At 47.2% G+C, this 115,343-nt stretch carries 96 protein-coding genes and 4 tRNA genes (1 of these 100 running past the window's edge); 77 read left to right on the top strand and 23 right to left on the bottom strand.

Annotation, left to right across the window (positions count from 1 at the left end; translation table 11 throughout):
• The 34 genes from DN062_RS12685 to DN062_RS12520 form a co-directional block, all read left to right on the top strand.
• Positions 1 to 859, top strand: partial view of a diguanylate cyclase gene (locus DN062_RS12685; RefSeq protein ID WP_112159694.1) — the final stretch only. 4,130 nt of this gene lie to the left of the window's left edge; 859 of the gene's 4,989 nt are visible here — the last part of the coding sequence; its start codon lies beyond the left edge, outside the window; its stop codon occupies positions 857 to 859.
• Between the two features lie 47 nt (positions 860 to 906).
• A complete protein-coding gene (locus DN062_RS12680; RefSeq protein WP_112159693.1) occupies positions 907 to 2,316 on the top strand; it encodes a hypothetical protein in 1,410 nt (469 codons plus the stop codon).
• Positions 2,317 to 2,489: 173 nt separating this feature from the next.
• Positions 2,490 to 3,719, top strand: coding sequence for an exonuclease SbcCD subunit D C-terminal domain-containing protein (locus tag DN062_RS12675; RefSeq protein WP_112159692.1), 1,230 nt, complete (start codon positions 2,490 to 2,492; stop codon positions 3,717 to 3,719).
• Between the two features lie 10 nt (positions 3,720 to 3,729).
• Positions 3,730 to 6,978, top strand: a complete 3,249-nt coding sequence (locus DN062_RS12670) for an SbcC/MukB-like Walker B domain-containing protein (protein ID WP_112159691.1) — start codon at positions 3,730 to 3,732, stop codon at positions 6,976 to 6,978.
• A 51-nt stretch (positions 6,979 to 7,029) separates the two neighbouring features.
• Positions 7,030 to 7,320 carry an AzlD domain-containing protein gene (locus tag DN062_RS18675; protein ID WP_193483894.1) on the top strand — a complete coding sequence of 97 codons (291 nt, stop codon included), beginning with the start codon at positions 7,030 to 7,032 and terminating at the stop codon, positions 7,318 to 7,320.
• Between the two features lie 196 nt (positions 7,321 to 7,516).
• A complete protein-coding gene (locus DN062_RS12660; RefSeq protein ID WP_112159690.1) occupies positions 7,517 to 9,604 on the top strand; it encodes a type VI secretion system Vgr family protein in 2,088 nt (695 codons plus the stop codon).
• 3 nt (positions 9,605 to 9,607) lie between these two features.
• Complete coding sequence (locus DN062_RS12655; RefSeq protein WP_036513591.1) at positions 9,608 to 9,865, top strand: PAAR domain-containing protein; 258 nt, start codon at positions 9,608 to 9,610, stop codon at positions 9,863 to 9,865.
• Between the two features lie 41 nt (positions 9,866 to 9,906).
• The gene (locus DN062_RS12650; RefSeq protein WP_162301300.1) at positions 9,907 to 11,205 is read left to right on the top strand and encodes a DUF4123 domain-containing protein; all 1,299 of its coding nucleotides are present in this window, start codon (positions 9,907 to 9,909) and stop codon (positions 11,203 to 11,205) included.
• Positions 11,206 to 11,313: 108 nt separating this feature from the next.
• Positions 11,314 to 14,121, top strand: coding sequence for a toxin VasX (locus tag DN062_RS12645; protein ID WP_112159688.1), 2,808 nt, complete (start codon positions 11,314 to 11,316; stop codon positions 14,119 to 14,121).
• A gap of 19 nt (positions 14,122 to 14,140) precedes the next feature.
• Positions 14,141 to 15,097, top strand: a complete 957-nt coding sequence (locus tag DN062_RS12640; protein WP_112159687.1) for a hypothetical protein — start codon at positions 14,141 to 14,143, stop codon at positions 15,095 to 15,097.
• 670 nt (positions 15,098 to 15,767) lie between these two features.
• Complete coding sequence (locus tag DN062_RS12635; RefSeq protein WP_112159686.1) at positions 15,768 to 16,601, top strand: DUF4123 domain-containing protein; 834 nt, start codon at positions 15,768 to 15,770, stop codon at positions 16,599 to 16,601.
• 4 nt (positions 16,602 to 16,605) lie between these two features.
• Positions 16,606 to 17,526, top strand: coding sequence for a hypothetical protein (locus DN062_RS12630; protein WP_133256762.1), 921 nt, complete (start codon positions 16,606 to 16,608; stop codon positions 17,524 to 17,526).
• 3 nt (positions 17,527 to 17,529) lie between these two features.
• Complete coding sequence (locus DN062_RS12625) at positions 17,530 to 18,951, top strand: esterase/lipase family protein (protein WP_112159684.1); 1,422 nt, start codon at positions 17,530 to 17,532, stop codon at positions 18,949 to 18,951.
• Between the two features lie 456 nt (positions 18,952 to 19,407).
• Positions 19,408 to 19,908 (top strand): DUF2271 domain-containing protein, encoded by a 501-nt coding sequence (locus tag DN062_RS12620; protein ID WP_036513606.1) that lies wholly within the window; start codon positions 19,408 to 19,410, stop codon positions 19,906 to 19,908.
• Complete coding sequence (locus DN062_RS12615; RefSeq protein ID WP_112159683.1) at positions 19,905 to 20,726, top strand: DUF4198 domain-containing protein; 822 nt, start codon at positions 19,905 to 19,907, stop codon at positions 20,724 to 20,726. Before DN062_RS12620 ends, DN062_RS12615 begins: the two co-directional genes overlap by 4 nt.
• Before the next feature lie 14 nt (positions 20,727 to 20,740).
• Positions 20,741 to 21,043, top strand: a complete 303-nt coding sequence (locus DN062_RS12610) for a hypothetical protein (RefSeq protein WP_112159682.1) — start codon at positions 20,741 to 20,743, stop codon at positions 21,041 to 21,043.
• Positions 21,030 to 21,557 (top strand): DUF6162 family protein, encoded by a 528-nt coding sequence (locus DN062_RS12605; RefSeq protein WP_112159681.1) that lies wholly within the window; start codon positions 21,030 to 21,032, stop codon positions 21,555 to 21,557. Before DN062_RS12610 ends, DN062_RS12605 begins: the two co-directional genes overlap by 14 nt.
• Positions 21,554 to 22,432: a metal ABC transporter solute-binding protein, Zn/Mn family gene (locus DN062_RS12600; RefSeq protein ID WP_112159680.1), complete on the top strand. Its 879-nt coding sequence runs from the start codon at positions 21,554 to 21,556 to the stop codon at positions 22,430 to 22,432. Before DN062_RS12605 ends, DN062_RS12600 begins: the two co-directional genes overlap by 4 nt.
• A gap of 1 nt (position 22,433) precedes the next feature.
• Complete coding sequence (locus DN062_RS12595; protein ID WP_112159679.1) at positions 22,434 to 23,150, top strand: metal ABC transporter ATP-binding protein; 717 nt, start codon at positions 22,434 to 22,436, stop codon at positions 23,148 to 23,150.
• A complete protein-coding gene (locus tag DN062_RS12590) occupies positions 23,150 to 24,028 on the top strand; it encodes a metal ABC transporter permease (RefSeq protein ID WP_112159678.1) in 879 nt (292 codons plus the stop codon). Before DN062_RS12595 ends, DN062_RS12590 begins: the two co-directional genes overlap by 1 nt.
• Positions 24,025 to 24,795: a hypothetical protein gene (locus DN062_RS12585; protein WP_112159677.1), complete on the top strand. Its 771-nt coding sequence runs from the start codon at positions 24,025 to 24,027 to the stop codon at positions 24,793 to 24,795. The genes DN062_RS12590 and DN062_RS12585 overlap by 4 nt, the downstream gene beginning before the upstream one ends.
• 131 nt (positions 24,796 to 24,926) lie before the next feature.
• Positions 24,927 to 26,606, top strand: coding sequence for a glutamine--tRNA ligase/YqeY domain fusion protein (locus DN062_RS12580; protein WP_112159676.1), 1,680 nt, complete (start codon positions 24,927 to 24,929; stop codon positions 26,604 to 26,606).
• Positions 26,606 to 27,646, top strand: coding sequence for a hypothetical protein (locus DN062_RS12575; RefSeq protein ID WP_112159675.1), 1,041 nt, complete (start codon positions 26,606 to 26,608; stop codon positions 27,644 to 27,646). Before DN062_RS12580 ends, DN062_RS12575 begins: the two co-directional genes overlap by 1 nt.
• 99 nt (positions 27,647 to 27,745) lie before the next feature.
• Positions 27,746 to 29,140, top strand: a complete 1,395-nt coding sequence (gene cysS / locus DN062_RS12570) for a cysteine--tRNA ligase (protein ID WP_112159674.1) — start codon at positions 27,746 to 27,748, stop codon at positions 29,138 to 29,140.
• Positions 29,141 to 29,308: 168 nt separating this feature from the next.
• Positions 29,309 to 29,503 carry a hemin uptake protein HemP gene (gene hemP / locus DN062_RS12565; protein WP_112159673.1) on the top strand — a complete coding sequence of 65 codons (195 nt, stop codon included), beginning with the start codon at positions 29,309 to 29,311 and terminating at the stop codon, positions 29,501 to 29,503.
• A 222-nt stretch (positions 29,504 to 29,725) separates the two neighbouring features.
• Entirely contained in the window at positions 29,726 to 31,882 is a 2,157-nt protein-coding gene (locus DN062_RS12560) for a TonB-dependent hemoglobin/transferrin/lactoferrin family receptor (RefSeq protein ID WP_112159672.1), read from the top strand.
• A 56-nt stretch (positions 31,883 to 31,938) separates the two neighbouring features.
• Positions 31,939 to 32,454, top strand: a complete 516-nt coding sequence (hutX, locus tag DN062_RS12555; protein ID WP_112159671.1) for a heme utilization cystosolic carrier protein HutX — start codon at positions 31,939 to 31,941, stop codon at positions 32,452 to 32,454.
• A complete protein-coding gene (locus tag DN062_RS12550) occupies positions 32,444 to 33,352 on the top strand; it encodes a heme/hemin ABC transporter substrate-binding protein (protein WP_112159670.1) in 909 nt (302 codons plus the stop codon). Before hutX ends, DN062_RS12550 begins: the two co-directional genes overlap by 11 nt.
• Complete coding sequence (locus DN062_RS12545; RefSeq protein WP_205126727.1) at positions 33,340 to 34,374, top strand: FecCD family ABC transporter permease; 1,035 nt, start codon at positions 33,340 to 33,342, stop codon at positions 34,372 to 34,374. The genes DN062_RS12550 and DN062_RS12545 overlap by 13 nt, the downstream gene beginning before the upstream one ends.
• A gap of 1 nt (position 34,375) precedes the next feature.
• Positions 34,376 to 35,164 carry a heme ABC transporter ATP-binding protein gene (locus DN062_RS12540; RefSeq protein ID WP_112159669.1) on the top strand — a complete coding sequence of 263 codons (789 nt, stop codon included), beginning with the start codon at positions 34,376 to 34,378 and terminating at the stop codon, positions 35,162 to 35,164.
• Between the two features lie 22 nt (positions 35,165 to 35,186).
• Positions 35,187 to 35,708 (top strand): heme utilization protein HutZ, encoded by a 522-nt coding sequence (gene hutZ / locus DN062_RS12535; RefSeq protein ID WP_112159668.1) that lies wholly within the window; start codon positions 35,187 to 35,189, stop codon positions 35,706 to 35,708.
• A gap of 231 nt (positions 35,709 to 35,939) precedes the next feature.
• Positions 35,940 to 38,153, top strand: a complete 2,214-nt coding sequence (locus DN062_RS12530; protein ID WP_205126726.1) for a TonB-dependent receptor domain-containing protein — start codon at positions 35,940 to 35,942, stop codon at positions 38,151 to 38,153.
• A gap of 288 nt (positions 38,154 to 38,441) precedes the next feature.
• Positions 38,442 to 39,689, top strand: coding sequence for an efflux RND transporter periplasmic adaptor subunit (locus DN062_RS12525; protein ID WP_112159667.1), 1,248 nt, complete (start codon positions 38,442 to 38,444; stop codon positions 39,687 to 39,689).
• Positions 39,690 to 39,693: 4 nt separating this feature from the next.
• The gene (locus DN062_RS12520; RefSeq protein WP_112159666.1) at positions 39,694 to 41,631 is read left to right on the top strand and encodes a MacB family efflux pump subunit; all 1,938 of its coding nucleotides are present in this window, start codon (positions 39,694 to 39,696) and stop codon (positions 41,629 to 41,631) included.
• Positions 41,632 to 41,658: 27 nt separating this feature from the next.
• On the opposite strand, the gene DN062_RS12515 is transcribed toward DN062_RS12520, so the two are convergent.
• The 5 genes from DN062_RS12515 to folD form a co-directional block, all read right to left on the bottom strand.
• The gene (locus DN062_RS12515; RefSeq protein ID WP_112159665.1) at positions 41,659 to 42,540 is read right to left on the bottom strand and encodes an energy transducer TonB; all 882 of its coding nucleotides are present in this window, start codon (positions 42,538 to 42,540) and stop codon (positions 41,659 to 41,661) included.
• Positions 42,537 to 42,962 carry an ExbD/TolR family protein gene (locus DN062_RS12510; RefSeq protein WP_112159664.1) on the bottom strand — a complete coding sequence of 142 codons (426 nt, stop codon included), beginning with the start codon at positions 42,960 to 42,962 and terminating at the stop codon, positions 42,537 to 42,539. The genes DN062_RS12515 and DN062_RS12510 overlap by 4 nt, the downstream gene beginning before the upstream one ends.
• A gap of 3 nt (positions 42,963 to 42,965) precedes the next feature.
• Positions 42,966 to 43,364: an ExbD/TolR family protein gene (locus tag DN062_RS12505; RefSeq protein WP_112159663.1), complete on the bottom strand. Its 399-nt coding sequence runs from the start codon at positions 43,362 to 43,364 to the stop codon at positions 42,966 to 42,968.
• Complete coding sequence (locus DN062_RS12500) at positions 43,354 to 44,274, bottom strand: MotA/TolQ/ExbB proton channel family protein (RefSeq protein ID WP_112159662.1); 921 nt, start codon at positions 44,272 to 44,274, stop codon at positions 43,354 to 43,356. Before DN062_RS12500 ends, DN062_RS12505 begins: the two co-directional genes overlap by 11 nt.
• Positions 44,275 to 44,465: 191 nt before the next feature.
• On the bottom strand, positions 44,466 to 45,320 hold the full coding sequence (folD, locus tag DN062_RS12495) for a bifunctional methylenetetrahydrofolate dehydrogenase/methenyltetrahydrofolate cyclohydrolase FolD (RefSeq protein ID WP_112159736.1): 855 nt from the start codon (positions 45,318 to 45,320) through the stop codon (positions 44,466 to 44,468).
• 239 nt (positions 45,321 to 45,559) lie between these two features.
• On the opposite strand from folD, the gene DN062_RS12490 reads away from it, so the two are divergent.
• The 6 genes from DN062_RS12490 (at position 45,560) to DN062_RS12465 (ending at position 48,107) form a co-directional block, all read left to right on the top strand.
• Positions 45,560 to 45,636 (top strand) — tRNA-Arg (locus tag DN062_RS12490).
• A 30-nt stretch (positions 45,637 to 45,666) separates the two neighbouring features.
• Positions 45,667 to 45,742, top strand: a tRNA-His gene (locus DN062_RS12485).
• Positions 45,743 to 45,761: 19 nt separating this feature from the next.
• Positions 45,762 to 45,846: transfer RNA gene (locus tag DN062_RS12480), tRNA-Leu, on the top strand.
• Positions 45,847 to 45,870: 24 nt separating this feature from the next.
• Positions 45,871 to 45,946, top strand: a tRNA-His gene (locus DN062_RS12475).
• Between the two features lie 221 nt (positions 45,947 to 46,167).
• Positions 46,168 to 47,448 (top strand): sensor histidine kinase, encoded by a 1,281-nt coding sequence (locus DN062_RS12470; protein ID WP_112159661.1) that lies wholly within the window; start codon positions 46,168 to 46,170, stop codon positions 47,446 to 47,448.
• Positions 47,448 to 48,107: a response regulator transcription factor gene (locus DN062_RS12465; RefSeq protein WP_112159660.1), complete on the top strand. Its 660-nt coding sequence runs from the start codon at positions 47,448 to 47,450 to the stop codon at positions 48,105 to 48,107. The genes DN062_RS12470 and DN062_RS12465 overlap by 1 nt, the downstream gene beginning before the upstream one ends.
• Before the next feature lie 32 nt (positions 48,108 to 48,139).
• Here DN062_RS12465 and DN062_RS12460 read toward each other — a convergent pair whose 3' ends face one another.
• Positions 48,140 to 48,787, bottom strand: a complete 648-nt coding sequence (locus DN062_RS12460) for a pentapeptide repeat-containing protein (RefSeq protein ID WP_112159659.1) — start codon at positions 48,785 to 48,787, stop codon at positions 48,140 to 48,142.
• Positions 48,788 to 48,864: 77 nt separating this feature from the next.
• Entirely contained in the window at positions 48,865 to 50,727 is a 1,863-nt protein-coding gene (locus tag DN062_RS12455) for a PQQ-dependent methanol/ethanol family dehydrogenase (protein ID WP_275668121.1), read from the bottom strand.
• Positions 50,728 to 51,224: 497 nt separating this feature from the next.
• Here DN062_RS12455 and tig point away from each other — a divergent pair, with 497 nt between their 5' ends.
• The 3 genes from tig (at position 51,225) to clpX (ending at position 54,645) form a co-directional block, all read left to right on the top strand.
• The gene (tig, locus tag DN062_RS12450; RefSeq protein WP_112159658.1) at positions 51,225 to 52,544 is read left to right on the top strand and encodes a trigger factor; all 1,320 of its coding nucleotides are present in this window, start codon (positions 51,225 to 51,227) and stop codon (positions 52,542 to 52,544) included.
• A 117-nt stretch (positions 52,545 to 52,661) separates the two neighbouring features.
• Positions 52,662 to 53,303: an ATP-dependent Clp endopeptidase proteolytic subunit ClpP gene (gene clpP / locus DN062_RS12445; RefSeq protein ID WP_112159657.1), complete on the top strand. Its 642-nt coding sequence runs from the start codon at positions 52,662 to 52,664 to the stop codon at positions 53,301 to 53,303.
• A 67-nt stretch (positions 53,304 to 53,370) separates the two neighbouring features.
• Entirely contained in the window at positions 53,371 to 54,645 is a 1,275-nt protein-coding gene (clpX, locus tag DN062_RS12440; protein WP_112159656.1) for an ATP-dependent Clp protease ATP-binding subunit ClpX, read from the top strand.
• Positions 54,646 to 54,700: 55 nt separating this feature from the next.
• Here the strand turns inward: clpX and DN062_RS12435 are convergent, their stop codons facing one another.
• The 9 genes from DN062_RS12435 to DN062_RS12395 form a co-directional block, all read right to left on the bottom strand.
• The gene (locus DN062_RS12435) at positions 54,701 to 55,255 is read right to left on the bottom strand and encodes a DUF4124 domain-containing protein (RefSeq protein ID WP_133256761.1); all 555 of its coding nucleotides are present in this window, start codon (positions 55,253 to 55,255) and stop codon (positions 54,701 to 54,703) included.
• A gap of 111 nt (positions 55,256 to 55,366) precedes the next feature.
• Positions 55,367 to 57,055, bottom strand: a complete 1,689-nt coding sequence (locus DN062_RS12430) for an AMP-binding protein (protein ID WP_112159654.1) — start codon at positions 57,053 to 57,055, stop codon at positions 55,367 to 55,369.
• Between the two features lie 66 nt (positions 57,056 to 57,121).
• Positions 57,122 to 57,697: a peroxidase-related enzyme gene (locus DN062_RS12425; protein ID WP_112159653.1), complete on the bottom strand. Its 576-nt coding sequence runs from the start codon at positions 57,695 to 57,697 to the stop codon at positions 57,122 to 57,124.
• The gene (locus DN062_RS12420) at positions 57,687 to 58,598 is read right to left on the bottom strand and encodes a hydroxymethylglutaryl-CoA lyase (protein ID WP_112159652.1); all 912 of its coding nucleotides are present in this window, start codon (positions 58,596 to 58,598) and stop codon (positions 57,687 to 57,689) included. The genes DN062_RS12425 and DN062_RS12420 overlap by 11 nt, the downstream gene beginning before the upstream one ends.
• Entirely contained in the window at positions 58,595 to 60,589 is a 1,995-nt protein-coding gene (locus tag DN062_RS12415) for an acetyl/propionyl/methylcrotonyl-CoA carboxylase subunit alpha (protein WP_112159651.1), read from the bottom strand. Before DN062_RS12415 ends, DN062_RS12420 begins: the two co-directional genes overlap by 4 nt.
• Entirely contained in the window at positions 60,579 to 61,397 is an 819-nt protein-coding gene (locus DN062_RS12410; RefSeq protein ID WP_112159650.1) for an enoyl-CoA hydratase-related protein, read from the bottom strand. The genes DN062_RS12415 and DN062_RS12410 overlap by 11 nt, the downstream gene beginning before the upstream one ends.
• A 10-nt stretch (positions 61,398 to 61,407) precedes the next feature.
• Entirely contained in the window at positions 61,408 to 63,015 is a 1,608-nt protein-coding gene (locus tag DN062_RS12405) for a carboxyl transferase domain-containing protein (protein WP_112159649.1), read from the bottom strand.
• A gap of 22 nt (positions 63,016 to 63,037) precedes the next feature.
• Complete coding sequence (locus tag DN062_RS12400) at positions 63,038 to 64,204, bottom strand: isovaleryl-CoA dehydrogenase (RefSeq protein WP_112159648.1); 1,167 nt, start codon at positions 64,202 to 64,204, stop codon at positions 63,038 to 63,040.
• Positions 64,205 to 64,226: 22 nt separating this feature from the next.
• Positions 64,227 to 64,679, bottom strand: coding sequence for a MerR family transcriptional regulator (locus DN062_RS12395; RefSeq protein WP_112159647.1), 453 nt, complete (start codon positions 64,677 to 64,679; stop codon positions 64,227 to 64,229).
• Between the two features lie 351 nt (positions 64,680 to 65,030).
• On the opposite strand from DN062_RS12395, the gene DN062_RS12390 reads away from it, so the two are divergent.
• The 8 genes from DN062_RS12390 (at position 65,031) to DN062_RS12355 (ending at position 74,720) form a co-directional block, all read left to right on the top strand.
• Positions 65,031 to 66,677, top strand: coding sequence for an AMP-binding protein (locus tag DN062_RS12390; protein WP_112159646.1), 1,647 nt, complete (start codon positions 65,031 to 65,033; stop codon positions 66,675 to 66,677).
• A gap of 178 nt (positions 66,678 to 66,855) precedes the next feature.
• Positions 66,856 to 67,629, top strand: a complete 774-nt coding sequence (locus DN062_RS12385) for an ABC transporter ATP-binding protein (protein ID WP_112159645.1) — start codon at positions 66,856 to 66,858, stop codon at positions 67,627 to 67,629.
• Positions 67,629 to 68,351 carry an ABC transporter ATP-binding protein gene (locus DN062_RS12380; protein ID WP_112159644.1) on the top strand — a complete coding sequence of 241 codons (723 nt, stop codon included), beginning with the start codon at positions 67,629 to 67,631 and terminating at the stop codon, positions 68,349 to 68,351. Before DN062_RS12385 ends, DN062_RS12380 begins: the two co-directional genes overlap by 1 nt.
• A gap of 108 nt (positions 68,352 to 68,459) precedes the next feature.
• A complete protein-coding gene (locus DN062_RS12375) occupies positions 68,460 to 69,671 on the top strand; it encodes an ABC transporter substrate-binding protein (protein WP_112159643.1) in 1,212 nt (403 codons plus the stop codon).
• Between the two features lie 87 nt (positions 69,672 to 69,758).
• Positions 69,759 to 70,646, top strand: coding sequence for a branched-chain amino acid ABC transporter permease (locus DN062_RS12370; RefSeq protein ID WP_112159642.1), 888 nt, complete (start codon positions 69,759 to 69,761; stop codon positions 70,644 to 70,646).
• A 3-nt stretch (positions 70,647 to 70,649) separates the two neighbouring features.
• Positions 70,650 to 71,645: a branched-chain amino acid ABC transporter permease gene (locus DN062_RS12365; RefSeq protein WP_112159641.1), complete on the top strand. Its 996-nt coding sequence runs from the start codon at positions 70,650 to 70,652 to the stop codon at positions 71,643 to 71,645.
• 55 nt (positions 71,646 to 71,700) lie between these two features.
• The gene (locus DN062_RS12360; RefSeq protein ID WP_112159640.1) at positions 71,701 to 72,879 is read left to right on the top strand and encodes an acetyl-CoA C-acyltransferase; all 1,179 of its coding nucleotides are present in this window, start codon (positions 71,701 to 71,703) and stop codon (positions 72,877 to 72,879) included.
• 104 nt (positions 72,880 to 72,983) lie between these two features.
• Positions 72,984 to 74,720 carry a diguanylate cyclase domain-containing protein gene (locus DN062_RS12355; protein ID WP_112159639.1) on the top strand — a complete coding sequence of 579 codons (1,737 nt, stop codon included), beginning with the start codon at positions 72,984 to 72,986 and terminating at the stop codon, positions 74,718 to 74,720.
• Positions 74,721 to 74,726: 6 nt separating this feature from the next.
• On the opposite strand, the gene DN062_RS12350 is transcribed toward DN062_RS12355, so the two are convergent.
• A complete protein-coding gene (locus tag DN062_RS12350) occupies positions 74,727 to 75,626 on the bottom strand; it encodes an AraC family transcriptional regulator (protein WP_112159638.1) in 900 nt (299 codons plus the stop codon).
• A gap of 228 nt (positions 75,627 to 75,854) precedes the next feature.
• Between DN062_RS12350 and DN062_RS12345 the strand changes: the two genes are divergently transcribed.
• The 9 genes from DN062_RS12345 to DN062_RS12305 all read left to right on the top strand — a co-directional run bounded on the left by DN062_RS12345 (position 75,855) and on the right by DN062_RS12305 (position 85,943).
• Positions 75,855 to 77,348: a CoA-acylating methylmalonate-semialdehyde dehydrogenase gene (locus DN062_RS12345; protein ID WP_112159637.1), complete on the top strand. Its 1,494-nt coding sequence runs from the start codon at positions 75,855 to 75,857 to the stop codon at positions 77,346 to 77,348.
• A 44-nt stretch (positions 77,349 to 77,392) separates the two neighbouring features.
• On the top strand, positions 77,393 to 78,547 hold the full coding sequence (locus DN062_RS12340; RefSeq protein ID WP_112159636.1) for an acyl-CoA dehydrogenase family protein: 1,155 nt from the start codon (positions 77,393 to 77,395) through the stop codon (positions 78,545 to 78,547).
• A 9-nt stretch (positions 78,548 to 78,556) separates the two neighbouring features.
• Positions 78,557 to 79,333, top strand: coding sequence for an enoyl-CoA hydratase (locus DN062_RS12335; RefSeq protein ID WP_036513691.1), 777 nt, complete (start codon positions 78,557 to 78,559; stop codon positions 79,331 to 79,333).
• 23 nt (positions 79,334 to 79,356) lie between these two features.
• Complete coding sequence (locus tag DN062_RS12330) at positions 79,357 to 80,460, top strand: enoyl-CoA hydratase/isomerase family protein (RefSeq protein ID WP_112159635.1); 1,104 nt, start codon at positions 79,357 to 79,359, stop codon at positions 80,458 to 80,460.
• A gap of 65 nt (positions 80,461 to 80,525) precedes the next feature.
• Entirely contained in the window at positions 80,526 to 81,407 is an 882-nt protein-coding gene (gene mmsB / locus DN062_RS12325) for a 3-hydroxyisobutyrate dehydrogenase (protein WP_112159634.1), read from the top strand.
• Positions 81,408 to 81,482: 75 nt separating this feature from the next.
• Positions 81,483 to 83,399, top strand: a complete 1,917-nt coding sequence (locus DN062_RS12320) for an AMP-binding protein (protein WP_112159633.1) — start codon at positions 81,483 to 81,485, stop codon at positions 83,397 to 83,399.
• Positions 83,400 to 83,433: 34 nt separating this feature from the next.
• On the top strand, positions 83,434 to 84,195 hold the full coding sequence (locus DN062_RS12315; protein WP_112159632.1) for an SDR family oxidoreductase: 762 nt from the start codon (positions 83,434 to 83,436) through the stop codon (positions 84,193 to 84,195).
• A gap of 66 nt (positions 84,196 to 84,261) precedes the next feature.
• Entirely contained in the window at positions 84,262 to 85,014 is a 753-nt protein-coding gene (locus tag DN062_RS12310; protein WP_112159631.1) for an electron transfer flavoprotein subunit beta/FixA family protein, read from the top strand.
• Entirely contained in the window at positions 85,011 to 85,943 is a 933-nt protein-coding gene (locus DN062_RS12305; RefSeq protein WP_112159630.1) for an electron transfer flavoprotein subunit alpha/FixB family protein, read from the top strand. The genes DN062_RS12310 and DN062_RS12305 overlap by 4 nt, the downstream gene beginning before the upstream one ends.
• A gap of 104 nt (positions 85,944 to 86,047) precedes the next feature.
• Here DN062_RS12305 and pdxR read toward each other — a convergent pair whose 3' ends face one another.
• On the bottom strand, positions 86,048 to 87,499 hold the full coding sequence (gene pdxR / locus DN062_RS12300) for a MocR-like pyridoxine biosynthesis transcription factor PdxR (protein WP_112159629.1): 1,452 nt from the start codon (positions 87,497 to 87,499) through the stop codon (positions 86,048 to 86,050).
• Between the two features lie 112 nt (positions 87,500 to 87,611).
• Between pdxR and DN062_RS12295 the strand changes: the two genes are divergently transcribed.
• Positions 87,612 to 88,250, top strand: coding sequence for a pyridoxamine 5'-phosphate oxidase family protein (locus DN062_RS12295; protein WP_112159628.1), 639 nt, complete (start codon positions 87,612 to 87,614; stop codon positions 88,248 to 88,250).
• A gap of 860 nt (positions 88,251 to 89,110) precedes the next feature.
• Here the strand turns inward: DN062_RS12295 and DN062_RS12285 are convergent.
• The 3 genes from DN062_RS12285 to DN062_RS12275 form a co-directional block, all read right to left on the bottom strand.
• On the bottom strand, positions 89,111 to 90,535 hold the full coding sequence (locus DN062_RS12285; RefSeq protein WP_112159626.1) for an RHS repeat-associated core domain-containing protein: 1,425 nt from the start codon (positions 90,533 to 90,535) through the stop codon (positions 89,111 to 89,113).
• A 428-nt stretch (positions 90,536 to 90,963) separates the two neighbouring features.
• On the bottom strand, positions 90,964 to 92,178 hold the full coding sequence (locus DN062_RS12280; RefSeq protein ID WP_112159625.1) for an outer membrane protein assembly factor BamB: 1,215 nt from the start codon (positions 92,176 to 92,178) through the stop codon (positions 90,964 to 90,966).
• 14 nt (positions 92,179 to 92,192) lie between these two features.
• Complete coding sequence (locus DN062_RS12275; RefSeq protein ID WP_112159624.1) at positions 92,193 to 96,398, bottom strand: RHS repeat-associated core domain-containing protein; 4,206 nt, start codon at positions 96,396 to 96,398, stop codon at positions 92,193 to 92,195.
• A 401-nt stretch (positions 96,399 to 96,799) separates the two neighbouring features.
• Between DN062_RS12275 and DN062_RS12270 the strand changes: the two genes are divergently transcribed.
• From DN062_RS12270 to DN062_RS12200, 15 genes are all read left to right on the top strand, one after another.
• Entirely contained in the window at positions 96,800 to 97,903 is a 1,104-nt protein-coding gene (locus DN062_RS12270; RefSeq protein ID WP_112159623.1) for an FAD-dependent monooxygenase, read from the top strand.
• Positions 97,904 to 98,220: 317 nt separating this feature from the next.
• A complete protein-coding gene (locus DN062_RS12265) occupies positions 98,221 to 98,556 on the top strand; it encodes a hypothetical protein (protein WP_112159622.1) in 336 nt (111 codons plus the stop codon).
• Positions 98,557 to 98,749: 193 nt separating this feature from the next.
• A complete protein-coding gene (gene hutI, locus DN062_RS12260; RefSeq protein ID WP_205126725.1) occupies positions 98,750 to 99,988 on the top strand; it encodes an imidazolonepropionase in 1,239 nt (412 codons plus the stop codon).
• Complete coding sequence (hutG, locus tag DN062_RS12255) at positions 99,981 to 100,946, top strand: formimidoylglutamase (protein ID WP_112159620.1); 966 nt, start codon at positions 99,981 to 99,983, stop codon at positions 100,944 to 100,946. The genes hutI and hutG overlap by 8 nt, the downstream gene beginning before the upstream one ends.
• Positions 100,947 to 100,951: 5 nt before the next feature.
• Positions 100,952 to 102,625, top strand: coding sequence for a urocanate hydratase (gene hutU / locus DN062_RS12250; RefSeq protein WP_112159619.1), 1,674 nt, complete (start codon positions 100,952 to 100,954; stop codon positions 102,623 to 102,625).
• Positions 102,626 to 102,684: 59 nt separating this feature from the next.
• Positions 102,685 to 104,217: a histidine ammonia-lyase gene (gene hutH, locus DN062_RS12245; protein WP_112159618.1), complete on the top strand. Its 1,533-nt coding sequence runs from the start codon at positions 102,685 to 102,687 to the stop codon at positions 104,215 to 104,217.
• A 139-nt stretch (positions 104,218 to 104,356) separates the two neighbouring features.
• Positions 104,357 to 105,070, top strand: a complete 714-nt coding sequence (hutC, locus tag DN062_RS12240) for a histidine utilization repressor (protein ID WP_112159617.1) — start codon at positions 104,357 to 104,359, stop codon at positions 105,068 to 105,070.
• A 158-nt stretch (positions 105,071 to 105,228) separates the two neighbouring features.
• Positions 105,229 to 105,771, top strand: a complete 543-nt coding sequence (locus tag DN062_RS12235) for a PH domain-containing protein (RefSeq protein WP_112159616.1) — start codon at positions 105,229 to 105,231, stop codon at positions 105,769 to 105,771.
• Positions 105,772 to 105,939: 168 nt separating this feature from the next.
• On the top strand, positions 105,940 to 107,142 hold the full coding sequence (proV, locus tag DN062_RS12230; RefSeq protein ID WP_112159615.1) for a glycine betaine/L-proline ABC transporter ATP-binding protein ProV: 1,203 nt from the start codon (positions 105,940 to 105,942) through the stop codon (positions 107,140 to 107,142).
• Positions 107,139 to 108,224: a glycine betaine/L-proline ABC transporter permease ProW gene (gene proW / locus DN062_RS12225; RefSeq protein ID WP_112159614.1), complete on the top strand. Its 1,086-nt coding sequence runs from the start codon at positions 107,139 to 107,141 to the stop codon at positions 108,222 to 108,224. Before proV ends, proW begins: the two co-directional genes overlap by 4 nt.
• A 27-nt stretch (positions 108,225 to 108,251) precedes the next feature.
• The gene (gene proX, locus DN062_RS12220) at positions 108,252 to 109,241 is read left to right on the top strand and encodes a glycine betaine/L-proline ABC transporter substrate-binding protein ProX (RefSeq protein WP_112159613.1); all 990 of its coding nucleotides are present in this window, start codon (positions 108,252 to 108,254) and stop codon (positions 109,239 to 109,241) included.
• 176 nt (positions 109,242 to 109,417) lie between these two features.
• Entirely contained in the window at positions 109,418 to 110,515 is a 1,098-nt protein-coding gene (locus DN062_RS12215) for a carboxynorspermidine decarboxylase (RefSeq protein ID WP_112159612.1), read from the top strand.
• Between the two features lie 56 nt (positions 110,516 to 110,571).
• Positions 110,572 to 111,813 (top strand): saccharopine dehydrogenase family protein, encoded by a 1,242-nt coding sequence (locus DN062_RS12210; RefSeq protein WP_112159611.1) that lies wholly within the window; start codon positions 110,572 to 110,574, stop codon positions 111,811 to 111,813.
• 136 nt (positions 111,814 to 111,949) lie between these two features.
• Positions 111,950 to 112,855 carry a ribosome biogenesis GTPase YlqF gene (ylqF, locus tag DN062_RS12205; RefSeq protein WP_112159610.1) on the top strand — a complete coding sequence of 302 codons (906 nt, stop codon included), beginning with the start codon at positions 111,950 to 111,952 and terminating at the stop codon, positions 112,853 to 112,855.
• Positions 112,852 to 113,169, top strand: coding sequence for a hypothetical protein (locus DN062_RS12200; RefSeq protein ID WP_112159609.1), 318 nt, complete (start codon positions 112,852 to 112,854; stop codon positions 113,167 to 113,169). Before ylqF ends, DN062_RS12200 begins: the two co-directional genes overlap by 4 nt.
• Here DN062_RS12200 and trxC read toward each other — a convergent pair.
• Positions 113,162 to 113,596 carry a thioredoxin TrxC gene (gene trxC / locus DN062_RS12195; RefSeq protein ID WP_112159608.1) on the bottom strand — a complete coding sequence of 145 codons (435 nt, stop codon included), beginning with the start codon at positions 113,594 to 113,596 and terminating at the stop codon, positions 113,162 to 113,164. The two genes, DN062_RS12200 and trxC, sit on opposite strands and share 8 nt — an antisense overlap.
• An 89-nt stretch (positions 113,597 to 113,685) precedes the next feature.
• On the bottom strand, positions 113,686 to 113,895 hold the full coding sequence (locus DN062_RS18480; RefSeq protein WP_133256760.1) for a hypothetical protein: 210 nt from the start codon (positions 113,893 to 113,895) through the stop codon (positions 113,686 to 113,688).
• 579 nt (positions 113,896 to 114,474) lie between these two features.
• On the opposite strand from DN062_RS18480, the gene DN062_RS12190 reads away from it, so the two are divergent.
• Positions 114,475 to 115,182 (top strand): HNH endonuclease, encoded by a 708-nt coding sequence (locus DN062_RS12190; protein WP_112159607.1) that lies wholly within the window; start codon positions 114,475 to 114,477, stop codon positions 115,180 to 115,182.
• The last annotated feature ends 161 nt before the right edge of the window (positions 115,183 to 115,343 follow it).

Raw genomic sequence — 115,343 nt, 5'->3', positions numbered from 1 at the left:
TGCCCGCTACCAAGTGCTGTCAGTTATTTGTGTCCCTTTGATGATTCAAGGACAGGTAAAAGGTATTGTTTACCTAGAAAATGACACAGCGGCAGGGGTGTTTACACAAGATCGCTTTGCCTTGCTGCGCTATCTTGGTGGCCAAATTGCTATATCAATTGAAAACGCCTTAGTTTACCAAAAGCTGGAGCAGAAGGTTGGTGAGCGTACCCAGGATATTGAACTACAAAAGCAGGAATTGCAAAACCAGTACGATACCATTCGTCACTTAAATCAGCGTCTTACTGAAGAAAATGATGAACGGAAGCTAGCAGAGCTAAGGTTGCAGGATGCCAATCAGCAGTTGCAAATATTGGCGACGACCGACGGTTTGACGGGGCTCAGTAACCGTAGACATTTCAATCAGGTTTTGCAGCAGCAATACCTTCACTGCAAGCGACACGAATTACCCTTTTCATTACTGATTTGCGATCTAGATGAGTTCAAGGCATACAATGACCATTATGGGCATCAGGCCGGAGACGAGTGCCTGATTGCGGTGGCTGAATGTTTCAATTCAGTGGTCAAGCGTCCAGGAGATCTGGTCGCTCGTTATGGTGGAGAAGAGTTTGCGGTGATTTTATCGGCTACTGATCGTGAAGGTGCTTTGCACATCGCCGAACAGATTCATCAGGCGATTAGACAGCGTCACATTGCGCATGCCGTTTCGTCTGTCACCTCTCGGGTCACCATGAGCATTGGATTGAATGTGGGTCTAGAAGCAGATATCGATCAGTTGATTCATCAAGCAGATGAAGCTCTGTATCAGGCAAAAAGTGAAGGTAAAAACCGTACGTGTGTTTTTACAGTGGATGAGTGAATCTTTTTTGGGTATGAACACCTTGCCAATGTATTAGGAGAGAAATGATGTCGCTAGGCTACCACAAACAGATTCTTCCGCTTGTTTTGATGGCTACGCTAAGTCTGCCTCTTTCAGCCGAAATAAACCCTTTTGCCGTGAATGATGGCAACATCCCCGATGCATCTGAATACGATGGGCCACTATTTCGATTTAACTACCAGTACCCCTCTAGGATTCAGGAGCCCTTGGAGATGCCTTGGCGCGAAGTATTGGATGGCATGCCGCTGAGTAAGGCGAACGCGTATGATTATGTGCTGGCGTTGAAGCAGTTTGTCGAAGATCCTATGCGTATTTTTGTCACACAACCCGAAGTGTGGAATCAACATCCGCAAACGGGTTGGTACAGTATGCTCTGGGCCGGTGAGGATATTCCTGTCACAGGTTGGGAAGGTCGAGATGCCATATATGGTACCTATACTGGCCAGATTCAGGCCGCTTCAGTTTATGCCGATTCGGGTTTGACGGTGGATGTACGCAACCATGCTGCCATCTATTACAACCAGACGGCTGCTTATGCATTAGGACGAGTATGGCAAGCCTGCGATCCAGTGATGACCCATTGCTCACCCAGCTTGATGACCGGAGAAGCGCAATTCCCAGAAGGGTCAGTGATCATAAAGGCTGCGGCAGCCACAGCCACGCCAGACGAGTGGCCGGTATTGGAAGGTGCGGCTGCTTGGCAGATCTACCGACGTCCCTTCAATCAGCAGGGCACCATTCATGATCAGCCACCAGTGGTGACCAATGTGCGTGTGGCCATCTTCGATATTATTGTTAAAGACAGTGTAGCGGCACCCGATACCGGATGGGTTTTCTCCACACTGGTCTACGACCGGGATGCTTTGGGTAAAGATGCCTGGGACCGGATGGTGCCTTTGGGGGCCATGTGGGGACTGGATCCGGATGTTAATTCAGCTTTGCATCCAGAGCAGCCGTTACAGCAAACCTATGTCAATCCCGAAGCTCCCGCATACTCTACTGTAACACTTGGCTATGGTGGTCGGCTATCTGGCCCGTTTGATATCGCGGTAAAAAACGATGTATATGTCGATGGAGAATTCGTTAAGTCTCTTAGAAGTTCGTCGTGTATGAGCTGCCATGGCACAGTGTCGTATCTGCCAAACAGTGATAAAATGCTGACCTATTTTTATCCGGCAAAACCCCCGATTAGTTCACCTCTGAATATGTATACCCCAGGGTCAGACGAATGGAATGCCTGGTTTACAAACCGCTGGGGTGACCAAGTTCAAACGAATGAAGTGGGCGCTATTGCACTGGATTACAGTACCTTTATGGAAATGGTGTTGATGAATTACGCCTCGCAGCAGCAGAAACAACAGAACCATCTTAGTGCTGAAGCCTACGAGCAATTTTGGGAAGCTTGGCGGCTGCATATTCATGCGTTTCGGCACTGATAATGAGCAAGCCTATGCTGCATCTGCTTGAATAAGTATTTTGCTGTTGCCCATCGAAAGGGGTTTATTCTGTGCAACACAAATAGTGCAGACATTGTTACCCTCTCACTAGTCGCTAGGCGAGTAAACGCATTTACAAAAGACTCTATTCATCACCAAAAGGATATGTAACGTTGAAAATCCTCCACACTTCAGACTGGCATATTGGTCGAACGCTTTATGGCAGAAAACGCTACGAAGAGTTTGAGGCCTTTTTGAATTGGTTGGCCGACACGATTCAGGCGCAGAACATTGAGGTTCTTCTGGTGGCCGGGGATATCTTCGATACCAGTACCCCGAGCAATCGAGCTCAAACGTTATATTACCGATTCCTGTGCTGTGTCGCGGCGTCATCCTGTCGCCATGTTGTTGTGATTGCTGGGAATCACGACTCGCCCTCGTTCCTTAACGCACCCAAAGAGTTATTAAAAGCGCTGGATGTGCATGTGGTGGGCAATGCCTCCGATCAGCTGGAAGATGAAGTACTGACGCTCCGAGACTCGCAGGGAGTGCCCGAACTGATCGTCTGTGCCGTCCCTTATTTACGCGACCGTGATATTCGTACCGCTGAAGCGGGTGAAACCTTAGAGGATAAAGAGCGTAAACTGCTCGACGGTATACGTCAGCACTATGCCAGTGTTGGCGCGTTAGCGGAGCAAACACGCCAGAATTTAGGTGTTGAAGTTCCGATTGTTGGCATGGGGCATTTGTTTGCGGCAGGAGGAAAAACCTTGGAAGGCGATGGCGTAAGAGAGCTTTATGTTGGTTCGCTTGCCCATATCAGCGCGGCCATTTTCCCTGAGTGTTTTAAGTATGTAGCACTGGGGCATCTTCATGTTCCACAAGCTGTTGGCGGAAAGGACGTTGTTCGCTACAGTGGATCGCCTCTGCCAATGGGGTTTGGTGAGGCGGCACAAAGAAAGAGTCTTTGTTTGGTTGATTTTAAGTGTAATTCTCCCAGTTTAACGCTATTGGATATTCCCGTGTTTCAACGCTTGGAACGCATCAGCGGTGATTGGTGTCAGCTTTCGGGTCGACTTGCTGTGTTAGCCAGTCAGAACGTATCTATTTGGTTAGAAATCATTTTCACGGGACAAGAGGTGATCGGAGATCTCAGAGAGCGATTGGAGGAGGCCACATCGGGTACCGAACTTGACATACTTCGTATAAAAAACACCCGAGTGATTGAGCGCGTGATGGGGCAGGGACGTACAGACGAAACCTTAGATGATTTGGATGTGCAGGATGTCTTTTCACGTTGTTTGGACCTCCATGAAGTTCCAGATGACCAGCGACCTGACTTGCTGCGTGCGTATCAGGAAACCTTACAATCCATTCAAGATGAAGATCTAAGAGCGATATAAGGACGTCAGCATGCGTATTCTCCAGGTTCGCTTCAAAAATCTTAATTCATTGGCTGGTGAATGGTTAATTGACTTCACGCACCCTGCGTTTATCTCCGATGGGATTTTTGCCATTACCGGCCCGACAGGGGCTGGAAAAACCACAATTCTAGATGCCATCTGCTTAGGACTCTACGGGCGCACGCCGAGATTAAATCGTGTGAGCAAAGGGGCCAACGAGATTATGTCACGGCAAACAGGAGAGTGTTTTGCCGAGGTCACTTTTGAAACACAGGCGGGTAGGTTCCGTTGCCACTGGAGCCAACATCGCTCTCGACGAAAATCAGATGGCGAGTTGCAAGCCCCTAAGCATGAAATTGCCAATGCACTCACAGGCGAAATTTTCGAGTCCAAGTTACGCGGTGTGGCGGATCAGATTGAAGCCGCTACAGGCATGGATTTTGATCGATTCACACGTTCCATGCTACTGGCTCAAGGTGGCTTTGCTGCTTTCTTGCAAGCCGCTGCAGATGAGCGTGCGCCGATTTTAGAGCAGATTACCGGAACGGAAATTTACAGTCAGATCTCGATTCGCGTTCATGAGTTGCAACGTGCTGAGCAAGAAAAACTTAAATTGCTGCAGGCGGAAACATCGGGTATTCAACTGCTTTCGTTGGATGAAGAAAATACCCTTGAGCTGCAGGTTGAGTCGCTAGAGCAGGATGAAAAACGATTGCGTGAAAGCGTGGCTGAGGTTACTCAAGCCGTTGACTGGCTCAAAAGAATCCAAACCCTAAACGAAAGCTTAAAGACGATAACTGAACAAGAGATTCAGTGGCAGTTGGCATTTGATCAGTTTGCACCTGAGCGTGTGAAACTCGTCAAAGCGCAGGCGGCCGCGAGCTTAGATGGCCAGTATGCAACCTTGCAGGGCGTTCGTGATGAACAGCGTAAAGACCAGAAAACGCTGGCCGAATATAAGGAAGCACTGCCCAGTCTAAATGGCACCTTGAATGCACATAAGAATGCGCATCATGAGACAGAGCAGCAGGTGGCGATGCATAAGGCAGCGCTCCATGAAGAGAGACCGCTAATACAAATCATCCGTCATATGGACCAGCAGATCAACACGCTCAATCAGCAGATTCAAGACTTCACCCTGCAGTGTACAAACGAGCTGAGTAAAATCGAACAGGATCAACAGACATTAAAAAAACTACAGGCGTTATTGGATGTCGCCAATCGTCAGCTAGACGGCGTTCATCAGTATCGAGAGAAGCAGGCGGTTGATGAGTGGCTGGTGTCAGGTTTGACGGGAATAGAGCAGCAACTCAATGGGCTGTTGGCTCAGCATGAACGAATTGCTGAACATGTCGTTGCTCAGTTAAAAGCGGAGTACCTTGTTGGGGAGGCTGAAAAGACGTATCAGCAGCGGTTAAAGGACGTTGAGCAAAAGCACACTTTACAGGTTCAAGTGAGTGGTCAATTAGAACAGGCACGCTCTGAATTAGCCGAGTTGTTGGACGGTAAGCTGTTGCGTGAATACCGCCAGGAAAAAGAAACACTTTTTCGTGAAATGGCTTTCCTGAAGAAAATTGCAGCGCTTGAAGAGCATAGAGCTAAGTTGGAAGATGGTCAGCCTTGTCCGCTTTGTGGTGCCCAAGAGCATCCCTATGCAGAAGGCAATATACCCACTGCGGATGCTGTAGAGGAAAGAATTCAACTTTTAGAAACGTTAATCCACTCGGCGGAAGAGAAAGAGGCCGATATAAGCGCGCGAGAAACTGAAGAAGGACAAGCACGAGTTAAGTTATCGGAGTGCCAGCACCAATTACAATTGGTAGAAGTCGCCAAACACTCAGCAGAAAAAGAGCGTACTGAGTTGAGTGAAGTGCTTGAAGTCAATCGAGCACAACTATTAGAACATCAAGCCAAGGTCTTGACTCAGCTTAGGCCGTTGGGTATTTCGTCCCTTGATCGGGGTGAAATTCCATTACAGCTCAAAGTATTACAGGCACGACTTGATCAATGGCAACAACAGGATGTGCTTCAGTCTAAGCTAGAGAAAGAAATCTACGATCTGCAGAGTAAAATCCAGAGTCAGAAAGCCATTATTGAAACTCAGCAGGCAGTGTTATTGGACAAGCTGGGTAAACGTGAGACTTTAGTCACGGCTCGTGATCTATTGTTTTTAGAGCGTGCCGAGCGGTATGGAGATCGGGTTCCTGATGCAGAGGAGCAGCGCTTGCAGCATGCCGTCATCCTAGCGGAGTCAGCGGAAAAGGCGGCAAGGGATGCGTATGCAGAATCCGTTGAGCGCTTTGGGCGTTTACATGCGCAGATTGAAGCCTTGCAAAAGGATACTGAGCAGCGCGAAAAAGAGCTTGCGGTGTTAGATGTCGAGTTCACTCATGCATTGCAGTCACAGAATTTTGTGGACGAAACGGCTTATCTCAATTCAAGGTTGTCCATCTCGGAGCGAAATGCATGGACTGAAAAAGCTCAGGCCCTCGATGCACAGAACACCCAAATTAAAACGCGCAAGGACGATTGCAGTCTGCGTTTGGCGGAAGAAGAGGCCAAGAAGCTGACGGATCAGTCTATGGAGGAACTGCAACTACAGCTAGATAAGCAAACCAAAGCACTTCACAGTCTTAGTGAACTGTTGGCAACAAGTCGGCATCGGCTAAGGGAAAATGCCTCAGCTAAACTTCGGATCCAAGAGAAGCGGCAAGCGATTGAGGCGCAGCAAATCGAGTGCAGACGTTGGGCTAACCTACATCAGTTGATAGGCTCGTCTGACGGCAAAAAGTATCGCAACTTTGCGCAAGGGCTGACCTTTGAAATGATGATTGTCTATGCCAATCGTCAGTTACAAAAAATGACAGACCGCTATTTATTGATTAGGGATTCGGCACAGCCTCTCGAGTTAAATGTGCTAGATAACTATCAAGCTGGCGAAATCCGCTCGACCAAAAATCTATCGGGTGGCGAGAGTTTTATCGTAAGTTTGTCGCTTGCATTAGGGCTTTCGCAGATGGCGAGTAAAAATGTTCGTGTTGATTCATTATTTCTGGATGAAGGGTTTGGTACTTTGGATGAAGAGGCACTGGAAACTGCACTGGAAACCCTATCGGGTTTGCATCAGGATGGAAAGATGATTGGGATTATTTCTCATGTTGCGGCCTTGAAAGAGAGGATCAGTACCCAAATAAACATTATTCCCCAGACGGGTGGACGAAGCCGGATCGTTGGCGCGGGTTGTAAACATCTGTCCTGAAAGCGAATAACACGCGACCCTCATTTTTAGCGTCTCTTCAATAAGGTTGATATGAACTCTTCACCTCGGCACGAATTTCTAGCGGGCGCTCAAGCCACTTTGCCACTGATTGTAGGTGCGATACCCTTTGGAATTATATTTGGTACGCTTGCGCAGACGAGTGGTTTATCAGCCTTCGGTGCCATTGCAATGCCACAGGGCAGTTTATGGTTAGATTGGCGAAATCCCTGGCTGATGGCTGGAGGCATCGCTGCCGTTGTTGCTTGGGTCCGCAAAGACTTATTGACGACGATTATTGTTGGAATGGTCAGTTTTGCATTGCTGCGATGGTTGGTAAATTAGCTTGTGTTGGTGATGGATGGAAAGATGGAAAATATCAGTAAGGGTTGACCTAACCGCTCATTAATTGTTTAAATACTCGCTTTACAACAAGGAATTAGTCGTTGCTTCATGGACGAACACAAACTGTGCTGAGCCTAAACGCTGTCAGCTTCGTTTTTCTATGAGCATCAGTCCTGCTAAACAGTAGGTTACATTGATGTATTCACAAAAATCCCGCTTACTCGCCATCGACACTCCGCTCGGTGAAGACGCTTTTTTATTGACTCGAATAGAAGGCGAAGAGGCGATGTCGAGCCTCTTTTCATTCGAAATCGAACTCTACTCCGAAAGCGCATCGGTGAAGGCCGCCGACATTGTTGGCCGAAATGTCACGCTTAAAATCATGCAGACCGACGATCAGGGGCTCAAAACAGACACCTACAGCCTAATCAACGCCCATGTTCGACGCTTTCGTGAAGAAGGCCAGCAACTCCAAGATCTGCGCAGTTATCGCGCAGAAGTGGTGCCCTGGTTCTGGTTTTTAACGCAAACTAGCGATTCAAAAATATTCCAAAACAAAGACATCCGCCAGATTGCTAGCGAAGTCTTTGCTGACAATGGCTTTAATGATTTCGAGTTTCGCTTATTCGGCCAACACCCTGTACGAGAGTACTGTGTTCAGTATCAAGAAAGTGACTTTACCTTTCTCTCGCGTTTGTTTGAAGAAGAGGGCATCTATTACTTTTTTAAGCACGAAGCCGATAAACACACCATGATTCTGTCCGATCACGACATTGGAACGAATGTCTGTGAGGAAGGTAAGGTCAGTTACCGCAGCAGCGGTTTGAGCGAAGATGCTATCTTTGCCTGGTCGCACCAGCACGAATTTCGCACAGGGCGTCTTGTCCACCGTGACTATGACTTCACCAAGCCTGCTGATCGCCTGCAAACCTTTGACAAGGCCATAATGGACGTGCTGGGCGTTGAGCGTTTCGAGCAGTTTACTTATCCCGGACGTTATCAAAGCAAACTTCTGGGCGAGCCACTCATTCGCCTGCGCACCGAGCATAACGAAGCCCTGCACGATCAAGTCTTTGGCAAAAGTCACTGCCGTAGTTTTCGCAGCGGCCATAAATTTGAACTGGTGCGCCATGATGACGCCGCCCAAGAGCTCGACACCTACTTACTGGTCAGCGTCCAGCACCGAGCCGAAGACTACAGCTACACCAGCCGTGATGAAGAAAGTCGCGGCTACGAAAACGAATTTGTCTGCATGCCTGCCTCGCGTGTTTACCGTCCACCGCTTAAAACTGGCTGGCCAAAAATGCTCGGCCCGCAGCATGCCAAGGTGGTCGGCCCTGAGGGCGAAGAGATCTACACCGATGAATATGGCCGTGTCAAAATCCAGTTTCCTTGGGATCGCTACGGTCAGAACAATGAAAATAGTTCCTGCTGGGTGCGCGTTAGCCACCAGTGGGCCGGTAAAAACTGGGGCTCGATTTACATCCCGCGCATAGGCCAAGAGGTCATCGTCGACTTTTACGACGGCAACCCGGATCGTCCGATCATTACGGGGCGTGTTTACAATGCCGAACAGATGCCACCAAACAGCCTACCTGCCAATAAAACCCGCTCTACTATTCGCAGTAAAACCCATAAGGGGAAGGGGTTTAATGAGTTTTCGTTTGAGGATAGCGCGGGTAATGAAGAAATCTATCTTCATGCCCAAAAAGACCATAATACAGTGATTCTCAACGATGAAATGCATCAGATCGGACACAATCGGTCTAAATCTGTTGGCAATGATCAAACCGAGAGTATCGAAAACAATAAGACCATAAACGTTGGAAATGATCATCAGGAATCCATCGGACAGGATGCACAATACTCAATAGGTCGTGATGTTCACTACTCTGTGGGCCGTACTCAGCACGAACAGTATGCTAAAGATCGTATTGAAAATGTTGGAAATATCTTAAAACAAGGCATTCATGGCGATCATTTATATCAAGCAGGACGCAATTTTGATGGTCAGGTTTCAGGTGCTTATAAGCTTGATGTCGGCAGTAAAATCACAACGAATACAGGCGTGCATCATTTGATGGCGTTCGAGAGGTTTATTATTTCTGGGCCCGCTGGCAGGATTATTCTTGATGGCTCAGGTATCACATTAGAAGCACCCAATATTCGCCTTAAGGGGGCTGTATCCATGGGGGGAAGTGGTGGCTCTCAAGTTCCTACGTTGAATTTAGCTGCAAATGAAGTTCAGCCTATATGTGAAGAATGTGAAGAGAAGAAGGACTAAATTATGCCAGCGATAGCACGAGTTGGAGATTCACATATTTGTCCTAGAAAAGGGCACGGAAGAGGCGTCATTGTGAGTGGTGGCTCTGCAATTGTCGAGGGCAGCCCTGTGGCGCGTGTCGGAGATAGAGCTTCTTGCGGCTGCGTGATTGTTCAGGGGGCGGCCCATGCATTAGATGATGGCAAGCCCATCGCCTATGTTGGCTGCCGAACATCGGGTGGCGGACAAATTACGTCGGGAGCTTCTCAAAGTGAGGTTTAATTGACATTGATAGCAGATCTGACTGTAAAGGAATGCGTGTTATGAGCTATCTTGCTTGGGTTGGTCAATGTTTCGTAAAAACCTTAACCCCCGATGGGCAAAACCAATGTGTTGTTTTAGTTGCGATTTGGGCGAAAGATCTTGAGGATTACACAGAGGTCGCGCGCGAGTCTCTGCTAAATAAAGGTTACATTCTTTACTCCGTAGAGAATGCGATGCCTGCGATTCAATGGCTTGCCCAGCGGGGTGTAAACTCTGCTGCGATTGCGCTGGCTCGGCAAACTTCATCGGAGCATCCGGTCGTAATCGGTGAATTAAAAGAATATGTGCCGAACCCTGATGATTTTGATGTTGATGATTGGCTTACACAACACCTGTTGAGCGATATCAGTCCACTCGGTTTGCAAGAAGGCGTGCTGGATAAACTCAGTGTGCCGGAATCTCTGCGCCCTTATCTCTTTGCAGAAATGGAGTCCTCTTTTGTAGACATTACCCGATATCGTAAAGATGAGCAGATACCGCCAATGCGAACTTATGCAATTTTAGATGCAGCACGTGTGCCTTTACTCCTAGATCGCTTAGAAAGTTCTGATTTAGACTATCAATGTCTGTTTAAAGGTGAAGCCGAGCAGAGTTTGAAATCGGCAGCGCCCTATCTAGTCGAACTGCATGAAGATAACCGATTCACACGTCAGTTATTTAGTGTCACAGGAATGGCTTCGGATCTATGGGATAAGTACCCAGGCGTATATGTTCGTTCACGCGCCTTGATTGATGAATTAGCCAATCACTTTAGGCGCTTTACTAAGGTAAAAAACGAAGAAGGAAAATGGCTTTTTTTCCGCTTTTGGGAAAGTAATTTCTTTTTAATAGTATTAATGCATTTATCGGCTGCTAAGGGGCTTGCATTGATGCCTCCTAACGTAATGTCTTCAATGCTATGCATTTCGATGGATCGTATCGATTTCTTTACAACTAAGCCTATCGAAGGGTTGCCAAAAATGGGCTGCGAATTGACGTTTGATCGAAGGTTAATTGCCCAATTGAATCGTCGCAGCACAGAGCTTTTTGTTTTCCGGTTACGGCAGCAGTTTGTCGAACAGCAAGGAATGTCAGTTGAACTGTTTGAGTCTGTCATGAACTCCATAGAGAAGCATCAATTTCAAGATCGGAATGCAATTCGACAACTATTGAGCCTTTGCTTATCTGAAAATGACAACCTGCTTGATCGCGATGAACTTGCTGATGAGCTAGAGCAAAGCTGCATCATGCCTGACTCTACTCGTTTGAACCGATTGGTGAATGTTGCGAGCCTGAAGCTGTCCAGTGATACAACGTAAAATAAGTCGATTAATTAAATGCTCAGTCTGTAATAGGGCAATCGTTAGAGTAATCGCGTCATCAATCAAATGTAGTTTTGCAAGAAAAAGCAGGGAAGGGCAGAGGATATGTCATCAAACAGTATCGCTCGTTGCGACTCAAGGGAAATTATTCCCATTTATCCATGTCGTTACGTTATTTCAGACGATATATTGTTGGAAGATACAGAAAAATTACCCCAAATATTGACCCGGCCAGCGGGTATTACTCAAGCTCCTCACCATCAGTTGGCCTCCATGCGCCAAGGGTATCTTTATATCTACGGTAATCTAAGTATTGATGGGCGTGGTGTTACAGATAAAGAATATTGGTTGGTTTTTCGTTATCAAACCCGAGCAGATGATTGCAATTCGCCAAACGAAACAACGGCTTGTGCAAAAACATTTCAGTATTATCAATTTACCTGGAAAGATGGGACTGCCCGAGGCCGTTGGGACGCTCAACTTATGGAGGCTGAGCCGTTTGCCTATGTTAATACCTGTGCAATTAATACGTACATTGCCTACAGCGAGGAACGCTGGCCAGCATTTATGTTCGAAACTCTAGAGCGTGATGAAACTTGGCGTAACAAGGTGATGCAGCCCATTGATTTGCATGGCGAAGATCCGCACACGATGTCGTTTGACCAATTGGCCAACATCGAGGACTTTAAACATATTAAACCGGAAGAGCGGGAAGCCAACGTCCTGCGTCACACCCCCATTGGCGACTTGGACATTACGCCCTTTGAACGTATGAAAGACACCCATCAAGAGCGTTATTCCCGAGCCCGTATTGTTGCTATTGAGGATACTCTAGGGGAAGCAAAAGAACTGCTGCGTTTAGCTGAGGTCCTTGAGGCGAATATTCAAGCCTACGAAACTACCCATTACTATGCTCTAAGTACCGCGAAGGCAATCGCGGCCGTTCCATATTTTGAAAAAGATGTTGAGCGTCGCTACCGTAAGCGAGGTATTTTTCTTTGGGAAAACGTGACCTATGCGGCTCGCAAGATAGTCAGTTCGGACCCTTTCAACCGTGCCGCCGATGAGCAGCGACATCGTTTTGCGAAGTTCGGGCCCAGTGAGCGCGAAAAATCTCAAAAGAAAATCATCGAACTCTGGTCGGCGTTAGACGTAACCAATCGTCCGCGCTGGCATGATGAGGTCCGGCTCGCGTTAAAAGGTGCGAAAGAGGAGGGCTGTGAAAAGTGCATTGGATTTGTTGCCAGTGAGCTCGGCCATTATGTTTCCGGGATCAAGCTCAACTCTCAAGCACCTGCTACCGTGTTGGACAAACTAAAAGACAATAGTGAAGAAGATTCGATTTGGGCGAATTTACTTTCAACCTTTGTTGGTGTGGCTTCCGAAATGGTCGAGAGTATTCGTGATGCACAGGTGCTGGAGCGCATGAACAGGCTGTTTTTTGAGCTACACACTGAAATTGCTACCACGTTTTACGAAGGCAATAGCCGTATCATTGTTCGTGAGATGGAGACCCTATCAGGCGTAGTTAGACGTACACAAAAAATATCAACGGGTGATTTATCAAACGTTGCTGCCCAGCACTATGAAGTCTTTTTACGTGGTCATATGTCCAATATTTTTGAGCAACCTGTATCTGCGCAAACGGGTTCCGGCATGTCAAACGCCAGTGTCAGGCAAAGCATGTCACAGCATTTAACGTTGGACTATGTGGCTTACGAACATGTGAGAGACATGAGCAAAGGTAACCTCAGTTTGGGATTGTCGGGAATGTCTTTGGTGTTTGCAATATATGGAGCGTTTGGTACGGTTCAGAAATGGCATCAAGCCAATAATTTCAGGGCTCGATCCAAACTGAGCGCTTTAGCAAATTTACCCGCAGTGCAGCTGAGTGTTGCTTTGAGTGGTGTCGTTGCTGCGGCAAGCGCGCTGTACGCATCACCCACCCTTATTCGTTTGGTTTCTGATTCGGGGCGGCTAAGTGCCCGATTGGCAGCAAACTTATCCGGGGCTAGAGTTGTCATTCCCGAGCGTCCAACGGTTGGTGTGTCTAGTGGGGATATGTCACGTCGTGCTTTTATAGCTTCAGTAACAGGAAGTGTCGCTCTTGCTGCTGGTTTGTTAATTTCTATCGCGCAAGGTTATGAAGGCTATAAGCGTTCGGACTATGCCTTAATGACGGGTCATGCACTGCAGGCAATTGGCAGCATTATGATGTCCTCGGGACTAATCGGTGGATTTCTTACCGGCTCTAGCTCTGCTTTACTTGCTATGGTTGGCGCTAAACTTTCTTTAGTTGCACTCCCCTTGGCCATTATCGGCGGTGTTTTACTCGCGTTTGGTATTTTATTTGCTTCTGTTAGACGCTCAGAGTTAGAACAATGGGTCTATGAGGGGTTTTGGGGGAGTAGTGATCTGTATTGGGGGATGAGTAGGATTCAAAGGTTTAGTATCCAGTTAGATGAGTCAACAAAGTTAATGGAGTTCGACGCTTCGAAACTAGATGAACAGATGAAGCTCAAAAAGCTCTTCCATGATGAGATGCGCACCTTTGAGCAGGCTATCTGGTATATCGAGGTCGAGAATATTAAATATCGGGATGGGTATTTAAAAATATACTTCCCAGGGTTAATGGATCCCGATGCAGTAAGGCAGTTATCCATCAGGGTTGAGCGATCACAAGGCTCATTCTTTTCTTCTTGGGAAGATACAGTTGATCCGCGAAGAGTAGGAGGGGGGCGCATAACGGCAGAATGGATGGGACCGGGAGTTGCGGCGCTCAACCTGTCTTCGTATGCAAATCAGCCGAGACTACGCTTGGGTATTCGCTATGAGCGGATTCTCCCTAATGGGGAGAAACAGAGTTTTAGCATGGTTGAGCCTTTAATAATCGAAGACCCAAAACAGCTTTAATAACGAATAGGATTTTCAGATGCAATTACCCCCTTTACGACTTATCCCCAATCCAACGGAAAACCCAGATGTGATTGAAGCCATGAACTTATCCATTACACGGATAGATGAGGATGTGATAGAGGTGCCGTCGATGACCTCTATGGGGTTAAATACATGGTTTAAGCTAATCTTTTTTGCCATTATGTTAGGAAGTGCTCCAGCCTACGATCCGGGGTGGTTTTCAAAGGATGGGGAACCAGGGGTTGCTTATAAGGCAATTCATAAGATGTTATACCGTGAGTCATATATTATCTCAACTTTTGAGTTTTATGAAGACTCTGACAATCCAGGCTTTCTGCGTGATGGAACGGCTTATGACCAATTTAAAATCGAGCAGTTGGATTTTCACGGCCGCGGCATTGTGGCTGGTATTGTTTGCATAAGCTTGATAGTCTTGCCTTGGATCTTGTTAAATCTGGCCGTTGGCAATCCCTATCGAATCGATCGTAAACGGCGCATTATGTATACGTGGATCAGGGGGAGTTTTGTTTGTATCCAGTTTCCGGAAGGAACAGATGACCCCTTGCAGGTGGTAGAAGCGCATATTCCCATGCGCAATGACATACGAGATCCCTACAATATGAATGGCCCTTTGAATATTTGGCTGCCCATCCCAAGGTACCAAAAAAATGGTGTGCTCAGCTTAGGTGGAAACTGTGCTATTGTTCGATCGCTCGTGAAATACCAAGCCTACTATTTACGCGACTTTATTAACGATTTTATTGCCAACCCAAATGCGCAATGGGTCGATCAGTTAGGGCCAAAGCGCAAGCCAAAGTATGTAAATTATCTCGATTATGTTCAGTTTCACTTCGCTCGCCTACAGTTTTTACCTCAGTTTCCATTCAAAAAGCGTAAGACGGAAGCGGCGATAGAGGCATTTATGAAAAATCCACGTACGGAGCTTTATCCGGATTATTTGCCCTATGCGTGATAAAACAGCTCTACTGCAAAAGCCTAAGCAGCACTAAGCTTATAGGTTGACAACTCACGTTTACTTATGTGACTCTTGTCTTTGGTTATAGCATTAACATGGAAGCAACATCATATTGACATTAAACGTCTCATTTCCGCGTCATCTAGGCTTGTGATCTCGGCACACAACGCTTCTTATTCGCCATTAATATTGGTTTTTTTTCATACTCAGCGTTTCACTATTTTCCCATGATTCCTTTACTTGGTTTCTGTCGCGCATCGCGTGAGGGGGAGCTGTTCGAGCTTATTGCCGCTGTCCAGTGCTCGGGTCCTCATGAGTTCGAGGAGCAGGTAAGATCGGAAATAGCGCTTGACGGCTATTGGCTGCATTGGGCTTCAAAGATTTTACCAGCGGAGGCTTGGATAAAAGAGTATCCCGAAGAATGGGGAGAGGTTCTATTTCAAAGCATTCAGGCAGGCTGTCCCGTGGTGTTAGGCCCGATCCAACGCATTTCTGTTAAGCCCGAAGTCTTTCTTGATAGCTTGAAGATAAAGCGAATGCAAGGGATTGAGCCACTTGATGCTCAGTTTGGACAAGAGCCAAAAAAACGTTACCTGATGAACTTCATACTGACTTTTTTGGTGAGGTGTACCCTAGTCAAGCGGAAGTGGTTCATTATGGTAGTCATATGCCACCGATGGCTACCTATGCCTTGCTTGATGCGACGAAATTGCCTTGGCTATTGCCAGATTTATTGGAAAACTCTGAATTACGGTATCAGTCATTACTTCAAGGTGAGGCACAGGTTGAGATCGCCAATCACGCACCTTATTTAGTCGAGTTAAAAGAGGGAAATGCATTTACACGTCAACTCTTCACTGGCGCAAAAGGAATACATGGGCTCTGGGAAAAATCTCTTGGTATTTTTATTCGGACTCGAAGTAATTTTGCAGAGCTTCGGCACCACCTGAGACGATTTACACGCCTTCAGAATGAGCACGGCCAATGGTTCTATTTCAGGTTTTGGGAAAAGACCATTCTCCCTGCATTGTTAGAAGGTAAGCCTGTTGAACTCGCAGAAGCATTACTGCAAGACGTCAGTTATCAAGGTCTTATTTTGATGTTGCCAATCCCTGAAGATGGAAAGCTGATCATTTGTCAACGACAAGAGGAACATTGCTCTTTGCCATTACGTCCCCCCAAAATCATGGATGATCTGCTGACTGCATTTAATGCTGAGGTGAGCAAAGTACAAGATGTTCAAGAGGTTCAGGCAGTATTAGCTCCCTTCTCAGACACTCCTGAAGGGCTGTGTTTACCCAGCAGTCAAGAGCTGCATGAAACGTTAAAAAGGTTAAAGTCTTTAGGCTTTTCAAATTCAGAGATGATACGAAAGGCATTGCATCTATATGTACGAGCGTACTTGCAAGATCAAAGTGAGCAAGCGCTAGCCCTTTTGAACAATGTTAGGCAAGGTCCAGCTATTCGTCTTTGGCATCTGGCAAACTTGGTAAAGGACTAACCGAATGAAATTTAAAATAAAGCAGCCATATTTGAGGTGGCTATTCGTACTGACAGTCATAGGATGGACAACAATGGCGAACTCTGGAGACACAAAAACCTACTGTATTGGACGAGTATTAATTGAGATACCCGTAAGTTTTCAACTGGTGCGGCATGATGGATCTGTCTATGGAGTACGGCTTAAACGCTTGGCTCTAGGTGATAATAATGAAGCACTACGCATTGCAAACGAACAAATTAGAGCCTTAAAAAAAGGGGATGTTTCAGATAATGGAACGCCGCAAATATTCCGAGATGCACAAACAATCGAGGGTGTGCATGTTGTATCACGATACAATGATTTCTCATCTCTGGGGATAGACTTAAATCACATCTGGGAAGAAGACGCGTATTTTTCATCGGGTGGTGTAGTGTTTCGTGCGAGCACTGTGGTGGACTTGGAAAGTCCTATTGATTATCACGCGCATCTACTGGCTGTTGCCAACGCAGCTCGTCCTCGCGATCCTGATGAAATTCCAAGTGAAGAAGGAACTTGCCTCGAAGATGCATTCATTGCTTTGCCTGTTAAATCTGAAGCAGTGGGGGCTAGTTTTTATCATCCTACTGAGAAGTCGTTAGGAGTGCAGATAGGTTATATCCTTCGTCAGCCTGGTGGTAGGGAAGTTGAACTTGAGGCTCTGAATAGCAATATTGGACGGGAAATTAATGTTGCAGGTTTCCTAGGGAGGGAGGCAAAAGATAATAAAGATTATTTATTTTATTATGCCCTTCTAGGGCAGCAAACCACGCGAAATCGTCATGGTTATCGAATTTCGGTTAGATACTTTGATTACCGTAAAAACTTTGGTCAATCACCAATCACAGAGAAAGAGGCGGATAAGTATTGGGATATGCTTATTAATAGCATTCAGGTAAGGAGGTAATCAATGAGTCATTCGTCAGTGCAGTATTGCCCAAAATCCTTTGCGGTGCCCATCATTTTTGTACCAGGCTTAATGGGTAGTCGTCTTCGAATCAAGCAGGATAAACGAATAGTTTGGGAGCCTTTGGATAATATTGGGAATGCTATTCGCCTTGCCAGAAGTAATGCTGTAGAAAAGAGGGCTGAATTAATCGGTTTAGATGCTGCTCCCTATAGCCCAGATTATCTTGAAGTCGATCTAGGAGAGTCAAACCCTCAGCACCCCTTCTTGCAAGAACGCATTGATCGAGGCTGGGGTGGGGTGCTGCAAGGCTCCTATTCAGGCTTTCTTGCTTGGCTTCAAGTCTCAGCCACTCTACCTGAAAATGGCTTACTGCCTAGAGGTTGTTCAGCGCTGCATTATGAAGTTTGGGCACCCCCCTACAACTGGACGGATGATAATCTAAATTCCGGTAGGGATTTAGGGGATACAGTTAGAAAAGCACTTGAGGGCACGGCAAAAAAATACCAAGGCACAGATGTTCAAGTGCTTAAACCAATTATAATCACACACTCTATGGGCGGGCTTGTCTCTCGTGCCTACACGCAACTACATGGTGGTGCTGAAGAGGTGCATGGTGTCATCCACGGAGCACTGCCCTGCGAAGGCGCTCCTGCGGCCTATAAGCGAATATTGGCTGGGTTTGAGGGCGCAGGAATAGAGCGACATGTCCTCGGAGCAAACCAACAGGAAGTTACGGCCACCGCCGCAAACATGCCTGGGGTTTTGCAGTTACTGCCGAATCAATGGCACAAAACAGTCAACGGCGCTAAAGCATGGTTGCATTGCACAGGGAAGGATGGTTCTAAGCTTTGGTCAAAACCTGCTGCGAATCCCTATTCCGAAATATACAGCAATCAAAGCGATTGGTGGCGATTGGTTTACAAAGAGCATCTTAATCCCGGCAGTGACAATGAAAGTGAAGCTTACATTTCATATGTCAAGGCACTCAAGAATGCAGAGTCTTTTCATGCTCAGCTTGGTCCCAGTGCATTCCACCCCAACCCTCGTATGTTTTACTCAGATGATACTGAGCATTCATCTTGGGATTCTGTTGAATGGAAGCAAACCGAAACGGAGGATATTCCACCAGACGATACCTTTCAAGACACTAATGGTCGTGGCATTTTTACATGGTCAAGGATGGTGTTGGTGGTTGACTTTGGAGGGTTTGAGCCAGTTCCCAGGCTAATTACACACTACGAGCTACAACCCGCCAATGCGCCAGGAGATGGGACGGTTCATTCAGGATCAGGTCTGCATGTCTCAGGCCCTATGTCGCTTCCAATAAATCCAGGTTTTGAGCATCAACCCGCATTTGATTCAAAGGAGGCCCGACGTTTAACCAAAGAGTGGTTGTTTGAAATGGTAGAAGAGCAGCTCTGAGGTTGGAATATCATTTGATCAATACTCGTTGAGCAAGACAATATTTAATCCCTCAATATTCACTTAACCATGAATGACCTCTATTAAATCAAAAAATCATATTTTTTAGCAGATTAGATGCAAGTTAACGTAACTTTACAATTCATTAATGCTAACGTTGTTGACAACGATTATCATTAATAGTAACTTTCTGCTTATTAAGTGCTTGTTTTTCTGTGTGGATTTATTTCTAACCAAAAAACACTCGTATGTGGGTGGCGAGAAGACTCTCGGGCTGGGTCATTATTGCCTTTTCTGCGCTAGATCAGTGCTAAGTCCAACACCCTTCCAGTCTCGAAGGTTAAGCCTTCTTATTTTTAGTCAAAAAGGGTGGGTTATTGAGCTGTGTTGTTAGGGGCAGAATGTTACTGAGTTGAGCGGGTTTAAAGATTTCATTACATCTTTGGAGTGAGAAACGTGAAAAGTAAATGGGTGCTTGGGGTCTGTCTTGTGAGTGGATTGGCCTTTAATTCACATGCACAACCCGTTGATATTGAGGTGACTATCCCAGCTATTGCTGGGCCGATGTATTACCGCCCTTATGTTGCAATTTGGGTGGAAAATGATCAGGAAGAAACGGTCAGAACCATTGAAGTATGGCGCAAAGAGCCTGATTGGTTAAAAGACATGCGTCGTTGGTGGAGAAAAGCAGGTCGCTATGATCAGGGTGAGTTAGATGCCGTGACAGGCGCGACTAAACGCCCCGGTACTTACACCGTCACTTGGGATGGGGTTGACCAAAAAGGCCAGCCAGTTCCTGCAGGCACTTACTACATTAATGTTGAGGCTGCTCGTGAGCACGGGAATCGCAGTTGGGTCAGAGGCGCGGTTGAGTTAGGTGTTGCCAACCAGCGCATAGTCATTGATCCGACTGAAGAGTTGGGCGAAATTATTCTTTCTACAGGAGACGCTAAGTGAGTAAAGCAAAAAAACTATTGGGTGCCGCTGCATTGTCAGTTGGTCTGATTGCTGGGCATGCGGCTGCACACCCTATGTGGATGCTGCCAAGCGAGTTTAATTTGTCTACAGATGAGGGGCATTGGATTACAGTGGATGCCACGGCCTCTCATGGTGTTTTTAGCTTCGACAAGCCTCTCGGTGTCGATAATGTCGCTATTTACCGTCCAGGTGGAGAGCGCGAGCGTGTTGGGCCTTATTTTAAAGGTCAGCGTCGTAGCGTCTTTGATGTTCAGTTGAACGAGCAAGGAACTTATAAAGTCGAATTAGTCACCCCTGTTCGTTACATGACAAGTTATGTCGTGGGCGGACGTGATACCGCGCGTCGTATTATGGGGAATAAGTTGGAGATAGCCTCCCAGTTGCCTGAAGATGCACGCGATGTTCGTACCACTATGGTTCAAAACATTATTCAATTTTATGTCACTCAAAAAGCACCAACACGCATAGTGCTTGAACCAACAGGGCAAGGCTTTGAGCTTAATGCGATCACCCATCCAAGTGATATTGTCATTGGTGAAGAGGCAAGCTTTAAGTTTACCTTCAATGGTGAGCCTGTAGCGGATCTAGATGTTGAGGTGGTTCCTGGTGGAACGGCTTGGCGTTCGTCACGTATGCAAATGGATCTTAAAACAGACAGCGAAGGCGTATTGCGCTTCACACCTGAAAAAACAGGGCCTCACTTGCTAAGCACCAATATGCGTCGCTCCATTGATAGTCCTTTGGCGGATCAGGCTGGCGTGACCTATATGCTTTCATTTGAAGTCATACCTGAATAGTTTTGGGTGGTTTAATGCTAAGTAAATATTGTTTTGCAACGGTGTTGGCTGTCTGTTCGTTGAATGCATGGGCGCATTATCCATACATCGATTGCCAGAAAACAGCGCAGGGTGTGGAGTGTGAAGTTGGCTTTAGTGATGGTAGCGATGCGATCGGTAGCGAAGTCGTCATGTATACCTATGATGACGATGTAATCGCTCGCGCGAAGGCCGATCAATTCTCAAAAGTGCACTTTGACTGGTCTGACGAGGAATTCTACATTCAGTTTGATGCAGGTCACGAAGACCCTGCAGAGTATGATTATGCTGAATTCTAGTCACCACACGACGCGCAACGAAGCCTTGGGCTTCGATGCGGGTACTTCCTCTGAGTTCATTGAAACTGTTCGCCCAGATGATGGTCGTCTTGAAACCCTGTGGGTTTGGCTCTTTATTGCGGCTGTTTTAGCGATTGGTGCGATAGGTATTTCAGTGCGAACGGAAACGCATGTCCATGTGCCGAGTGTCGAGCTTAATCCCGTTGAGCAGCAATTGCTGACGGAGTTATCCATAGCGATCCAAGAAATTGAATTTGTCACGGGGGATGTGGGTGATTGGCCTGATATCGATCAGCTGATTATGGCACAAATTCCTCCGTTTACGCATCAATCTCAAACTTGGCGAGCGATTGAAAAAGGCTGTTACTTGCTTGTTTCAGCCGTTGGTATGCATGGTCACTTTATGCTGGACTTAAATGAAGAGGCGCGGATTTTATTTCATGAAAGTCCGATTCCTATGATTAGTGAATGCCATGATTTATCGCATTGGCACCGTTTGGATACTCTCAAATGAAATGGTTAGTTGTTCTTATCAGTGTTTTATTATCGACAAGCAGTGCTTGGGCAAAGCCCTTGGTTGTGGGGATTACTTTGCATCCCTATTACAGTTATGTTAGCCAAATAGTAGGTGACAAGGCCGAAATATTGCCCTTGATTTCCAGTGGCTTTAATCCGCATAGCTATGAGCTACAGCCTTCTGATTTGAAACGCTTACTGGAAATGGATGTGCTGGTTTTAAATGGGATAGGGCATGATGAATTTGCATCGCATGCATTAGAGGGTTTAGATCTACCGAACCTGCATGTCGTATATGCGAATAAAGACTTGCCGCTCTTGTCTTCTGGGCGGGGAAGTAACACCTATAACCCGCATACATTTGTTTCAATAGATGCAGCCATACGTCAAATCTATACGATTACCGCTGAGTTGGGGCGGCTTGATCCCGAAAATGCAGCGTATTTTCAAGCCAACGCATTACGCTATGCGCGTGAGTTGAGAGGGCTAAAAAATCGCTATCAAGCCAGTATTATGGACCTTGATTTAACAGGGGTTCGAATCGCAAGCACGCATAATGCGTATGGATATTTTTTGCAAGAGTTTGGCATAGGTGTTGATACAGTGATTGAACCCGCTCATGGTGTAGAGCCCAATGCAAGTCAATTACAAAACACCATTGATCGAATCAAAGCGGCCAACATACAGGTTTTATTCACTGAATTGAATATGGAAAATCGTTACGTTGACGTCATTGAACAAGCAACGGGCATTGGTATCTTTCACTTCTCACACATGACACACGGTGACTATGATGCTGAGCTTGTTATGCGTGAAATGGAGCATAACTTACAAACCCTAGTGCTGGCTTTAACTAAAGCCGCAGGGGGCTAAGATGTCCGTAACAGTTCAGCTCAAAGAGATGTCTCTTTCTCTAAACGACGTAGAAATACTAAAGCCTATTTCGGCAACCCTGCAGTCAGGGCGTTTGCATGCGATTACTGGGCCCAACGGAGCAGGTAAGTCATCTTTCCTCAAGTGTTTGTTAGGATTAATGCCGCACAAAGGTCAAATTAAACGTCATTGGCCTGATAAGAATAGGGGAGTGGCGTATGTGCCTCAGCAACTCGCCTTTGAGCCGTCCTTGCCGATTACGATAGAAGAGTACTTGACCACGACATTAACGTCGAAAGCGTTATTTTTTAAGCGAGTATCCAGCGTTCGTTCTCAGGTTGAAGTCTTGCTTGAGCGAGTCGGGTTGGAAGGAAAAGAGCATCTTAGGCTTGGGCAATTGTCAGGCGGTGAGCGTCAGAGGTTAATGTTTGCCCAAGCACTGGGTCAAAAGAGACATTTGTGGTGTGTCGATGAGCCAATGACAGGGCTAGATGTCACGGCTCAAGCATTAATTACTCAGGAGTTGCTCTCCTTGAGGGCTCAGGGCGTTACCCTTCTGGTTGTGCATCATGATCCCGATTGGGTTTCAGACTATGCAGATGAGGTTTGGTCAATCAATGGCGGCTTAGTCGGTCATCAAGTGAATTTGCATGCCATGGGCACGATGAGACTTAAAACACCTAAAGTGATGAACCGCAATCAAGAGGTAGTTGCTTAATGGAGTTTATTCGTCAATGGGTGTTTAGCCTATATGAAATCGGCGTGCTTCCTTCTATGTTTCAATATGCCTTTTTAACCAACGCTTTGGTTGCGGGTTTACTAATAGGCCCTCTATTAGGTGCACTTGGGCCCTTGGTGATTGTAAAGCGCCTCGCATTTTTTTCGGAGGCGGTTGGGCATGGTGCATTAACGGGTGTAGCGTTAGGGATTTTGTTGGGTGAGCCTGCAACGCAGCCCTTTGTCGCACTTTTCTGCTTCTGCATTTTGTTCGCCATGTTATTGCATTGGATTAAGAGTCGAACTGATATTCCTTATGACGCACTGGTGGGTGTGTTTTTATCCTTTGCAATTGCGTTGGGGGCAGCATTAATCCTCTATGTTGCAAAAAAGGTCAATGTCCATATTTTGGAAAATGTTCTTTTCGGTTCCATTTTAACCGTTAAGGATATGGATATTTGGGTGTTGTTACTCATCACGGCCGTCTCGGCAGTGCTTATTATCAAAGGCGCTAATCGTGCGCTCTTGGCCAGTCTATCTCCTGATCTTGCGCGCGTTAGAGGCGTGAATATACGTTTGTATGATTATATTTTCATTCTGTTGATTGCCCTAGTGACTGTGGCCTCGGTGAAGGTGGTAGGGGCAATTCTTGTAGGTGCGCTCTTGCTTATTCCGGCGACGTCGGCACGAATGATCAGCCGAAATGGTCGAGAGTTTTTTGCCTATTCCGTTCTGTTTTCAACCCTGAGTTGTATTTTGGGTATATTGCTGCCGATGGCTGGAGCGTTGCCGATTCCATCCGGTGCTGCAATTGTCATGATTGCATCTGTCGGTTTTGTCTTGTCGTTAATTATCCGTCGTTGGAGAGTGATTCAATGAAGTGTGTGAAACACCTGTGTGTTGGAGTGCTGCTGTGCGGTGTTGCAGCTGTTTGTCAGTCCGCATCTGTTGTAACGGTGGCGCCTATTACGTTTGCTTTAAGTCAATCATTGTTGCAGTCGACGGATATAGAAACACTCTACTTACCACCCGAACGTTTGCCGATGAACCGAATTGCAGGTTGGCTCGCACGTGCTGACCAAGCAAGCTTGCCCGTTGCAGATGCAGTATTGACCATCGAGTCTGTTGTGCCCACATTGAGTCTGTATCCTTTATTGCGCCAATCTTCAATTAGAACAATTCCAATAGATGCCGCCTACGAATTGTCGCCAGGTGGTGCTAAAGTCAGTTTGCGACCTGAAACAGATGAGGACTTCTTTTGGTTAGATAGCAATAACTTGACGGTTATGGTCAATATCTCGGCGCGGGATTTAAGTCGTGTGTGGCCAGAATCAGCTGCCAATATTGAAGAGCAACGTCGAAAGTTGCAACGTGAAATTCAGAAAATGACATTTGCCGTTGATCAATTATTGTTAGAACAGGATATTTCAACCTTGGCGGTCACAGATGAGCGATTGCTGCCATTGGCGATGTCATTAAGTTTACCACTTGTTGCAGCAGATCAAGCAGATTTGCTGTTGAGTTTATCTCAGCAGGAGTCTGATCATCAGAAGATTTGGGTTGTTGATCCTTTAATCCGAAAAACAGACGGCTTAGAGGGGTGGCTGAAGGATCAGCAGGCGTCTTTAGAAAAAGCATTACTTTAATAACGGATCATTTCATGATGAATTAGCCGACGATAGCCGTGCTTTAATCGGTAAACTGCGTTTATAATAGGGGTTTATTGTTCAGTGCGGTTGTTTCCCGCCCGTTAATTTAGCCTTCATAAGTTGCCTATATGACCAAGAACGACGCTCCCAAGTCCACTAATTTCATTCACCAGATTATTGAGCAAGACTTACAGCAAAATCTGAATGACGGTAAAGTCGTGACCCGTTTTCCGCCTGAGCCAAATGGCTACTTGCACATAGGACACGCTAAATCGATTTGTTTAAACTTTGGCACGGCTCTGAAGTATGGTGGCGAGTGTAATCTGCGTTTTGATGACACAAACCCGGAAAAAGAGAGCCAAGAGTATATTGATTCCATCATACGCGATGTCCGCTGGTTAGGCTTCGAGTGGGCTGGTGAAGTCAAATACACGTCTGATTACTTCCAGCAACTGTATGACTGGGCTGTTCATTTGATCAAAGAAGGTAAAGCTTATGTTGATCATCTTAATGCGGCTGAAATGCGTGAGTACCGCGGAAGCTTAACTGAAGCGGGTCGTAACAGTCCTTATCGTGACCGTAGCGTTGACGAAAATCTATCCTTTTTTGAGCAAATGAAAAAAGGTGAGCTAGAAGAGGGCACCTGTTCATTGCGCCTTAAAATTGATATGGCATCTCCCAATATCAATCTTCGTGATCCTGTTATTTACCGTATTCGCCACGCTCATCATCACCAAACAGGTAACGACTGGTGCATTTACCCGTCTTACGACTTTGCTCATGGTCAGTCTGATGCACTTGAAGGGATCACGCATTCAATTTGTACTTTAGAATTTGAAGACCATCGTCCTTTGTATGATTGGCTAATTGAGAATCTGCCTGTCCCGGTTGTGCCGCGCCAGTATGAGTTTGCACGCTTGAACCTGAACTACACCATTACCAGTAAGCGTAAGCTGAAACAGCTGGTTGATGAAAAACATGTGACGAATTGGGATGATCCGCGCATGCCAACGATTTCAGGCTTGCGTCGTCGTGGTTACACGCCTGCCGCCATTCGTCAGTTCTGCGACATGATTGGTGTAACCCGTTCTAACGGTACCGTTGACATGGCGATGCTTGAGTCTGCGATTCGTGATGACCTAGATGCGAACGCACCACGCGCCATGTGTGTCACTCGTCCTTTAAAAGTCACCTTAGTGAACTATGAAGAGGGTAAAGAGGAATGGTTTGAACTACCTGCTCATCCAAAAGATGAGTCAATGGGGGCTCGCAGCGTTTCGTTTGGCCGCAATTTACTGATAGAGCAAGAAGATTTTGAAGAAGTTGCACCGCGCAAGTGGAAGCGACTTGCGGCCGGTGAGGCTGTGCGTTTACGCGGAGCTTATGTGATTCGCTGCGAAGAAGTGATCAAAAATGCCGAAGGCGAAATTATAGAGCTGAAGTGCAGTTACGATCCAGCAACGAAAGGGGCGAATCCTGAAGGTTACAAGGCAAATGGTGTGATTCATTGGGTGAATGCGGATCGTTCGGTTCCTTGCGAAGTGCGTCTGTATGATCGTCTATTCACTGAAGCAAACCCTGAAGCGGATAAAGACAAGAGCTTTCTTGATTTTATGAACCCTGAATCTCTAGTTGTGCTTGCCGATGCTCGCGCGGAGCCTGGGTTAAAAGATCAAGCCGCTGAAACCAACTATCAGTTCGAACGTCTGGGGTACTTTGTTGTTGATCCGGACTCAACAGAAGAAAAAATGGTGTTTAACCGCACGGTTACCCTTCGCGACTCATGGGCAAAAATCCAAAATAACTGATGAGTCGTTTGCCGAAAGTGGTCATGCTGGCAGCGCTGGTAACTCTGTTACTGGCCTGCAGTGTGCCCAATAAAGAGAGCTTAGTGTCGGGTGATCGATTCGATACTCCTGACCCTTCAACGTCTTTAAGCACCGAATCAGGCGATGATGTCGCGGATGAGTCGGTCTTACAGGATCTAGAACATCTAGATCAGGTGTTTGAGACAATTGCTCAAACCAGTTATCCTCCTGTGCCTGGTAGACTTAAAGTCGAGTTTATTGCCCCTTTACCCGCCGAGCTGAATGAGTCATCTGGACTTGCGATGCATCAAGGCACTGTTTGGACGATGAATGACAGTGGCAATAGCGCGGCTCTCTATGAAATTTCTCAGGAAAGCGGCTCCATTCTGCGTAGAGTCCATCCTTTAAATAGCGAAAATCGAGATTGGGAGGCACTAGCGCAAGATGATCAGCACTTGTTTATTGCGGACTGTGGCAATAATCGTGGTGATCGACGCTCATTTCAGATTTATTCTGTCCCTTGGCAGGAACTGCATCAATCGAAACATCGCGGAGTTGTGAGCTCTTCGCGTCTCGATATCACGCTGGCCGATACACGTCCTGAATCTAGACTCCATGCGCATAATAATGATTGTGAAGCGCTGGCTCATGTTGACGATGAGCTCTGGTTATTTACCAAAAATTGGAAAGATCAGGCAACGCGTTTGTATCGTGTAGATAAGACAAAGCCTAAACAATCGCCAACGGCGAGTGCGACCTATCCTGTTAAGGGGTTGATCACGGCGGCAGACTTTGATGCGGATTCAAGACGTTTAGTGTTGCTTGGCTATCGAATCGGGTTTTTATCTGTGTCTTCTTTTGTCTGGATCATTCCTGTGCCTGAAGAGGGGCAGTTACCTGATTGGCAGAGTGCCAGCTATCACCGTTTAGAACCTGCCGGACAATGGGAAGCGATTCTTTGGCATCAGGGTGATCTCTGGTTAACGCGTGAGCGCAGTGTTCTGGGTGGTGCTCAGTTGGCCAAGATTAACTTGCCGTAATGCATCTGGGTTTTTGGCATTTAATTAGTCTATAATCTACAGCCGTTTGGTATAAAGTAACATTTATACTGTCTTATTCATTATCCAAGAGTTCACTCCATGTTACAGATATACAATACTCTGACTCGAACAAAAGCACCCTTTACGCCTTTACAAGAAGGTAAAATTGGCATGTATGTGTGTGGTGTGACAGTCTACGATTATTGTCATATTGGCCATGCCCGAGTGATGGTGTCGTTTGATGTCATGACGCGCTTCTTGCGTTGGCAGGGATGGGACGTCAATTACGTCCGCAATATTACGGATGTTGATGACAAAATTATGAAGCGCGCAGCAGAACGAGGCGAGTCTGTTGAGTCTTTAACCCATCGTATGATTGCCGCGATGCATGAAGATGAGAAGGCATTATTTGTTGAGAGGCCTGATCATGAGCCTCGTGTGACGGGTAATATGGACAACATCATCGCTTTTATTGAGCGCTTGATTGTTAAAGACTACGCCTATGCGGCATCTAATGGTGATGTGTATTACCGCGTTGAGAAGTTTGAAGGCTATGGCAAGCTCAGTGGTCAACAAACTGAAGAATTGCGTTCGGGCGCGAGAGTTGAAGTGGGTGATGTTAAAGAAAGCCCCTTAGACTTCGTGCTTTGGAAAGCCGCTAAGCCAGGCGAAGAGTGCTGGTCATCGCCATGGGGTGACGGGCGTCCAGGTTGGCATATCGAATGCTCTGCGATGTCACTCTGCTGCATCGGCAAAACACTTGATATTCATGGAGGCGGACCTGATCTTCCGTTTCCTCACCATGAAAATGAAATTGCCCAGTCGGAAGCGGCGAACGGCTGTACCTATGCTAATTATTGGATGCATGCTGGCCCCGTTAGAGTGAATCAGGAAAAAATGTCGAAGTCGTTGAATAACTTCTTTACGATTCGTGATGTTTTGAAAGACTATAATCCTGAAGTGGTGCGATATTTTCTAACGAGTGCTCATTATCGCAGTTATATCGATTACTCTGAATCGAGCCTAAAAGAAGCACGCTCTGCTCTTGAGCGTTTCTATCAAGCCTTACAGGGGGTTGATACAGGTGTGGTTGCCGATAGCGTTGCTCCTGAATATGAGCAGCGTTTCGTTGAGGCCATGGAGGATGACTTTAATACGCCTAAGGCTTTAGCGGTCTTATTTGAATTAGTCAACGAGCTAAATACACACAAGCGTTTAGGGGTGGCACATGCGGCACCCTATGCCGCTGAATTAAAACGTTTGGCAAATGTACTGGGTCTGCTCCAGCAAGATCCAGACGCTTTTTTGAAAGGTGCTGATAAAGAGGGGATGATTTCTGCAGAGGAAATCCAAGCCCAAATCGAGGCACGTAATCAAGCGAGGCAACAAAAAGACTTTGCAGGTGCGGATGCGATTCGACAATCCTTGCTTGCGCAGGGTGTTGTGCTTAAAGACAGCCGTGAAGGGACTGCTTGGTACCGCGATTCTGAGTGATGGCTGATCGCCAGCTTCTTTAAAAAACGCCCAGGTTTCCACTTGGGCGTTTTTTTATGTCTTTCTATGTCCCTCTTTTTTACTGAGCTCAATCACTGATTGGGAATAGTTGTTGACAATTTACTAATGATAACGATAATGGTTGTTATTAGTGTTAAGGAGGAGTGTATGGCATTATCAGGAAATAAGTCTGTCGATTCGACAACAGGTGTTGTTAGCCCGTTGTTGTCAAAGGCGACGGCAGTCAAGAGAATAAACAGTAAAGAGCTTTTATCAGAGCAAGGCCGTTTAGAAATCGAACATGAAACTGAAATTTATCGTTTGACTCGAACAAAAAACGGCAAGCTTATATTAACAAAGTAAAATCGATGTAACCCAGTTGTAAAAGAGTTGTTGTATCCCGCACGTTCAGCCAGCCACCTAACGCCCCCAGGCAGCCAGCTTCGCGGATAACATCCATGATGTTTCCTCGGAGAATATTGATAGGCTGCTCATCCCGCTAGAGTCCCTTCGGATGACGATATGAGAATTGCCAGTCAATGCCATCCGGTTTGAATTTGTATTTATATCCGTTAGGAACTCTGTATGCGTAAGTCTCATTATTTTCCAAAGAAGTTGCTTGTTTTATCCGTGAGTTTATCAGTGTCCAGCTGGGCGTTAGGTCAGGGAGTGACGAACTTAAAAGAAATAACGGTTACCGCTTCGCATACAGAGCAGGATGTGCTTGATGTTGCCAATACGTTAACCGTGATGACAGCAGAGGATATTGAGCGGCTACAAGCATCGGATATTAAAGATTTGCTTCGCTACGAAGCGGGTGTCTCTGTTAAAGCGCAACCTATGCGTTCGGGTGCAGCGTTAAGCAGTATTGGTCGTGGAGGCAATGAAGGGATCAATATTCGAGGTCTTGAGGGCAATCAAGTAATGTTGCAAACCGATGGTGTGCGACTTCCGGCGATTTATACCTTTGGACCTATGTTAACTGGGCGAGGCGATTACTTAGAGCCAGAGGGCTATAAACGAGTCGAGGTGCTCAGAGGACCAAGCTCAACGTTATACGGCAGTGAAGGTTTAGCGGGAGCGGTCAGTTTTGTCACAAAAGACCCCGTGGATTTGCTGACGTTAGGAAAGGATCATCAAGTCACTCTTAGGGCAGGCTATGCGTCTGAAGATAAAAGCCATTTTGTCACTCCCGCTTTCGCTGGCCGAAATGAAAAGCTTGCCGGAATGTTATTGTTTACAGCGCGAGATGGTGAAGGACTCAAGAACCAAGGTTCAGTTGAGGGTACTGGAAACTCAAGAACCTTGCCTAACCCTCAGGACAAATCAGCTGAATATTGGCTGGCTAAACTCGTGTACGATGTGACAGATGAACATCAAATTAAGTTGACGGCTGAGAACATTAATCGGCTGACGGCAACGGATGTGCTCACAGGTGTGGCGGGAACAACCACAGGCTTAACCGCGAATGATCGTGTGCGTCGCGATCTCTACAAAACCGATTACGTTTATCAGTCTGAACAAAATCCATGGTTGCAATATGCACGAGTGAGTGCGTATCAACAAGACTCTAGCAATCGTCAGTTTAGCGATGAGCGAAGAAGTATTGGGGATAGGACGCGTGATAACGCCTATGCTGAACAGATACGTGGCCTGAATGCGGTTATGGAGTCAAACATCGAGGGGCAGGTAAGTCATCGCATTAATTATGGAGTTGACTTTTCTGTTACGGATATAAGCGCTTTGCGCAATGGCGATCCTGCAGGAACCAGCTTTCCTGATAAGCCCTTTCCAGACACAGATTACAGGCTGTTAGGTGTTTTTGTTCAAGATGAAATGAGTGTCGGTCGGCTGAGTATCATACCGGGTTTGCGTTATGACTCCTACAAGCTGTCCCCAAGTATGAATGATCCCTTGTACCGAGGCTTATCGCCAGTTGAGCTTTCGGACAGTGCTCTTTCCGCAAAAATGGGATTGGTGTGGAAACAGGCACCTTTAATGAATTGGTTTGCTCAATACTCCGAGGGTTTTCGTGCACCCACACCGGGTGATGTGAACAGTGGGTTTACGAATTTAAGCAGTCCATTTTTTGCCTATAGAACGATTGCCAACCCCGATCTGAAGCCAGAAAGCAGTAAGATGTATGAAGTGGGGTTGCGTGGTCGAGATGAAGCACTGAACTATAGCGTTAGTCTTTTCCGTTCAGACTATAAGAATTTTATCGAAAATGCCGAAGTGTCTGGCACGGGGCGACCTTCTGATCCTTTAACCTACCAAAGTGTTAACCGAGATGGTGTAGAAGTTACAGGCTTTGAAGCTAGCTTGCGTTGGAAATATCACCCCAATTGGGCAGTGTCGGGCACCTATGCTAAGCATCGTGGGCATCGCAAAGAAGACGGTGAAAAAGTGAGTTTGGATACGATCGATCCAGCGAAGTTGGTCGCAGGCTTGCACTTTGATAACGGGCGCTATGGGTCTGAGTTGATTGTGACTCATGTTGAAGCCAAAACGCGTAACTCCAGAGCGGATGGATTTAATCCAGGTCGCTATACAACACTCGACTTGTTGGGTAATTACCAGTTGAGTCGCAATGCATCCTTACAGGCGGGTATTTTTAATCTAACCGATGAGAGCTATACGCATTGGGCAGATGTTCGTAGCCTTGATGCCGATAGTCAGGTCGTTGATGCGTTCACTCAGCCTGGGCGTAACTTCAAAGTCAGTTTTACCTATCAGTTTTAGAGACACCGACGAGGGTGAGAGAAACCTCGCCCTCAATCAACTAACAAAGGTGATGTATGAATTCTGAATTAACGCTATCCGATCGTATAGGCGAACTTTTAGCATCGCAGCCGATGATCCGACCTGTGGAAATCGCAAAGCAGCTTGGTGTTTCGGAGTGGGTGGTTGTTAGCCAGTTTAGTGCCGATGAATTTACGGCTTTGCCCGGTCGAATGGCGCAGTCCATTCTGGAGAGTATTTCAGATTGGGGTAAGGTGACCACAATAATTGAGGTAAAGGGCTTTGTCTTCGAATTCAAAGACGCCTTTCCTAAAGGCAAGCTTGGCTTTGGCTACTACAACCTACAAGGGAGTGGCGGTGGTTTGGAGGGGCATTTAAAACTGGATGCCGTTACGGATATCGCCTTGCTGAGTCGACCTTTAAGGGGAAAAGAGACACATGCCATTATATTTTACGCAGAAGATGGCACGTGTATTTTCAAAATATATCTTGGTAGAGATGAGGAAGGGCGCATCTTACCTCATCAAATCGCCGCTTTTCATGCGTTGAAGGAGGGTAAGAATGTTGTTTAATCATCTGTTTAAAAAACAGCTTCCGTTGATGGTTTTTGCTCTATTGGCAAGTTTAAATGCGCATTCGGATTCTTATCAAAAAATCGTCTCAGTCGATGGATCAATCACTGAAATTCTCTACGCATTAGAACAGCAGCATCGCTTGGTTGGGCGTGACACGACCAGTATTTGGCCAGAAGAGGCCAAAGATTTGCCCGATGTTGGCTATATGAGACAGCTGTCTTCAGAAGGTTTGTTGTCTTTGCAGCCGGATTTGATCTTAGTTACGGATGATGCTCAGCCTCAATCGGTACTCGATCAACTACAAGCAGCAGGCGTTAATGTTCATATAATTGAGAATGATTACTCTTTGCAAGGTGTTCAAAAAAAGATTCTATCGATTGCAAGGATCGTCGAACAATATGAAAAGGGTGTTGAGCTGGTTGCATCTGTTGAAGCCGAGATGATGACGATACAAGATTCAATCAAAGCTCAGCACCAAGAACCCGTTAGCGCTATTTTTGTGTTGGGTATTCGAAATGGCAGCATGATGGTTGCGGGCAGTGGTAGCCGAGCGGATGCGCTGTTGCGAATGGCGGGCTTGCATAATCCTTTTTCGGATCAAGTTCAAAATTACCAATCTGTATCCGCAGAAGCGCTCATACAGGCTAATCCTGACATCATCATTACTATGTCTCAAGGTGCCGAAATGGGAGGTGGGATTGAGCAAGTTCTGCAAGATCCAGCCATACGTCTGACGCGTGCAGGCCAGAAGAAAAATGTGTTAGTTGTAGATGCACGACTTCTGAGTTTTGGGCCAGACTTGCCAGCTCAAATTGAAGATTTATATCAACAAGTCAATCTAAACCCTTCTAACAACAAAAAGCCACTCGACAGGTTCGCTGCATGGAACGAATAATCACGTCACAGAAATATGCGGCGTATATTTTATTTATCGCCTTGATGGTGACATTAAGCCTGTCTTTAACTCAAGGAGCGATATCACTCAATTTGTGGCAAGTATTGGGTGTTTTAACAGGATCGATTGATGATGCCTTTGCACGCTTAGTCGTTCTGGATATTAGACTTCCGCGGGTTTTGTTAGGCGCTATTGTTGGAGCAGGGTTAGCGATTGCCGGGGCTGCGATGCAAGGTTTGTTTAGAAATCCTTTAGCCGATCCTGGCTTGGTCGGTGTTTCCAGCGGGGCCGCGTTGGCAGCCATTTTAGTGATCGTGCTCGGTGGAACGTACCTAAAACAGTGGATGAGCTTTTGGGGGTATTTTGCATTGCCGCTGGCGGCGTTTATGGGTGGAGTGCTTGTCACTTGGGTTATCTATAAAGTGGCGACATACCAAGGGAGAACCGATGTCGCGACTATGTTGCTTGCTGGTGTTGCAATTAATGCCATTACGGGGGCCATTTCTGGCGTTTTGACCTATTACGCTTCCGATGAGGCACTGCGCAGCTTAACCTTTTGGTCCATGGGGTCTTTGGCCAGTGCATCTTGGGTAGATGTTGCTATGGCTGGGACCCCCATTGTAGTTGCCTGTTGTTGTTTGCCTTTTTTCTCTCGTGCGTTGAATGCATTTCTCATGGGAGAAACCGTGAGTCATCACATGGGGTTTAATGTGAAACGCATGAAGCAGATTGTGATCGCGTTGACCGCATTGGCTGTTGGCTCGGCAGTGGCAGTTAGTGGCGTAATAGGCTTTGTTGGATTGGTAGCACCGCATTTAGTCCGCTTGCTTACCGGGCCTGATCATCGTTGGGTTCTGCCTTTGAGTGCAATGATGGGCGCATTATTAGTGGTGCTATCCGATATTGTTGCACGTCTTTTGATAGCGCCAGCTGAGTTGCCTATCGGTTTGGTGATGGCATCCGTTGGCGGGCCTTTTTTCTTAGGTCTTCTGTTAAAGCAAAGAACAAAATCGGGGTTCTAATATGTTGTGTGCAAATCAACTGCATTTATCGATCGGGCAAAAGATCATATTGGATGATGTCAGTCTGACGTTGAAGCCTGGAGAAATGTTAGCTGTACTCGGCCCAAATGGGGCTGGTAAGTCAACCTTGTTAAAAGCTCTAAGTGGTGATATTGCTGAACTCGCCCATTCCATTTCACTTAATGGCAAACGCTTGAAGCATTGGGCGCCGGCATCTTTAGCTCAGTATCGAGCGGTTATGCCGCAATTTGTGCAACTCACCTTTGCTTTTTCAGTAGAGGAGGTGATTGAAACCAGTTTGCGCCACCCCATGTCAAATGCATTAAGAAATACACATATCCAGCAGATGTTGTCACTTTTTGATGCTGAGCACTTGCGCCATCGGAATTACTTGTCTTTATCGGGTGGTGAGCAGCAGCGTGTGCAATTGGCTAGAGTGATATCACAATTAGAAACGCTTCCTGTTCAAGAGCCTCAATATCTGTTGCTTGATGAATGTACGTCGAGTCTTGATTTAACCCATCAGCATCAAGTGTTTCAAGTGCTCAAAAAAATGGCTAAGCAGAAAAATCGTTCTGTGTTGGTCATTCTTCATGATTTGAACCTCGCAGCTCAATACGCAGATCGGATCCTGCTGATGAAGGCGGGTCGGGCCGTTGCTTTAGGAGGGGTTAAAGAGGTGCTAGATGCGAATCAATTAAGCGAGGTATATGAGTATCCAATAGACGTTATTGAACACCCCGGTGGATGGCCTTTGGTTATCCCTGCTCACTATCCGTTGGTAGCATAAATTTTAATATAGGTAAGTGTACATGAATGATACAACAGCAAAACTACAAGAGCGTCTAGAACCGGAAATTAGAGACTTTCGAGACAGCTGTAAAACCCTCTTGATGGCGACTCTTAATGACGATCATCAGCCTAATGTGAGTTATGCTCCCTTCGTACTTTTGGAGAATGGCTATTATATATTGGTGAGTGACATCGCGCGTCATGGGCAGAATTTACAAGTGTGCCCAAGTGTATCGATCATGTTGATTGCCGATGAAAACGAGACCCGCCAAATCTACGCACGCAAGCGCTTAACATTTGACGCCCTTGCAGAAGAGATAAAACGTGATAACCCACAATGGTCGGAAGCCATTGAAGCACTTTCGCAGCGCCAAGGAGAGATCGTTGTTAACTTGTCGCAATTGGGTGATTTCCGCTTATATCGACTCGTGCCAAAACAAGGTTTGTATGTCAAAGGGTTTGGTCAAGCCTATCAAGTGTCCGGTGATGATCTTGTGAGCTTTGTTCACCTAAAAGAAGGGCATCAGCGCAAAGTATCCTGATCGATAAGGTACGTTGTCGGTCAGCTGGTAGCGTACCTTAAATCCCCTGTTCTTCTTTTCCAATTAAGTTCCATGCCGTTACAAAAATATTTGTAAAGTTATGTTAAGTAATGGCTATTATCAGTAAACATGTTTAGAATCTAGAGATGAACGATAAGCATTATCAATACGTATAAATTTATTGTTAGTCTCGAAATTTTAGAATACCTGCTGGTATAATGGAGTTCTTACGTGAGTCAATTCAAGCTAAAAGCCCTGGTTGTAGCCCTCACATCTACAGCAAACCTCGTTTCAGCCAACCCAGATGTACGTTTAGATAGCATGGTGATAACGGCGTCCGGTTTTGAACAAAAAATTACCGATGCCCCAGCCAGTATCTCTGTTGTATCTCGTGAGGATTTGGAACAAAAGAACTTTTCAAACGTCGCTGAGGCCTTGAAAGATGTTGAAGGCATTGATGTGTTGGGTAATACCGGTAAAACGGGTGGACTCAACATCAGCATCCGAGGAATGCCATCTGAATACACCCTAATCCTGATTGATGGTCGCAGACAAGGCGCAGCAGGGAATATCACGCCGAATGGGTTTGGTGAAATGTCGACCAGTTTCATACCTCCCGTTAATGCCATTGAGCGGATAGAAGTGATTCGTGGCCCGATGTCAACGCTCTACGGTTCTGATGCGATTGGTGGGGTTGTGAACATTATTACCCGAAAAGTTGGGGATGAATGGACAGGATCCTTAACCCAAGAGTTTACTCTTCAAGAAGAGTCCGAGTTTGGTGATAGTCGGAAGACCAGTTTTTATACCAGTGGTCCTTTAATTGAAGGGCGACTTGGTTTGACCCTCAGAGGCAGTTACTTCGAGCGTGATGATTACAATTTGACCGCACAGGGTGTTGCTGGGCAGACCATACAGCTTAATTCTCGTGGCCAGAGTAAGGTAGAAGGCAATATCTCCAGTCTCGGCGGTCGCTTAGATCTGTTGGCACACGAGAATCATGACGTTTGGTTTGATTTTGACCTTTCACGACAAAAGTATGACAACGGTGATCCTAGTAATCGTAAACTGAGCGCGAATGATACGCCAACCAACTGGAGAGGTTATGCTGATGATCTTCGTCATGAGCGTGATCAATTTACCATAGGTCATACCAGTCGTATTGGGCAAGGCACCTTAGAGTCCAGCTTGATGCACAATAAAACAGAAACCATCGGTCGAACGATACCGGGTAACCCTAACAATCCAACCAATACAGGCATCCCTGGAAAGAGTGTTAAAGACGCACGTGAGCTTGAGTCCACGAATATTGTCTTTGATACCAAATACATGCAGGCCATTGGCGACAGCCACTTTTTAACGGTGGGTGGTCAGTATTGGGATGCCGAAATGATAGACGGTGTGGCCCCCAATAGGTTTACTCAGAAAGATTGGTCTTTGTTTGCTGAGAACGAATGGGCGGTGATGGATCAGCTATTGTTAACGCTGGGTGCTCGCTACAACCACAACGAGTTCTTTGGCGGACATATTACTCCACGTGCTTACGCCGTTTACAATCTTGATGACAACTGGACCGTAAAAGGAGGAATTAGCGCTGGGTATAAAACACCTAATGTTGATGCATTGTACGCGGGCGTGAATGGAATTACAGCTCAGGGTACTACTGCAACGGTCGGTAACCCGAGTTTAAATCCTGAAAAAAGTACCAATGGGGAGCTGGGTATCTATTATCAACAAGACAATGGTTTTAGTGCTAATGCCACTGTTTTCCAGAGCCGTTTAAAAGACCGTTTCAGCAGCACAACGCGTTATAACTGTAACTATACTGGCAGCACAAACCCCGTTAACCCGCCTCCTGCTGACTGTTATGATCTGGTGGGCTTTGATAATCAACGCACGGTCGGTTGGACAGAAAATTTAAATAGAGCGCAATCTGAGGGGATAGAGCTAGCGGCACGATTGCCGATTGCGGATAATTGGAATCTGTCCATGAACTATACGTATACTGAAACTGAAATTGAAGATGCAACGGGTCAAGTCGTCGGGAAGCTTAGTGATACGCCTCGCCATATGGCCAATGCGCGTCTCAACTGGCAAGCAACCCCTAAAGCCAACCTTTGGTTGAATGCGAGTTATCGTGGAGAAAGTCGTCGCTTTAATACAATGCCTGCTGCAGGTACGGATGATCTAGCGCTTTATGAAGCCGTTGGTGACATCAAAGCCTATAGTCTATTTGATTTAGGGGGTAGCTATCAACTCACTAAAAATCTTCGTTTTAGCGGAACCGTCGAAAATCTGTTAAACAAAGACTTTAGATCCTACAAGCCATTCGCTTGCTCAACAGGAACCTGCTATGCAAGTGAATACAGCCATCAGTCGGCATCAACTAAGGGCGCTGTTTTAGATGGCCGTCGTTTATGGTTGTCCGCTAATTTGACCTTTTAATGTCAAGAAACTTCAACGTGTAGACTTTTCATACCCGCCCGAACAGGGCGGTTTTTTTGAGAGCTCTCAAAAAAATATAAACTTCTGGTTAAGTATGAATTATCGTTTCTGATTTTATCCCTCCTTCTTCTTAAAGCCGCTATGCTCTTTATTCTGAGCATGGCGGCTTTTCTAGTTTTAACCTGTATCAATCAATGTAAAGACATGTAAAGTCAGGGAATTTACATTGTGAAGGTGATGTCACTACTTGATAATAGGTGTCTTCAATTGACTTGGAAAGATAAGGTTATGGTGAGAAAAAAGCGTAAATCTAAGGCTTGGTTATTTATATGGGTTGCTTTAGTGCTGGGTGGGTCGTTAATTGGAGGATATTATTGGAAGAAAAACCAGAATACCCAAACCCAGCAGGTCACCGTATCTGTGACGCGTGGAAATATTGAAAATGTCGTGACAGCGACTGGGCGTTTGCAACCCAGTAATTATGTTGATGTTGGTGCTCAGGTTTCCGGGCAACTGACGCATATTCATGTTGAAGTGGGTGATTTCGTTGAAGAAGGGCAATTGTTAGCAGAAATCGACCCGACGGTTTTGAGCGCCGGCGTCGATGCGATCCGAGCTCAGCTTCGTAATCAGCGAGCCCAGCTCGAAGATCGTGAAGCGTCACTAACCTTGGCTGACCTTCAGTATAAACGTCAGCAAAACCTGATGACGACAAGAGCAACTTCGCAAGAATCACTGCAAATAGCCGAAGCGACACTGCGTTCGGCTCGAGCCCAAGTCAACGCGATTAAAGCGCAAATTGAACAGACGGAATCCACACTGAGAGCGGAAGAAGCAAACTTAAACTATGCCAAGATTTATGCACCCATGGGCGGCACAGTTGTATCCATTTCGGCTCGACAGGGGCAAACCTTAAATGCGAATCAGCAAGCACCTGTTATTTTACAGATTGCTGATTTATCCGTTATGACAGTTCAGGCTCAAGTGTCTGAGGCTGATATTAGCCGCTTGCGCGATGACATGCCTGCGTATTTCACGACCTTAGGCAACCCTCTGCAGCGGTGGTATGGAAACTTACGTCGTATTGAGCCAACGCCAGTTGTCGAAAGCAATGTGGTGCTATACAACGCTTTATTTGATGTTGAAAATGTTCAAGGCCGTTTAATGCCACAAATGACCGCTCAAGTATTTTTTGTGATTGCGTCGGCTGAAAATGTATTGCAGCTACCTGTGTCCTCGCTTCAATACAGAAATGATGGCGCTAGACCCGAGTTGGCAAGACAGTCCTCTAACTCCGAAGGTCTCCCGTCTCAAACGAGAGAGAGGCGGGCAACTGTGTTGCGGGTTAACGAACAGGGTGGTGTGGATGAGCTAGAGGTGAAGGTCGGTGTCACGAATCGTGTGAATGCACAAATTTTGGATGGGGTTATTGCTGAAGGTGATCAAGTGCTTTTGCAGATAAACCGATCTGCTACGCGTTCTAATGTGAATGCATCCATGGGTTCCATGAATGCCGCGCAGCCACGTATGAGGTAGTTCTATGGATGCACAAAACGTCAAACCTATCATTGAACTAAAGAGTATAAAGCGTTCCTTTCCCAGTGGAGAGGGCACTGTTGATGTCTTGAAAGGACTTGATCTTAAGATTATGCCTGGTGAGTTTGTGGCAATCATTGGTTCGTCTGGGTCAGGTAAATCGACACTGATGAATATTCTTGGATGTTTGGATCGTCCGACATCTGGGCAGTATTTATTTAACGGTGTCGATGTGTCGGACTTATCAAAGGATGAGTTGGCTGGGTTGCGACGCGAAGCGTTTGGCTTTGTTTTTCAGAGTTACAATCTATTGTCAGGTTCAACTGCGCTTGAAAATGTAGAGGTGCCTGCCGTTTATGCGGGTATGCCCGTTGAAGAGCGCGAGGAGCGTGCGTTTGCTTTATTGGAATCTCTTGGGTTGGGTGATCGAGCAGATCATCGCCCGAGTCAGTTATCCGGTGGCCAGCAGCAGCGGGTTTCTATTGCGCGCGCTCTGATGAATGGTGGGCAAATCATCTTGGCGGATGAGCCAACAGGTGCTCTGGACAGTCAAACGGGTAAAGAGGTTATGGCACTGTTTGCAACCTTAGCACAGCAAGGGCACACCCTTATTTTGATTACACATGATCAGAAGGTGGCTTCTCATGCGGATCGAATAATTGAAATCAGTGACGGTGTTATTGTTTCCGATCCAGGCACAAGTCAGGCATTGAATCCTGCGCCGAAAGAGAAGGTTGAGTCTGATTACTCCGGGGATGCAGGGCACTTGGTAGAAGCATTTCGCATGTCACTGCGAGCCTTGCGTGCCAATTTGTTTAGAACGGCTCTCACGTTGCTAGGGATTGTTATAGGCGTTGCCTCGGTGATTACCATGCTAGGGATTGGTGATGGTGCAAAGCAAGCCGTTGTCGATCGCATTAGTTCGATGGGTTCAAATCTCTTGCTAATTAGACCCGGTGCGCCTAATCAAAGAGGATGGGGTGCAACCTCCTTAACGCCAGAAGATGTAGATGCCATTAATGAATTGCCAGGTATCTTGGCGGCCATTCCGGAATTGAGTGGTTCGGTTACATTACGCGCCGGTGGGCGTGATCACCAAACCGAGGTGATGGCGACCTCATCTGCTTTTCCCGTCGTTCGAGCTTGGAACGTAGAGAGAGGGACTTTTTTCACGCCGGATGATGACGTGAATTATTCATCAGTTGCCTTGATGGGGCAAACAGCAGCCAATGCGCTATTTCCTGGCCAGGATCCAGTAGGTCAGTATGTGATGATTAACAATATTATGTTTCAAATCATAGGGACTATGAGTACAAGAGGCGCTTCACCTTTTGGTCGAGATGAAGATGATGTCGTGATAGTTCCCTACCAAACGGGCAGTTTGCGTTTATTTGGACAAAGGTACTTAAGAAGTATTACGGTATCGGTTGAAGAACTCAATGAAATCGATGAGATGCAAGATCAAGTGCATAATCTATTATTGTCTCGCCATGGAACGGAAGATTTTCAAATTCGGAATATGGCATCAATCATTGAATCTGTTTCAGAAACTCAGAATACAATGACATTATTGTTGGGGTCAATTGCTGCCATCTCGTTATTAGTTGGTGGTATAGGAGTGATGAATATAATGCTGGTGTCTGTGACAGAACGCACTCGTGAAATTGGTGTGCGAATGGCTACTGGTGCCAGAACAATGAATATTATGCAGCAGTTTTTAGTTGAGGCGGTATTGGTGTCGGCGCTGGGTGGTTTGATTGGCGTTGCGCTCGGCTTGGGTGTAACCTGGCTTATCGGTTATCTAGGAACACCCGTTATGTTTAGTTTATTGCCAGTTACGATGGCATTTGGATGCGCTTTCTTAACCGGTTTGTTGTTTGGATTCTTGCCTGCCAGAAAAGCGGCTTACTTGGATCCTGTCGTCGCGCTGGCATCTGAATAAATTAAGTGAGTTAACCCCAGCGACGGATTAACGTTCGCTGAGGTTAAATGTAACGGGGAGGGTAATAACAAGCGTCGACTCCGAAACGCTGCTTGGAAAAGCAGGTAAGGGAGCTGCTCTAACCAGCATATCGAGTACTTCTTTGTCCAAAAGGTTGTGGCCGCTGCTGCGTACAACGCGACTGGAAATAACTCTACCGGTTCGGTCAAGTGTAAACTCAAGCTCAGCAGTCCCTTGACGTTGCTGGCGTCTTGCTGCCATTGGGTAGCGTTTATGACGAGCGAGATGTTGCGCTAAGTTTGAAAAATAGGTGGCTTGTGCAGCAGGATCCCCACCCGTATCTGTCGTTTTTTGTTGACCTGGTGCATTGGCTCCAGCTGTTATTGGAGTGGATGTTTGCTCCGCAGAAACATCATTGGTTGTATTCTGAGTGCTTTCGGCTGCAGCCGTTGCTTGAGGTGATGGTCTAGCTTCGGGTCTGGCCTCAGGTCTGGGTTCGGGCCTTGGCTCTGGTCTAGGAGCAGGTTTGGGCTTTGGTTCAGGTTTAGGCTCTGGCTTAGGTTCAGGTTTTGGCTCCGGTATCGGTTCAGGTGTTGGCTCCGGAGTGGGCTCCGGAGTGGGCTCCGGTGTTGGTTCTGGAGTCTGTTCAATCACTGGCTCAGGTATTGGCTCAGGTTCTGAGGAGGGCTCCGGAGTTGCTTCCGCTGCTTCAGAGGCTGCGCTTTGTTCTAAAGCGGCCAAAAGATCACCAGCTGAAGCCAGGCTAACAGTAACACCTGCATACCCGGGAAGCTCAGCGCTTTCTTCCGCGACAGTCGTTGATCGATAGGTAATCAGTATCACCAGACCAGCATGAAAAAAAATCGCAAACACAAAGGCGATAAGTCCGTGTCGTTTTTTAATAGTCATTGTTGAGTGATCACCTGGCGTGTGTAGAGCGTTACTTGATTAACCTGGATTTCAGTGAGTGCAGTGAGTAAAGGTTTGAGTTGTGCGGCGCTGACATCTGCATCGGCTTTTAAGGCAACGTTAATCTCAGCATCCTGTTGACTTTGCTTGCTTTCCGACAAAAGCGACTTAATGTCTTCTAAGGTCATCAGTGTATTGTTTAGGGCTAAGTCACCATCGGCATTGAATAGAACTTCAAATTCGATTGCCTCTAAAACGGGTGCCTCAATTAAGGAGGAAGGGGGTGTGACTTTAAAGGCATCGCTGGCGGTGATTTGCCCCGCCAGCATGAAAAAAATCAACATAAGAAAGACGACATTGATCAAAGGGATCAGATTGTCGTCTTTATCTTTACGGTTTTGGGCGGAAGTAAAGAGTTTCATGGTTTAATCTACGTTAAATGAGACGTTTGTGGCCCCTAAGCGTTGGAAACGATCAATTAGACTGACGATTTGTTGAATAGAAGTTTCTTCATCTGTTGTCAGAAGTATGCGTGATGGCTCATGTCGATCAATAAAGGCTTTGAGTGCTTCGTCTTCATTGCTTAAAAAGTTCTCTCCGCCAAGTGACACTTGTCCATCAGATGATAAGCGCGCAATTAGCGGTGGGTTGTCTGATGTTGCGACAGACGTAGCGGAGGGGCCTGAAACGGCGAGTTGCATTTGTTGCCATTTGATAAAGCTTGACGTCAGCATAAAAAATAACAGCAAGATGAACACGACGTCGATCAGCGGGGTCATGCTGATCGTTTTGCGTCGTATGCCTTTGTTGAGATTAAGCTGCATGAATGGCAGCCCCACTCTTATCCCAGCTTTCCTCAGTTTCTTTTACCGTCTCGGTTATGTTGCAAGCACAGCTTTCATCTAGGCAGTTGCGTGTGAAAACACAGGTCATTAGGTTTTCCATATCGTGTCCAATTCGCTCTGTCTTACGTTCAAGAATGCTATGTGCCATAAACACCGGGATAGCAACCGTGAGGCCAGCTGCAGTAGTTAGGAGTGCTTGCCAGATTCCTCCAGAGAGAACACTTGGATCGACTTGATTTCCTGCCATTTCCATTTGTTGGAAGGCGACGATCATACCCAGTACCGTGCCTAGCAAACCGAGTAACGGGCTGAGATTGGCAATAACCTCAAGCGGACGCAAATAGGAGCGTAAGCTTTCCATTTCCATGCTGGCGAGTCGGCCGAGTTCTTCGCGAAGCTTAGGTGTATCTCCCTGAGATTTCATGCCGCGCATGGCGACTCCAATCATTTTTGGCAGTGATTGGCTGCTATAGTTAAGCGCATTGATGGCCTCGGAGGTCTTGCCGCGGTTCCATGCGTCAATCGCTTTAAGTGTTTTGCGCTTGGCGCCCAGATTGGAAATAGACAGTTGCCAGAATTTCAAAAAGATTAGGGATAAGGCAAAAATGGAAAATACCGTTAATACCCATACGACTGGGCCACCTATTTCCAGTAAGTTGACAATCTGGTCTGCTGTTGAGTCAGGCACAATGGCTGTGACAGCATCAAGTGTCGATTCAGATGCTTCGGTGTCGGTGAGTTCGACGGCTGCATTTGCAAGCGGCGTATCAGTTGTGGATTCAATTTGAGCATCAGTGTTGAAAGGCGTTTCAATTTCTGACGTTATCGCTTCACTAACGCTTGTGTCGAGATGAGTTTCTTCACTGTTTAAGGGGGAGGAAGTATTCATAATCGTCTCAGAGTGATCCTTACTAATAAAGAGCTAATGATAAACATTATCGTTTATGTTATCAACAGTGCGATCTTCTAATAAGTGTGTCTGGCTGGATGATGGTTGAGTTGATAAAAAAAGGTTGTGTGAAAAGTGTAAACGGATGAAGCATGCCCAGAGGATAGGGCATGCTAAAAGAAGTGTGGCTATTAAGGGTTAGAGTTAATCGCTGCTTCTAAGGTGTTTTCCATAAGACTGGCAACTGTCATAGGACCGACCCCTCCTGGGACGGGGGTGATCCAGCCTGCGCGCTCGGCAGCAATTGCATACTCAACGTCACCAACGACAGAGCCATCATCGAGTCTATTAATGCCAACATCAATGACGATGGCGCCGGGTTTGATCCATTCACCTTTAACAATTCCGGGCTTACCCACGCCGACAACGACAATATCTGCGCGCTCAACATGGCTTTGCAAATCACGAGTAAAGCGATGAGTTGTCGTGGTGGTACAGCCTGCTAATAGCAATTCTAGCGTCATAGGGCGGCCGACAATATTGGATGCACCAACAATAACAGCTTCTTGTCCGTAAAGGTCGACACCAGTCGATCTTAGAAGGGTCATAATGCCTTTAGGCGTACAGGGTCTGAGTGCCGGGATGCGTTGTGCAAGTCGGCCAATATTGAAGGCATGAAATCCATCAACATCTTTTTCAGGTTTGATTGCTTCTAGAATTTCGGTGCAGTCTAAGTGGGCGGGTAAGGGCAGTTGTACTAGTATACCGTCAACTTGCTCATCATTATTAAGAGTCTGAACAAGTGTTAAGAGTTCGGACTGAGTAATACTTGCGTCTGGCTCATAGCTAACGGAGGTGATGCCCACCTCTTCGCAGGCCATTTTTTTATTTTTAACATAAATCTGAGAAGCGGGATCTTGGCCAACGAGAACCACCGCCAATAGGGGGGAGCGTTTGCCTTCTTTTATTCGTTGTTGAATAGCCTCTTTGACGTTTGCGCGGACAGATTTAGCAATTTCTTTACCATCGATGATTGAAGCGCTCATTGTTAGAAGGGTTTCCCGAAACATAGTTTGTCTTAATACGACAATTTTCGCACAAACTGCGCCATGCATAAACCACAGCGAGGCCTTAGGCTGATTAAAAAGCAGGATAGGAATCGACATTTTCTTGTTTTTGTTAAAAAATTAAAAATAAGTGTTGACGAGGCGGGAAGTCTTCCTTAAGATACGCACCACTTCTGAGGCGCAACACTACTGCAACTTAGTGAGTGTTCAGGCTAAAAGCGCTCGTAGCTCAATCGGATAGAGCAACGGCCTTCTAAGCCGTAGGTTGCAGGTTCGATTCCTGCCGGGCGCACCAGTAACCTGAACAAATTGTATAGATGTTATGGTGGGCGTAGCTCAGTTGGCAGAGCTCCGGATTGTGATTCCGGCGGTCGTGGGTTCAAGCCCCATCGTCCACCCCATTTATACAAAGATCGATATGCGGATGTGGTGAAATTGGTATACACGCTGGATTTAGGTTCCAGTGCCGCAAGGCGTGAGAGTTCGAGTCTCTCCATCCGCACCAATTCAAATGTAAAAAATCGCTATGGTGGGCGTAGCTCAGTTGGCAGAGCTCCGGATTGTGATTCCGGCGGTCGTGGGTTCAAGCCCCATCGTCCACCCCATTCTAATATGATAAATCCTCAATTAAATCCAATCACTATTCATATACCTATACTAAAAATTTAATTTATTATCTATGTAAATTGCTTTCGCCTTTCCTTGCAGTTTCTCGTATTTTCCGACTAAAGTACTAACAATCTTCTCCTTAAGTCTTCTCCTCTTGATACCTAGTTCACTTGCTATACTCATCGATTGGTATTTGATCCAGGATGAGTAAGTAGTTATGCCTAGATTTATAACAATGTCGGTTATTTTTCTTCTGGTATTTTGTCTTTTGTTTTTGTTGACCTTTTTTGGATTGGTGCAGCAAGGCAGGTCAGATATTCAGCGAGAGCTCTCATCAGGTCAAGAGTTGGCGGAGTTGCTGTCTCAGTTAGCAGATGATAACCCCCAGCGTTTAGCACTATTGGAAGATGCGCAGATGCGTCATCTGGTGATTAAAATTCAGCATTCTGTAACTTTTCAAGATTTCGATGGGCACGACGAAGTGCCCGTTTGGTTTTACCAGTTAATTTGGAGAGAAAGTCTATTTGATGATGCAGTTGCCTTATCGCTTTCTGATGGGCGGCGTATGTGGCTGATGGTGAATCCCTTTGACGAAATTGAAGAGGTATGGGAATCGGTTGTCTTGGTGTTTTTACTATTTATTGCAGCCTACGCTATTGCAATTTTAGCCGCATACTATGGCAGGCGCATAGGAATTAAACCATTTCAGCTCCTACTCTCATCCCTTGACCCTCAGAGAGAGAAACCCTTTCAGTTTAGTGCGTCCTTAAATGCCTATGATGTGCCGGAAGCTCGCCAATTGGCGGCCTGTTTCTCTCAAATGTCGGACGCCTTGGAGTTGGAGCAAAAAAGTAATCAGCGTTTGACTGAGGAGCTCATGGCGCTTCAGGAAAAGGAGCGATCTTACTTGGCGCGTGAGTTGCACGACGATCTTGGTCAGTACTTAACGGGGATTAGTGCACAGTCGTATCTTATTTCTCAAGCGCCTGATAACCCAGTATTAGTTAAACAGACAGCGGATCGAATTATCGAACATTGTCAGGCTATGCAGGAAGGTTTTTTGCGCCTAGTGCGCAGCCTCCATCCAGTCATGCTTGAACCTTTAGGGCTGAATGAGTCTTTACAGGGGTTGGTTGCGCAGTGGCAACAATCCAGCGGTATTGATTGCAGGGTATGTTTGCCAGAGGCTTTACCACCCCTGCAAAAAGATGCTGCCACGCACATTTACCGTCTGGTTCAAGAGGCGTTAAATAATGTGGCGCGCCATGCGCGAGCAAATCGGGTTTTGGTGACAATCGATTTAACGGATAAGGGATTGGAGGTTGTTGTAGATGATGATGGGCAAGGCTTGCAAGCCAATATGATTCAGGGTGTAGGATTGCGATCCATGTATGAGCGTGCAAGATCTATGAATGCTAATTTACAGTTTGTTTCGAATGCAGGGCAGGGTCTAAAAATTATCTTACAGGTTCCTTGTTTCAAAGATGGAGTATCTTAATGAAAATTTTATTGGTTGATGATCATGCGGTTGTTCGACAGGGATATTCAAGCCTGTTATCAGCCATGCTTGAGTCCTGTCAGATTCTAGAAGCAAGCACGGGAAGTGAGGGCTTTGCTTTGTGGCAACAGCATGCTCCCGATTTGATTATATTGGATATACATTTGCCAGATTTGACGGGGCTTGAGGTTGGGCGACGTATCATTGAGCGAAATTCAAGCGCACGTATTCTGTTTTTCAGTATGTACGATGAATTGCCCATGGTTCAGCAGGCGTTGGATGTTGGAGCATTGGGGTATATTTCAAAAAGTGGGTCACCAAAGGTCTTGTTAGAGGCGGTGACACGTGTCATGCAGGGAAGGCCTTATGTTGAGCATGAGCTGGCAATGCGTTTGGCGATGCATCGGCCAGTGCAAGAGGGCGGCCTGCCCGATGTCACCCCTAGAGAGTTCGAGATTTTCGTTCTGTTGGCTAAAGGCATGCCGCCTAGAGATATTGCCGACCATCTGTGTGTGAGCCTAAAGACAGTGTCAAATCATACGGCGCTGCTCAAAAGTAAACTGCAGGTAACATCGACTGCGCAGTTTGTTCATCTGGCTATTCAATTTGGCATCATTAAGCTTGGAGAAATACAAAGCGGAAGGGTATTGTCGAGTTGATTTGAATTCCGCTTTGTAGTGTTTGGGTTGCTTTAGTCTGTGTAGTTTTTAGGAATCATCCAGTCGTGTGGGCAGCCCTCGCACCCATCCATGTAGGTGTTTTGAAAGGTCGCGAAGCGAAAGATAGCGCCACTAAATTTGGCGTTTTCAAGGTTGGCATTGTTGAATTTAGCTTCTTGAAGATTGGCATCTTCAAAGTTAGCTCCGATGAGTTCGGCCTTGGTAAGCCATGCCATTTCTAGATTTGCAGCATAAAAGCTGGCGTTCTCGAATTTTCCCTGTGTTAAACGTGCAAATGTCAGGTCGGCACCGTCCAGTTTTGCGTGCTTAAAAGAGGCGCCTTGACCAAAGACTGCCCAAGCTGATGTCGCTTGAAGATTGGCGTGGTCAAGTTTTGCGCCACGGAGATTTGTTTTTTCTAGATTGGCGCGAGTCAGTTTTGCATGACGCAGGTCAGCGCCTTGTAAGTTTGCACCTCGTAAGTCGGTATGGCGTAAGTCAGCGTTACGAAGATCTGCACCGCTTAGGTTGATGTAACGCAAGTCGCGCCCTGCCAGCTCAATTGATTCGAATTGGCCATTTGCACAGTCGGCGTTTGGGGTAAAAGGGCAGTCTTCGGCGAGTGCGGTTACGCTTAAGCATGAGGAAAGTAGAAGAGTGTAGGCTGATAGAGGCTTCATAAGATAGCTTCCTGAGAAAAAAGAGCCTGTGATCACAGGCTCAAAGCCATGTAAATATTGTGTATGCGATTACCGTGTTACTGTGCCCAAGATGGAAGTTTAAAGGCCCAGAAGGCACCGCCTTGCGGAACAGGGCGCGTTAAGACGGCCATGTCACCACCCCATAGGGGCACAGCGCCACCGTAGCCAGAAGCAATGCCTATGTACTGTTCGCCATCCATTTCCCACGTCACAGGGCTGGAAACGATGCCTGAGCCTGTTTGGAATTTCCAAAGCTCTTCACCTGTTTTGGCATGGAAGGCTTTGAAGTATCCATCGCTGGTACCGGTAAAGACTAAGTCTCCTTTTGTGGCGAGTACGCCAGACCAAAGAGGAAGTGCTTCTTTGTGTTCCCATTCAATCTCACCCGTCAGGGGATTCATTGCCCGTAAAATGCCGACATGATCGTCATACATTTTTTTGATGCGGAAGCCTTGGCCTAAATAGGCTGATCCTTTTTTGTAGGTGACTTCTTCCGTCCAGTAATCCTCTTTCCAGTGATTGCCAGGAACATAGAACCAGCCTGTATCTTGGCTGTAGGCCATGGGGTTCCAGTTTTTGCCACCTAGGAAGGGGGGTGATACTTCAATGGATTCACCGCGCTCTTCACCGGGTGCTGGCGGTGGTGGACGCTGTCCTTCAACCTCGACTGGACGGCCTGTTTCGGGGTCTATGTGAGTTGCCCATGTGATATTGTCAACAAATGGGAAGGCGCGAATAAAGCTGCCATCTTCACGGTCGACAACATAGAAAAATCCGTTGCGATCTGCGTGAGCGGTGGCCTTGACGGTTTTGCCATTGTCGTCGTACTCAAACAGAACCAGCTCATTATTGCCAGAGAAGTCCCACGCGTCATTTGGTGTGTGTTGGTAGAACCATTTTACTTCGCCGGTGCTTGGGTCAACACCTACCTGGCCAGAGGTATATAAGTTGTCATAATCGAGAGGGTTGCCGCCTTCAGATGTACGTTTCCATGTGTTCCAAGGGGCGGGGTTGCCTGCACCGACAATAATGGTGTTGGTTTCGATGTCAAAACTGGCGCTTTGCCAAGGTGCACCACCACCATGACTCCAAGCTTCAACTTTGCCTGTTTCTGTATTTGGGTCATCCGGCCAAGAGGGGGCTCTTGGGTCTCCGGTTGGCGTGCTGTCTTCGCCGTCAAGACGGCCCATATGGCCTTCTACAAAAGGACGCATCCATACCTCTTCGCCCGTGTTAGGGTCGCGTGCAAAGAGTTTGCCGACGATGCCAAATTCATTTCCAGATGAGCCATGGATGAGCAGTGTGCGTCCACTTGCCTGATCTTTAACAATCGTAGGGGCGCCAGTCATCGTGTAGCCCGCTGAATGGTCACCAAATTTCTTGCGCCAGACAACGCGTCCGGTATTTTTATCTAAAGCGACCATTGCCGCATCCAGTGTGCCAAAGAATATTTTATCTTCGAAAATTGCAGCGCCGCGATTTACGACATCGCAGCATGGGCGAATGTCATCGGGAAGGCGAGCAGCGTAGTTCCAGAGTTGTTTGCCTGTTTTGGCATCGATGGCAAACACGCGTGAGTAAGATCCGGTGACATAAATAACACCTTCATGAACCAGTGCTTGCGATTCTTGACCGCGCTGCTTTTCATCACCAAACGAAAAAGACCAAGCGGGAGTTAAGCGGTTTACGTTTTCCGCATTCACCATCGTCATTGGGCTATAACGTTGTGCTTTGGGTCCAAAGCCATAACTTAAGACTGTTTGAGTGTTGTCTGGATCATTAACGATGTCGTCCCACGTGACCGATGAAGCCGAGTGAGCTGATACACTGGCCAGGCCGATTGCAGTGGATAGAAGGGCCACTTTAATTGCATAGCCTAAAGGAGTGTGACGTGACGTTATTTTTCTTGTATGCATCATAATAATACCCTGTTGGAAGAGGAACTCAGCAGTTGAGTTAAGTTCAATGCCTTAGTGCATGGGTATTATGTTGAGCAGGCAAAATAACAGCGATGGAATAGCACCCTTAATGTTAAGGATAAACAGAGTTTAAAAAAGGGAAAAAGGAGGGTGGTAGGGAATATTTCCCAAATTAAACAATGTGTTATCGTAAAGTTTTACGACTTTAGGACAGTGTATTTCATTCATGTGCCTTATGCTAGTGTTGAGTTTAAAAAAATATTTAGAGCTTAAATTAGCGCCAGAAACGTCAAAAAACGAAAAGTGATATAGGATAAAAAAGGAGTCTTTTGTGAATGGGGAGCGTCAATCACTTGACTATTGGGTGGAGTTCACGGAGAATTTTGCCCTTTAGAATTAAGGTTTGGCATCTTGTCTTTTGGTCTGCTAATTGCAGCAGTCAAAGTGGGTTGCAGTCAAGCCATTATATTATACTGCAATGTACTGTGAGGAATTCCATGCAAGTTTCTGTTGAAACGACTTCCGGCCTTGAACGTCAGGTTACTGTAACTGTTCCTGCTGAGCGAATTGATCAGGATGTAAACAAGCTGGTTCAACAGCAGGCACGTACTCGCCGCTTGGATGGCTTCCGTCCTGGTAAAGTGCCGGTCTCTGTTATTAAGCGTATGTTTGGTAAAGCCATTCGTGAAGACGTTCTGAGCCAAGTAGTACAAGAGACTTTTTACAAGGCTGTTGACCAGGAAAAATTAATGCCTGCGGGTGGCCCTAATATCGAGTTTCGTAAAGATAAAGAGGGTGAAGATCTAGAGTACATTGCGACTTTTGAAGTGTACCCTGAAATCGTTTTGCAAGACTTCTCTGGCGTTGAAATTGCAAAGCAATCTGCTGATATTGCTGAAGAAGACTTGGACAAAATGATCGACACTCTGCGCAAGCAACAAGCTGAGTGGACTGAAGTTGAGCGTGCTGCGGCTGAGAATGATCGTGTGCGTATCAACTTCGAAGGTTTCATTGATGGTGAAGCGTTTGACGGCGGTCGTGCGGAAGGTATGGATCTCGTTATCGGTTCTAACAGCATGATTCCAGGATTTGAAACAGGTTTGGTTGGCGCTGCTGCAAATGCAGAAGTTGAGCTGAATGTGACCTTCCCAGAAGACTACCACGCTGAAAACCTAAAAGGGAAACCAGCCCTCTTCAAAGTGACCGTTTTGAGTGTTTCTGAGCAAAAATTGCCAGAGCTTAACGAAGAGTTCTTCAGCCGTTTCGGCATCGAAGAAACAAGTGTTGATGGTTTCCGTGCAGAAGTTCGCAAAAACATGGCGCGTGAGCTCAAGCATGCTTTGAAAACTAAGCTGAAAGATCAAGTCTTCACCAAGTTGATCGAAGTCAATCAAATCGACGTACCAAGTGCATTGGTTGATCGCGAAATTGACGTGCTTCGTAAGCAAGCGGTTCAGCAATTCGGTGGTGCTAATGCACAGTTCGATCCAAACATGCTGCCAAAAGAAATGTTTGTTGATCAAGCGAAGCGTCGTGTTACTGTTGGTTTGTTGATTCAGGAACTCATTAAAGTTAATGAAATCCAACCTGAAGATGCTAAAGTCCGTGAAACCATTGAAGAAATGGCAGAAACCTACCAAGATCCACAAGAAGTGATTGATTGGTATTACGGAAACGATGAGATTTTGAATCAAATCAAGGCACTGGTCTTAGAAGATCAAGTATTGGATCATTTGATCAACAGTGCTAAAGTGACAGAATCTAACGTTAGCTATGAAGAAGCGATCAAGCCAGCTCAGCGTCAGGCGGCTGAATAATTAGCATTTTTTTTGCTTTTATTCTCTGATTAAATATTGTAAAGCGACAGCTAGGTTAGCCTACTGTCGTTTTTCGCTTTACAGGGTTAATACCTTACAGGTTTTAGGAGTTTACGCATGTCGGAGATTTACACCGGACGTTCCAGTGACATTACCAATGCGGGTGGCCTAGTGCCTATGGTTGTCGAGCAGAGCTCACGTGGTGAGCGTGCTTACGATATCTACTCGCGCTTGCTTAAAGAGCGTATTATCTTTTTGGTTGGGCAAGTTGAAGATCACATGGCTAACCTGATCGTTGCTCAGTTACTCTTTTTAGAAGCTGAAAACCCAGAAAAAGATATACACCTCTATATCAACTCTCCTGGTGGTTCGGTGACGGCGGGTATGGCAATTTACGATACGATGAAGTTTATCCAGCCACAAGTGAGTACCATGTGTATAGGGCAAGCAGCCAGCATGGGTGCATTTCTTCTATCTGCGGGCGAAAAAGGCAAGCGTTATGCGTTGCCTAACTCACGTGTCATGATTCACCAGCCCTTAGGTGGCTACCGTGGTCAAGCAACGGATATCGAAATACACACACGTGAAATTTTAAAGATCCGTGAAACACTCAATCGTCTTCTTGCTGAGCATAGTGGTCAATCAATTGAGACATTGGAGCGAGATACTGAGCGTGATAACTTCATGGATCCGCAAACCGCAAAAGAATACGGTTTAATTGACCAAGTATTGGATAAGCGAGTTGTACCAGGGGTTTAACTAATTTACACGCGCGTTCATTAAAGTGCTTGAATGCGTGTTTTTTTTGCAAGTTTGAGGTAACCGGATGTCAGACGGTAACACAGGTAAGGGTGATGGCACCAAGCTGTTTTGTTCTTTTTGTGGCAAAAGCCAAGATGAAGTTCGCAAATTAATTGCGGGGCCTTCAGTGTTTATTTGTGATGAGTGTGTTGATCTTTGTAACGACATCATCACCGAAGAGATGCAAGATACCGTTCAGCAAGAAGCCGGGGATAGATTGCCTTTGCCTGCCGAAATTAAGAAAGGCCTAGATGATTACGTCATAGGCCAGGAGCGGGCGAAGAAAGTGCTTGCTGTGGCAGTTTATAACCATTACAAGCGCTTGCGTTACAAGGACAAAAACTCGGATGTTGAGTTAAGTAAAAGTAATATTTTGCTGATCGGGCCAACGGGTAGCGGTAAAACCCTGTTAGCTCAGACACTAGCTCGTATGCTTAATGTACCTTTCACCATTGCAGATGCAACGACGTTAACCGAAGCGGGTTATGTGGGTGAAGATGTTGAAAACATCATTCAAAAGCTTTTGCAGAAATGTGATTATGACGTTGAAAAGGCTCAAGTCGGTATTGTATACATCGATGAAATCGATAAGATATCGCGCAAGTCTGACAATCCGTCTATTACGCGTGATGTTTCAGGTGAGGGCGTGCAACAGGCTTTGCTTAAGCTGATAGAAGGGACCGTTGCTTCTGTTCCGCCACAAGGAGGCCGTAAGCATCCGCAGCAAGAGTTTTTGCAGGTCGATACCTCCAATATTTTGTTTATATGTGGTGGTGCTTTCTCTGGGCTTGAAAAACTCATTCGTAATCGTAGTGTGAAAAGCTCTATTGGCTTTAACGCAGTGGTTAAGAGCAAAGACGAAAGCAATCTAAGCGATGTGTTACACGATGTGGAAGCGGATGATCTGGTTAAGTTTGGCTTGATTCCTGAGTTTGTGGGTCGTTTGCCAATGATTGCAACCTTATCAGAATTGGATGAGGAAGCGTTGATAGAGATTCTGACTCAGCCTAAGAACAGTCTAACCAAGCAGTATGCCGCGCTGTTTGAAATGGAAGGGGCAGAGGTTAACTTCCGTGAAGAAGCGCTTCGTGCCGTTGCTCACAAGGCTTTGGAGCGTAAAACAGGCGCTCGTGGTCTGCGCTCGATTCTTGAGGCGACTTTGTTAGATATTATGTATCAACTGCCATCAATGGAAAATGTATCTAAGGTTGTGATAGATGAGGGTGTGATTCAAGGCACCTCAGATCCCATCTTAATATATGAGAACCAAGAGCATGCTAAGGCTGCTCCTGATCATTGATGAAGATCTAATAAAAAACCCGGCTAATGCCGGGTTTTTTATTGCTACAAATTCTTTATGGACGTCGCTGCTTAGAGGACGTGAGTCCGTATAGTGCGGCATCGCGTTGGGCCTCAAGCTTGATCAATTCGCGAGCCATAAGTTTTTTGTTTTGCCAGAGGCGCGTGCGTAGATCTCGAGCCTGTTGATTAAAGCGTTGATTAACGGCATGTGCATCTTCTGCAATGCTTGTCGCGCGAAGGGCAGTCTGATGGTTATGGGCTAGAACGCTTTGTAAATGCTGCAACTCATGACGCTCAGAGTAGAGGAAGAAAGCTTCAATTTCTCTAGAGAGTTGCGTGTAGCGATTATTGACTTGATTCCGCTCAGATATGCTGAGCTCTTCGGGTTTTTTATCGGTGGTTGATTCCGAGCGTGTGATTTCAGCCTGTTGCGCAAAGGATGGAATTGAGTTGAGAGAACCTTCCTGTTCTAGAATTTCGGCTTGATCACCGCATTGTGTGTCAGAGAAAATCAGCCGCCCATCTTCATGAACGCATTTATAAATAGGTTGCGCACTAAGAGATACGCTAAGGAGGCTGGCACTGACCATCCATAGAAAGTGTTTCACGATTAACTCCTGACATTTAACGCTTGTCTTAAGCTTAAATCGCTTCAGGGTGAACTGCAATAAATTAATGAGAGGAGCCGGACCGGAATAAGCCAGGCTCCTTGCACTTGCTTAGACGTCTTCGAGCCCCAGTTCCTTAATTGAGATCTCTCTCATTTTGAATTTCTGAATTTTGCCCGTTACGGTCATTGGAAAATTTTCCACGAACTTAAAGTAACGGGGAATTTTAAAGTGGGTGATTTTGCCCTTACAGAAGTCACGCAGAGCCTCTTGAGTCACCTCGTCGGCACCTGGTTGCAGCTTAATCCACGCGATCAACTCTTCGCCATATTTGGCATCTGGAATTCCCGTCACTTGCACTTCTGCAATGCTTGGATGGGTATACAAGAACTCCTCTACTTCTTTGGGGTAGATGTTCTCGCCGCCCCGGATCACCATGTCTTTTATCCGGCCAACGATTTGAATATAGCCCTCTTCATCCATGCTGGCCAAGTCGCCCGTGTGCATCCAGCCTGACTCATCGATGGCTTCTGCTGTGCCTTTTTCGTTATTCCAGTATTTTAACATGACGCTATAGCCGCGCGTGCACAGTTCACCAACTTGGCCTCTGGGTAAAATACGCCCGGTAACAGGGTCAATAATTTTGGATTCTAAATGAGGTTGGGTGCGGCCAACGGTTGTCACACGTTTCTCAAGCGAATCATTGGCCCCTGTTTGAGTGGATACCGGGCTGGTTTCCGTCATTCCGTAGGCAATTTGAACTTCCTTCATGTTCATTTTGTGGATGACTTGTTTCATGATTTCGGTTGGGCAAAGTGAGCCTGCCATAATCCCCGTGCGCAGTGATGACAGGTCCGAGTGAGCAAAATCAGGGTGATTGAGTTCTGCGATAAACATAGTGGGTACACCATACAATGCAGTTGCTCGCTCCTGATGAACGGCCTTCAAAACAGAGCCCGGCTCAAAGCCCTCATCTGGATAAATCATGGTAGCACCATGGGTGACACAGCCAAGATTGCCCATTACCATGCCGAAGCAATGATAAAGAGGAACGGGGATGACAAGGCGGTCTAGGTGAGTGAAGCCCATGCTCTCAGCAACAAAGTAACCATTGTTTAGAATGTTGTGGTGCGACAGTGTGGCGCCTTTCGGAAAGCCGGTTGTTCCAGAGGTGTACTGAATATTGATGGGGTCATCAAATTGTAGGCCTGATTGAACATCATCAAGCACTTCTTGCGGAATTTCATCGGCCAAGTCCATAAAATCTTGCCAACGCCACATACCTGGATGTTTGATATTGTCTAGGTTAATCACCCCCTTGAGCTCCGGGAGTTTTTGGGCGTGTAATTGGCCTTCTGCGCTCATTTTAAGTTCAGGCGCTAGCTCATAAATCATACCGCGATAGTCAGATGTTTTGAATTTATCGGCGGTGATCAAAAAGCGTGCTTCGGATTGGTTAAGCGCATACTCAAGCTCATGTGTCCGGTACGCAGGATTGATGTTAACCAGAATTGCCCCTATTTTTGCAGTCGCAAACTGAGTAAGGGTCCATTCATATCGATTAGGTGACCAAATGGCGACGCGATCACCTCGACGTACCCCTGCAGCAAGCATGGCTCTTGCACAGATATTGACTTGGTTTTGCAGCTCCCGATAGGTCCAGCGTATACCTTGATGCAAAACGATTAAGGCATCGTTATCAGGGTGAAGGGAAGCGGTGGCATCAAACATATCGCCAATGGTCATGCCCAACAGAGGCTTGGCACTCACACCGCTAGTGTAACTCGGTAACGTATTCATCGTACTGACTCCATTATTGTTTTTATAGCCAATAGGCCAGGATATATCTGCCCTGAGTGCTCAGTATTAGCGATGCTGAGCGTGGTACTCGGAATTCGGTTGCATATCGACCGCCAGCGCTACTCTGTTGGTCATGTTGTAAAACCCGACAAGATTGCAAATATCCCAAACTCCCTGATCACTAAATCCGACAGATTTCAATGCATCTGCCTCCGTAGGTGTAACTAAAGAGGGGGTTCTGGTTAATAATGAGGCGTAATCAAGCATGGCTTTATGGCGTTTTGATAAATCGGCACTGCGGTAATTCATCACTAAGTGCTCGCCAAGGCTCGGGTCTTGACTGTATTCTCTGACGGCTGCGCCATGCGCAACTAAGCAGTAAAAGCATTTATTCTCGGATGAAACAACGACAGCAATCATTTCTCTTTCCAATGGAGAGAGTTCACTTTCGCCAAACATCAATTCGTTGTAAAAGCGACTGAATACTTCAAGCTGCGCAGGGTTGTGGCTATAGGCTTTAAGAACGTTGGGAATCATTCCTAATTTTTCTTCGCATTTTTTGAAATATTTTTGTACGTCGTTAGGCAGTGCATCCAAACTTGGGATGTTCAGAGCTAATCCAGTGATGGGTTTAGCGGTCATAGCAGGCTCCTTTGGCTAAGGCGACTTTTGATCCATTATTCCGTTTCAGCTGTTGAGTAATCCAGAAGCCGGTATTGATCAGCTTTTGTAAATCCACACCCGTTTCGATGCCCAAACCATTGAGTAGGTAGATGACGTCTTCGGTTGCAACATTGCCTGAGGCTCCTTTTGCGTAAGGGCAGCCACCTAAGCCTGCAACTGAGGCATCAATGACCTGAATACCTTCTTCAAGTACTGCATACAGATTCGCTAAGGCTTGACCGTAGGTGTCATGAAAATGTGCGGCGAGCTTATCAATGGGGACTTTTCGAGTGACGGCTTCCAGCATGCGTTTTGCTTTTAGCGGGGTGCCTACGCCTATAGTGTCACCTAGGGATACTTCATAGCAGCCCATCTCGATCAGTTGCTGCGCGACCCTGGCAACGGCATCAGGGGAAACCTCGCCCTGATAGGGGCATCCCATTACGGTGGATACGTAGCCACGAACCTTCATACCCTGCTGGCGAGCGGTTTCAATCACCGGAATAAATCGCTCTAAACTTTCCGCGATTGAGCAATTAATATTCTTTTGTGTAAAGGCTTCGGACGCTGCGCTGAAGACGGCGACTTCATCCGCTTTGGCGGCAATGGCGCCCTCAAGTCCTTTTAAATTGGGTGTTAGAGCGGCGAATGTCACGCCTGGACGGCGCTGAATTCCAGATAAAACGTCATGCGCATCCGCCATTTGTGGCACCCATTTAGGTGACACAAAGCTGGCAGCTTCTATGTGTGTTAGGCCTGCATCGGCCAATCGTTCAATCAGCTCAATTTTGATGGGCGTGGCGATGAAATCACCAGGCTCATTTTGCAGGCCATCTCGTGCGCTCATTTCAAATAGGCGCACTGCGTTTGGAAAACTCATTCGCTGACCTCTTCATTAGCTGTGACGGCAAGCAGTTCGACGCCTTCTGGGACGAGCTCGCCTTCATTGAAATAAATTTCGTCAACGGTACCATCGATGGGGGAGCGAATCGCATGCTCCATTTTCATGGCTTCCATAATCACTAAGGTTTGGCCCGCCTTGACGAGATCACCGGGACTGACCATCACGGCGACGACAGAGCCATTCATCGGTGCGGTTAAACTACCCAGGTTCGTGCTTTCATGCTCGCCAAAGGTTTCTTCATGACGCTCGCAACGGAAGGATTCGCCTTCATGGAATAAGACGAGTTCACGGTCATTTAAGGAGCCATGCACTGAAATTCGATGGCCATTGATGACGGCTTTTAATTGATCATTCACGAGCTCTGCATGCAATCTATAGAAGCTTTCACCAATCGAGATCTCGTATGCATGATTCTTTTCGAGTACTTTAAGTTCGTAAAGTTGTTCATCGACACGAAGTAGAAGCGGTTTTGCGTATTCTGAGTTTAAGCGCCAGCTATTTTGCTGAGCATAGGGCGACCACAGATCTTGATTGTGCGGCAAGGTCACTCTGGCTTGTTCAAGCAAAAATCCTGCAGATAGAATTAATGCGCGATGCAAATCCAGGCGTGGAGCAGGGAATAGCAGAGGGCGGTGTTTTTCGATGAAGCCTGTGTCTAGCTGTGCTTCACGAAAGGGTTGCGAGTCTGAAAGCGCATGTAAAAAGCGAATATTGGTTTTAACACCATTAATGCGATACTGCTCTAGTGCTTGGACCATTCGATTAATCGCTTGATCACGGTTTTCGTCCCACACAATTAGCTTGGCGATCATCGGGTCATAATGAATGCTGACTTCATCGCCTTCAACAACCCCAGTGTCCACACGCACATGAGTGCTTTCATCCGGTGTGCGCAAGTAGGTTAAGGTGCCTGTTGCAGGCAAAAAGTCATTATCAGGATCTTCTGCATAGATGCGAGCTTCAAGGGCATGGCCGCGAATACGCAGTTCGTCCTGCTGAAGAGGGAGTGGCTCACCGTAGGCGACGCGCAGTTGCCATTCTACAAGATCTTGTCCTGTAACCATCTCGGTGACAGGGTGTTCAACCTGCAAGCGTGTGTTCATTTCCATAAAGAAAAATGAGCCATCGACATCGTATAAAAATTCAACAGTACCCGCGCCGACATAGTCGATGGCTTGTGCGGCTTTAACAGCGGCTTCACCCATGGCTTTGCGAGTGTCGAGTGACAGACCCGGCGCAGGTGCTTCTTCCAGCACTTTTTGATGGCGACGCTGAACAGAACAGTCACGCTCGGCGAGGTAAACGCCATTGCCTTGAGAGTCACAAAATACTTGGATTTCAACGTGGCGTGGTTGAGTTAAATAGCGCTCAAGTAACATGTCTGGATTGCCAAAAGCATTTTTGGCTTCGCGTTGAGCGGCGGCAAGTGCTTCATTAAACTCAGACATTTGGTTAACCACGCGCATCCCTTTACCACCGCCACCGGCTACGGCTTTCAGTAATAAGGGGAAGCCGCATTTTTCGGCCTCGGCACGAAGAATCTCAATCGATTGTTCAGCGCCATGGTAACCAGGAACCAGGGGGACGCCCGCACTTTCCATAATGGCTTTCGCCGCTGACTTAGATCCCATGGCGGCAATTGCACTGGCGGGCGGACCAATAAAGACAAGATTATTTTTCGCACAGGCTTCCGCAAAGTCGGTATTTTCTGAGAGGAAACCATAGCCTGGGTGGATCGCTTGTGCTCCCGACTGTAATGCAATGTCGATGATCTTGTCTGCACGAAGGTAGCTTTCGGAGCTTGGAGCTGGGCCCAGTAAAAAGGCTTCATCTGCCATCGCAACGTGACGAGCATTGGCGTCAGCCTCTGAGTAAACGGCAACGCAGCGAATGCCAAGTCGATGTGCTGTTTGAATGACGCGGCAAGCAATTTCACCGCGATTTGCAATCAGGATTTTACTGAACATTGTTATTATTCTCCTGTATCCAGTTAGGCTGGCGCTTGTTTAAAAAGGCATTGAGCCCTTCCTGACCTTCGGCGCTGACGCGAATATCCGCAATGCGCTTTGCCGTTTCTTCAATTATTTCAGCGTCTATTGCTTGCTGGCTGACCGTGAAAATTAATGATTTTGCCGCCATCATCGCTTGAGGGCTATTTAAGCTCAGTTGTTGGATGAAGGCCTCGGCGCTATGAGGCAGGTCGGCGGAGGTGTCAACCACCTTATGAACCAAGCCAAACGCTTGAGCCTCTTCAGCGGTAAAGGCTTCTGCTGTTAAAAAATAACGCCGAGCTTGGCGCTCGCCGATGGCACGAATGACATAAGGGCTGATCACGGCTGGAATTAAACCAATTTTGACTTCACTTAAGCAAAAGCGTGCATCACGACTTGCAAGAACAAGATCACAGCACGCAGCTAGGCCGACAGCGCCTCCATAGGCTGCACCTTGTACCAACGCGAGTGTCGGACGTGAAAAGTGATTGAGCTTATCCATCAGTTTGGCAAGTTGGCGTGCATCGATCAGATTCTCGCTGTGGCTGTTGCTTGCCATTCGCTTCATCCAGCCGAGATCCGCGCCTGCAGAAAAATGCTTGCCTTCAGATTTAACGATTAGAAGACGAAGGTGTGCAATTGATTCAGCTTGATCCAAGAGTGAGATCAGGTTTTGAATCATCGCATCATCAAACGCATTGTGCTTATCAGGACGATTGAGTGTGAGCTCGAAAATGCCTGGACGACTTTCAATCAGCGTACTGTAGGAGGTTGTGTCTGTCATGATTTCAGCCTCACATGCGGAACACGCCGAAGCGTGTCGGTTCTTGCGGACGGTTCAAACTGGCTGAGAGGCTTAATGCGATGATTTCTCGTGTTTGGATAGGGTCGATAACACCATCATCCCAGAGCCTTGCGCTTGCAAAGTAGGGGTGTCCCTGATGTTCGTAAGTATCGACGATGGGTTTTTTGAATTTCGCTTCATCTTCACTGGACCACTCTTTTCCCGCGCGCTCAAGGCTTTCGCGGCGCACGGTGGCCAACACGCCAGCCGCTTGCTCACCGCCCATGACTGAGATTCGGGCATTTGGCCACATCCAGAGGAAGTCAGGATTATAGGCGCGACCGCACATACCATAATTACCCGCACCAAAGCTTCCGCCAATTAGAATGGTAAGCTTAGGAACATTGGCGCAGGCAACAGCCATGACCATTTTCGCACCATGTTTAGCAATTCCTTCAGCCTCGTATTTGCGCCCAACCATGAATCCCGTAATGTTCTGTAGGAATAATAAGGGAATGTTACGTTGGCAGCAGAGCTCAATAAAGTGGGCTCCTTTTTGGGCGGACTCCGCAAATAAAATACCGTTATTGGCAATAATGCCAACAGGGTAGCCATGAATGTGCGCAAAGCCTGTTACCAAGGTGGTTCCATATAATTGCTTGAATTCGTCAAACTCCGAGCCATCAACAAGTCGAGCAATCACTTCACGAACATCAAAAGGCTTGCGAAGATCTGTGCCGACAACGCCATAGAGTTCGGCGGGATCAAATAAGGGGGCTTGAGGTTTTTTAACCGCCAGTTGAAGCTGTTTCTTTTTGTTGAGGTTGGCAATGCAGCGGCGTGCAATTTGCAATGCGTGCTGGTCATTTTCGGCGTAGTGATCCGCCACGCCAGATACTTTGCAGTGTACGTCTGCCCCACCTAAGTCTTCAGCGCTGACAACTTCGCCTGTTGCCGCTTTGACCAAAGGTGGACCCGCTAGGAAGATGGTGCCTTGATTTTTAACAATGATGGATTCATCTGCCATCGCTGGGACGTATGCGCCGCCCGCAGTGCACAGGCCCATCACTACCGCAACTTGAGGAATACCTTTAGCTGACATGCGTGCTTGGTTGTAAAAAATACGGCCAAAATGGTCTCGGTCAGGGAAAACTTCATCTTGACGAGGTAGATTAGCACCGCCGGAGTCGACTAAATAGATGCAGGGCAGGTGGTTTTGCTCTGCTATTTCTTGCGCACGCAAATGCTTTTTGACCGTGAGTGGGTAGTAGGTCCCCCCTTTAACGGTTGCATCATTGGCGATAATCATGCATTCAATGCCGGATACGCGACCCACTCCGGTAATAATGCCAGCGGCAGGGACGTCTTCATCATAGACCTGGTAGGCTGCGAGTTGCGATAATTCTAAAAAAGGGGAACCATCATCAATTAAGTGATTGATTCGTTCTCTAGGGAGTAATTTTCCACGAGCGAGGTGGCGTTCTTGGTACGCAGCACCACCACCTTCTTGAATTTTTGCCACTTTTTCTTTGAGATCTGCAACCACTGCAGACATGGCATCTGCTTTCGCTTTAAACTCTTCAGAACGCGCATTTATTTTTGTTTGTAGAATTGGCATCTGTAAGCCTCCACGAGCCGGATTAGTTGTTCAGAAAAAGTTCGCGGCCAATCAACATCCGGCGAATTTCAGAGGTGCCTGCGCCGATTTCATAGAGCTTGGCGTCGCGCAATAGGCGTCCTGTAGGGTATTCGTTGATGTAGCCATTCCCGCCAAGAAGTTGGATAGCATCGAGGGCGATTTGTGTGGCCATTTCGGCCGAGTACAAAATGACACCTGCGGCATCTTTACGCGTGGTTTCACCGCGATCAGCCGCGAGTGCGACCATGTATACATAGGATTTTGCAGCATTCATGCGTGTGTACATGTCTGCAATTTTGCCTTGAACTAGCTCAAACTCTCCGATGGCTTTGCCAAATTGCTTCCGATCACGAATATAAGGTACCGCAACATCCATAGCTGCCTGCATAATTCCCAATGGTCCGCCTGCAAGAACCAAGCGTTCGTAATCAAGGCCGGACATCAGAACCTTGACGCCACCATTAAGTGTGCCCAAGATGTTTTCCTTCGGTACTTTGCAGTCTTGGAAGACCAGCTCGCAGGTGTTAGAGCCACGCATGCCTAACTTGTCTAGCTTTTGAGCCTGGGTAAACCCTTCGGTGTCTCGTTCGACGATAAAGGCTGTAATGCCTTTCGGGCCAGCTTGCAAATCGGTTTTGGCGTAGATAACGTAGACATTTGCGTCCGGTCCATTTGTGATCCACATTTTATTGCCATTTAAAACATAGTGGTCGCCGGCATCACGTGCACTCAGTTTCATTGAGACAACATCGGAGCCTGCATTGGGTTCGGACATGGCAAGTGCACCGACATGTTCCCCGGAAATCAGTTTGGGTAAATACTTTTCCTTTTGCGCTTGTGTGCCGTTGCGATGAATTTGGTTTACGCAAAGATTGGAGTGTGCGCCGTAGGAGAGGGCGACAGACGCAGATGCGCGGCTAAGTTCTTCCATCGCAATAACATGTGCCAAGTAACCCATGCCTGCGCCGCCAAACTCTTCGCTGACTGTGATGCCGAGCAATCCCATGTCGCCAAATTTTTTCCATAAATCGGCTGGAAAGACATTCTCATGATCAATATCTGCCGCTCGCGGGGCAATTTCTGCAGCGGCAAAGTTATTAATTTGCTGGCGGAGCATGTCCAGTGTTTCACCAAGTCCAAAATTCAATTCTGAGTATTGTGAAATCATGTTGGTTACCTGTTTGTTATTTTTAATGTAAGGAGGAGTTATTTAAATCGTGATTTGTTAGGGGCGTTTGCTCAGAACGCTTTTTTTCTCTTAATTCTTCTAAGGCCGCGCGACATCGAGCTTCTGCGCTGTCTATTTCAATTTTTGCCATCTGGATGTCATTTAGCTGCTGCTCAAGATGCGCTTGCTTATCGGCTAGTGTTTCAAGCATTTTAAGCAATTGTCGCTCGCTGCCGCCGGGGGTTTCATCCCAAAGATCGAACAGTTCTTTTGATTCGGCTAATGAAAATCCTAAACGTTTTCCACGTAAGATCAGCTTTAACCTAACCCGATCTTTGGAGCTGTAAATGCGTGTTTGCCCTTTGCGATCTGGTTTGAGCAGTCCTTGGTCTTCATAAAAGCGGATACTGCGGGTCGTGACGTCGAATTCACTGGCCAGTTCGCTGATAGAGAAAGTTTTCTTTTTTAAGCTCATGTTGTTTACCTCATGCATGTATCAAGACTACTCAAAGTTAACGTTAACGTAAAGTGTATTTTTCACTATCGAATAATTTTCTTTTGAGTGGGGTCGCTGTGACCCGTTAAGAGAAGGGGTTTGCTTTATATGTTGCTGTAATTATACGGCTAAAGTTGTAGGTTTGCAGGGGGTTGAGCACATTCAAAGCGCTAAATTCAGTTAACGTTAGTGATAAATATTGATTTCAAACGTGTTTTGTTACTTTTGGTCGTAATGAGGGAGTAATTCTTCAAATTGCACTTTACGTAAAGGTAAAGCTATGTTATCAATTAGACAGCAATCGATTATAAAAACAAGAGGTGTGTTGTTATGGGTTTAATGGAGTATTCGAGCTTCATCTCTGAGTTTAGCCCCGGTCAGTTAGAGAGTGAAGTGTTATCTAGGTCGCTTGAGAGTGGCGTGAATGTCGCCTATGAGATTTGTGATCGCTGGGCGAGTGAGTCAGATAAAGTGGCTTTGTATCATGAAGGTGTTGATGGTCAAACGACGTCAATGACGTTTTCGGAGTTGAGTCAGTTGTCGGCTCGCTTTGCAAACTACTTGAGGGGGATGGGGGTTGGTCCTGGTGATCGTGTTGCAGGGCTCTTGCCGCGATGCCCTGAATTGCTGGTCGTGGTCTTGGGGGCGCTAAAAGCGGGCGCTGTGTATCAGCCTTTGTTTACGGCGTTTGGTTCGGGTGCAATTGCGTATCGCTTGGAGCAGGCTTCTACACGCTGCATCGTTACCAATCAGACTAATCTTTCCAAATTGGCTGAGCTGGATAGTCTTCCGCCAGCGCTTTGTGTAGGTTTGAAAGATGGCTTGGGCTTAGATGATGTTTCAGATTTTGACGAAAAAGTGTCAATTCAATCGGATCAGTTTGAGCCTGTTTTGTTGCAAAAAGATGATCCATTTTTGCAGATGTTTACCTCTGGTACAGTGGGTAAGTCGAAAGGGGTTGCGGTTCCTGTTCGGGCCTTGCTGTCTTTTTATCTCTACATGAAGTATGCCATCGACTTGCGTCCAGAAGATCGTTATTGGAATGTTGCTGATCCTGGTTGGGCGTATGGTTTGTATTATGCTGTTGTGGGGCCTTTGCTGTTGGGGCAGGCGACGCACTTTAATGAGCAGGGGTTTACGCCGGAAACCACCTATCAAATGATACAAAAATATCAAATTACCAATCTTGCTGCGGCACCTACGGCCTATCGCTTATTGATGGCAAATGATCACTTGTTGGCGCAGGATCAAAGTTTAGGAATTCGAGTGGCAAGCAGTGCAGGCGAGCCTTTAAATCCAGAGGTGATAGGTTGGGTCGGGCGGCGCTTGGGTTGTCCTGTGAAGGATCATTATGGTCAAACCGAAACGGGTATGACTTGTTGCAATTATCACCGCCTTGGGCATGTTGAGCGTATCGGGGCGATGGGGTTCTCGATGCCAGGGCATCGGGTTGTGGCGCTGGATGAGCAGTTCAATGAAGTGGGTGAGGGGGAGATCGGGCAGTTAGCGGTAGATGTTTCTCAGTCCCCCTTGTTTTTCTTTAATGGCTATACCTGGGCGGAAAAGCATCCGTTTCATGGGTCCTATTACTTAACGGGTGATATGGTGTTCAGTCATGGTGATGGCAGTTATTCCTTTACTGGGCGCGATGACGACATCATCACCACAGCGGGTTATCGAGTGGGGCCTGCAGATGTTGAGAGTACCTTATTGGAGCATCCGTCGGTTGCGGAGTCGGGTGTGGTGGCTAAGCCAGATGAAAAACGTGGGTCAATTATTAAGGCATACGTTGTCATAAAGCCAGCGTATGATCCGAGCGATGCGCTTAAGGATGAATTGAAGGCTTTGGTGCGCAGTCGTTTGTCAACACATGCCTTTCCGCGAGAAATTGAGTTCGTCGAAGAGTTGCCAAAGACACCTAGTGGCAAGATACAGCGTTTTATTTTGCGTCAGTCAGCTGAGCAGGAAGTTGGCTAAATTTTTTTAATCCTTATTTATTAATGAGATGGGTGGGTTGCTAAGGGGTTTTGCAGGTTGTACAACCAAAGTATTACTTGTAAACCCTTAGTGACTATTGATAAGTTAAGTTGACGCTTACGTAAATGTAATGCTTTAAGTCGGCGAATCTAACAATAAAAAGAGGCTGCACACTCCTATGAGTTCCGAATTCGTACTTGAAACCCGAAATCTCGTTAAAGAGTTTAAAGGGTTTACAGCCGTTGATGATGTGAATCTTAAGATCCAAAAAGGTCACATTCATGCATTGATTGGTCCAAATGGCGCGGGTAAAACCACGGTATTTAACCTACTTACCAAATTTTTGATTCCAACACGCGGGCAAATTTTGTTCAAGGGTGACGATATCACAGCGATGAAGTCTGCCGCGATTGCGCGCAAAGGTATTATTCGCTCATTTCAGATTTCGGCGGTTTTTCCGCACATGACGGCATTGGAAAATGTGCGCGTGGCTCTGCAGCGCTTTGAGGGCAATAGCTTTCATTTCTGGGCATCTGAAAAAACCCTTAATCGTTTAAATGATCGTGCTTACCAGCTTCTAGAGTCTGTTGGGCTTGAGACCTTTGCTGATACGGTGACGGTTGAGTTGTCTTATGGTCGCAAACGTGCGCTTGAGCTGGCAACGACGCTGGCGATGGAGCCTGAGTTGGTGCTGTTGGATGAGCCGACTCAGGGGATGGGTCATGAAGATGTCGATCGTGTGGTTGAGTTGATTCGCCAGGCGGCGGTCGGGCGCACGGTGTTAATGGTCGAGCATAATCTGAGTGTCGTGAGTAAGCTCTGTGACCGCATTACCGTGCTCACCCGTGGCGCAATCTTAACTGAAGGGGATTATGCCGCTGTATCGCAGAATCCTAAGGTAAGAGAAGCCTACATGGGCACTGAGTCTGCCGCAGTTGAGGGAGCGCACTAATGACTGATTCAATCAAACCCAATTATGAACAATTAAAAGTCACCGACTTGCATGCATTTTATGGTGAATCGCATATTCTTCATGGCATCGATTTGCTAGTAAGACGCGGTGAGTTGGTGACCCTGCTAGGACGTAATGGCTCAGGCCGGAGCACGACGTTGAAATCAATCATGAACATGGTTGGCCGCCGAACAGGGTCGATCATGATTAATGGTCGCGAAACCATCGATAGCCCGGCGCATCACATTGCCCATTTGGGTGTTGGCTACTGTCCAGAAGAGCGCGGTATTTTTTCAAGCTTGAATGTTGAAGAAAATCTGTTGTTGCCACCCACCGTGCGCAGTGATGGTATGAGTCTGGATGACATTTACAGCATGTTCCCAAACCTGTATGAGCGTCGCTACAGTCAAGGTACACGCCTATCTGGTGGGGAGCAGCAAATGTTGGCCATGGCTCGAATTTTACGGACAGGTGCTAACTTGTTGTTGCTTGATGAAATCACAGAAGGGTTGGCTCCCGTCATAGTGCAAAAACTCGCTGAAGTACTGATCAAGCTTAAAGAAAAGGGTTTAACCATTGTTTTGGTCGAGCAAAATTTTCGGTTTGCAGCCCCCTTGGCCGATCGTCACTACCTGATGGAACATGGTCAAATTGTTGAAGAAATTCAAGCCAATGAATTGGCATCTAAGCAAGAATTATTAAATACCTACTTAGGTGTTTAGTTAAGGAAATATTTATTCGTGTGGTGTTTATACGAGTAAATGTGTTTTAAAGCGCGTTCTCTTTCGTTTAGAAAAAAAATAACAGCCAAAAGGCACTGGAGACACACAATGAAAATAATGAAAAAACTCTTATCAGCCGCAATTGCTTCTACAATTATCGCAACGACTGCGCAAGCAGCTATCAGTGATAATGAAATTCGAATTGGTTATCTTGCTGATATGTCAGGTACCTACCGTGATTTGGCAGGACCAAATGGATTGGTAGCTTTGCAAATGGCTGTTGAGGATGTGGGTGGGCAGGTCAATGGTGCCAACATTCGTGTAGTTAGCGCGGATGATCGAAACAGCCCTGACGTTGCATCCAGTACGGTGCGCCAATGGGTTGAAAATGATGGTGTTGATATGGTGGCAGGGTTGGTTGCTTCTTCGGTAACCATCGCAGCAACCCGTATTTTAGAGCAAAGTAATCGTTTAGGAATCGTGTCTGGATCAGCAGCATCTAGCATTACTAACGAGCATTGCACCCCCAATCACATTCATTACGTTTATGATACCTATCCGCTGGCAAACGGCACAGCCCAAGCTGTAGTTCAGGAAGGTGGTGATAGCTGGTTTATTTTAACCGCTGATTATGCCTTTGGGCACGCCTTAGAAGGTGATGTTGAAAAGGTGGTGACCGCGAATGGCGGCACGGTAGTGCAAAAGGTGCGTCATCCTTTCCCTACGGGTGATTTCTCCTCGTTTATTTTACAAGCACAAAGCTCAGGCGCAAAAGTTGTGGCCTTGGCGAATGCAGGTTCTGACACTACTAATGCCATTACCACTGCAGGTGAGTTTGGTTTAACGCAGTCAGGTCAAACTCTGGCGGCGTTGTTGCTGTTCCTCACGGATGTACATGCATTGGGTGTTCAAGCGGCGCAAGGTATTCAGTTGACGACTGGATGGTACTGGGATATGGATGACGATGCCCGCGCTTGGTCTGATCGCTTCATGCAAAGAACAGGTGTACGTCCAACCATGGTCCATGCCGGTATTTACTCTAGTACTGTGCATTATTTGAATGCCGTAAAAGAGGCGGGTACAGATGAAGCACAGGCTGTTCGTCAGCAAATGATGAATACGCCGATTAATGACATGTTTGCGAAGGGTGGTTATATCCGCGAAGACGGTCGTATGGTGCATGATATGTACCTTGCTCAAGTAAAAACCCCAGCTGAATCTAAAGATGAGTGGGACCTTTATAAAATAGTGAGAACCATTCCTGGGGATGAGGCTTACCGTCCTCTGTCTGAAAGCCAGTGCAAATTAGTCAATAACTAAGTGCAATGAGTTCACGTCCTTGTGATGTAACGAGGGCGTGAATTTAGTTAGGTCGGTTTAGCCAGTATTTTCAGGTAGGGTCTTACTATGAGTATGATATTCGGAGTACCCATTGCTGTGCTCTCGGGTCAGTTATTGCTTGGGCTTATTAATGGCGCATTTTATGCTTTATTAAGTTTAGGTTTGGCGGTTATTTTTGGTCTTCTTAAGATTATTAACTTCGCCCATGGCGCATTTTATATGCTGGGTGCGTTATGCACAGTTGTTTTATTTAATACCTTGGGTGTTAATTATTGGGTCGCTTTAATACTTGCCCCCTTAATTGTTGGTGTTGTGGGTGTTTTAATTGAGTTTTTCTTACTCAGAAAAATTGCCAATGAAGACCATATTTACAGCTTGTTATTAACCTTTGGTTTGGCGCTGGTTATCCAGGGGGTATTAACAAATATTTATGGTGTGTCGGGGTTGCGTTACCCAATACCTGAGGTTTTTAGAGGCGGTGTGAATCTTGGCTTCATGTTCCTTCCTTATTATCGTGCCTGGGTTATCGTTGCGGCCTTGGTGGTCTGTATTGGCACTTGGTTCATGATTGAAAAAACCAAATTAGGCTCTTATTTGCGTGCAGGAACGGAAAACTCGCAACTGATGCAGGCATTTGGTATCAACGTGCCATTGCTTGTTAGCTTAACTTATGGCTTTGGGGTAATGCTGGCTGCATTTGCCGGTGTTCTTGCGGCCCCTATCTACTCGGTCACGCCTGTAATGGGTGCCAATATTCTGATTATAGTGTTTGCTGTGGTTGTTATAGGAGGAATGGGCTCGATTCTTGGTGCGGTGATTACTGGGTTGGCAATGGGCATTATTGAAGGATTAACAAAGGTTTTTTATCCTGAAGCGTCAAGTACAGTCATCTTTTTGGTAATGGTGTTGGTGTTATTGGTTAGGCCATCAGGCCTGTTTGGGAAGGAGGCATAGGGTATGACGACTTCAGTGTATGCAAGTCCGGCACGTAAAAGTGTGCTCGAGCAGAAGCAGCGTTCTGAGCGAAGAAAGTTGATGCTTTACGGTGCATTTTTTGTGATTGCGTTAATTGCACCCTATGTGGTGTACCCCGTTTTCTTAATGAAAATACTATGCTTTGCGCTATTTGCTGTCGCATTTAATCTGCTGCTTGGTTACGTGGGTTTGTTGTCTTTTGGTCATGCGGCCTTCCTGGCGACCGGCGGTTACACCACTGGCTATCTACTCAGTACCTATTCAGGTTTGACGCCAGAGTTGGCTATTTTAGCGGGTACGTCGGCCTCGACACTGCTCGGGTTGGGGTTTGGTCTGCTGGCCATTCGTCGTCAAGGCATTTATTTTGCCATGATTACTTTAGCCCTGGCGCAGCTCGTGTTTTTCTTTTACGTGCAGTCCTCTTTTACTGGTGGTGAAGACGGTCTACACGGTATTCCGCGCGGTAAGTTACTCGGTGTCATTAATTTAGCCGATAATCTAGCGATGTATTATTTTGTTTTAGCCGTGTTTGTTTTTGGTTTTGCCGTGGTTCATCGGATGGTTCATTCACCCTATGGGCATGTGCTTAAGGCCATTAAAGAGAATGAGCCACGTGCAACATCGCTTGGCTACAATGTGGATCGCTACAAGTTGGTCGCCTTTGTTATCTCAGCGGCTTTGGCAGGCTTGGCAGGCTCAGTAAAAACCATCGTCTTTCAGTTGGCTTCGCTAAATGACGCGCATTGGCACATGTCGGGAGAAGTGGTGTTGATGACCTTGGTCGGTGGCGTTGGTACGTTGTTGGGACCTGTCGTGGGTGCTGCGTTTGTAGTGAGTCTTGAGCATCAGTTAGCGCAAAGCGCATTGGGCGATTGGGTGAACGTCATCTTGGGTGTGATTTTTATTCTCTGCGTATTGATGTTCCGTGCTGGCATTATCGGTGAATTTCAGAAATTTTATAAAAAGAACTTTAAATAATCAGGTAGTGGGTGGGGATCAAGTATTCCATGCGCCTAAATACATGAGGTAACGAATGAACGATTCTATTGTGATTGTTGGAGCGGCTAGAACGCCCATGGGTGGTTTGCAGGGTGACTTAAGCAGTGTCAGATCTCCTGATTTGGGCGCTGTTGCCATTAAAGCGGCACTTGAGCGTGCGGGTGTGTCATCGGAGGGTGTTGATGAAGTGATTATGGGGTGCGTTTTGCCAGCTGGCTTAGGCCAAGCGCCTGCTCGGCAAGCGGCATTGAAAGCAGGGTTGCCGATTTCCGTTGGTTGTACCACGATTAATAAAATGTGCGGCTCTGGCATGAAAGCCGTCATGCTTGCACATGATCAGTTGCTTGCTGGCAGTGCGGCAGCCATGGTGGCGGGTGGAATGGAAAATATGAGTCAGTCCCCTTACTTGTTGCCTAAGGTTCGCGAAGGTCTGCGAATGGGGCATGGGAAGGTGCTGGATCATATGTTTATGGATGGTCTCGAAGATGCCTATGAAGGCGGTTTGATGGGGAGCTTTGCTCAACGTTCTGCCGATGCGCACGGCATTACCCGGGAGGTGATGGATGACTTCGCTATCGCGTCTTTGGATAAGTCACTGTCCGCCATTCAGTCCGGCGGTTTTGCTGATGAGATTGCGCCAGTGGTTATTTCAACACGTGCGGGTGACCAGGTTGTGGCGATTGATGAGCAGCCAGGTAAGGCTCGCTTGGATAAAATTCGTTCATTAAAGCCTGCTTTTGCAAAAGATGGGACGGTCACGGCTGCAAACTCCAGCTCGATTTCCGATGGTGCTTCTGCATTGGTGTTGATGAAAGAATCTGAAGCTCTGAGCCGTGGTTTAAAGCCCCTAGCGCGTATTGTTGCTCATTCCACGCATGCGCAACTGCCTGCTGAATTTACTCTGGCCCCGATTGGGGCTATTGAGAAAGTCCTAAAAATGGCGGACTGGGATAAAGACAGTGTGGATCTTTTCGAAATAAATGAAGCGTTTGCAGTGGTGACTTTGCTGGCTCAGCAAGCTTTGGGTTTAGATGAGCGCAAGGTCAATGTGAACGGTGGTGCCTGTGCTTTGGGTCATCCAATTGGCTCTAGTGGCTCTAGAATTCTGGTGACACTGCTTTACGCACTTCAAAAGCGTAATTTAAAGCGTGGAGTGGCTTCTTTATGTATTGGAGGTGGTGAAGCGACCGCTGTTGCATTAGAGATCTACTAGGTTTTTGGTCCATCTAAGATGCGATCCTAGATGGACATAAACCTTTCAGCTGTTTATTCTGTTACGCCTCAAAATCAAGTTCAGAGCGAGGGGTAATAAAGGGCATGTTTAAAGCTAAACGCAAGGGTGTCCTGTCGCTTCGTTCTGTGTTAACTATTCCCTATGTTGTATTGGTTGTATGCCTTGCATTATCGATTGGTGGTCTTTCATACCAGGCCGGAAGCAAGGCCATCAATACGCTTATAGATCAGTTGTTGCTTGAGACGGTCGGCCGAATCACTCAGGCAATTGATCGTCATATTATTGGCTCAGGGGCTGTGCTTGAAACAGCTTTTCCGATTGGAATGCCAGCACCGATTCGTATTGAGTCGGATATGACAAATCTTAAGACGCGATTTTGGATTGCCACTTCGCTCCATACAGACCCCAATGACTATGTTTACTATGGAAACGAAGCAGGACAGGGGATAGGTTTGCAGCGCTTGTCTGACAATAAAGTGGAGTTGCGTTTAAAATTGGAGGCCTCCGAGCATCGCAAGATCTATCACTATGAAGGGATTGACGGCGAATTGCAGCTTGTTCGTGAGGAAGATCGCTTGTTTGATCCTCGTGTGCGTCCTTGGTATGTTGACGGTAAAGAGTTGCGTGGGCATACATGGACCTCTATCTACATTGACTTTGGTTCGCGTCAGCTAATCGCTACTCGTGCACGTCAAGTTTTGTCGCAAGAGGGCTTTTTTGAGGGCGTCGTTGCGACCGATGTCTCGCTCCGTGCATTAAATGAGTTTGTTGGCCATTTGCGAATCTCACCGCAAGGAATCGCTTTTATTGTTGAGCCTAATGGGAAATTGATTGCAGCGTCTAATACGCCTAATGTGCTTCCAAGTGGCAATGGTGAGTTTGTTCGTGTGGCGGTTGAAGATGTGAGCGTGCCGATAATGGCGGACGTATACAAAGCTGTAATTTCGAGCATTGAAGAGCAGGGTGTCCCAGATGAAACCCGGCCCTTGTCTCTTGTTTTTGATGACCAGCTAATACATGTGGCATTTGATCGTGTTAGAGATGATGCGGGGCTGGATTGGTTATCGATTGTTGCTGTGCCAGACAGTGACTTTATGTCGGGCATTACCGAAAACATTAAGCGCAGTGTTTATATAGCCGTGGTGGCCATCATTATCGCCATCTTGATTGGTCTGGCCATTCTGAACTGGGTTGCGGCTGATCTTCGTAAGTTAAAAGAAGCCTTGGTGCGAGTGGGTGATGGCGAGTTAGATGCGCCGGTGAATATTTATCGTCGGGATGAGTTGGGTGAATTAGCGCGAGGCGTTGAGCAAATGCAAAAACGTCTGCAAACCGATCCGTTAACGGGCCTGATTAATCGTGACGCGTTTACGCTGAGGTTGCGCAAATTGATTGAGGGGGATCAGCACTATCGTCGTCAGCAGTCTATGGCTGTGCTGTTTATCGACATTAATCGATTCAAGCATATTAACAATGCTTGGGGGCGCGATGCTGGCGATTTAGCGCTGAAAGAAATTGCGGCCCGTATCTCGAACGTCATTGATTCGGATGACTGTCTTGCACGTTTCTCTGGCGATGAATTTGTTATTCTGCTTCGCAGTGCTGAGCGTCCAGATAGGGTTAAGCGAGTGATGGAGCAAATTAATCAAGTCCTCGCTGAGCCACTAGAGTGTTTAAAAATGGACCCTTGGCTGTCTTTAACAGCGGCCATGGGTGTCTCGTATTACCCCACAGACTCCATTGATGCAGATGGGTTGGTGCGTTTAGCGGACTACGCTATGTATCGTGAAAAAGAGTCGACACCTATGCATTCTTCTTAAAATGGGCTACTCCTTATAAGTCGCTTTGCCTAGGCGAATGCTTCGGTATTGGCTCGGCGAGATGCCCATGACTTTTCTGAAGGCCCGAGAGAAGTAGTAGGCGTCTTCATAGCCGAGTGTCCAGGCAATCTCACTGATTCGTTGATCGGTGATGTCCAGCAAATGGCAGGCGCGTTCAATTTTCATGCGAATAAAGTCGTTGATGGGTGTGCTGCCCGTCAAAGCTTTGTAACGTTTAATGAAGTGAAATTTCGACAGGTTAGCCGTCGCCGCGAGCGTGTCTATGTCCAGTGTTTCATGCACGCACCTCAGCATTAGGCTTTGAATGGCTTCCATATCAAAGGTTTTGTCAAAGTGATGACGGGCTTGTGTGTGGAGCAGTGTGATATGGGTTAGCAGTTGGCGTAGTAAGCTGCTTGAGTGAAGGTAAGATTCAAAAAGCTGAGTTGACTGGCGAAGATCGAGAAGCGCTTCGAAATCAGAGATGAGCCGTGAATGCAATCCCAATTGCAGAACAGGGTGTCGGCTCATTTTTTTGAGAGGTGAGATGAACTCGCTAATCAGTTGTCCTTCGCAATGCAACCAATAAATACTCCAAGGCGTTTTGCTATCGGCAAGGTAGCTGTGAATTTCATCTTTTGGTAGCAAAATAAAGTCGCCAGTGGTGATTTTGTATGACTTTAATCCCGCATTGAGCTTTCCACAGCCATCAACGCAATATATGAGTAGGCAGTCGTCGTGACGGCTGCGAGACATGCTGTGGCCAAAAGCGCGCTTGTAATAGCCCATGGCTAAGGGGTATAGATCCTTGCTGAGCGGATGTTCGCTCAATTCAGAGACTATGCGGCGTGGGAGAACAAAGCGTGTACTGCCATTTGGAATCGGCCAGGAAGAGGGTTGGCTCATTGTTTAGTATTTTTACTTTGTTGACGTTAAGGTAAACCTTAGTTGAAAGTCGCAATATAGTCCATTATCTTAACAACTTTATCAATCAGTACAGGCTCAATTTCATGTTACAACATATTTGTATTGAAAAATTCCTGATTAGATATTAACGTTAACGTAAAGGTAATATATTATCTTGTCAGAGTCATGTCGGATTAGACAATAACAATAAAGGTAGAGATCAAATTTATGACACATCAAGTACCCATGCTGATTAACGGTGAAATGGTCCAGAGTCAAAGCGCGCATTGGATTCCTGTCACCAATCCCGCCACTCAAGACGTTATCGCGCAAGTGCCCTGCGCAACGCCTGAAGAAGTCGATCAAGCGGTTTCCGTCGCAAAAGCCGCCTTTCAAACCTGGAAAGAAGTGCCCGTATCAGAACGTGCTCGTCTCATGTTGCGTTACCAAGCATTGCTGAAAGAGCACCATGACGAATTGGCGACAATTCTAAGCAGTGAAACTGGCAAAACCTTTGAAGATGCCAAAGGTGATGTATGGCGTGGAATTGAAGTGGTTGAGCATGCCTGCAACATTGCGTCCTTAAGCATGGGTGAAACAGTTGAAAACGTTGCCCGCAAAGTGGATTGCTACAGCTACACCCAGCCGCTTGGCGTGTGTGTCGGTATAACGCCGTTTAACTTCCCAGCCATGATTCCTTTGTGGATGTTCCCGATGGCGATTGCCTGCGGAAACACCTTCGTGCTCAAACCCTCTGAGCAAGATCCTTTAACGCCGATGCGTTTAGCCGAACTTTTTCAGGAAGCGGGCGCCCCAGCAGGATTGTTGCAAGTGATTCACGGCACAAAAGATGTTGTTAATCAGCTTTTGGTTCACCCAGATACGCCTGCCATCTCCTTTGTAGGATCCGTTGCAGTAGGCGAGCATATTTACAAAACGGGCACAGACCATATGAAGCGTGTGCAAGCATTTGCGGGCGCTAAAAACCATATGGTCATTATGCCGGATGCACAAAAATCCCATGTGATTAATAATTTGGTGGGTGCATCTGTTGGTGCAGCAGGCCAGCGTTGCATGGCGATTTCAGTTGCCGTGTTCGTAGGTGAGTCCCGTAAATGGATTCCAGAGCTGCGCGATGCATTAGCGAAGGTTCGTCCAGGAGCTTGGAATGATCCTGAAGCAGGTTACGGCCCATTGATCAATCCTCAAGCAAAACAGCGCGTGCTGGACTTTATTCAAGAGGGCAAAGATGCCGGTGCTGAATGCTTACTAGATGGCAGTGTTTGCCAAGTTGAAGGTTTCCCCAATGGCAACTGGATTGGGCCAACCTTCTTCACTCAGGTCACTCGCGATATGTCGATCTACCGCGAAGAAATTTTCGGACCTGTTTTAATTGCGCTTGAAGTCGATACTCTAGAAGAAGCCATCGCACTGATAAATGAAAACCCATACGGCAACGGCACGTCCATTTTTACCGCATCGGGTGCTGCAGCACGTAAATACCAGCATGAAATACAAGTGGGTCAAGTGGGTATTAACGTACCTGTGCCTGTACCACTGCCTTTCTTCTCTTTCACGGGCTGGCGCAAGTCTTTCTATGGTGATCAGCACGCGTATGGTAAACAAGCTGTGCGTTTCTATACGGAAACTAAAACCGTTACGGCGCGTTGGTTTGAAGACGATATTGCGTCGGGTCCTAACATGACCATTCAGTTGAAGTAAGTTTCACCCTAACTGATTGGGCGCTCAGCCCTGTGGAGGTTTTAATGGATTTTGAATTAAACGAAGACCAAATAGCATTTGCTGATATGGCGACGGCGTTCGCTCGGAATGAATTAGAGCCCCATGCGGCTGAGTGGGATCAAACACATTTTTTCCCAGTGGATGTGATTCGTAAAGCAGGCGAAATGGGCTTTGCCTCACTTTATTCGCCTGAAGCGGTAGGTGGTTTGGGGCTGAGTCGTTTGGATGCGAGCATTATTTTTGAACGCTTGTCGATGGGCTGCACTTCAACCACAGCCTACCTGACCATTCACAACATGGTGACTTGGATGGTGACAAGCTTTGCCAAGCCTGAAGTGGTTGAAGCTTATGCGCCAGCCTTGGTGAGCGCTGAAAAGCTAGGGTCTTACTGCTTAACGGAACCCAATGCGGGATCTGATGCGGCTTCACTGAAAACAACCGCTATCCGTGATGGCGACGTTTACATACTCAATGGTAGCAAGGTTTTTATTTCAGGCGCTGGCAGTACCGATGTATTGGTCGTGATGGCGCGTACGGGGGGTGCCGGTGCTCGTGGAGTCTCGGCATTTGTTGTGGATGCGCAGAGTGAAGGCATTAACTACGGACGTTGCGAAGATAAAATGGGTTGGAACAGTCAGCCGACGCGGATGATTACGTTTGACAATGTTCGTGTTCCAGCCATTAATCTTTTAAGCGAAGAGGGCGATGGTTTTATATTGGCCATGAAGGGCTTGGATGGCGGTCGCATTAATATCGCATCCTGCTCGGTTGGGACTGCTCAGCAAGCCTTGAATCAAGCGCGCAACTATTTGCTTGAGCGTAAGCAGTTTGGGCGCCAAATTGGGGATTTCCAAGGGCTTCAGTTCCGCTTGGCGGATATGGCAACGGAGCTGGTGGCCGCGCGTCAAATGGTGCGTCTGGCAGCCAGTAAGCTTGATCGCCAGGACCCGGATGCGACCACTTATTGCGCCATGGCGAAGCGCTTTGCAACCGATGTGGGCTTTAAAGTTTGTGATGAAGCTCTGCAGTTATTTGGTGGCTATGGCTATATCAAAGAGTATCCGATGGAGCGGTTTGTGCGGGATACGCGCGTGCACCGGATTCTTGAGGGTACGAATGAAATAATGCGTGTCATTATCGGACGTCGTGTGTTGGCCGATACCGATACTGAACTTTAGGAGTTAACCATGTCTGATGCACTTTTGTTAGAAAAACGAGGTCATGTCGCGATTTTGACCTTGAATAATCTGCCTGCCAATACTTGGACAGCAGAGAGTCTACAAGCCTTAATTGACATCGTTCATTCGCTCAATGACGATCCTGATGTGTGGAGTTTGGTGTTAACCAGTGCCAGTGAGAAGTTTTTCTCAGCCGGAGCAGACCTTAAGCTCTTTGCTGATGGTGATCGGTCAAGGGCACGAGACATGGCGCGTCTTTTTGGTCAGGCTTTTGAGACACTCAGCCAATTCAGGGGTGTTTCGATTGCCGCGATTAACGGTTATGCCATGGGCGGTGGTCTAGAAGTTGCTTTGGCCTGTGATCTCAGAGTCGCGGAAGAGCAAGCAAAAATGGGGCTGCCTGAAGCAAAAGTGGGATTGCTGCCATGCGCGGGTGGCACACAAAACCTCACGATACTGGTGGGTGAAGGCTGGGCGAAGCGTATGATTTTATGCGCAGAGCAGGTGGATGCAGCTAAAGCGCTTGAGATCGGCTTGGTTGAAGAGGTGGTTGCGAAAGGGCAGGCATTTACGCAGGCATTGGCCCTAGCTGAACAAGCGTGTCAGCAAAGCCCTTCATCAATAGCTGCCTGTAAAGCCTTGATTCAAAACAGCCGAAATGCGCACTATCACCAAGGCTATATCCTTGAGCGAGAGTTGTTTGTTGATCTTTTTCAGACCGAAGATCAGCGTGAGGGCGTGAATGCATTTTTGCAAAAACGTAAACCTGAATGGAAAAATCGTTAAGGTTTAACAACGAGGAGTCGTTTATGAGTTGCGTTGTATTTTCTGAACACGCCACAAAGAGTGGGCAGCGAATTGGTGAAATTCATTTAAACGCTGAAAAGAGTTTGAATGCCCTAACGCTTGAAATGATCGATTTGCTGTTGCCCCAATTGGAAAAGTGGCGTGATGATCCAGAAATCTGCGCGCTTTTTCTAGACAGTGCAGGGGAAAAAGCCTTTTGTGCAGGTGGTGATGTCGTCAAGCTCTATAAAGCCATTGCTAACGAGCCGGATAGCACCTTTCCAGAGGACTTTTTTACGCGTGAGTACCGTTTAGATTATGCCCTTCATACCTATCCTAAACCGATTATTTGTTGGGGTAGTGGCATTGTGATGGGCGGCGGCATGGGCTTGCTCAGTGGCTGCAGTCATCGAGTTGTGACTGAAACCTCTCATTTGGCGATGCCAGAAGTGACCATTGGCCTATACCCTGATGTGGGGGGCAGCTGGTTTCTCAATCGCATGCCGGGGCGAACCGGTTTGTTTTTGGGTTTAACGGGTAACCCCATTAATGCCGCGGATGCGTTGTTTTTAGGATTGGCCGACCGTGCGATTCGTAAGGATCTAAGAGACGCGTTGATGGCGAGCTTGGTGGCAGCGGATTGGGCACGCCCTGCTGAGGAGGTGATTCAGCCTATCCTTAAAGACTTGGAGATGGAGTCCGCATCCACTTTTGCTGACATGCCTGCACCAATTCGTGATCACCAGGCCTTGATACGCAAGGTTACAGATCATGTGTCTGTTGTTGATATGCGAGCCGAGCTGCTGAGTATTGAGACAGAGGATAAATGGGTGTTGCGGGCGCAAAAAGCAATCGGCCATGGTAGCCCAGTATCGATTCATATGATTGCTCGACAGTTGGATAAGTGCCGCCACTTGTCGCTAAAAGAAGTCTTTCAGCAAGAGTTAAACCTCTCGGTTCAATGCTGCCGACATCGTGAGTTCCCCGAAGGGGTTCGAGCGCTACTGGTCGATAAAGACAATCAACCGAAGTGGACCTTTGATCAAGTACAGAGCGTTGAGCCGGCTTTTATCGACGAGTTATTTGAATCACCTTGGTCGGGTGAGCATCCGCTACAGGATTTGTAACGACTCATGAAACAGCCGATGTCGAAAGACATCCTCAATCTTATAAAAACAAAAAGGTGAAGAGCATGGCAACGATAGGATTTATTGGATTAGGTAATATGGGTGGCCCAATGGCGGCCAATTTGGCAAAAGCGGGGCACAATGTACAAGCCTTCGACTTATCGGCAGACGCATTGGCCAAAGCGGTTGAGGCTGGGTGTCAGTCGATGCCTTCCGCTGTAGATGCCGTTAAAGGTGCTGGCGTCGTGATTACGATGCTGCCTGCCGGAAAGCACGTAAAATCCTTGCTAATAGAAGCTGATACGGCGTTATTTGATTGCCTTGCTGAAGGCGCCTTGGTGATCGATTGCTCCACCATTGATGCGCAAACCGCACGCGAAGTCGCGGCCGTGGCGGCGGCAAAAGGCATACACTTTATTGATGCGCCAGTATCGGGCGGTGTTGGTGGTGCGCAGGCCGGAACGCTTACGTTTATCGTCGGTGGTGATGCGCAGCAGTATGCAGCAGCTAAGCCAGTTTTAGAGGCCATGGGCAAAAACATCTTCCATGCCGGTGATCATGGTGCAGGTCAGGTGGCAAAAGCCTGCAATAATATGATGTTGGCCATTCTGATGGCGGGCACCTGCGAAGCCTTGAATATGGGCATCAAAAATGGCTTAGACCCAGCCGTTCTCTCCGACATTATGAAGCAAAGCTCTGGCAATAACTGGGCGTTACAGGTCTATAACCCTGTACCAGGTGTGATGGAGAACGTACCCGCATCACGTGACTATCAAGGTGGCTTCCAAGTGGATCTCATGTTTAAAGACTTGGGGTTGGCGATGGACATCAGCCAGCAAAGTGCATGCGCTACGCCAATGGGCTCTGCAGCGAGAGCGCTGTTTAATCTTCATAAGAGCCAAGGGAATGGTCACTTAGACTTTTCGAGCCTAATTCGCTTATATTAATAGGGATGCAGTACCTGCCCAGTCTAGATTGACTGGGCTCATCTCGGTGTACAAAAACAATAATAGAGGTGATGTATGAGTTATTCGCAGGTGTATGCCGCGAGCTTGAAAGATCCAGCCGCCTACTGGACTGAGCAGGCCCAAGCGCTAGACTGGTTTAAAGCACCCAGCACGGCCTTGACGGCAACAGAGCACGGAACCTACCAGTGGTTTTCCGATGGTGAACTTAATTTAAGTTATCTTGCTTTAGATGCGCAAATTGCACAGGGACGCGCAGAGCAAGTTGCGTTGTATTACGACTCACCAGTGACCCAGACTAAAGAAGCGATTACTTACCAGAATTTGCTTGCGCGAGTTGAACGCTTTGCTGGTGCACTGAGTGGCTTGGGTGTTGAGAAAGGCGATACGGTCGTTATTTACATGCCAATGATCCCAGAAGCGGCAGTCGCCATGCTGGCATGTGCGCGAATTGGTGCCGTTCACTCAGTGGTATTTGGTGGGTTTGCTGCCAATGAGTTGGCGATACGCATTGACGATGCCTTACCTAAAGTCATCTTGACGGCATCTTGCGGCATCGAATTTGATAAACAAATTGCCTATAAGCCGTTGGTCGATAAAGCCATTAGCTTAGCGGCCCATAAGCCCAATCATACGATTGTCTGTCAGCGACCGATGCTGGTTGCACAAATGGAGGCGCATCGAGATCTCGATTGGTATGCCTTCCAAGAGGGTGCTGTTCCTGCAAAAGCGGTTCCAATGAAAGGATCTGATCCCTCGTATATTCTCTATACTTCCGGCACCACTGGGCAGCCAAAAGGCATCGTCCGAGATGTGGGTGGATACGCTGTGGCGTTAAAGTACGCCATTCATCAAGTCTATGGTATGCGTGCTGGCGATGTCTGGTGGGGTGCATCTGATATCGGTTGGGTGGTCGGGCATTCTTTTATCGTCTACGGCCCATTAATGGGCGGCTGCAGTTCAATATTTTATGAAGGGAAGCCAATACGCACGCCTGATGCCGGTGCCTTTTGGCGCTTGATTAGCGAATATAAAGTCAACTCAATGTTCTGCGCGCCGACGGCCTATCGAGCTGTCCGTAAAGAAGATCCACAAGGTGAGCTGGCAAAAGCCTATGACTTAAGCAGTCTTAAATGGATCTTTGTTGCAGGTGAAAAGCTTGATAGCTCAACCTACCAATGGTTAAGCGAATTGTTGTCTGTGCCTATCTTAGATCATTGGTGGCAAACCGAATCTGGCTGGCCGATGACAGCACCTATGATGGGCTGGGAAGACCCATCGCTTCCACGTTTGGGCTCAACCAATAAGCCCATCCCCGGTTATGACATTCAAGTGCTGGATGCAGAGGGCCATGAATTGCCTGCGAATGAAGCGGGTCATATTTGCATTAAGCTTCCGCTTCCGCCTGGGTTTGCATGGAGCATCTGGAAAAATAATGAGCGTTTTAAAACCTCTTACCTGACTGACTTTCCGGGTTACTACCACACCGGAGATGGTGGATTTAAAGATGATGAAGGCTATGTCTTCATTACCGGTCGCACCGATGATGTGATTAATGTGTCGGGGCATCGTCTATCGACAGGTGAGATGGAAGAGGTGGTTGCGGCGCATGCACAGGTGGCTGAATGTGCAGTTATAGGTGTTCATGATGAGCTTAAGGGTCAGGTGCCTGTGGCTTTGGTTGTATTAAAGGCGGGAGCCGATATTGAGCCTCAGGATTTAGAATCTGATGTGGTTAAAATGATTCGTGATCAGGTTGGTGCGCTGGCGTGTTTCAAGCGTGCCATCGTGGTTTCGCGCTTACCTAAAACCCGTTCGGGTAAAATCCTAAGGGCGGTTCTTCGTAAGATTGCTGCCAATGAGCGTTATGCAACGCCCTCAACAATCGATGATGCCAGTATCTTGCCTGAGGTTGAAGAAGCCCTGCTCGCTGCAGGATTTATTTCATTAGTTGAAAGCAGTCAGTCAGCCTAAACAATGAGCTGAACAGACTTGGAGAATATACGCAATGCAGATACACAATAAAACCTTTGTGATAACGGGTGGAGCGCGTGGTTTAGGTGCGGGTATGGCTGCTCATCTTGCTAAGTTAGGTGCAAATGTCGCCTTGATCGACTTGGATGCAGAGGGATTGCGGCAAACAGCAGACGAATTAGTCGCCTTGGGCGTTAAGTCTCAGGGCTATGTCTGCGACATTACTGACGAAGGTCAGGTTGAGTCGACCTTTGCTAGCATTCGCGCTGATTTTGGTCAGATACATGGGTTGGTTAACAATGCCGGTCTGATGCGTGATGGTATGTTGATCAAAATTAAGGATGGCAAGCTGGTTGATAAAATGTCACTGAATCAATGGAACTCAGTAGTGAGTGTCAACCTGACGGGAGCCTTTCTATGCGGTCGTGAGGCCGCTGCGATTATGGCTGAGCAGGGTGAGGGTGGTGTGATTGTGAATGTGTCATCTGTATCACGCGCGGGTAATGCAGGTCAAACGAACTACTCTGCAACTAAGTCAGGCGTTGCTACGTTGGTGGTCAGTTGGGCAAAAGAACTGGCGCGGTATGGTATCCGGGTGGGTGGCATTGCGCCGGGTGTAATTGCAACAGAAATGACCGCACAAATGAAGCCTGAAGCGATTGAACGCATGTTGTCGGCGGTGCCTTTGCGTCGTTTGGGTGAAATATCCGAAATGGCGCATACCTTACAATACATTGTTGAAAATGATTTCTTTACGGGTCGAATTATTGAGATGGACGGTGGGCTTAGGATTTAAAGTTTAATTGTAGAAGTCTATTTTAATATATTGAAAATAAATACTATTTGTACTTGGAGTTTGACGATGAAACTACTCGTCGCCGTAAAACGCGTTATCGACTATAACGTGAAAGTCCGTGTAAAGGCCGATCGCTCAGATGTGGATCTGGCCAATGTCAAAATGGCCCTCAACCCCTTCTGTGAAATCGCGGTGGAAGAAGCCGTGCGCTTAAAAGAACAGGGCGTTGCTTCGGAAGTGGTCGTTGTCTCTATCGGTGGCAAAGCCTGTCAGGAACAGCTGCGTACGGCCTTGGCGCTGGGCGCGGATCGTGCCATTCAGGTTGAAGCCCAAGACAGCCCCGATGCGCTATCGGTGGCGCGTATCCTTGCCAAGATCGCGGAAACTGAACAGCCAGGTCTGATTCTATTGGGCAAGCAAGCCATCGATTCTGACAACAACCAAACCGGTCAAATGCTAGCGGCCTTGCTGAACCGCCCACAGGCCACCTTTGCCTCCGAAGTTAAGGTTGAAGGTGAGCATCTGCTGGTGACTCGTGAAGTCGACGGTGGTTTGCAAACACTGAAGCTCACACTGCCGGCTGTCGTAACCACTGACTTGCGTTTGAATGAGCCACGCTACGCATCCTTGCCGAATATTATGAAAGCCAAGAAAAAGCCTTTAGAGGTTAAAACCGCTGAAGACTTAGGCGTAACGGTCGGCAGCAAGATTCGCTTATTGGGCGTTGAGCCACCGGCGGAACGCAGTGCCGGCATTAAAGTTGGGTCTGTCGCAGAATTAGTTGAAAAACTTCGTAATGAAGCCAAGGTGATCGCATGAGTATTTTAGTCCTTGCAGAGCATGATAATCAGTCATTAAAGCCCGTCACTCTGAGCGTAATTGCCGCCGCAAAGGCCATAGGTGCAGACGTAACGCTGCTGGTGGCTGGCCATCAGTGTGGTGAGGTTGCTGAGCAGGCTGCTCAGGTTGTTGGGGTGCAAAAAGTACTGCTGGCCGATGCGCCTGCGTATGCCCATCAGTTGGCGGAAAATGTGAGCCAGTTACTCCTGGAGCAGGCACAAGGTTGCAGCCATGTGTTGGCCGCGGCAACCACTACGGGTAAAAACGTCCTGCCACGCGTTGCCGCCCTGCTCGGCGTGAATCAAGTGTCCGATGTACTGGCAATCGAGGCCCCTAATCGTTTCAAGCGTGCGATTTATGCGGGTAATGCGATTGCTCAGGTTGAGTCTGATGAGTCTGTGCAAGTGTTGACCATTCGTGGCACCGCCTTTGATCCAGTCGCCGCAACGGGCAACAGTGCCACGATTGAGCGCGTAGACTCAGTGTTTGAAAGCGCAGATGTCAGCTTTAGCCATGAAGCCTTGGCAAAATCCGATCGTCCAGAACTGACGGCAGCCAGCATTGTTGTGTCGGGCGGGCGTGGCTTGGGCAATGGCGAGAATTTCGACATGCTGTACAAGGTGGCTGATAAATTGGGTGCCGCTGTGGGTGCTTCGCGGGCAGCGGTAGATGCGGGTTATGTTCCCAACGATATGCAGGTGGGGCAGACGGGTAAGCTGGTCGCGCCGGAGCTGTACATTGCGGTGGGTATTTCGGGTGCAATTCAGCACTTAGCCGGGATGAAGGATTCAAAAGTGATCGTAGCGATCAATAAAGATGAAGAAGCCCCAATATTCCAAGTGGCCGATTATGGATTGGTGGCGGATCTGTTTGAGGCCGTTCCCGAGTTAGAAAACGCCATTAGCTAAGTGGTTTGCAAGTCTATTATCTGCCCGGCATCTAAGTGACTTATGGCCCTGTAAACCATGAAGATGTCGTTTATCCGTCACGGGTTCTATCCGTGGCGGAATTTTTAGTGCTGTTCATCAATGTTCAAAAGACACTGTTTTAGATGTTTGATCATCAGTGCCATGTCTTCAAATGACGTGCCAGTAAAGCCCAATACAAAGCCTTGTAAAACTTTTGAGGGGATGCATTGTGCATTGGGTGCATAATGTGAAGATAAAGAAGAGAGCATAATCTGTTGCTTGAGTAGTTCATCCGCAATGTGTTGATCCCAGAATTTTGGTGAGTTTTTTTCTAGCCAACACGTCTTAAAATGAAGGGTAAGATGCATTCCGCCCAATGGGTTAGTCCATTCAAACCAGTCGCTTAAATGTTTTTCTACAAGTGTTACTAGAAGATCGCGTTTGTGTCGATAATGACGCCGCATTCGATTCAAATGACGACCAAACGCTCCGCTGAGCATAAAGTCCTCGAGGGCGGGTTGAGTTGAAAGCGAAACCGTGCCAGCGATAGAGGTTTGCACTTGGCTGATGACGCGACAATGGGGTAGAGGAGCAATGACAAAGCTTAAGCGCAAGCCTCTGAATAGCACTTTAGAAAAGCTTCCCATAAAAAATATGCGATTCATCCTATCCATCTGTATCAGGGGAACACCGGAGTGTCCTTGATAGACAAACTCATTGTCGTAGTCGTCCTCAATAATCCACAAGGGGTTTTGATCCATCTGTTTAAACCACTCGTCACGTCTTTGCGATGACATCGATGTGCCCAGTGGATATTGGCGATTGGGTGTCAATACACACACGGAGGTTTGCTCGGATCTGGGTGGAGGGCGTGTTCCATCGGCATCAATGGATAAGAAGCGCACAGGGGCTTTTAAGCCTTGAAAAGCATTGATGAGCGGAGGATAGGTTGGATTTTCCAGCCAAAAGGTCGCTTTCGGGGCTAGGTACCTGAGTGTTTGCTGCAGTAAGTGCAAAGAGTCACGGCTACCAGCGGTTAAAAAAACTTGGTCCGCACAGATAGTGAGACCTCGAAGTTGATAAAGATAGTCCGCAATCGCGTGTTTTAGTCTGGGTAAACCCTGCCAGTACTCACCCTTTAGAACCGATGGATCGGGGGTAAGCCAGCTTCTGCGCATGCTTTTTGCCCACTCCTTCACAGGAAAAACCTCAATGTCGATACCTGAGTCAAAGCGTTTTGTTTTTAAGGCTGGGCTAGGCGTTGGGCACGGGCGTTCTGGGCTGTGCAGTTGTGAATTCGCCGTTTGCGCAATGAACACGCCTTTTTTGGGCTCGCTCACCAAAATCCCCTCAGCCAGCAATTGATCGTAGGCTTGACTCACCGTGCTACGAGAGATGCCTAATGCCGAGGCTAACGCTCGAGAAGAGGGTAGTCGGCTGCCAGTGGTCAAGCGTTGAGACTGCACGGCGGATTTGATTTGATGGATCAACTGCAGATAGAGCTTACCCTCATCTGGATTGATTGAAAGCGTTAAGCTACTAAGTGAGGTGTCCATGTGAAGTGTCCATCAATCTGGCCTGCATAAAAAAATAAAAACTGGATATTTTTATACTAGCCAGATCGCTCTAGGATAGCACTATCTTTTTTGAGTGGATGGAGTTCATGCAATGCAATCAAACCTAGCCGTAACAGATAAAACACAGGTAAAACGGGGGCCAAAGCGTGCCGATTATTCGATTGAGCGCATACATCAGATTATAGATGCGTCTCTGCTGTGCCATGTGTCTCAGTGTGTAGAGGGTCAGCCGTTTATTACACCGACTTGCCACTGGCGTCAGGGGGATTATCTATATTGGCACGGGCATAGTCACGCCCGAAATCTGTCCGTAGGGCAGCCTGTAGCCGTTAATATCTGCCAGTTCGATGGGTTGGTGATGGCGAGGTCCGCCTTCCATCATTCGATTAATTATCGCTCGGTTACACTGTTTGGCATTCCTGAGCTTGTGACCGACAAACAAGAGCAAACAGAGGCCCTGCGCTGGTTTGTTGATAAAATATCTCCCGAGCGTTGGGCGCAGTTAAGACCAATAACTGAAACAGAATTAAAAGCTACAGGGATTGTTAGACTTAAAATCCAAGAGGCATCCTGTAAAGTCAGGGCTGCGCCACCTGTTGACGATGCTGACGATTATGAATGGCCTGTTTGGGCGGGCGTCATTCCGTTAGAAAAACGCTGGGGAGTCATGGAGCAAGACCCGGTGCAATCGGTTGACTATCCAGAACCGAAGTTATCTGATGCCTTTTAATTTGTGTTGAAAGCTTAGAGTTAAATCAACAATGTGCATCCGTTGCATGACTGGCCGCGGATGCGTTTATTATCGGTGGATAACTGTTATTCGCATTTACTTGGGTCTAGTTGTCTGTGGTAAAAGTGATTTCGAGGCCGCCCGCCGAACAAGTGCGCCATGCTAGAGAGCTTCAACGCGGTCGGCGTTTAGTGCTTAGGTTCGGACAGCATTGCCCTGGCTATCAGGCATATCGTCAGCTGGAAATATTATTGAGTTTACGCGTTTCACTTCCCTTTGCATGGATTAAATCCGGTTGAAAGCACAACTGGGGATTGCCATCGTCCCCACACTATAAAATGAACATTTATTGATCAATCATCATCGGTTACACGGATCAAAAAATCGAAACACAGCCGATTGATGGACCGTTTATAAGACATGGCGATTCAATTTAGAATTCGAGTCAGTGAGCGTGGTAATGGTTAACTCAACTCACGGATTCAGGATAGAGCTTTAAGTACTGCTCCCGCAGACAAAAACTGCTAATTCATTAATATTAAATAACAATCAGACAACAATATAAATGACCATTTTCCTGAAGTAAAGATCGTCACTAATTTAGAAGTATATTTATCCAAACAAGCATCATAAATGTAAAAAGAAATACTCTAAAAAAATCATGCTTTCCTTTTTCAAGAGAAATTGTATTTGTCATCATTGGCCACCCAAAAATAAATGCGATAGCTTGATAGTTGAATATTAGAGAGATAACAATGTGACCAATAATATTCTCGGCAGTATAATTATCTCTTGTCAAAAACAACGTTGAGCATACAGTCAAAATAAATAGAACTGAAATTCCTGTATATTTTTTTAGCTTATTGTTCACTAGATTCATTTCCATGCATCGAATCGCGGTTTGTCCAGTACTGTGCTTTAAATCCAGTAAAAACACCAGCAGCATTGCTTGCAAAGGAAGATACCAACTTCCCTTTTCTAAGCAAGAATTCAGTGTCGTATGAAACTACTGCTGGCACTAAATCAACGATTGCTTGTTGTTTAGAACCATTTGAATACTCATCACCTGCACCATAAACTGATGCACCTAATGATACTGACCCGCAGGCAACAGTTAATGGTGGTGCTAAAGAACATACGGCAGTAACATTACTAACTGTCGAAGCAGTTTCCTTACTCGGTAAAACCGCTTGATGAATATATTGCATAAACATTTTGGGTACGTTTCTAATCGGATGTGCATTTGGATCTATTCGATATCTCCACGGCGTCGTTTCATCCAACCCCAACGGATCCACCCAAGCTGTAGGGTTACCTACATACGCATAACTATTCAACCCACCCGATAATCCTATCGGATCTTGCGTAATATACCGTCCTTGGCTCGAGTCATAATAACGGTAGCGGTTGTAATACAGCCCGGTCTCCTCATCTTCCCATTGCCCCTGAAAACGTATCGGCTGCTTCACCTTCGGTGCAGCTTTTTCATCCCGAATAGCCGCCCAGTCATCCGGCATGGCCGTCCATAGCAATTGGCCGTGTTCATCAATCAACTTAGTGGGCGTACCCAAATGATCGGTAACGAAGGCACTGTAACCTGTGTCGTATTTGGCTTCAGAGGCTGAGTCTGCATCTGAATTTAAATCCAGCCTCTGTTGTCTACGCACATTGCGTTTCGCCGTTTCATCCACTCTGAACAGTGGCACGAAGGTACCCGGTTCGTAGAATACCGTGGTGCGCTGCTCGCCTAGATCCTCGTGTATCAGTAGATCTCCGCTCCAGCCATAGTGCACAAATCGCGTTGGGCCTCGCTCGGGGATGACTTGCTTACAGACTCGTCTCGATAATGCATCGTAGGTGAAATAGGCGGTGAAGGTCGGGTGGCTAAGTTGCTTTTGCGTCAGGTGCGAGAGGCGGTTCAGTGCATCGTAATGGAACGTTTGTGAGGTCGTTTCCGTATGTTTTTCAACTAAATTGCCCGCCTTGTCGTAGCGATATTCGGCTCCACGGTACTGCAGTGTGCGATTGTGCAGAATTGCAGGAGCACCTTCGGAACCGATGCGGTTGCCTTCGGCATCCAGTGGGTAGCTTTTTTCACGTCGATTGGAGGCTTCTTCAAATAGACTGCCGATTAAACGCCCCACTGGATCGTACCTAAAGGTTTGACGGTGTTCGGTCAGCAGAGGGTTGCCCTGTTCATCTGGTGGTACAAACTGAGTCAGTTGGGTCAGACGGTGACGCGCATCGTATTTAAACTGTTGAATATGAACGGGAAAAGGAGCCATCCACTAAGCGTTCGTGACCGCCCAGAAAGTGGTCCTCTTGGTGGATTAACAGGCCAATGGGATTGTAATGGCGCTCGCGTTCCAATAAGGGGATGACGTCGCCTTGTTGATGTGCGTGTAATGAGCGTTCCGCTTCTTGATGCCGGGTGTTGGGTCGCTCGTAGAATACCTTGGTTCGCTACTCGCTCCTGTCTTCGTGTATCAGTTGAGCTCTGCTCCAGCCATAAAAAATGAACCTTACGGAGCCACGCTCGGGGATCACTTGTTTGCACACTCGCCGCGACGGCGCGTCGTATGTGTAAAACACCGAGAAGATTAGGGTAGCACTACATCCTCTGTGCTACCCGGTGTTGTAATTGAATATTGTTAAAGAGCGAATCTTGTTGACGCATATTTTTGAGCTGAACTTTTTTCTAACTCTGGTTCTCTTATTTCCTTGATATCAGCTTTTCTGGTAAGCGAACGGCATGGATCGACCCACCATTGGTTGCAAAATAAATAATGCCATCTTTTATAGCAGGTGTTCCCGGAATGGGGTGTTCTGTTGGATAGTAATACACCCGCTCACCCGTTTTTTCATCAAGTCCTATAATGCCGCCGGCTTGTGTGCCTGCATAGACTACCCCATTGTAGGGAACCAGAGCGCCTCGAATACTACCTCTGGTTGGCACATCCCAAACAGGCATAAGATCCCGCTTTCGCAGTGCATGGACACGAGCATCGACAGATGGAATGTAAATATGTTTCTCCGAAGCCGATAGGCGTCCTGGGCTTGCACCGGCTCCTATATGGTAGCGCCCTAAAATAACACCGCTTTCGGCATCAAAGGCAAAAACATCGGCGGCAGTAGAGTGCTGTACTTTATTGACGGTGTAAATGACACCTTCATCATAGATGAGTGAGCGTGAGTTTAGAGTTGGTTCAATCGAGTCTTTTTCTCCAAAATTCCAGTCCGATGTGAAGCGCCATTTTAACGCACGGCTATCCATATTAAACGCAAATACATCCTGTTGTGAGCTTTTAGTGTAAAGAGTATTATTGCTTATATGAAAATCAGAATTGAACCCACTAATTCTATTATCTTGGCGAAAAAGATTAATGAAAGAGTCAGTAATGTTATTTTTTTTAGAATATTTTAATAGTTGTGCTCCGGTTGAGTAAATGACTTGATTGTTATTTAGTGTATATGAAATAATGTCTCGTGTTGTGCTTACTACATTAGCAAGAGTCCCATTTTTTCGGTCAATAATATGTAACCTCACTGGGTTTCGGCAGTTTGTAACTGTATCTGGATAAAAGGTTTGATAAGCAGCATTTGTTCTTATGATGACAAAGCCATCATCAACCATAAGATTGCTTTGTAATGGGCATTCTAAATCTAGTTTCCAATTGAGCGTACCATCTAGAGAAAGTGAGTAGAGATGATTTGTTCTATCAGAGAAGTATAGATTATCATCATGAATAACCATCTGAGAAGTCGAAAAGCTTAAAGTTCTATATTCCCAAATCTCGTACGCTAAACGTTGCTTGTTAATGAAATAATAAAAAAACAAGCCAGATAATGCGATGACCGCTAACCATATAGAAAAATACTTAATGATTGTCGTTTTGTGCTTAAGGATTAACTTTATATTTTGCTTCATAATCGTATTTTACTTCATGGATTTAGAGCACCAGGAAGACATAGCTCCCTCATGCGTTTTTGTTGTTCTTTAATTATTTCTTGAACACCTGTAGCACTTTCATTGGCTAGTCCTTGAATTGCTTGTTCAGCTTCGAAAATACATTGGTTGTAATTCGCTTGAATATCCTCAAGTGAATAACGCGCACCCGATTGTAATTGATTACGTCGATCACTTTCACACCCTTCAATTTTGGCTTGCCGTGTTTGATCGGCTATTTCACGAAAATGCTCTTCAATCGGAGGAATTTGAGATGGCATAATTGCGGAATGATAAACACATTGAGCACCTCCAACTGATTTATCAAAAGCATCCACAACATCATTGGCTGCTTTGACTTTGGGTATGAGCTTACCTGCTTTACGTATTGTAGCGGTGTTTCCCTCTAGCCCTAATGCACTCAACCCCAACGGATCCACCCAAGCTGTCGGATTGCCCACATACGCATAACTATTCAACCCACCCGCTAACCCTATCGGATCTTGCGTAATATACCGCCCTTGGCTCGAGTCATAATAACGGTATCGGTTGTAATACAGCCCGGTCTCCTCATCCTCCCATTGCCCCTGAAAACGTATCGGTTGTTTCACATTCGGTGCTGCTTTTTCATCCCGAATGGCCGCCCAGTCATCGGACATGGCCGTCCATAGCAGTTGGCCGTGTTCATCAATCAACTTAGTGGGGGTGCCTAAATGATCGGTAATGAAGGCACTGTAGCGTGTGTCGTACTCTGACTCGAGAGCGGATGCCGAGTCTCGCTCTGAATCTAAATTGTGGTCTCTACGCACATCACTTTTGACTGTTTCATCCACTCTAAATAGCGGCACGAAGGTGCCCGGTTCGTAAAATACCGTGGTTCGCTGCTCGCCTAGATCCTCGTGTATCAGTTGATCTCCGCTCCAGCCATAGTGAACAAATCGCGTTGGGCCACGCTCGGGGATCACTTGTTTGCACACTCGCCGCGACAGCGCGTCGTAGGTGAAATACGCCGTAAAGGTCGGATAGCCGGGCTGCTTTTGCGTCAGGTGTGAGAGGCGGTTCAGTGCATCGTAATGGAACGTTTGTAAGGTATTTTGCGTGAGTTTTTCAATTAAATTGCCCGCCTTGTCGTAACGATATTCGGCCTCTCTGTAACCTGTAAGGCGATTGTGCTGAATCGCGTGCGCACCTTCGGAGCCGATGCGGTTGCCTTCGGCATCCAGTGGGTAGCTTTTTTCACGTCGGTTTGAGGCTTCTTCAAATAAACTACCGATTAAACGCCCCACTGGATCATACTGAAAGGTTTGACGGTGTTCGGTCAGCAGAGGGTTGCCCAGTTTTTCTGGCGGCACCAATTGGGTCAGCTGAGTCAGACGGTGGCGCGCATCGTATTTAAACTGGTGGATATGAACCGGAAAGGAGCCATCGACTAAGCGCTGATGACCACCCAGAAAGTGGTCCTCTTGGTGGATTAGCAGACCGATGGCATTGTAATGGCGCTCGCGTTCCAATAAAGGGATGACGTCGCCTTGTTGATGCGCGTGTAATGAGCGTTCCGCTTCTTGATGCCGTGTGTTGGGTCGAAGTGACAGCTCTAGCGGGCCAAGGCGCACGCCCAATAGGTGGCCACTGCCATAGGTTAGGTTGCCCATTTGCAAAGCGCCCTGTTGCAAAATACCGGGGATACCTTGGCGGTTGTATTCATACTGGTTTGACCAGTTCCACAGCAGAGCCTCTTCGGGCAGGTCTTCCAAAGGTGCGTCGGGTATGTGCGGTGAGTCTTCCTGTTGATTCAGAGCCCAGTGCGCATTTTTGTGCCATTGCTGTTCATTCAGCATTCGTCCGGCGTTGTCGTATTGCCATTCAACTCGTGCGTAGAGATTGTCGGCAAAGCGTAAACGCCCGTCAGCATCGTAGCGGAAGGATTCCACTTGCGCTGGGTTTGATGCTGTCTCAGGCAGTTCACGGGCCAGTAAGCGGCCTATGGCATCATAATACATCCTCAGGATTTGGTCCTGTTGGACATCTTCCTGCTCAATCACATCGCCCCGCCGATTGTAGGTGTAACGGCGTTCACGTCCATCAAAACCTATCTCGCGTACCACTCGATCCATCACATCATAGTCGAAGGTATAGGTCGCGCCGTTGGCGTTGGTGATTTGCGTGAGACGGCCAGCAAGGTCGTACGTATAACGGCGTGTATGATTGGCGGCATCGGTGTCAGCAATGATCTGCCCACGCGCATCATAGGCCAGACGTTGAATGCGTCCTTTGCTGTCGCGTATCTCAGCTAAATGGCCCTGTTCTGTGTAGTGATAGACGTAGGTCGTGCCGTCAGCCAAGATGAGTTTGGCTTTTTGGCCCCGCTCTGTGTAGGCAATCTCGGTGACCTCTCGTTTAGGGCTGATGATGCGGATGAGTTGGCCGAGGTCATCGTATTCGTAATGCGTGATCAGTCCCGAGCAATCGGTGTGCGAGGCAAGCTGTCCGAGTGGCGTCCAGGTATAGGTGTGGGTAATGCCTTCAGGGTCAATATGACGGGTAGGCCGATCTGGCAAGTGAGGGTCATGAAACTCAAACTGGGTGGTGTTGTTCAGCGCATCCATGGCGCGAATCAGATTGCCCTTTCCATCATAGGTGAAGTGTTGAACTCGACCTTCGGGCGAGCGAACCTGCAAAGGACGACCGAGTTCATCGCGGACATAGGCATATCTGGCATCTGTGGCCAAGGTAATGGCGAGCAGGTGGCCTTTTAAATCGTATTGATAGCTGGTAACCCCTCCGATCCTGTCAATTCGGGCGATGCGTTGTCCGTTGGGCGAATAGCTAAAGTACTCCTCTTCGCCATCGGCATGCACGTGTGCGGTCCAGCGTAAATGCGTTCCACTGCCTGTAAAAACATAGCGCTCCGTTCGGCCTAAGTTGTCCGTAACGTCTGTGTAGGTCTCATTATAGGCGTACTCACGCACCAGCCCATTGACCTCGATTTGACGCAGAACCTTGCCTTTCGGGGTGTGTTCTGACCACTCATAGCGCATCTCACGTCGTCCAGGCAGGGTGTAGCCAGTCAGAATATGTTGCTGCCAATTGAAGCGTGCGGTGACTTGCCCTGCGCGATCCTGAACTTCAATTAGATCGCCCGAGCTTGAGTAGACATAGCGGACTAAGAGCTGTGAGGGGGCTGTCTCTGCAAAAATGGCCGTTAAGCGTTGGCCGTCATCGCCCGCCTGTATAACCGAGTATTGGCGGTATTGAAGATGATACATGCGCCCCGCGCTGTCTCGAATTTGGCGCAATTGACCTGAAGGCGAGCGCAGAAACTCGGTTTTATAGCCTGATGCGGTAAATTCTGCCGTCAGACGCCACTCGTCTTGATAGGATTCCAAGGCGAAAACGCGCGTTCCGGTCGAGACAAAGTACAGAGATGCCTGTTCTGCCACCTCAGTCGGCAGTGCACTGAATGCCGAGGAGGTTAAAATGGAGTCGTTTGTTTCTGTACCACCTCTGGCCAACCAGAAGGTCTCTGTCTCGGAATAGGCGACTTGGCCCGGTTGCAAGGCGTGAAAGCGAATACGACGGCCATGGGCATCGTGTAGAAGGAGCTCAAATTGAGTGTCAGGTTCTAACACTTCGCTCCAACCAACATCAGGTTCCAACACGTCCTGAAAACATAAGGGAACGTCGCGTGTGAGTCGCAGGGTTTCCCCTGTCATTGTCCAGCCCTGACCTAAGGGCCCCACCTGTGCGTTTGAGGACACATAGCCACGGCTAAAGCTGAAAGGCTCCGGTGCGGGCAATCGGAAATCATGGGTGGACGGTAAGAATTTGGAACCCAGCAGCGGATTGACAGGGTTGCCGCAATTCGGGCTGCAGGGGGCAATTTGGTCGGCCAGTCCCACCGTGGACGCAGGCCTATCACCAATCAAAACAGTGCCTAAACCACCGACGATAACGCCACCATGTGCGGTACTATCCCCTGTGCGTGCCGCTGGACGGCCATTAATGTAAACAGTGGACGACCCCGATGTAAGTGTATCGGCAGGTCCTCTGCAAACGAGTTTGTCTCCGACACGGGCAGCAGGTTGATTGCCAATAATAACGTTGCCAGAGCCACTTGAGATGGGGCCGCCGATATGCGGGGTTTTACCGGAATACGCGGGACAAGTATGATGATCACCGACACGAGCGGCTGGCTTTGCCATATACAATCCTTGTTAATTAGAAATCATCCTTGTTGAACCCCTGACTAAAAACAGCCTAGAAAGGGTTCAAACGTGTGTTCAAAAGTCTAACGTATTTTTTAAGAAGTTGGCAAGCCCAGCTATGGCATTTGTCTCTTTTGTGTATGATTAGAGCCCACCAGCCCAAATCAGAAATTTTATGCGGCGAATAGAAGTAGGTAGGTTATGGCTCAATAAGTCATACAAATGTACTAAACAAACATTTGTTCTTGATTTATGGGGTGATTCATATTACAAAGTGCGACTGTGAATTAAAGTTGCACGAACTCAGTCAGGGCTTTATCTGCATAATTTGTTGCAGGTAAAGGGGCTGAGCTTAAGGAATGCACCGCGTGCGTTATGGATAAACTGGATCATTGGATATGATAGTAATACAAGGAGCGGGAATCGCAGGGCTTACCTTAGCTGCGCTTCTCGAAAAGGCAGGTCAAGAATATTGTGTCGTCGAACGTGCCGAAGTGCTCAATACCATCGGTACGGGCTTGTTGCTACAGCCTAATGCACAAGCCGTTTTGTCAGAGCTGGGCTTATTACGTGAAATGCTACAACTCAGCACACGTGTTGAATCAATGAGCTTAGGGGCTTGCCAGAAGCCGTCACTGATTCGTTGGGATAATGACTTCGCATTAGGTGTCCATCGTGGCGACTTGCATAGTCTATTGTTGAGTTTGATTCCAAAATCTAAAATTTTTCTATCGACCTCAATCGTCGAATGGAAAGAGCATCCCTTGGGTGTCGAGGTTAAGCTGAGTGATCATCAGAAATTGGTGGCTACCCACTTAATTGGTGCCGACGGATTGCGCTCTTCCATTCGCCACACCTGTTATCCTTCGCAAGAATATCGATACAGCGGCCAATGGTGCTGGCGAACGGTTATCAACGCTAAGCCCTTTGATGATAAGGCCATTGAGTTGTTTAAAGGCAGCTATCGTTTAGGCGCTATTCCAATCGGATGTCAGCAAACCTATGTCTATTGGGTAAGCAGTCATTTAGAACAAGACCCCGTTGAGCAGTTTGTTCCAGACAAAACAAGGCTGTGCTTGTTTGGTGAAAAAGGAGAGCAGTTGGCTTCACATCTGACCTCTGATTTGCTCTGGCTCTGTCATCCTTTGTGTGATCGTGCTGTTCGTTGGGGGAAGGGAGGGGTTATTCTGATTGGCGATGCTGCACACCCTGTAACCCCTAATTTAGGGCAAGGTGCTGCATTGGGAATGGAAGATGCTTGGTGTTTGTATCGATTATTGATTCAGGAGCAGGCGAGTGCAGAGACGTTGAAGCGTTTGCGTCATGGTCGTGTTAAGTCTGTGCGTCGACTCTCTTGGTGGGCGGGCAAATTTGCGCATCTTGAGAATCCTGTTGCAGTAAAACTTCGGGATATCACTATGCGCTGTGTTCCTGAGCAGATGATCGCTAAAACGCAGCTGCGTTTTGCCGAGGGATTTAGTCAGGGCATGTATCGGATTTAAGTCGCGAGGTACGTCTTGCAGCAACATGGCGTAAGGAAAGCGGGTGCTGGAAAAGATTGATTCAAACAGGCTCGAGTCTGCGTTGGGTCAAGTGAAGGTGTATTGATACAAAAAAACCGTTGGATTCCTTGAACAAATTTCAATTTCTGTTATTGTTTTGGTCAAATCTTAACCGCTGATTTAATTGCAACTTGCTGGCGGTATATAAAATGAGCTAAAGCGCGTTCCGCTTCGTTTACCGCTTGCTCGTCAATTATACCTCCTAGCGTGTTTATATTTTTAGTTATGTGCGGTTTTATGTGACTAGGAGGAAACCTATGGAAAGTCTCAATCAAGTTTACTTTCAAGCCTATTCCGGGCAAGGCTGTGTATCTCAACGTCAATCGAGCTATCGTATTTTTTTACGAGCGCACCTCAGAGCGGGTGTCAGTGCAGAGCTCCATTCTCTTCGCATTGAAGTGACAGATCAGCTACCCAGTCTTGAGGAATTGGAGTTTGAACGCCATCTCGAACCCCTGCGTCGTCGCTTTCAGTTGCGCATGGAGCAAGCCTATCAAAATCAAGTGCGTCATGTTGAGGTCGAGCTTCAATACTATCCATTTGATGCAGCACAATCGAAACCGAACACCTCCATTTCTGCAATGCGGGCCTAGACCGCCTGCTTTTCCGCCCAGTTTTCTATGTACGTCTTCCTGAAGGTGCTCAGCAAACATTTTATCGCCATCGAATCCGATCGATAAAATTTTAACGCTAAGCCTTGATCAATCGTCATTTATCTATTAATGTATATACAAATATATACATTACATGTTTCGAGTTTTATAACGACTTGCAGAGAGATAAATTATGGTTGACCTCAGCACCTGCGACAGGGTTTGGATTAATGCCACTATTGCAACCCAAAGCATTGACTCGACAGAGCCCTATGGTGTTCTGAGTGACGCTTTCATTGGCGTGCGAGACGGGCGTATTACACATGTTGAGTCCATGTCCAGCCTAGCTGTCGAAGCGCTGCAAGGACTGGATGTACAGGATGTGCAAGGTCGCTGGATCAGCCCAGGTTTGATTGATGCACACACGCATCTGGTTTACTCAGGTAGCCGTGCGAAAGAATTTGAAATGCGTTTGCAAGGTGCCACCTATGCGGAAATTGCCAAGGCGGGTGGTGGGATTCTTTCAAGTGTACAGCAAACGCGTGCTGCTAGTTTTGAGCAGTTGGTGGCAGAATCTGCACCGCGCTTACAGGCCTTAATGGCCGAAGGTGTAACCTGTGTTGAAATTAAATCGGGTTATGGTCTGGATTTAGAAACAGAGTTAAAGCTTTTGAGAGTGGCGCGGCACTTGGCTCAAATTTTTCCTGTTCGTATTTCAACAACGCTTTTAGCCGCGCACGCACTTCCACCTGAATATAAAGATCGTTCGGATGACTATATCGATTTTATCTGTGATGAGCTTTTACCTCTAGCCGTTGCCGAAGGTCTCGTTGATGCGGTTGATGTATTTTGTGAATCCATTGGCTTTAGTGCGGCACAGAGTGAGCGCCTTTTTCAAGTTGCCAACACCTATGGTTTGGGTATTCATATTCATGCAGAGCAGCTATCCCAGCAACACGGAGCCGCACTTGCTGCGCGGTATGGGGCTTGGTCGGCCGATCATTTAGAGTGGCTTGACGAAGAGGGTGTTGAGGCCATGAAAGCGGCCAAGACCCAAGCGACGCTGCTGCCAGGCGCCTTTTACTTCCTGCGAGAAACACGCCTGCCGCCGATTGAACTGTTGCGCAAGCATCAAGTGCCCATGGTGGTGGCAACGGATCTAAACCCCGGTACATCTCCCTTTGCTTCCTTGCGTTTAGCCATGAATATGGCCTGTACCTTGTTTCGTTTAACGCCAGAAGAAGCCTTGGCGGGGGTTACACGCCATGCAGCGTCGGCACTGGGAATGGGGGAGAATTTAGGCCAATTGCGGCCCGGTTTCTTAGCTGACTTTGTGGTTTGGGATGTGCAGCATCCCGCCGATTTGGCGTATCAATGTGGGGTAAGAGCCGTGTATCAGCGTATTTTTAATGGAGAGGTTAGCCATGCATGAGTCATTTATGAAAGAGGCATGGTCTGGACGTATCGATCGTGAAGAAGTGCCTGAGCTATCACTGCGCTTGCATCAATGTGTTCAGCCATTTGCACCCTCAGGGCAGTCTTCCTCTGACGGCGTTGTCGTCATCGGCTTTTGTTCAGATGAGGGCGTGAAGCGAAACCAAGGGCGCATTGGAGCCGCGCAAGCGCCCAATCAGTTACGCCGTTACTTGAGTCAATTGCCTTGGCAGGCCAACCTGCCTGTATACGACGCTGGTAACATCGACTGCCAAGATGGGCAATTGGAAGCAGCACACCTTGCCTTAGCCGAACAGGTGGCACTGGTGTTAGCGCATCGTGGCTTCCCTTTTATTTTAGGGGGTGGGCATGAAGTGGCCTATGGTTCTTGGCTAGGTTTAGTGACCCATCTTGAGCGCACAATCGCCGATCACTCCGTGCGACCTACAATCGGCATTATTAATTTTGATGCGCATTTTGACTTGCGAAAAGCCGAGCAGAGCAGTTCGGGCACGCCTTTTTATCAAATCGCCGAGGCCTGTAACGCACGCAATATCGATTTTCATTACGCCTGTTTTGGTGTGAGTGAAACGGCCAATACGCTAGCGCTCTTCGAGCGGGCAGATGCATTGAACGTATGCGTGCGCAAGGATAAAGCCCTGACGCTGCTGGATTTGCCGTCCGCAAGTGCGCAATTGGCAAGCTTCATGGAGGCTTGCGATCTGATTTATTTAACCATTGATTTAGATGTCTTTCCGGCAGCCGTCGCGCCGGGTGTGAGTGCGCCTGCACCACGCGGAGTCAGCGTTGAGGTAATTGAGTCGTTAATCGACGGGATTAAAGCAACAGGCAAGCTTGCTGTGGCAGACATCGCCGAATACAACCCCACATATGATATTGACAACCATACAGCGCGTGTCGCGGCACGTCTGTTTTATACTATAACAAGAGGATAAGGCTAATGAACGCAAATCGACATGACCCCTCCCGTGTCATCAAGGCGCCTGTTGGGACAGAACTTCAATGTAAAAGTTGGTTAACAGAAGCTGCTTTGCGCATGTTAATGAATAATTTGCATCCAGATGTCGCAGAGCGCCCTGAAGATTTGGTCGTGTATGGTGGTATTGGCCGTGCCGCACGCGATTGGGAATGCTTTGATAAAATTGTCGAGGTGCTTAAGCGCTTAGAAGACGATCAAACGCTGTTGGTGCAATCAGGTAAGCCTGTGGGTGTGTTCCAAACTCATGCAGATGCGCCGCGTGTCTTGATTGCCAACTCTAACCTAGTGCCACATTGGGCCACTTGGGAGCACTTCAACGAGTTGGATCGCAAGGGTCTGATGATGTATGGGCAGATGACGGCCGGCTCTTGGATCTACATAGGCTCACAAGGGATAGTGCAAGGTACCTACGAGACCTTTGTCGCCATGGCTAAACAGCATTATCAAGGCGACACACAAGGTCGTTGGGTCTTAACAGGCGGGCTAGGAGGCATGGGCGGTGCTCAACCTTTGGCGGCGACGATGGCTGGTTTTCATTGCATTGCAGTTGAGTGTGATGAAACCCGAATCGACTTTAGAATCAGAACAGGCTATGTCGATAAAAAAGCCTATTCACTTGATGAAGCCTTGCAGCAACTTGAGGAAGCTAAGCAATCCGGCGTGCCCACTTCTATCGGGCTATTGGGTAACTGCGCGGATATCTATCCCGAAATTGTTGAGCGTAACCTCATCCCTGATGTCGTTACCGATCAGACAAGTGCCCATGATCCGCTGAATGGCTATTTGCCAAAAGGTTGGACCTTGGAGCAGGCAAAAGCCCTAAGAGAAACTGATCCAAAAGCGGTTGTCGATGCTGCCAAAGAATCCATGGCGATTCAAGTAAGAGCCATGCTGGCCTTGCAAGCAAAAGGTGCACCCACAACGGACTATGGCAACAACATCCGTCAAATGGCCTTTGAAAAGGGCGTTGAGAATGCATTTGATTTCCCAGGGTTTGTGCCTGCTTATATTCGTCCTTTGTTCTGTCAAGGAATAGGGCCTTTCCGTTGGGCTGCCTTGTCTGGCGATCCTGAAGATATTTATAAAACCGACCAAAAAGTGAAAGAGTTGATCCCAGACGATCCACACTTGCACAATTGGTTGGATATGGCACGCGAGCGCATTTCTTTTCAGGGCGTTCCTGCACGAATTTGCTGGGTAGGATTAAAAGATCGTGCGCGCTTGGCGCTGGCCTTTAATGAAATGGTCAAGACGGGGGAGCTAAAAGCGCCTATCGTGATCGGCCGAGACCATCTGGACTCAGGATCTGTCGCCAGTCCAAACCGTGAAACCGAATCAATGCTAGATGGGTCGGATGCTGTATCCGACTGGCCGTTGTTAAATGCGCTCTTGAATACCGCGGGCGGTGCTACTTGGGTGTCTCTGCATCATGGCGGCGGCGTGGGCATGGGCTTTAGTCAGCATTCGGGTGTGGTCATTGTTGCGGACGGTAGCGATGCCGCCCATCGACGCTTAGCAAGAGTTTTGCGCAACGACCCAGGCACGGGCGTGATGCGTCATGCCGATGCCGGATATGACATTGCTAAACAGTGCGCGCGGGAACAAGGGCTCGATCTGCCCATGTTGAAAGATTAAGTCCATGACGGAGAGGGGCGATCTCCCTCTCTTAGATAACCGAATAGGATAGATACACTATGTTTAACTTAATGATTCAACCTGGAAAAATGACGCTGGCTGATTTGCGTCGCGTTAATTTAGAACCTGTTGCGCTGTCACTTGATCCTAGCTGTCGAGAGCTAATCGATCAAAGCCATGCGGCTGTTCAGCGCGTTATCGCTGAAGATCGAGTTGTGTATGGAATTAATACAGGCTTTGGTCTGCTGGCCAACACGCGTATCGCACCCAAAGACTTAGAGCTTTTGCAGCGCAGTATCGTTTTATCCCATGCTGCAGGCACCGGTAACATGATGGACGACTCCACAGTTCGCCTAATGATGGTCCTCAAAATCAACTCGTTGGCAAGAGGCTTCTCTGGCATTCGCAATGAGGTGATTGATGCGTTGATTCAGTTGGTGAATGCTGAAGTTTACCCCTGTGTTCCGCAAAAAGGATCGGTGGGTGCCTCTGGTGATTTGGCGCCCTTGGCACACATGAGTACCGTTCTGTTAGGTGAGGGTGAGGTTCATTATCAAGGTCGTCGTATGAGCGGTGCAGAAGGTTTGGCGATCGCCGGACTCAAGCCGATAACGCTGGCCCCTAAGGAAGGTCTAGCGTTGCTAAATGGCACGCAAGCTTCCACCGCCTTTGCCTTGCAGGGTTTGTTTGCGGGAGAGGATTTGTTCGCGGCCGCTATCGTGGCGGGCACCTTCTCGGTTGAAGCGGCATTGGGCAGCCGTCGCCCATTTGATGCCCGCATCCACGAAGTAAGAGGCCATCAAGAACAAATTGACACGGCCGCTGCCTATCGTTATTTGTTGGGTGAGTCTTCAGAAGTGGGCAACTCCCATACCCAGTGTGAAAAAGTACAGGATCCTTATTCCTTGCGCTGCCAGCCACAAGTCATGGGGGCCTGTTTGCAGCAAATTCGCAACTCGGCTCGGGTGTTGTTGACCGAAGCAAATGCTGTCTCTGATAATCCGCTGGTCTTTGCCGACCAGAATGAATTTATCTCGGGCGGTAACTTCCATGCCGAACCCGTTGCCATGGCGGCGGATAACTTGGCCTTGGCCTTGGCTGAAATCGGTGCTTTATCCGAGCGACGCATGGCGCTTTTGATTGACACTCATTTAAGCAAGCTGCCTCCGTTTTTGGTCAACAATGGCGGCGTTAACTCAGGCTTTATGATTGCACAGGTCACTGCAGCGGCACTGGCATCCGAAAACAAGAGCATGGCGCATCCGGCGTCTGTTGACAGCATGCCGACATCCGCAAATCAGGAAGATCATGTATCTATGGCGACTTTTGCGGCGCGTCGGTTAATCGAGATGGCCGACAACACCAGCGGAATACTGGCCATCGAAATGCTGTCGGCGGCTCAGGGATTGGATTTCCGTGCACCCTTAAAATCGAGCGAGCTCATTGAGTCTGCAAAAACCGTGCTGCGTAATCAGGTGAGCTTCTACGATAAAGATCGTTATTTTGCACCCGACATAGAAAAAGCCAAGCAATTGGTAAAACAAGGTGCATTTAATGGCTACGCAACCCACGGTTTGTTGCCAAGCTTTTAAGTCAGCGATCATGATGATATGGGTGGGTGTGCTTTAGTCGCATGCCCGCCTTGTTGACTAGCTGTGACGTCTGTCGCAATTGTTTAAGAGGGATATTGTCTTTACAATTTGAGCCCTTAGTTAAGTGGGATGAACTTGAGTGGATAGACAACCGCGTTATCAGCAGATTAGACAATACATTTCGGACGCCATTCGAGCTAAGCAGTTTGTGTCTGGTGATCGTATTCCCACAGAGGCTGTGTTGCAGGCTCAATTCTCCGTCAGTCGTATGACCGTCAATAAGGCGTTAAGGGATTTGGTACAAGAGGGGCTGCTGGTTCGTTATCCAGGACTTGGTACCTTTGTTTCAGATGCTAAAGCGGAATCTCCTTTGACTGACATACGCAACATTGCCGAGGAGGTTCAACTAAGAGGGCATGTCTACTCCTGTGACGTGATAAAACTTGAGGCAGTGTTGGCCTCAGAATGGGTGGCCATGCGTTTAGGTGTCATGGCGGGCAGTCGCGTTTATCATTCCCTAATACTTCATAAAGAAAACTCAGTCCCGATCCAGCTTGAAGACCGCTACGTGTCGGCCGATCTTGTCCCTCATTATTTAGAGCAAGATTTTTTAGCGCAAACCCCCAACCAGTATTTGTCTGCAACCTGCCCAGCAACTGACATTGAGCATATTGTTGAAGCGGTACTGCCCGACGAAAGGGTGCAGGCGTACCTGAAGGTGGAAGCGACAATGCCATGCCTGCAAGTGAGTCGTCGAACTTGGTCTGGAGAGCGTTTGATCAGCTTCGCACTGTTGACGCATCCAGGTTCCAGTTATAAATTGCGCTCAGTGGTTCGGTTGGGTAAGGACTAAATCCACGCAGCTGTTCAGTCACGGCTACGGCAGCGAATCTGTTCAATGTGCGATAAATTGCCATAGTTACATGTTAAACTTTAGTACTTGTGTTGTGTCACACTCACGTAAACACGTAAAACCCCATTTCTTTTCAATGCGTCAGGGAGATCGCCATTATGTTAGAAAATGAAGTCACACGCCTAGTCATTAAGCGTCATCCGCTAATTTACCTAGCGGGTTTGGTGCGTCTGTTTATTGCGGTTGTGTTCTATTTATTATCGCAAAACGCGAACAGCGCACAGCCTTTTTGGGATAACTGGGCGGTTATTGAGTGGTACCGTGATATCGTGAGCGAGTACTTTGGTGCTGGCTTTGGTATACCTGCGCTCTGGGTGAGTCTTGCGATTTTGGCCGTCGCTGTCTGGTTTTTTATAAAAGCCGTTTCTCGGTTGTTGCACCCACTGACCTTGCGCGATGAGGTGACAAACTACCGGCTAACGAATCGTTCTGGCTTGCTGTTTCAACGCAAGCAAGAGCTTTATCTGCGCTCAGTTGATGGCGTTTTATTGGAGCAGAGCTTAATAGGAAAGCTAATGAATACAGGAACGCTGAAAGTGATTGGTCGTGGTGATAGTTCAATTACATTGGCTTATGTATTGCATTACGATGAAACAAAAGATGCCTTCGATCATTTGCTACTTAAGGAACCATCGCTTTAATCCCTTAATGAATTCCGTTATAGATCCTTCCTATTTAATTTGAATGTCAAGGCTCAGGTTCTCCTGGGCTTTTTTTTGCTTTTTTGTTGGAAATCAGGTAGGTTAAATGAGTGCTTTGCAATGCAATATATTGTGAGGCTTGATATTAACTAAACCTAAGGTTGGCGAGTGAGCACAAAACTCGAAGTTAAAAATCTATACAAAGTCTTTGGTGATGAGCCAAAGAAAGCCATTGAAATGGCAAAGCAGGGCATCGATAAAGACCAAATTTTCGCCGAGACGGGAATGACACTCGGCGTTAAAGATGTCTCTCTTCAAATTCATACTGGCGAAATATTCGTCATTATGGGTTTATCCGGCTCCGGAAAATCAACCTTGGTGCGTTTGCTTAATCGTCTGATTGAACCCAGCGCAGGTCAAGTATTGCTCGATGGCGAAAACATTGCCGCCATGTCAGACGAGGCATTGCGCCAAGTTCGTCTCAAGAAAATCAGCATGGTGTTTCAGTCGTTTGCCTTGATGCCGCATTTGTCCGTGTTGGAAAACACAGCATTTGGCTTGGAACTCGCAGGCGTGCCCGTTAGCGAACGCCATGAAAAAGCCATGCAAGCCTTGCAGCAAGTAGGGCTTGAGTCGCATCTGCATGCCTACCCAGATGAATTGTCCGGTGGGATGCAGCAACGTGTAGGCTTGGCACGTGCCTTGGCCATCGACCCTGAAGTGTTGCTCATGGACGAAGCCTTTTCAGCGCTGGATCCGCTAATCCGCACAGGTATGCAGGATGAGCTGGTTCAATTGCAAGCCAAGTATCAGCGCACCATTGTCTTTATTTCGCATGATCTGGACGAAGCCATGCGCATAGGTGATCGCATCGCCATTATGCAAGGCGGAGAAGTGGTTCAGGTTGGGACGCCCGATGATATCTTGCATAATCCCGCCAACGATTATGTTCGATCCTTTTTTCAAGGGGTGAATGTGTCTCAGGTGTTTACCGCCAAAGACATTTGCCGTCGCAAGCAATCGACCATAATCCGTAAAACCCTTGAAGGAGGTGTTGCGGCGGCCATTGCACAGTTACAAGATGCTGATCGTGATTTTGGTTATGTCGTGGATAAAGAGGGGCGTTTCGAAGGCGTTGTGAGCCTTGCGTCACTCTGGTCGGCTGAAAAGTCAGGTAAGTCATTGATGAACGCCTGCTTATTAGACTTGCCGATCGTCAAGGCAGACTCTTCATTAAGTGAAATTATCTCTGTTATTGCGCAAGCACCCTGTGCCGTGCCAGTTGTCGATGATAACCAAAAATACCTAGGTCTGATTACCCGAGCGCAGTTGTTGCAAGCGCTGGATAGAGAAGAGGACACAACTCCATGACCACCACTACCGAAACGACAGACCCTTGGTCAAGTGCAGCGCCTCCCGAAGACAGGTCCATGGCCTCAGACCCTTGGGGCAATGCGCCCAGTGGTCAGGAGCAAGCGTCCGGTTCAAGTTGGTTGACCTCATCCGCTGAGCAGGCACCGATCACCAACTCATGGACGGATCCCTTCCTAGTCGAATGGTTTGACCTGCGCAGTTTGGTCAATACAGGCGTTAAGCATCTCGTTGAGAATTTTCGTGGCTTTTTCGATATCGCAAAACAGCCTGTTGACTGGATGCTCGAAATCTTCACCCTCGCGCTTACCAGTGTTCATCCGTTTGTGGTGATTGCACTCTTTGCGCTGGTGTGTTGGCAAGTATCTGGCTGGCGCTTAGCCCTTGGCGGCATTGTTTCGCTGGTGTTTCTGGGTGCCATGAGTGTCTGGGATGAATCCATGATCACTTTGGCCCTGGTGCTAACCTCTGTTTTCTTTTGCTTGTTAATTGGGATTCCCACTGGAATCTTAATGTCACGCAGTGAGGGGGTTGCACGGGCCTTAAGGCCAATCTTGGATGCGATGCAGACCACGCCCGCCTTTGTGTATTTGGTCCCTATCGTGATGCTGTTTGGTATCGGGCGAGTGCCGGGTGTCATTGTCACCATTATCTTCGCCATGCCGCCGCTTATTCGCTTAACGCATCTAGGCATAAAGCAGGTCCCGGCCGATTTGATTGAAGCCTCGCGTGCCTTTGGTGCCAGCCGTCGACAGATTCTTTACCGTGTCCAGTTGCCCTTAGCGGTGCCAACCATTATGGCGGGTGTGAATCAAACGCTGATGTTGTCACTGTCGATGGTGGTGATTGCCTCAATGATTGCAGTGCCGGGCCTCGGCCTGATGGTGTTGCGTGGCATTGGCCGACTCGATGTTGGGCTTGCCACTGTAGGGGGACTTGGGATTGTTATCTTGGCCATTCTTTTGGATCGGATGACACAGTCTCTAGGACGAGATGCGCGTGAGCGCGGAACACGACACTGGTATGAATCAGGCCCTATCGGTTGGATTTATCGCCAATTCAAAACCCAGTCTAAAACCTAGGTATTATCAAACTCCAAGGAGAATAGAATGCTAAGTAAAAGAACCCAACATACCTTGTTGTTCACCAGTCTGTTGAGCGTTTCTGGCTTTGCAATGGCTCAGCCGGGCAGTGGTGTCAGTGTCCAAGCTGTTCACAGCCCTATTGCGGAAGAGGCCTTTCAGACGGTTATCGTGAACGAAGCGCTTAAAGCGTTAGGCTACGATGTTAAACCCATTCAGGAGGTGGATTACAGCGCAGGTTATACGGCCATCGCCAATGGTGATGCGACCTATACAGCGGTGAACTGGTTCCCTTTGCATAATACGATGTATGAAAATGCGGGCAGCGATGACGCATTTTATCGTGCAGGGCATTATGTGCAGGGCGCGGCACAAGGGTACTTGATCGATAAGAAAACCGCCGAAGAACATAACATCACCAATATCGCCGACTTTGCCAAGCCTGAGATTAGAGCTTTGTTTGATAATAATGGCGATGGAAAAGCAGACTTAACTGGCTGTCAGGCGGGTTGGGGTTGTGAAGGGGTGATCGAGCATCATTTAGATGCGTATGATCTCCGAGACAAAATCAACCATAATCAAGGCTCCTATGCGGCGATTATCTCCGATACGATCACGCGTTATGAGCAAGGCGAGCCGATTTTATATTACACTTGGACGCCTTACTGGGTATCGGGCATTCTTGTTCCGGGTACCGATGTTGTCTGGTTAGAAGTGCCTTTCTCGGCAAACCCAAATGACACCGACACCGAGCTGCCGAATGGTCGTAACTATGGCTTCGATATTAACTCGATGCGTATCGTTGCGAACAAAGCCTGGGCCGAAGCCAATCCTGCAGCCGCTAAGCTGTTTGAGGTGATGAGTCTGCCTGTGAATGATGTCAGTGCACAAAATATGCTGGTTCGTAATGGCGAAGACAGCCCTGCACAGATTGAGCGTCATGCACAGTCATGGATTGCAGCGCATCAGGCGACGTTTGATGCTTGGGTTGATGCCGCTCGCGCCGCTGCAAACTAATTCATTTCGGTTGTCATGTTAATGTCATATAAAAACCCTAGCCTTGTGCTAGGGTTTTTTATGCGCTAATTGAGAGTTTTCCTCGAAGAATAGAAAGCTTTCCACTATAATCGCGCGTTTTATTGGCTGTAGGGCTATCCGTCTACTGACCAGATTACAGGGTACGAGGAGCTGACATGATCAAAACCCCCTATTACCTTATCGATAAGGCAAGTTTATTGCGCAATCTGGAAAAGATCGCGTATGTGCGTGAGCATTCCGGTGCAAAGGCGCTATTGGCGTTGAAATGTTTCGCGACTTGGTCGGTTTTTGATCTGATGCGCGAGTACATGGACGGCACTACCTCGTCGTCACTGTTTGAAGTGCGCTTAGGCAAAGAAAAGTTTGGTAAAGAAACACATGCCTACAGTGTGGCCTATGCCGATGATGAAATAGAGCAGGTTTTGGCGTGCTCTGATAAGATTATTTTTAATTCTATCAGTCAGTTACAGCGCTTTTCTGAAGCGTCTTCTAATCATGTGCGTGGCCTGCGTGTGAATCCGCGTGTGAGCACCTCTGAATTTATTATTGCTGACCCTGCACGGCCATTTAGCCGTCTGGGTGAGTGGGATCCTGTCAAAATTGAAGGTGTGATCGACCAGATCTCTGGCTTCATGTTCCACAATAACTGCGAAAATGACGACTTCAATCGCTTTGACGAAATGCTGACGCAAATAGAAGCGACGTTTGGTCATCTTTTGCATAAAGTTGAGTGGGTTAGCTTAGGTGGCGGCATTCACTTTACGGGTGAAGGTTATCCAGTTGATGCCTTTTGCGCACGGTTAAAGCAGTTTGCACAAACCTTTGGTGTGCAGGTGTATTTAGAACCAGGTGAGGCGGCGATTACCTTATCGACCACTTTGGAAGTCACGGTGCTCGATACTCTATTTAATGGTAAGAACCTGGCGGTGGTAGACAGCTCCATCGAAGCGCATATGTTAGATTTGTTGATTTACCAGCAAAGCGCCAAGATGGCACCCTGTGAAGGTGAGCACGAGTACATGGTGTGCGGTAAGTCCTGCTTGGCGGGCGATATTTTTGGTACGTTTAGATTTGATGCGCCGCTGAAAGCGGGTGATCGTTTATCTTTTATCGATGCCGCTGGTTACACAATGGTGAAAAAGAATTGGTTTAATGGCGTGCAAATGCCATCAATCGCAGTACGCCAGTTGGATGGCCGCGTTGAGCTGATCAGGGAGTTTACCTTCGACGACTTTGTCCAGAACCTCTCTTAGTTGTTAAGAGGGGTTAATTGTTCGGCCCATGTTAAAAAGTGGAGTTGAGGAAAGAAATGAAAAAAAATGTTCTGATTATTGGTGCTGGAGGTGTGGCCCAAGTAGTGGCTCATAAATGTGCGCAACATAACGATATTTTGGGAAATATAGCGATTGCTTCCCGAAACATTGAAAAATGTGAGCATATTATTGCCAGTGTGTTAGAAAAGGGCAGCATGAAAGTGCAGGGTAGTCTTAACGCCTATGCTTTAAACGCATTGGATATTGAAGCGACTAAGGCGCTGATTGTAGAGACTGAGTCTCAACTGGTCATCAATGTCGGATCGGCTTTCATCAACATGTCTGTGCTAAGTGCCTGTATTGATACAGGGGCTGCGTACCTGGACACGGCGATTCATGAAGATCCTGCAAAAATCTGTGAAACTCCTCCTTGGTATGCTAATTACGAATGGAAACGTCGTGATTTGTGTAAAGAAAGGGGCGTGACTGCTATTTTAGGGGTGGGGTTTGATCCGGGTGTTGTCAATGCGTATGCAGCGTTGGCGGATCGTGAATATTTCGACAGCATCGATTCGATCGATATCATCGATATTAATGCTGGCAGTCATGGTCGTTATTTTGCGACTAACTTTGATCCTGAAATAAACTTCCGCGAGTTTACAGGGCAGGTTTGGTCATGGCAGAACAGCGAGTGGACTTCAAATAAAATGTTTGAAGTGAAGCGTACTGACGATCTTCCTGTGGTAGGAGTGCAAACTTCTTATATGACAGGGCATGATGAAGTGCATTCTTTGTCCGCAAATTTGAAGGTGCCGAATGTGCGCTTTTGGATGGGCTTTGGTGAGCATTACATTAATGTCTTTACCGTATTGAACAATTTAGGTCTTTTGTCGGAGCAACCGATTGTGACGGCTGAGGGCTTAGAAGTTGTGCCTTTAAAAGTGGTTAAGGCGGTGTTGCCGGATCCTTCTTCCTTGGCGCCGGATTACACAGGTAAAACCTGTATTGGCGATTTGGTTAAGGGTAAAAAGGACGGTCAGGATAAAGAGGTCTTTATCTATAACGTGGCCGATCATAAAGTTGCCTACGATGAAGTGGGCAGTCAAGGTATTTCGTACACGGCGGGTGTTCCAGCAGTTGCAGCAGCAATTCTGGTCGCCAAGGGTGATTGGGACGTGAGTACCATGGTTAACGTTGAAGAGTTGCCTCCGCAGCCTTTCTTGCAGTTACTGAACGAGATGGGCTTGCCCACGCGTATCCGTGATGAGCAGGGTGATCGTGATTTAACCTTCAACTAAACACGCGTCACACCGGATAAAAAACCAGCTTTTTAATCGAAGCTGGTTTTTTTGTTTTTTAAGTAATTAAGCAAGGTTCTTTTTCAAGGGCGTGTATAATGGCGTTATCTTGAATGAAGAGTATCCATAGAGCGTCATGAGTCGAATTAACTGGTTTCCTGGCCACATGCATAAAGCCCGCAAAGAAATTGCAGAGGTGATGGATGAGGTCGATGTTGTAATTGAAGTGTTGGATGCGCGTTTGCCGCGCTCTAGCGAAAACCCTTTGGTGGAAAAGCTACGCAAGGGTAAGCCAGTGCTTAAGTTGTTGAATAAGCAAGATTTAGCGGACCCAATGGTCACTGATGATTGGTTGGCGTATTTTAATGATCAAGAGGGCATCAAGGCGATTAGTCTTGATCATGGCGATCAGGCGTTAATTAAGCGCATTAGCAGTTTGTGTAAGTCGTTGGTGCCTGCGCGTGCGAAAGCGGATCGGCCTGTACGTGCGATGATCATGGGGATTCCGAATGTGGGGAAGTCCACCTTATTGAATGCCATGATGGGGCGCAAATTGGCGAAGGTAGGGAACGAGCCTGCGATTACGCGTCATCAAAAGCGTTATACGGTGCAAGATGGCATGGCGTTATCAGATACGCCGGGCATTCTTTGGCCTAAGATTGAGGATATCGATTCAGGTTATCGTTTGGCGGTAAGTGGTGCAATTAAAGACACGGCCATTGAGCATGAGTTGGTGGCGGCGTTTGCGGCAGAGTTTATGGCGAACCATTATGCGGGTCGTTTGATGGGGCGTTATAAAATCACTGATTTGCCCGATAATGCGGATCAAATTTTGGATGAGATCGGTCGAAAGCGTGGTTGTTTGCGACCAGGAGGGGTGGTGGATCGACATAAAGCCTCCGAAATTTTAATTAACGAAATGCGTGGCGGAAAACTGGGTCGTATCAGCTTTGAAACCCCCGCTGAGTGGCAAGAGAAAGAAGAAGCGGCTCGATTGGCTGCACTTGAAGCTGCTGAAGAAAATACAGAAGGTAAACTATGACACGCGAAAAGAAACGACGCACTGCAGTGCATCAAGACGAGTTGGTTTTTACGCCTCGTAAGCAAGAGCGTTTGGCTGATCCAGAAAGTTACGAGAGTCGTCGCAGCAAAGCGATTAAAGAGCGTAAGAAGCAGGCTTCAGTGTATGAGAAGGCACGTTTAGAGGCTGAGAAAGAGGCGAAAGCGGCAGCGGCGGGTCGCCGGGGTGCTCATAATACTGGGCCATTGGCGGATAAGATTCGTCGTTTAAATCAGCAGAAACGTAAAGCCGCTGAGCGTGATGCGAAAGCGGCTTCGGATGAGTCTGCTAGCTAAGTACCTGCTGTATCCAGCGTGCCAATTCAGAGGGCGGTAAAGCCCCTGATAGGCGCGCCACTTCTTTTCCCTGCTTAAACATCACTAATGTCGGAATGCTGCGTATCCCAAAGCGAGATCCCAGCATGGGTTCGGCTTCGGTATCGACTTTCACACAGCGTAATCCCGGTTCTTCATGTTTGGCGGCTTGTTCAAAGATCGGTGCAAATTGACGACAGGGGCCACACCAGGGTGCCCAGAAGTCGACGAGTACGGGTAAGTCTGCACTGATGTGTGCATCAAAATTCTGGCTGTTGAGATTTAAGGGCTTGCCTTCGAAGAGTGCTTGTTTGCAGGCGCCGCAGTTGGGTGCGTCGTTAAGACGTGAGGCGGGCAGTTTGTTTTTTCGATGGCAGTGGGGGCAGGTGACCACGTAGGCTTCAGACATAATGTTTCTCAAAATTTGTGGTTAAGACTCACCCTTGTATGGTGCGTTGGGTGTATTCATGTGCTCTGATATAGGGGTGATGTGGGAAATTACAAGGGTTGGGGTGGAAAGTCTTGCTCATTGGTGGGGGATGTCTTTCGGACATTGGGGGGCGGATGTTGAGGTTGGGGGGCTGAGGTCAGAGGTGTGTCATCACCACTCCAGACACGGCGTGAATCCATCCCTGGAGCCTCACTGTCGCCATCCATGGCGACCGATGGTCTTGAGTGGCGACAACACACCTCTTCCGTTGAGCGCATCGGTGTTTTCTGGATTTTTGATTAGGGTGTGCTTAAATTCATTGGGGTAGATGCTTGGCCTTTGGTGTTAATCATATATTTTGAATAGTTATTTTTGATTAACTGTATTAGGATCAAGTGATTGGTAGCGTTTTTTAGGGATGAGTGTTTGATATTTTGTTGGGATCTTTGGATGCTGTGATGGATCACGGGTAGGGCGGTAGCGTGGGTTTTGTTAGTAGATAAAAAGCTGTGCCATTAGAACTTCCTTACACTGTCACTGAACCTGTTGTTGGATTCAATAAATTGATTGTAGTTTTTAATGGTATCGGCATGAAAAAATAGCGACACAGGGGCAACAGTGAGATGAAGTACAAGAGTTGCGGATAAAGTAACCTTGAGCCCATCAGTTATTGAGTGTAGGTTGTTTGAATAGGTGATTCAGATCATCGATTTGGGCGGTAAATAAAGATTATAGTAAAGGGTGGGCTGTTGACGCTGGGTATTTTGATTTCAAAATGTCTAATCCGACAGGCTCGTTAGCTGGATCTAATTTGTCCGCACTCCATTCATAATATTTGTGTGTAAATAAGGATTAAAATGTCAAACGAAACACGAACAGAATTTGTTAATCGAGTTATGGGTCTCTCATTTCAATCAACTCAAGGTAAATACTCATATTGTAATGACTCAAAAAAGCAGATTCTTTTTAGTTTGAATGCAGAAAATGGGGATGTGATTCTAAGTCCTTCATGGTCGAGAAATGGTTATTCACACTCTTTAAAACATATACATAAAATAATAAATGATGGATACGATCTTTTAGTTTTTGAGACTAAAACTAAGAAGAATAAAAAAGGTGAGACATTAGCCAATGGATTTAATCCATTAATAGAAAAAAGAAAATTGGTAGTTGAGGGCGATATTTTTAAAGCTGTTAAAATAGAAGTTACCCAAAGTAAAGAAACTACTGGAAGTGGAAGCTCAATTTTTGAGGGAGCAAAAAAAACTATAACAGTTAATGCATATGAAAGAGACCCTCAAGCACGTCAGGCTTGTTTAGATGAATATGGGTACCTATGCAAGATTTGTGGGTTTGACTTTGAAAAAACCTATGGTGAACGTGGCAAGGAGTTTATCCATGTTCATCACATAGTGCCATTATCAGAAATAAAAAAGGAATATAAAGTTGATCCAGTTCAGGATCTAATTCCAGTATGTCCAAATTGCCATTCAATGTTACACCGAAAAGGACATACTATTACACCTGACGAATTGAAATCTATTATACTTAACAAGTCCTGCTAACAAGTCATTCCAGGTGACGCCTACGGCGCACCTGAATGAGGCCCCCTCTGGCAGGATAGTTGTCACTACTTAAAATTTAACCAGTTGGGGCGCTAAGGCTTTTTCGTGCCAAGTTATAGTGAAGAACGTAAACAAGCGATCTTGAGTAAGTTATTGCCGCC

This window comes from Nitrincola tibetensis (assembly GCF_003284585.1).
Lineage (GTDB): Bacteria > Pseudomonadota > Gammaproteobacteria > Pseudomonadales > Balneatricaceae > Nitrincola > Nitrincola tibetensis.
This window is presented reverse-complemented; position numbering and strand designations above follow the sequence as displayed.

What these genes read in the sequence shown, in the direction of transcription:
- DN062_RS12680 (WP_112159693.1), top strand. Translation starts at nt 907, where the DNA reads ATGTCGCTAGGCTACCACAAACAGATTCTTCCGCTTGTTTTGATGGCT.
- DN062_RS12670 (WP_112159691.1), top strand. Translation starts at nt 3,730, where the DNA reads ATGCGTATTCTCCAGGTTCGCTTCAAAAATCTTAATTCATTGGCTGGT.
- DN062_RS18675 (WP_193483894.1), top strand. Translation starts at nt 7,030, where the DNA reads ATGAACTCTTCACCTCGGCACGAATTTCTAGCGGGCGCTCAAGCCACT.
- DN062_RS12660 (WP_112159690.1), top strand. Translation starts at nt 7,517, where the DNA reads ATGTATTCACAAAAATCCCGCTTACTCGCCATCGACACTCCGCTCGGT.
- DN062_RS12655 (WP_036513591.1), top strand. Translation starts at nt 9,608, where the DNA reads ATGCCAGCGATAGCACGAGTTGGAGATTCACATATTTGTCCTAGAAAA.
- DN062_RS12650 (WP_162301300.1), top strand. Translation starts at nt 9,907, where the DNA reads ATGAGCTATCTTGCTTGGGTTGGTCAATGTTTCGTAAAAACCTTAACC.
- DN062_RS12645 (WP_112159688.1), top strand. Translation starts at nt 11,314, where the DNA reads ATGTCATCAAACAGTATCGCTCGTTGCGACTCAAGGGAAATTATTCCC.
- DN062_RS12640 (WP_112159687.1), top strand. Translation starts at nt 14,141, where the DNA reads ATGCAATTACCCCCTTTACGACTTATCCCCAATCCAACGGAAAACCCA.
- DN062_RS12635 (WP_112159686.1), top strand. Translation starts at nt 15,768, where the DNA reads ATGCCACCGATGGCTACCTATGCCTTGCTTGATGCGACGAAATTGCCT.
- DN062_RS12630 (WP_133256762.1), top strand. Translation starts at nt 16,606, where the DNA reads ATGAAATTTAAAATAAAGCAGCCATATTTGAGGTGGCTATTCGTACTG.
- DN062_RS12625 (WP_112159684.1), top strand. Translation starts at nt 17,530, where the DNA reads ATGAGTCATTCGTCAGTGCAGTATTGCCCAAAATCCTTTGCGGTGCCC.
- DN062_RS12610 (WP_112159682.1), top strand. Translation starts at nt 20,741, where the DNA reads ATGCTAAGTAAATATTGTTTTGCAACGGTGTTGGCTGTCTGTTCGTTG.
- DN062_RS12605 (WP_112159681.1), top strand. Translation starts at nt 21,030, where the DNA reads ATGCTGAATTCTAGTCACCACACGACGCGCAACGAAGCCTTGGGCTTC.
- DN062_RS12600 (WP_112159680.1), top strand. Translation starts at nt 21,554, where the DNA reads ATGAAATGGTTAGTTGTTCTTATCAGTGTTTTATTATCGACAAGCAGT.
- DN062_RS12595 (WP_112159679.1), top strand. Translation starts at nt 22,434, where the DNA reads ATGTCCGTAACAGTTCAGCTCAAAGAGATGTCTCTTTCTCTAAACGAC.
- DN062_RS12590 (WP_112159678.1), top strand. Translation starts at nt 23,150, where the DNA reads ATGGAGTTTATTCGTCAATGGGTGTTTAGCCTATATGAAATCGGCGTG.
- DN062_RS12585 (WP_112159677.1), top strand. Translation starts at nt 24,025, where the DNA reads ATGAAGTGTGTGAAACACCTGTGTGTTGGAGTGCTGCTGTGCGGTGTT.
- DN062_RS12580 (WP_112159676.1), top strand. Translation starts at nt 24,927, where the DNA reads ATGACCAAGAACGACGCTCCCAAGTCCACTAATTTCATTCACCAGATT.
- DN062_RS12575 (WP_112159675.1), top strand. Translation starts at nt 26,606, where the DNA reads ATGAGTCGTTTGCCGAAAGTGGTCATGCTGGCAGCGCTGGTAACTCTG.
- cysS (WP_112159674.1), top strand. Translation starts at nt 27,746, where the DNA reads ATGTTACAGATATACAATACTCTGACTCGAACAAAAGCACCCTTTACG.
- hemP (WP_112159673.1), top strand. Translation starts at nt 29,309, where the DNA reads ATGGCATTATCAGGAAATAAGTCTGTCGATTCGACAACAGGTGTTGTT.
- DN062_RS12560 (WP_112159672.1), top strand. Translation starts at nt 29,726, where the DNA reads ATGCGTAAGTCTCATTATTTTCCAAAGAAGTTGCTTGTTTTATCCGTG.
- hutX (WP_112159671.1), top strand. Translation starts at nt 31,939, where the DNA reads ATGAATTCTGAATTAACGCTATCCGATCGTATAGGCGAACTTTTAGCA.
- DN062_RS12550 (WP_112159670.1), top strand. Translation starts at nt 32,444, where the DNA reads ATGTTGTTTAATCATCTGTTTAAAAAACAGCTTCCGTTGATGGTTTTT.
- DN062_RS12545 (WP_205126727.1), top strand. Translation starts at nt 33,340, where the DNA reads ATGGAACGAATAATCACGTCACAGAAATATGCGGCGTATATTTTATTT.
- DN062_RS12540 (WP_112159669.1), top strand. Translation starts at nt 34,376, where the DNA reads ATGTTGTGTGCAAATCAACTGCATTTATCGATCGGGCAAAAGATCATA.
- hutZ (WP_112159668.1), top strand. Translation starts at nt 35,187, where the DNA reads ATGAATGATACAACAGCAAAACTACAAGAGCGTCTAGAACCGGAAATT.
- DN062_RS12525 (WP_112159667.1), top strand. Translation starts at nt 38,442, where the DNA reads ATGGTGAGAAAAAAGCGTAAATCTAAGGCTTGGTTATTTATATGGGTT.
- DN062_RS12520 (WP_112159666.1), top strand. Translation starts at nt 39,694, where the DNA reads ATGGATGCACAAAACGTCAAACCTATCATTGAACTAAAGAGTATAAAG.
- DN062_RS12515 (WP_112159665.1), bottom strand. Translation starts at nt 42,540, where the DNA reads ATGACTATTAAAAAACGACACGGACTTATCGCCTTTGTGTTTGCGATT.
- DN062_RS12510 (WP_112159664.1), bottom strand. Translation starts at nt 42,962, where the DNA reads ATGAAACTCTTTACTTCCGCCCAAAACCGTAAAGATAAAGACGACAAT.
- DN062_RS12505 (WP_112159663.1), bottom strand. Translation starts at nt 43,364, where the DNA reads ATGCAGCTTAATCTCAACAAAGGCATACGACGCAAAACGATCAGCATG.
- DN062_RS12500 (WP_112159662.1), bottom strand. Translation starts at nt 44,274, where the DNA reads ATGAATACTTCCTCCCCCTTAAACAGTGAAGAAACTCATCTCGACACA.
- folD (WP_112159736.1), bottom strand. Translation starts at nt 45,320, where the DNA reads ATGAGCGCTTCAATCATCGATGGTAAAGAAATTGCTAAATCTGTCCGC.
- DN062_RS12470 (WP_112159661.1), top strand. Translation starts at nt 46,168, where the DNA reads ATGCCTAGATTTATAACAATGTCGGTTATTTTTCTTCTGGTATTTTGT.
- DN062_RS12465 (WP_112159660.1), top strand. Translation starts at nt 47,448, where the DNA reads ATGAAAATTTTATTGGTTGATGATCATGCGGTTGTTCGACAGGGATAT.
- DN062_RS12460 (WP_112159659.1), bottom strand. Translation starts at nt 48,787, where the DNA reads ATGAAGCCTCTATCAGCCTACACTCTTCTACTTTCCTCATGCTTAAGC.
- DN062_RS12455 (WP_275668121.1), bottom strand. Translation starts at nt 50,727, where the DNA reads ATGATGCATACAAGAAAAATAACGTCACGTCACACTCCTTTAGGCTAT.
- tig (WP_112159658.1), top strand. Translation starts at nt 51,225, where the DNA reads ATGCAAGTTTCTGTTGAAACGACTTCCGGCCTTGAACGTCAGGTTACT.
- clpP (WP_112159657.1), top strand. Translation starts at nt 52,662, where the DNA reads ATGTCGGAGATTTACACCGGACGTTCCAGTGACATTACCAATGCGGGT.
- clpX (WP_112159656.1), top strand. Translation starts at nt 53,371, where the DNA reads ATGTCAGACGGTAACACAGGTAAGGGTGATGGCACCAAGCTGTTTTGT.
- DN062_RS12430 (WP_112159654.1), bottom strand. Translation starts at nt 57,055, where the DNA reads ATGAATACGTTACCGAGTTACACTAGCGGTGTGAGTGCCAAGCCTCTG.
- DN062_RS12425 (WP_112159653.1), bottom strand. Translation starts at nt 57,697, where the DNA reads ATGACCGCTAAACCCATCACTGGATTAGCTCTGAACATCCCAAGTTTG.
- DN062_RS12420 (WP_112159652.1), bottom strand. Translation starts at nt 58,598, where the DNA reads ATGAGTTTTCCAAACGCAGTGCGCCTATTTGAAATGAGCGCACGAGAT.
- DN062_RS12415 (WP_112159651.1), bottom strand. Translation starts at nt 60,589, where the DNA reads ATGTTCAGTAAAATCCTGATTGCAAATCGCGGTGAAATTGCTTGCCGC.
- DN062_RS12410 (WP_112159650.1), bottom strand. Translation starts at nt 61,397, where the DNA reads ATGACAGACACAACCTCCTACAGTACGCTGATTGAAAGTCGTCCAGGC.
- DN062_RS12405 (WP_112159649.1), bottom strand. Translation starts at nt 63,015, where the DNA reads ATGCCAATTCTACAAACAAAAATAAATGCGCGTTCTGAAGAGTTTAAA.
- DN062_RS12400 (WP_112159648.1), bottom strand. Translation starts at nt 64,204, where the DNA reads ATGATTTCACAATACTCAGAATTGAATTTTGGACTTGGTGAAACACTG.
- DN062_RS12395 (WP_112159647.1), bottom strand. Translation starts at nt 64,679, where the DNA reads ATGAGCTTAAAAAAGAAAACTTTCTCTATCAGCGAACTGGCCAGTGAA.
- DN062_RS12390 (WP_112159646.1), top strand. Translation starts at nt 65,031, where the DNA reads ATGGGTTTAATGGAGTATTCGAGCTTCATCTCTGAGTTTAGCCCCGGT.
- DN062_RS12385 (WP_112159645.1), top strand. Translation starts at nt 66,856, where the DNA reads ATGAGTTCCGAATTCGTACTTGAAACCCGAAATCTCGTTAAAGAGTTT.
- DN062_RS12380 (WP_112159644.1), top strand. Translation starts at nt 67,629, where the DNA reads ATGACTGATTCAATCAAACCCAATTATGAACAATTAAAAGTCACCGAC.
- DN062_RS12375 (WP_112159643.1), top strand. Translation starts at nt 68,460, where the DNA reads ATGAAAATAATGAAAAAACTCTTATCAGCCGCAATTGCTTCTACAATT.
- DN062_RS12370 (WP_112159642.1), top strand. Translation starts at nt 69,759, where the DNA reads ATGAGTATGATATTCGGAGTACCCATTGCTGTGCTCTCGGGTCAGTTA.
- DN062_RS12365 (WP_112159641.1), top strand. Translation starts at nt 70,650, where the DNA reads ATGACGACTTCAGTGTATGCAAGTCCGGCACGTAAAAGTGTGCTCGAG.
- DN062_RS12360 (WP_112159640.1), top strand. Translation starts at nt 71,701, where the DNA reads ATGAACGATTCTATTGTGATTGTTGGAGCGGCTAGAACGCCCATGGGT.
- DN062_RS12355 (WP_112159639.1), top strand. Translation starts at nt 72,984, where the DNA reads ATGTTTAAAGCTAAACGCAAGGGTGTCCTGTCGCTTCGTTCTGTGTTA.
- DN062_RS12350 (WP_112159638.1), bottom strand. Translation starts at nt 75,626, where the DNA reads ATGAGCCAACCCTCTTCCTGGCCGATTCCAAATGGCAGTACACGCTTT.
- DN062_RS12345 (WP_112159637.1), top strand. Translation starts at nt 75,855, where the DNA reads ATGACACATCAAGTACCCATGCTGATTAACGGTGAAATGGTCCAGAGT.
- DN062_RS12340 (WP_112159636.1), top strand. Translation starts at nt 77,393, where the DNA reads ATGGATTTTGAATTAAACGAAGACCAAATAGCATTTGCTGATATGGCG.
- DN062_RS12335 (WP_036513691.1), top strand. Translation starts at nt 78,557, where the DNA reads ATGTCTGATGCACTTTTGTTAGAAAAACGAGGTCATGTCGCGATTTTG.
- DN062_RS12330 (WP_112159635.1), top strand. Translation starts at nt 79,357, where the DNA reads ATGAGTTGCGTTGTATTTTCTGAACACGCCACAAAGAGTGGGCAGCGA.
- mmsB (WP_112159634.1), top strand. Translation starts at nt 80,526, where the DNA reads ATGGCAACGATAGGATTTATTGGATTAGGTAATATGGGTGGCCCAATG.
- DN062_RS12320 (WP_112159633.1), top strand. Translation starts at nt 81,483, where the DNA reads ATGAGTTATTCGCAGGTGTATGCCGCGAGCTTGAAAGATCCAGCCGCC.
- DN062_RS12315 (WP_112159632.1), top strand. Translation starts at nt 83,434, where the DNA reads ATGCAGATACACAATAAAACCTTTGTGATAACGGGTGGAGCGCGTGGT.
- DN062_RS12310 (WP_112159631.1), top strand. Translation starts at nt 84,262, where the DNA reads ATGAAACTACTCGTCGCCGTAAAACGCGTTATCGACTATAACGTGAAA.
- DN062_RS12305 (WP_112159630.1), top strand. Translation starts at nt 85,011, where the DNA reads ATGAGTATTTTAGTCCTTGCAGAGCATGATAATCAGTCATTAAAGCCC.
- pdxR (WP_112159629.1), bottom strand. Translation starts at nt 87,499, where the DNA reads ATGGACACCTCACTTAGTAGCTTAACGCTTTCAATCAATCCAGATGAG.
- DN062_RS12295 (WP_112159628.1), top strand. Translation starts at nt 87,612, where the DNA reads ATGCAATCAAACCTAGCCGTAACAGATAAAACACAGGTAAAACGGGGG.
- DN062_RS12285 (WP_112159626.1), bottom strand. Translation starts at nt 90,535, where the DNA reads ATGGCTCCTTTTCCCGTTCATATTCAACAGTTTAAATACGATGCGCGT.
- DN062_RS12280 (WP_112159625.1), bottom strand. Translation starts at nt 92,178, where the DNA reads ATGAAGCAAAATATAAAGTTAATCCTTAAGCACAAAACGACAATCATT.
- DN062_RS12275 (WP_112159624.1), bottom strand. Translation starts at nt 96,398, where the DNA reads ATGGCAAAGCCAGCCGCTCGTGTCGGTGATCATCATACTTGTCCCGCG.
- DN062_RS12270 (WP_112159623.1), top strand. Translation starts at nt 96,800, where the DNA reads ATGATAGTAATACAAGGAGCGGGAATCGCAGGGCTTACCTTAGCTGCG.
- DN062_RS12265 (WP_112159622.1), top strand. Translation starts at nt 98,221, where the DNA reads ATGGAAAGTCTCAATCAAGTTTACTTTCAAGCCTATTCCGGGCAAGGC.
- hutI (WP_205126725.1), top strand. Translation starts at nt 98,750, where the DNA reads ATGGTTGACCTCAGCACCTGCGACAGGGTTTGGATTAATGCCACTATT.
- hutG (WP_112159620.1), top strand. Translation starts at nt 99,981, where the DNA reads ATGCATGAGTCATTTATGAAAGAGGCATGGTCTGGACGTATCGATCGT.
- hutU (WP_112159619.1), top strand. Translation starts at nt 100,952, where the DNA reads ATGAACGCAAATCGACATGACCCCTCCCGTGTCATCAAGGCGCCTGTT.
- hutH (WP_112159618.1), top strand. Translation starts at nt 102,685, where the DNA reads ATGTTTAACTTAATGATTCAACCTGGAAAAATGACGCTGGCTGATTTG.
- DN062_RS12235 (WP_112159616.1), top strand. Translation starts at nt 105,229, where the DNA reads ATGTTAGAAAATGAAGTCACACGCCTAGTCATTAAGCGTCATCCGCTA.
- proW (WP_112159614.1), top strand. Translation starts at nt 107,139, where the DNA reads ATGACCACCACTACCGAAACGACAGACCCTTGGTCAAGTGCAGCGCCT.
- proX (WP_112159613.1), top strand. Translation starts at nt 108,252, where the DNA reads ATGCTAAGTAAAAGAACCCAACATACCTTGTTGTTCACCAGTCTGTTG.
- DN062_RS12215 (WP_112159612.1), top strand. Translation starts at nt 109,418, where the DNA reads ATGATCAAAACCCCCTATTACCTTATCGATAAGGCAAGTTTATTGCGC.
- DN062_RS12210 (WP_112159611.1), top strand. Translation starts at nt 110,572, where the DNA reads ATGAAAAAAAATGTTCTGATTATTGGTGCTGGAGGTGTGGCCCAAGTA.
- ylqF (WP_112159610.1), top strand. Translation starts at nt 111,950, where the DNA reads ATGAGTCGAATTAACTGGTTTCCTGGCCACATGCATAAAGCCCGCAAA.
- DN062_RS12200 (WP_112159609.1), top strand. Translation starts at nt 112,852, where the DNA reads ATGACACGCGAAAAGAAACGACGCACTGCAGTGCATCAAGACGAGTTG.
- trxC (WP_112159608.1), bottom strand. Translation starts at nt 113,596, where the DNA reads ATGTCTGAAGCCTACGTGGTCACCTGCCCCCACTGCCATCGAAAAAAC.
- DN062_RS18480 (WP_133256760.1), bottom strand. Translation starts at nt 113,895, where the DNA reads ATGCGCTCAACGGAAGAGGTGTGTTGTCGCCACTCAAGACCATCGGTC.
- DN062_RS12190 (WP_112159607.1), top strand. Translation starts at nt 114,475, where the DNA reads ATGTCAAACGAAACACGAACAGAATTTGTTAATCGAGTTATGGGTCTC.